General features: G+C 42.6%; 109 protein-coding genes (1 of these 109 running past the window's edge). 41 read left to right on the top strand and 68 right to left on the bottom strand.

Annotated features, from left to right (window positions below):
- Nucleotides 1–497, top strand: partial view of a TorF family putative porin gene (locus PASHI_RS05210; RefSeq protein WP_054554395.1) — the 3' portion only. Its footprint begins 181 nt before the window's first position; 497 of the gene's 678 nt are visible here — the last part of the coding sequence; the start codon falls outside the window, past its left edge; its stop codon occupies nucleotides 495–497.
- Nucleotides 498–561: 64 nt separating this feature from the next.
- Here PASHI_RS05210 and PASHI_RS05205 read toward each other — a convergent pair whose 3' ends face one another.
- Complete coding sequence (locus tag PASHI_RS05205; protein WP_208855481.1) at nucleotides 562–1,458, bottom strand: aldo/keto reductase; 897 nt, start codon at nucleotides 1,456–1,458, stop codon at nucleotides 562–564.
- A 167-nt stretch (nucleotides 1,459–1,625) separates the two neighbouring features.
- Between PASHI_RS05205 and PASHI_RS05200 the strand changes: the two genes are divergently transcribed.
- Genes PASHI_RS05200 through PASHI_RS05185 form a run of 4 tightly spaced genes read left to right on the top strand, consistent with a single transcriptional unit; the run spans nucleotide 1,626 to nucleotide 5,489 of the window.
- Nucleotides 1,626–2,336, top strand: a complete 711-nt coding sequence (locus tag PASHI_RS05200) for a YIP1 family protein (protein ID WP_058586182.1) — start codon at nucleotides 1,626–1,628, stop codon at nucleotides 2,334–2,336.
- A 48-nt stretch (nucleotides 2,337–2,384) separates the two neighbouring features.
- Nucleotides 2,385–3,551 (top strand): efflux RND transporter periplasmic adaptor subunit, encoded by a 1,167-nt coding sequence (locus PASHI_RS05195; RefSeq protein WP_062564821.1) that lies wholly within the window; start codon nucleotides 2,385–2,387, stop codon nucleotides 3,549–3,551.
- Nucleotides 3,551–4,258 carry an ABC transporter ATP-binding protein gene (locus PASHI_RS05190; protein ID WP_054562823.1) on the top strand — a complete coding sequence of 236 codons (708 nt, stop codon included), beginning with the start codon at nucleotides 3,551–3,553 and terminating at the stop codon, nucleotides 4,256–4,258. The genes PASHI_RS05195 and PASHI_RS05190 overlap by 1 nt, the downstream gene beginning before the upstream one ends.
- Nucleotides 4,251–5,489, top strand: coding sequence for an ABC transporter permease (locus PASHI_RS05185; protein WP_062564820.1), 1,239 nt, complete (start codon nucleotides 4,251–4,253; stop codon nucleotides 5,487–5,489). Before PASHI_RS05190 ends, PASHI_RS05185 begins: the two co-directional genes overlap by 8 nt.
- Here PASHI_RS05185 and PASHI_RS05180 read toward each other — a convergent pair whose 3' ends face one another.
- A complete protein-coding gene (locus tag PASHI_RS05180; protein ID WP_054562825.1) occupies nucleotides 5,490–5,813 on the bottom strand; it encodes a Bor/Iss family lipoprotein in 324 nt (107 codons plus the stop codon).
- Complete coding sequence (locus PASHI_RS05175) at nucleotides 5,810–6,124, bottom strand: Bor family protein (RefSeq protein WP_054554401.1); 315 nt, start codon at nucleotides 6,122–6,124, stop codon at nucleotides 5,810–5,812. Before PASHI_RS05175 ends, PASHI_RS05180 begins: the two co-directional genes overlap by 4 nt.
- A 175-nt stretch (nucleotides 6,125–6,299) precedes the next feature.
- Between PASHI_RS05175 and PASHI_RS05170 the strand changes: the two genes are divergently transcribed.
- From PASHI_RS05170 to PASHI_RS05160, 3 genes are read left to right on the top strand one after another with little or no spacing between them, the layout of a single operon-like run.
- Nucleotides 6,300–7,154, top strand: coding sequence for an endonuclease/exonuclease/phosphatase family protein (locus tag PASHI_RS05170; RefSeq protein WP_062564819.1), 855 nt, complete (start codon nucleotides 6,300–6,302; stop codon nucleotides 7,152–7,154).
- Nucleotides 7,155–7,162: 8 nt separating this feature from the next.
- Nucleotides 7,163–7,525, top strand: a complete 363-nt coding sequence (locus tag PASHI_RS05165) for a YfeK family protein (protein ID WP_240701518.1) — start codon at nucleotides 7,163–7,165, stop codon at nucleotides 7,523–7,525.
- A gap of 29 nt (nucleotides 7,526–7,554) precedes the next feature.
- The gene (locus tag PASHI_RS05160) at nucleotides 7,555–8,232 is read left to right on the top strand and encodes a nitroreductase family protein (RefSeq protein ID WP_055198623.1); all 678 of its coding nucleotides are present in this window, start codon (nucleotides 7,555–7,557) and stop codon (nucleotides 8,230–8,232) included.
- Here the strand turns inward: PASHI_RS05160 and PASHI_RS05155 are convergent.
- The 3 genes from PASHI_RS05155 to PASHI_RS05145 are packed head-to-tail and all read right to left on the bottom strand — an operon-like array spanning nucleotide 8,225 to nucleotide 12,873.
- Nucleotides 8,225–9,286, bottom strand: coding sequence for an efflux RND transporter periplasmic adaptor subunit (locus tag PASHI_RS05155; protein ID WP_062564817.1), 1,062 nt, complete (start codon nucleotides 9,284–9,286; stop codon nucleotides 8,225–8,227). The genes PASHI_RS05160 and PASHI_RS05155 overlap by 8 nt on opposite strands.
- A complete protein-coding gene (locus PASHI_RS05150) occupies nucleotides 9,276–12,563 on the bottom strand; it encodes an efflux RND transporter permease subunit (protein ID WP_062564816.1) in 3,288 nt (1,095 codons plus the stop codon). The genes PASHI_RS05155 and PASHI_RS05150 overlap by 11 nt, the downstream gene beginning before the upstream one ends.
- Before the next feature lie 7 nt (nucleotides 12,564–12,570).
- The gene (locus tag PASHI_RS05145) at nucleotides 12,571–12,873 is read right to left on the bottom strand and encodes an ArsR/SmtB family transcription factor (protein ID WP_062564815.1); all 303 of its coding nucleotides are present in this window, start codon (nucleotides 12,871–12,873) and stop codon (nucleotides 12,571–12,573) included.
- Nucleotides 12,874–13,006: 133 nt separating this feature from the next.
- Between PASHI_RS05145 and PASHI_RS05140 the strand changes: the two genes are divergently transcribed.
- From PASHI_RS05140 to PASHI_RS05130, 3 genes are all read left to right on the top strand, one after another.
- Entirely contained in the window at nucleotides 13,007–13,195 is a 189-nt protein-coding gene (locus PASHI_RS05140) for a YgaP family membrane protein (protein ID WP_054562832.1), read from the top strand.
- Nucleotide 13,196: 1 nt separating this feature from the next.
- On the top strand, nucleotides 13,197–13,541 hold the full coding sequence (locus PASHI_RS05135) for a rhodanese-like domain-containing protein (RefSeq protein WP_054562833.1): 345 nt from the start codon (nucleotides 13,197–13,199) through the stop codon (nucleotides 13,539–13,541).
- Nucleotides 13,542–13,603: 62 nt separating this feature from the next.
- Complete coding sequence (locus tag PASHI_RS05130) at nucleotides 13,604–15,394, top strand: alkaline phosphatase D family protein (protein ID WP_062564814.1); 1,791 nt, start codon at nucleotides 13,604–13,606, stop codon at nucleotides 15,392–15,394.
- Here the strand turns inward: PASHI_RS05130 and PASHI_RS05125 are convergent.
- The 6 genes from PASHI_RS05125 to PASHI_RS05100 all read right to left on the bottom strand — a co-directional run bounded on the left by PASHI_RS05125 (nucleotide 15,391) and on the right by PASHI_RS05100 (nucleotide 24,656).
- Nucleotides 15,391–15,933 (bottom strand): PH domain-containing protein, encoded by a 543-nt coding sequence (locus tag PASHI_RS05125; protein ID WP_062564813.1) that lies wholly within the window; start codon nucleotides 15,931–15,933, stop codon nucleotides 15,391–15,393. The genes PASHI_RS05130 and PASHI_RS05125 overlap by 4 nt on opposite strands.
- A 99-nt stretch (nucleotides 15,934–16,032) precedes the next feature.
- Complete coding sequence (locus tag PASHI_RS05120; RefSeq protein WP_062564812.1) at nucleotides 16,033–20,349, bottom strand: alpha-1,6-glucosidase domain-containing protein; 4,317 nt, start codon at nucleotides 20,347–20,349, stop codon at nucleotides 16,033–16,035.
- A 22-nt stretch (nucleotides 20,350–20,371) separates the two neighbouring features.
- A complete protein-coding gene (locus PASHI_RS05115; protein ID WP_062564811.1) occupies nucleotides 20,372–23,266 on the bottom strand; it encodes a TonB-dependent receptor in 2,895 nt (964 codons plus the stop codon).
- Nucleotides 23,267–23,453: 187 nt separating this feature from the next.
- Complete coding sequence (locus PASHI_RS05110; RefSeq protein ID WP_062564810.1) at nucleotides 23,454–24,071, bottom strand: LysE family translocator; 618 nt, start codon at nucleotides 24,069–24,071, stop codon at nucleotides 23,454–23,456.
- Nucleotides 24,071–24,250: a DUF4177 domain-containing protein gene (locus PASHI_RS05105; protein ID WP_054554414.1), complete on the bottom strand. Its 180-nt coding sequence runs from the start codon at nucleotides 24,248–24,250 to the stop codon at nucleotides 24,071–24,073. The genes PASHI_RS05110 and PASHI_RS05105 overlap by 1 nt, the downstream gene beginning before the upstream one ends.
- Before the next feature lies 1 nt (nucleotide 24,251).
- Entirely contained in the window at nucleotides 24,252–24,656 is a 405-nt protein-coding gene (locus tag PASHI_RS05100) for a DUF3224 domain-containing protein (protein ID WP_062564809.1), read from the bottom strand.
- Between the two features lie 77 nt (nucleotides 24,657–24,733).
- Between PASHI_RS05100 and PASHI_RS05095 the strand changes: the two genes are divergently transcribed.
- Nucleotides 24,734–26,506: an ABC transporter transmembrane domain-containing protein gene (locus tag PASHI_RS05095; RefSeq protein ID WP_062564808.1), complete on the top strand. Its 1,773-nt coding sequence runs from the start codon at nucleotides 24,734–24,736 to the stop codon at nucleotides 26,504–26,506.
- A gap of 61 nt (nucleotides 26,507–26,567) precedes the next feature.
- Here PASHI_RS05095 and PASHI_RS05090 read toward each other — a convergent pair whose 3' ends face one another.
- Nucleotides 26,568–27,200 carry a YiaD family glycine zipper/OmpA-like lipoprotein gene (locus tag PASHI_RS05090; protein WP_054562840.1) on the bottom strand — a complete coding sequence of 211 codons (633 nt, stop codon included), beginning with the start codon at nucleotides 27,198–27,200 and terminating at the stop codon, nucleotides 26,568–26,570.
- Nucleotides 27,201–27,280: 80 nt separating this feature from the next.
- Nucleotides 27,281–28,060 carry a substrate-binding periplasmic protein gene (locus PASHI_RS05085; RefSeq protein ID WP_165385114.1) on the bottom strand — a complete coding sequence of 260 codons (780 nt, stop codon included), beginning with the start codon at nucleotides 28,058–28,060 and terminating at the stop codon, nucleotides 27,281–27,283.
- 123 nt (nucleotides 28,061–28,183) lie between these two features.
- Between PASHI_RS05085 and chrA the strand changes: the two genes are divergently transcribed.
- Nucleotides 28,184–29,320: a chromate efflux transporter gene (gene chrA, locus PASHI_RS05080; RefSeq protein ID WP_062564807.1), complete on the top strand. Its 1,137-nt coding sequence runs from the start codon at nucleotides 28,184–28,186 to the stop codon at nucleotides 29,318–29,320.
- Here chrA and PASHI_RS05075 read toward each other — a convergent pair.
- From PASHI_RS05075 to speA, 4 genes are read right to left on the bottom strand one after another with little or no spacing between them, the layout of a single operon-like run.
- Complete coding sequence (locus PASHI_RS05075; RefSeq protein WP_062564806.1) at nucleotides 29,317–30,567, bottom strand: mechanosensitive ion channel family protein; 1,251 nt, start codon at nucleotides 30,565–30,567, stop codon at nucleotides 29,317–29,319. The two genes, chrA and PASHI_RS05075, sit on opposite strands and share 4 nt — an antisense overlap.
- On the bottom strand, nucleotides 30,564–31,487 hold the full coding sequence (locus tag PASHI_RS05070) for an acetyltransferase (protein ID WP_062564805.1): 924 nt from the start codon (nucleotides 31,485–31,487) through the stop codon (nucleotides 30,564–30,566). The genes PASHI_RS05075 and PASHI_RS05070 overlap by 4 nt, the downstream gene beginning before the upstream one ends.
- 28 nt (nucleotides 31,488–31,515) lie before the next feature.
- A complete protein-coding gene (locus tag PASHI_RS05065; protein ID WP_062564804.1) occupies nucleotides 31,516–32,394 on the bottom strand; it encodes an acyltransferase in 879 nt (292 codons plus the stop codon).
- Nucleotides 32,395–32,415: 21 nt separating this feature from the next.
- Complete coding sequence (speA, locus tag PASHI_RS05060; RefSeq protein WP_062564826.1) at nucleotides 32,416–34,296, bottom strand: biosynthetic arginine decarboxylase; 1,881 nt, start codon at nucleotides 34,294–34,296, stop codon at nucleotides 32,416–32,418.
- Between the two features lie 198 nt (nucleotides 34,297–34,494).
- On the opposite strand from speA, the gene speE reads away from it, so the two are divergent.
- Nucleotides 34,495–35,358 carry a polyamine aminopropyltransferase gene (gene speE, locus PASHI_RS05055; protein WP_062564803.1) on the top strand — a complete coding sequence of 288 codons (864 nt, stop codon included), beginning with the start codon at nucleotides 34,495–34,497 and terminating at the stop codon, nucleotides 35,356–35,358.
- Nucleotides 35,359–35,413: 55 nt separating this feature from the next.
- Here the strand turns inward: speE and PASHI_RS05050 are convergent, their stop codons facing one another.
- The 3 genes from PASHI_RS05050 to PASHI_RS05040 all read right to left on the bottom strand — a co-directional run bounded on the left by PASHI_RS05050 (nucleotide 35,414) and on the right by PASHI_RS05040 (nucleotide 38,923).
- A complete protein-coding gene (locus PASHI_RS05050) occupies nucleotides 35,414–37,015 on the bottom strand; it encodes a methyl-accepting chemotaxis protein (RefSeq protein WP_062564802.1) in 1,602 nt (533 codons plus the stop codon).
- A 74-nt stretch (nucleotides 37,016–37,089) separates the two neighbouring features.
- Nucleotides 37,090–38,319: a hypothetical protein gene (locus tag PASHI_RS05045; protein WP_062564801.1), complete on the bottom strand. Its 1,230-nt coding sequence runs from the start codon at nucleotides 38,317–38,319 to the stop codon at nucleotides 37,090–37,092.
- Nucleotides 38,306–38,923 (bottom strand): methylamine utilization protein, encoded by a 618-nt coding sequence (locus tag PASHI_RS05040; protein ID WP_062564800.1) that lies wholly within the window; start codon nucleotides 38,921–38,923, stop codon nucleotides 38,306–38,308. The genes PASHI_RS05045 and PASHI_RS05040 overlap by 14 nt, the downstream gene beginning before the upstream one ends.
- 160 nt (nucleotides 38,924–39,083) lie before the next feature.
- Here PASHI_RS05040 and PASHI_RS05035 point away from each other — a divergent pair, with 160 nt between their 5' ends.
- The gene (locus tag PASHI_RS05035) at nucleotides 39,084–41,126 is read left to right on the top strand and encodes a glycoside hydrolase family 97 protein (RefSeq protein ID WP_062564799.1); all 2,043 of its coding nucleotides are present in this window, start codon (nucleotides 39,084–39,086) and stop codon (nucleotides 41,124–41,126) included.
- 145 nt (nucleotides 41,127–41,271) lie between these two features.
- Here the strand turns inward: PASHI_RS05035 and envZ are convergent, their stop codons facing one another.
- Complete coding sequence (envZ, locus tag PASHI_RS05030; protein ID WP_054562852.1) at nucleotides 41,272–42,567, bottom strand: two-component system sensor histidine kinase EnvZ; 1,296 nt, start codon at nucleotides 42,565–42,567, stop codon at nucleotides 41,272–41,274.
- 5 nt (nucleotides 42,568–42,572) lie between these two features.
- Nucleotides 42,573–43,292: an osmolarity response regulator transcription factor OmpR gene (gene ompR, locus PASHI_RS05025; RefSeq protein ID WP_054554428.1), complete on the bottom strand. Its 720-nt coding sequence runs from the start codon at nucleotides 43,290–43,292 to the stop codon at nucleotides 42,573–42,575.
- Between the two features lie 166 nt (nucleotides 43,293–43,458).
- On the opposite strand from ompR, the gene greB reads away from it, so the two are divergent.
- The 4 genes from greB (at nucleotide 43,459) to PASHI_RS05005 (ending at nucleotide 47,443) form a co-directional block, all read left to right on the top strand.
- On the top strand, nucleotides 43,459–43,941 hold the full coding sequence (greB, locus tag PASHI_RS05020; RefSeq protein ID WP_054562853.1) for a transcription elongation factor GreB: 483 nt from the start codon (nucleotides 43,459–43,461) through the stop codon (nucleotides 43,939–43,941).
- Between the two features lie 114 nt (nucleotides 43,942–44,055).
- A complete protein-coding gene (locus tag PASHI_RS05015) occupies nucleotides 44,056–44,361 on the top strand; it encodes a hypothetical protein (RefSeq protein ID WP_062564798.1) in 306 nt (101 codons plus the stop codon).
- 49 nt (nucleotides 44,362–44,410) lie between these two features.
- The gene (locus PASHI_RS05010; protein ID WP_062564797.1) at nucleotides 44,411–44,992 is read left to right on the top strand and encodes a CBS domain-containing protein; all 582 of its coding nucleotides are present in this window, start codon (nucleotides 44,411–44,413) and stop codon (nucleotides 44,990–44,992) included.
- Nucleotides 44,993–45,127: 135 nt separating this feature from the next.
- The gene (locus PASHI_RS05005; protein ID WP_062564796.1) at nucleotides 45,128–47,443 is read left to right on the top strand and encodes a Tex family protein; all 2,316 of its coding nucleotides are present in this window, start codon (nucleotides 45,128–45,130) and stop codon (nucleotides 47,441–47,443) included.
- 122 nt (nucleotides 47,444–47,565) lie between these two features.
- On the opposite strand, the gene PASHI_RS05000 is transcribed toward PASHI_RS05005, so the two are convergent.
- The 5 genes from PASHI_RS05000 to bioH all read right to left on the bottom strand — a co-directional run bounded on the left by PASHI_RS05000 (nucleotide 47,566) and on the right by bioH (nucleotide 55,831).
- A complete protein-coding gene (locus tag PASHI_RS05000; RefSeq protein ID WP_062564795.1) occupies nucleotides 47,566–52,593 on the bottom strand; it encodes a S8 family serine peptidase in 5,028 nt (1,675 codons plus the stop codon).
- A gap of 279 nt (nucleotides 52,594–52,872) precedes the next feature.
- A complete protein-coding gene (locus PASHI_RS04995) occupies nucleotides 52,873–53,604 on the bottom strand; it encodes an outer membrane beta-barrel protein (RefSeq protein ID WP_062564794.1) in 732 nt (243 codons plus the stop codon).
- A gap of 207 nt (nucleotides 53,605–53,811) precedes the next feature.
- Nucleotides 53,812–54,678 carry a putative metalloprotease CJM1_0395 family protein gene (locus PASHI_RS04990; protein ID WP_062564793.1) on the bottom strand — a complete coding sequence of 289 codons (867 nt, stop codon included), beginning with the start codon at nucleotides 54,676–54,678 and terminating at the stop codon, nucleotides 53,812–53,814.
- A gap of 5 nt (nucleotides 54,679–54,683) precedes the next feature.
- Nucleotides 54,684–54,992: a hypothetical protein gene (locus PASHI_RS04985; protein ID WP_054554434.1), complete on the bottom strand. Its 309-nt coding sequence runs from the start codon at nucleotides 54,990–54,992 to the stop codon at nucleotides 54,684–54,686.
- A 101-nt stretch (nucleotides 54,993–55,093) separates the two neighbouring features.
- Nucleotides 55,094–55,831: a pimeloyl-ACP methyl ester esterase BioH gene (gene bioH / locus PASHI_RS04980; protein WP_062564825.1), complete on the bottom strand. Its 738-nt coding sequence runs from the start codon at nucleotides 55,829–55,831 to the stop codon at nucleotides 55,094–55,096.
- Between the two features lie 58 nt (nucleotides 55,832–55,889).
- Between bioH and PASHI_RS04975 the strand changes: the two genes are divergently transcribed.
- On the top strand, nucleotides 55,890–56,606 hold the full coding sequence (locus tag PASHI_RS04975) for a ComF family protein (RefSeq protein ID WP_062564792.1): 717 nt from the start codon (nucleotides 55,890–55,892) through the stop codon (nucleotides 56,604–56,606).
- A 6-nt stretch (nucleotides 56,607–56,612) separates the two neighbouring features.
- Here the strand turns inward: PASHI_RS04975 and PASHI_RS04970 are convergent, their stop codons facing one another.
- The gene (locus PASHI_RS04970; RefSeq protein WP_062564791.1) at nucleotides 56,613–59,165 is read right to left on the bottom strand and encodes a M14 metallopeptidase family protein; all 2,553 of its coding nucleotides are present in this window, start codon (nucleotides 59,163–59,165) and stop codon (nucleotides 56,613–56,615) included.
- Nucleotides 59,166–59,309: 144 nt separating this feature from the next.
- Between PASHI_RS04970 and nfuA the strand changes: the two genes are divergently transcribed.
- Together nfuA and PASHI_RS04960 are read left to right on the top strand one after the other, a co-directional pair.
- Nucleotides 59,310–59,885, top strand: coding sequence for a Fe-S biogenesis protein NfuA (gene nfuA / locus PASHI_RS04965; RefSeq protein WP_054554437.1), 576 nt, complete (start codon nucleotides 59,310–59,312; stop codon nucleotides 59,883–59,885).
- Nucleotides 59,886–59,899: 14 nt separating this feature from the next.
- The gene (locus PASHI_RS04960; protein WP_054562862.1) at nucleotides 59,900–60,169 is read left to right on the top strand and encodes a hypothetical protein; all 270 of its coding nucleotides are present in this window, start codon (nucleotides 59,900–59,902) and stop codon (nucleotides 60,167–60,169) included.
- Between the two features lies 1 nt (nucleotide 60,170).
- On the opposite strand, the gene dinF is transcribed toward PASHI_RS04960, so the two are convergent.
- The gene (dinF, locus tag PASHI_RS04955) at nucleotides 60,171–61,505 is read right to left on the bottom strand and encodes an MATE family efflux transporter DinF (RefSeq protein WP_082710868.1); all 1,335 of its coding nucleotides are present in this window, start codon (nucleotides 61,503–61,505) and stop codon (nucleotides 60,171–60,173) included.
- Between dinF and PASHI_RS04950 the strand changes: the two genes are divergently transcribed.
- A complete protein-coding gene (locus PASHI_RS04950; protein ID WP_062564790.1) occupies nucleotides 61,482–62,513 on the top strand; it encodes a polysaccharide deacetylase family protein in 1,032 nt (343 codons plus the stop codon). The two genes, dinF and PASHI_RS04950, sit on opposite strands and share 24 nt — an antisense overlap.
- Here the strand turns inward: PASHI_RS04950 and PASHI_RS04945 are convergent.
- The 13 genes from PASHI_RS04945 to PASHI_RS04885 all read right to left on the bottom strand — a co-directional run bounded on the left by PASHI_RS04945 (nucleotide 62,500) and on the right by PASHI_RS04885 (nucleotide 74,557).
- A complete protein-coding gene (locus PASHI_RS04945; RefSeq protein ID WP_054562864.1) occupies nucleotides 62,500–63,534 on the bottom strand; it encodes a protein-glutamate methylesterase/protein-glutamine glutaminase in 1,035 nt (344 codons plus the stop codon). The genes PASHI_RS04950 and PASHI_RS04945 overlap by 14 nt on opposite strands.
- 8 nt (nucleotides 63,535–63,542) lie before the next feature.
- Complete coding sequence (gene cheD, locus PASHI_RS04940) at nucleotides 63,543–64,160, bottom strand: chemoreceptor glutamine deamidase CheD (RefSeq protein WP_054562865.1); 618 nt, start codon at nucleotides 64,158–64,160, stop codon at nucleotides 63,543–63,545.
- Nucleotides 64,157–64,975: a CheR family methyltransferase gene (locus PASHI_RS04935; protein ID WP_062564789.1), complete on the bottom strand. Its 819-nt coding sequence runs from the start codon at nucleotides 64,973–64,975 to the stop codon at nucleotides 64,157–64,159. The genes cheD and PASHI_RS04935 overlap by 4 nt, the downstream gene beginning before the upstream one ends.
- A 65-nt stretch (nucleotides 64,976–65,040) precedes the next feature.
- Nucleotides 65,041–67,368, bottom strand: a complete 2,328-nt coding sequence (locus PASHI_RS04930) for a methyl-accepting chemotaxis protein (protein WP_062564788.1) — start codon at nucleotides 67,366–67,368, stop codon at nucleotides 65,041–65,043.
- Between the two features lie 29 nt (nucleotides 67,369–67,397).
- Entirely contained in the window at nucleotides 67,398–67,883 is a 486-nt protein-coding gene (locus tag PASHI_RS04925) for a chemotaxis protein CheW (protein WP_062564787.1), read from the bottom strand.
- The gene (locus PASHI_RS04920; protein ID WP_062564786.1) at nucleotides 67,880–69,961 is read right to left on the bottom strand and encodes a chemotaxis protein CheA; all 2,082 of its coding nucleotides are present in this window, start codon (nucleotides 69,959–69,961) and stop codon (nucleotides 67,880–67,882) included. Before PASHI_RS04920 ends, PASHI_RS04925 begins: the two co-directional genes overlap by 4 nt.
- Before the next feature lie 15 nt (nucleotides 69,962–69,976).
- Complete coding sequence (locus PASHI_RS04915) at nucleotides 69,977–70,339, bottom strand: response regulator (RefSeq protein ID WP_054562870.1); 363 nt, start codon at nucleotides 70,337–70,339, stop codon at nucleotides 69,977–69,979.
- A 9-nt stretch (nucleotides 70,340–70,348) separates the two neighbouring features.
- Nucleotides 70,349–70,621, bottom strand: a complete 273-nt coding sequence (locus PASHI_RS04910; RefSeq protein WP_054562871.1) for an STAS domain-containing protein — start codon at nucleotides 70,619–70,621, stop codon at nucleotides 70,349–70,351.
- A 169-nt stretch (nucleotides 70,622–70,790) separates the two neighbouring features.
- Complete coding sequence (locus PASHI_RS04905; protein ID WP_062564785.1) at nucleotides 70,791–71,408, bottom strand: SCO family protein; 618 nt, start codon at nucleotides 71,406–71,408, stop codon at nucleotides 70,791–70,793.
- Nucleotides 71,405–72,313 (bottom strand): heme o synthase, encoded by a 909-nt coding sequence (gene cyoE, locus PASHI_RS04900; protein ID WP_054562873.1) that lies wholly within the window; start codon nucleotides 72,311–72,313, stop codon nucleotides 71,405–71,407. Before cyoE ends, PASHI_RS04905 begins: the two co-directional genes overlap by 4 nt.
- A 9-nt stretch (nucleotides 72,314–72,322) precedes the next feature.
- Complete coding sequence (locus PASHI_RS04895; protein ID WP_054562874.1) at nucleotides 72,323–73,312, bottom strand: COX15/CtaA family protein; 990 nt, start codon at nucleotides 73,310–73,312, stop codon at nucleotides 72,323–72,325.
- Between the two features lie 20 nt (nucleotides 73,313–73,332).
- The gene (locus tag PASHI_RS04890) at nucleotides 73,333–73,827 is read right to left on the bottom strand and encodes a hypothetical protein (protein WP_054562875.1); all 495 of its coding nucleotides are present in this window, start codon (nucleotides 73,825–73,827) and stop codon (nucleotides 73,333–73,335) included.
- A complete protein-coding gene (locus PASHI_RS04885) occupies nucleotides 73,808–74,557 on the bottom strand; it encodes an SURF1 family protein (RefSeq protein WP_062564784.1) in 750 nt (249 codons plus the stop codon). The genes PASHI_RS04890 and PASHI_RS04885 overlap by 20 nt, the downstream gene beginning before the upstream one ends.
- A 14-nt stretch (nucleotides 74,558–74,571) precedes the next feature.
- Between PASHI_RS04885 and PASHI_RS22385 the strand changes: the two genes are divergently transcribed.
- Nucleotides 74,572–74,883, top strand: coding sequence for a DUF2909 domain-containing protein (locus PASHI_RS22385; protein WP_082710866.1), 312 nt, complete (start codon nucleotides 74,572–74,574; stop codon nucleotides 74,881–74,883).
- Here the strand turns inward: PASHI_RS22385 and PASHI_RS04880 are convergent.
- The 5 genes from PASHI_RS04880 to lexA all read right to left on the bottom strand — a co-directional run bounded on the left by PASHI_RS04880 (nucleotide 74,783) and on the right by lexA (nucleotide 80,018).
- The gene (locus PASHI_RS04880; protein ID WP_054562877.1) at nucleotides 74,783–75,658 is read right to left on the bottom strand and encodes a cytochrome c oxidase subunit 3; all 876 of its coding nucleotides are present in this window, start codon (nucleotides 75,656–75,658) and stop codon (nucleotides 74,783–74,785) included. The two genes, PASHI_RS22385 and PASHI_RS04880, sit on opposite strands and share 101 nt — an antisense overlap.
- Before the next feature lie 37 nt (nucleotides 75,659–75,695).
- Nucleotides 75,696–76,226: a cytochrome c oxidase assembly protein gene (locus tag PASHI_RS04875; RefSeq protein WP_054554454.1), complete on the bottom strand. Its 531-nt coding sequence runs from the start codon at nucleotides 76,224–76,226 to the stop codon at nucleotides 75,696–75,698.
- The gene (ctaD, locus tag PASHI_RS04870; protein WP_054554455.1) at nucleotides 76,226–77,821 is read right to left on the bottom strand and encodes a cytochrome c oxidase subunit I; all 1,596 of its coding nucleotides are present in this window, start codon (nucleotides 77,819–77,821) and stop codon (nucleotides 76,226–76,228) included. Before ctaD ends, PASHI_RS04875 begins: the two co-directional genes overlap by 1 nt.
- A complete protein-coding gene (coxB, locus tag PASHI_RS04865; protein ID WP_054562878.1) occupies nucleotides 77,821–78,963 on the bottom strand; it encodes a cytochrome c oxidase subunit II in 1,143 nt (380 codons plus the stop codon). Before coxB ends, ctaD begins: the two co-directional genes overlap by 1 nt.
- Nucleotides 78,964–79,400: 437 nt before the next feature.
- Nucleotides 79,401–80,018 (bottom strand): transcriptional repressor LexA, encoded by a 618-nt coding sequence (gene lexA, locus PASHI_RS04860; RefSeq protein ID WP_054554457.1) that lies wholly within the window; start codon nucleotides 80,016–80,018, stop codon nucleotides 79,401–79,403.
- A gap of 161 nt (nucleotides 80,019–80,179) precedes the next feature.
- Between lexA and PASHI_RS04855 the strand changes: the two genes are divergently transcribed.
- The gene (locus PASHI_RS04855) at nucleotides 80,180–80,617 is read left to right on the top strand and encodes a PaaI family thioesterase (RefSeq protein WP_054562879.1); all 438 of its coding nucleotides are present in this window, start codon (nucleotides 80,180–80,182) and stop codon (nucleotides 80,615–80,617) included.
- A gap of 7 nt (nucleotides 80,618–80,624) precedes the next feature.
- Here the strand turns inward: PASHI_RS04855 and PASHI_RS04850 are convergent, their stop codons facing one another.
- On the bottom strand, nucleotides 80,625–81,005 hold the full coding sequence (locus PASHI_RS04850; RefSeq protein WP_054554459.1) for a hypothetical protein: 381 nt from the start codon (nucleotides 81,003–81,005) through the stop codon (nucleotides 80,625–80,627).
- Nucleotides 81,006–81,163: 158 nt separating this feature from the next.
- Here PASHI_RS04850 and PASHI_RS04845 point away from each other — a divergent pair, with 158 nt between their 5' ends.
- The gene (locus PASHI_RS04845; RefSeq protein WP_062564783.1) at nucleotides 81,164–81,889 is read left to right on the top strand and encodes a hypothetical protein; all 726 of its coding nucleotides are present in this window, start codon (nucleotides 81,164–81,166) and stop codon (nucleotides 81,887–81,889) included.
- On the opposite strand, the gene PASHI_RS04840 is transcribed toward PASHI_RS04845, so the two are convergent.
- Nucleotides 81,864–82,217, bottom strand: coding sequence for a VOC family protein (locus PASHI_RS04840; RefSeq protein ID WP_054562881.1), 354 nt, complete (start codon nucleotides 82,215–82,217; stop codon nucleotides 81,864–81,866). The genes PASHI_RS04845 and PASHI_RS04840 overlap by 26 nt on opposite strands.
- 116 nt (nucleotides 82,218–82,333) lie before the next feature.
- Here PASHI_RS04840 and PASHI_RS04835 point away from each other — a divergent pair, with 116 nt between their 5' ends.
- From PASHI_RS04835 to PASHI_RS04825, 3 genes are all read left to right on the top strand, one after another.
- A complete protein-coding gene (locus tag PASHI_RS04835; protein ID WP_082710871.1) occupies nucleotides 82,334–82,987 on the top strand; it encodes an endonuclease in 654 nt (217 codons plus the stop codon).
- A gap of 99 nt (nucleotides 82,988–83,086) precedes the next feature.
- A complete protein-coding gene (locus PASHI_RS04830; protein ID WP_062564781.1) occupies nucleotides 83,087–84,709 on the top strand; it encodes a S41 family peptidase in 1,623 nt (540 codons plus the stop codon).
- Nucleotides 84,702–85,076 carry a hypothetical protein gene (locus tag PASHI_RS04825; RefSeq protein WP_062564780.1) on the top strand — a complete coding sequence of 125 codons (375 nt, stop codon included), beginning with the start codon at nucleotides 84,702–84,704 and terminating at the stop codon, nucleotides 85,074–85,076. The genes PASHI_RS04830 and PASHI_RS04825 overlap by 8 nt, the downstream gene beginning before the upstream one ends.
- Before the next feature lie 32 nt (nucleotides 85,077–85,108).
- On the opposite strand, the gene hmpA is transcribed toward PASHI_RS04825, so the two are convergent.
- Both hmpA and PASHI_RS04815 read right to left on the bottom strand, forming a co-directional pair.
- Complete coding sequence (hmpA, locus tag PASHI_RS04820; protein ID WP_062564779.1) at nucleotides 85,109–86,272, bottom strand: NO-inducible flavohemoprotein; 1,164 nt, start codon at nucleotides 86,270–86,272, stop codon at nucleotides 85,109–85,111.
- 20 nt (nucleotides 86,273–86,292) lie between these two features.
- The gene (locus tag PASHI_RS04815; RefSeq protein WP_062564778.1) at nucleotides 86,293–87,525 is read right to left on the bottom strand and encodes an NnrS family protein; all 1,233 of its coding nucleotides are present in this window, start codon (nucleotides 87,523–87,525) and stop codon (nucleotides 86,293–86,295) included.
- Between the two features lie 156 nt (nucleotides 87,526–87,681).
- Here PASHI_RS04815 and norR point away from each other — a divergent pair, with 156 nt between their 5' ends.
- On the top strand, nucleotides 87,682–89,244 hold the full coding sequence (gene norR, locus PASHI_RS04810) for a nitric oxide reductase transcriptional regulator NorR (protein WP_062564777.1): 1,563 nt from the start codon (nucleotides 87,682–87,684) through the stop codon (nucleotides 89,242–89,244).
- Here norR and PASHI_RS04805 read toward each other — a convergent pair.
- Nucleotides 89,241–90,134 carry a LysR family transcriptional regulator gene (locus PASHI_RS04805; protein WP_062564776.1) on the bottom strand — a complete coding sequence of 298 codons (894 nt, stop codon included), beginning with the start codon at nucleotides 90,132–90,134 and terminating at the stop codon, nucleotides 89,241–89,243. The two genes, norR and PASHI_RS04805, sit on opposite strands and share 4 nt — an antisense overlap.
- Before the next feature lie 115 nt (nucleotides 90,135–90,249).
- On the opposite strand from PASHI_RS04805, the gene PASHI_RS04800 reads away from it, so the two are divergent.
- Nucleotides 90,250–90,819 carry an NADPH-dependent FMN reductase gene (locus PASHI_RS04800; RefSeq protein ID WP_054562889.1) on the top strand — a complete coding sequence of 190 codons (570 nt, stop codon included), beginning with the start codon at nucleotides 90,250–90,252 and terminating at the stop codon, nucleotides 90,817–90,819.
- Nucleotides 90,820–90,842: 23 nt separating this feature from the next.
- Here PASHI_RS04800 and PASHI_RS04795 read toward each other — a convergent pair whose 3' ends face one another.
- On the bottom strand, nucleotides 90,843–91,289 hold the full coding sequence (locus PASHI_RS04795) for a tellurite resistance TerB family protein (RefSeq protein ID WP_055198598.1): 447 nt from the start codon (nucleotides 91,287–91,289) through the stop codon (nucleotides 90,843–90,845).
- Nucleotides 91,290–91,416: 127 nt separating this feature from the next.
- Between PASHI_RS04795 and PASHI_RS04790 the strand changes: the two genes are divergently transcribed.
- A complete protein-coding gene (locus PASHI_RS04790) occupies nucleotides 91,417–91,782 on the top strand; it encodes a hypothetical protein (protein WP_055198597.1) in 366 nt (121 codons plus the stop codon).
- 2 nt (nucleotides 91,783–91,784) lie between these two features.
- Here PASHI_RS04790 and PASHI_RS04785 read toward each other — a convergent pair whose 3' ends face one another.
- The 11 genes from PASHI_RS04785 to fabR all read right to left on the bottom strand — a co-directional run bounded on the left by PASHI_RS04785 (nucleotide 91,785) and on the right by fabR (nucleotide 102,940).
- Complete coding sequence (locus tag PASHI_RS04785; protein ID WP_054562892.1) at nucleotides 91,785–92,378, bottom strand: hypothetical protein; 594 nt, start codon at nucleotides 92,376–92,378, stop codon at nucleotides 91,785–91,787.
- 124 nt (nucleotides 92,379–92,502) lie between these two features.
- Nucleotides 92,503–93,102, bottom strand: coding sequence for a 3-isopropylmalate dehydratase small subunit (leuD, locus tag PASHI_RS04780; protein ID WP_054562894.1), 600 nt, complete (start codon nucleotides 93,100–93,102; stop codon nucleotides 92,503–92,505).
- Entirely contained in the window at nucleotides 93,102–94,502 is a 1,401-nt protein-coding gene (leuC, locus tag PASHI_RS04775) for a 3-isopropylmalate dehydratase large subunit (protein ID WP_054554474.1), read from the bottom strand. Before leuC ends, leuD begins: the two co-directional genes overlap by 1 nt.
- A gap of 58 nt (nucleotides 94,503–94,560) precedes the next feature.
- Nucleotides 94,561–95,637 carry a 3-isopropylmalate dehydrogenase gene (gene leuB / locus PASHI_RS04770; protein ID WP_054554475.1) on the bottom strand — a complete coding sequence of 359 codons (1,077 nt, stop codon included), beginning with the start codon at nucleotides 95,635–95,637 and terminating at the stop codon, nucleotides 94,561–94,563.
- Entirely contained in the window at nucleotides 95,634–97,181 is a 1,548-nt protein-coding gene (gene leuA / locus PASHI_RS04765; protein WP_062564775.1) for a 2-isopropylmalate synthase, read from the bottom strand. Before leuA ends, leuB begins: the two co-directional genes overlap by 4 nt.
- Nucleotides 97,182–97,632: 451 nt before the next feature.
- Complete coding sequence (locus tag PASHI_RS04760; RefSeq protein WP_062564774.1) at nucleotides 97,633–98,151, bottom strand: DUF2931 family protein; 519 nt, start codon at nucleotides 98,149–98,151, stop codon at nucleotides 97,633–97,635.
- Nucleotides 98,152–98,160: 9 nt separating this feature from the next.
- Nucleotides 98,161–98,679, bottom strand: a complete 519-nt coding sequence (locus PASHI_RS04755) for a hypothetical protein (protein WP_062564773.1) — start codon at nucleotides 98,677–98,679, stop codon at nucleotides 98,161–98,163.
- A complete protein-coding gene (locus PASHI_RS04750; RefSeq protein ID WP_062564772.1) occupies nucleotides 98,664–100,370 on the bottom strand; it encodes a T6SS phospholipase effector Tle1-like catalytic domain-containing protein in 1,707 nt (568 codons plus the stop codon). The genes PASHI_RS04755 and PASHI_RS04750 overlap by 16 nt, the downstream gene beginning before the upstream one ends.
- A gap of 3 nt (nucleotides 100,371–100,373) precedes the next feature.
- The gene (locus PASHI_RS04745; RefSeq protein WP_062564771.1) at nucleotides 100,374–101,030 is read right to left on the bottom strand and encodes a PGRP and LysM peptidoglycan-binding domain-containing protein; all 657 of its coding nucleotides are present in this window, start codon (nucleotides 101,028–101,030) and stop codon (nucleotides 100,374–100,376) included.
- Between the two features lie 19 nt (nucleotides 101,031–101,049).
- Nucleotides 101,050–102,198 carry a hypothetical protein gene (locus tag PASHI_RS04740; protein WP_062564770.1) on the bottom strand — a complete coding sequence of 383 codons (1,149 nt, stop codon included), beginning with the start codon at nucleotides 102,196–102,198 and terminating at the stop codon, nucleotides 101,050–101,052.
- Between the two features lie 109 nt (nucleotides 102,199–102,307).
- Nucleotides 102,308–102,940, bottom strand: coding sequence for an HTH-type transcriptional repressor FabR (fabR, locus tag PASHI_RS04735; RefSeq protein WP_054554482.1), 633 nt, complete (start codon nucleotides 102,938–102,940; stop codon nucleotides 102,308–102,310).
- 116 nt (nucleotides 102,941–103,056) lie between these two features.
- Here fabR and PASHI_RS04730 point away from each other — a divergent pair, with 116 nt between their 5' ends.
- Together PASHI_RS04730 and sthA are read left to right on the top strand one after the other, a co-directional pair.
- A complete protein-coding gene (locus PASHI_RS04730; protein WP_058586121.1) occupies nucleotides 103,057–104,190 on the top strand; it encodes an acyl-CoA desaturase in 1,134 nt (377 codons plus the stop codon).
- Between the two features lie 13 nt (nucleotides 104,191–104,203).
- Entirely contained in the window at nucleotides 104,204–105,634 is a 1,431-nt protein-coding gene (gene sthA / locus PASHI_RS04725) for a Si-specific NAD(P)(+) transhydrogenase (RefSeq protein ID WP_062564769.1), read from the top strand.
- A 59-nt stretch (nucleotides 105,635–105,693) separates the two neighbouring features.
- Here the strand turns inward: sthA and hemE are convergent, their stop codons facing one another.
- Nucleotides 105,694–106,758, bottom strand: coding sequence for a uroporphyrinogen decarboxylase (gene hemE / locus PASHI_RS04720; RefSeq protein ID WP_054562901.1), 1,065 nt, complete (start codon nucleotides 106,756–106,758; stop codon nucleotides 105,694–105,696).
- Between the two features lie 612 nt (nucleotides 106,759–107,370).
- Between hemE and PASHI_RS04715 the strand changes: the two genes are divergently transcribed.
- Together PASHI_RS04715 and PASHI_RS04710 are read left to right on the top strand one after the other, a co-directional pair.
- Nucleotides 107,371–107,841, top strand: a complete 471-nt coding sequence (locus tag PASHI_RS04715) for an Rsd/AlgQ family anti-sigma factor (protein ID WP_054562902.1) — start codon at nucleotides 107,371–107,373, stop codon at nucleotides 107,839–107,841.
- A 142-nt stretch (nucleotides 107,842–107,983) separates the two neighbouring features.
- The gene (locus PASHI_RS04710; RefSeq protein WP_208855480.1) at nucleotides 107,984–109,030 is read left to right on the top strand and encodes a S66 peptidase family protein; all 1,047 of its coding nucleotides are present in this window, start codon (nucleotides 107,984–107,986) and stop codon (nucleotides 109,028–109,030) included.
- Between the two features lie 54 nt (nucleotides 109,031–109,084).
- Here the strand turns inward: PASHI_RS04710 and fkpA are convergent, their stop codons facing one another.
- Nucleotides 109,085–109,840: an FKBP-type peptidyl-prolyl cis-trans isomerase gene (gene fkpA / locus PASHI_RS04705; RefSeq protein ID WP_062564767.1), complete on the bottom strand. Its 756-nt coding sequence runs from the start codon at nucleotides 109,838–109,840 to the stop codon at nucleotides 109,085–109,087.
- Between the two features lie 200 nt (nucleotides 109,841–110,040).
- Between fkpA and PASHI_RS04700 the strand changes: the two genes are divergently transcribed.
- Entirely contained in the window at nucleotides 110,041–111,039 is a 999-nt protein-coding gene (locus PASHI_RS04700) for a WD40 repeat domain-containing protein (RefSeq protein WP_062564766.1), read from the top strand.
- The gene (locus PASHI_RS04695; RefSeq protein WP_054554490.1) at nucleotides 111,026–111,238 is read left to right on the top strand and encodes a SlyX family protein; all 213 of its coding nucleotides are present in this window, start codon (nucleotides 111,026–111,028) and stop codon (nucleotides 111,236–111,238) included. Before PASHI_RS04700 ends, PASHI_RS04695 begins: the two co-directional genes overlap by 14 nt.
- A 42-nt stretch (nucleotides 111,239–111,280) precedes the next feature.
- On the opposite strand, the gene PASHI_RS04690 is transcribed toward PASHI_RS04695, so the two are convergent.
- Nucleotides 111,281–111,484, bottom strand: a complete 204-nt coding sequence (locus PASHI_RS04690; protein WP_054562906.1) for a YheV family putative zinc ribbon protein — start codon at nucleotides 111,482–111,484, stop codon at nucleotides 111,281–111,283.
- A 129-nt stretch (nucleotides 111,485–111,613) separates the two neighbouring features.
- On the opposite strand from PASHI_RS04690, the gene PASHI_RS04685 reads away from it, so the two are divergent.
- The 3 genes from PASHI_RS04685 to PASHI_RS04670 form a co-directional block, all read left to right on the top strand.
- Nucleotides 111,614–113,533: an ATP-binding cassette domain-containing protein gene (locus PASHI_RS04685; protein WP_062564765.1), complete on the top strand. Its 1,920-nt coding sequence runs from the start codon at nucleotides 111,614–111,616 to the stop codon at nucleotides 113,531–113,533.
- A complete protein-coding gene (locus PASHI_RS04680; RefSeq protein WP_062564764.1) occupies nucleotides 113,520–113,939 on the top strand; it encodes a TIGR02444 family protein in 420 nt (139 codons plus the stop codon). Before PASHI_RS04685 ends, PASHI_RS04680 begins: the two co-directional genes overlap by 14 nt.
- Before the next feature lie 272 nt (nucleotides 113,940–114,211).
- Nucleotides 114,212–115,343, top strand: a protein-coding gene (locus PASHI_RS04670; protein ID WP_156426457.1) for an IS3 family transposase whose coding sequence is annotated in 2 segments (ribosomal slippage) — nucleotides 114,212–114,485 and nucleotides 114,485–115,343 — 1,133 coding nt annotated over the 2 segments. Because the reading frame shifts where the segments join, the coding sequence is not laid out codon by codon here. This gene is flagged as partial in the annotation.

Genomic DNA, 115,343 nt, shown 5'->3' with positions numbered 1-115,343 from the left:
CTGGCTTTTATGCGGGTACTTGGGTATCGAATGCTAGCTGGGCTGACGACATGACTTACGAGCTAGACCTTTATGCTGGTTTTGGCGGTGAAATCAATGAAACCTTTAGCTACGATGTTGGCTACATTTATTATGCATACCCAGATGCAGCGTCTTATACAGATGCAGACTTCTCAGAAATCTACGGTAGCATTAGCATGGGTAGCTTCACCTTTGGTGCAGCAGTCCTAGCAACATCAGCAGCAAGCGGTGACGGTACAGATTTTGGTGACTCTCTATATTTAAATGCTGACTATAGCTTCCCAGTTGGCAGTACCGGTGCAGAAATGGCCCTTCACTTAGGTCATTACTCAGGGGATTTCATTGGTGATGATGACATCATCGACTACGGTGTTTCAGTGTCGAAAGACGGCTTTACTTTCGGTCTTTCAGACAACGACATTGATGGTTCAGATGTAAAAGTGTATGTCGCTTACGCGGTTGACTTCACTTTATAAAGAATGTGTTACTTGCTGCAACACGAAGGGCCGTTAAGGCCCTTTTCTCGTTTTGGGCTATATATTAAGGCACACTATGCCCGGTTGAGCCTTGCCAAATGCGATACCATTGTTCACGGTTCATAGTAAGCTGCTTAGCTTCAACAGCTGATTTAACACGCTCAATATTACCCGTACCAAGTACCACAGACGGTGCACTTGGGTGCATTAACAGCCAAGCATAAACAACTTGATCAATGGCTGTGGCGCCAATTTCAGCACCAACCTGCTCCAACACTGTACGTAAACGCACCGCTTTTTCATCATCACTTGAGAATATACGACCCCCAGCTAATGGTGACCAAAGCATAGGTTTGATATCGAGCAATTGGCATTGGTCTAAGCTGCCATCATCAAGGGCTTTCATCTCGTAAGGTGAAAACTCAATTTGATTAGTTACAAGCTCAAAGTCTAAACGCGACTGCAACAAGCTAAGTTGCGATGGGGTGAAATTAGATACACCAAAATCAATCACGTCACCATTTGCTTTTAGGGTATTAAATGCTTGTGCCATTTCATCGGCGTTCATCAAGTAATCAGGGCGATGGATAAGTAATACATCTAAACGATCGGTGTTAAAGTTTTTAAGTGACTGCTGTGCTGAGGCAATTATATGCGCGGCACTTGAATCATAATGATTTGCTTTGCCTTGTAACCCTAGGCTTGCAAACGCAGGCTTAATACCGCATTTAGTGATTATTTTGATTTCATCACGAATACTTGGTTTTAGTTTAAGCGCTTTACCAAATTCGGCTTCACAACCGTACTCACCGTAGATGTCAGCGTGATCGGTATGTGACACACCCATTTCAATTGCATTTTCTAAAAAACTTAAGCATTGCTGTGGCGTTACCTGCCAATCTAACAAGCGCCAGAATCCTAATACCAACTCATCAATACAACGACCTTTGCTATTCACCATAACGACCTACTATTCCTAATAAATTCGACTCAAATTAATCCTTAAACCATATCACAGATTTACTAATCACAGCTGTTAACATACAGTTACAAAACAAATTGCTAATTTGTTACTAAACAGGATATTTTAGTACCTAAAAACAAATGTTATAAAACAAGGAATAAAAAATGAAATCATCAAATGTCATGACCGCATTGGTTGATATTTTTATCAGCCCGAGCAAAGCCTTTAATGGCTTAAAAGAAGCAAAAGGTTGGTCTTTTGTTGCCTTTATTTTACTTGCCGGCATCCTCGCTGCCAGCATGTTTGCTTTTTACAATAAAGCTGACCCGCAGTTTTTAATCGATCAACAAGTGGCAGCGGCCAGTGTTGATGCCACCATTGCAGAACAAAAAATGATTCGCCAAAGTATGGAGCAAACCATAGATATGCAAGTGTGGTTTGCTATATTTGGTGGCATCATTGGTTTGGCTGTTATTAATGCTCTAATGGCAGGCTACTACCTATTTGTATCTAAGCAAGATCCAGAAGCTAACTACGGTTATGGTGCGTGGTATGGCTTTGGTGTGTGGACCATGATGCCAATGATTATCTCAAGTCTTGGTTTACTCATCTTAGTATTAACTGCGAGTACCGACCAAATCTCACAGACGTTATTTAACTATGCTTCGATTAACCAACTTTTAATTGGTTTAGAAATTGGCCACCCATTTTACACCTTACTTGAAAGTCTCAATATCTTTTCTATTTGGGGTATTTTCATCGCAGCTATCGGTTTGAAGAGCTGGACTAATTTCACTTTCAATAAAGCGCTACTGTTTGCAGCTCTACCAAGTATTGTTATTTACGGTATTTGGACTGTAATCGCTCTCGTTTAATTCTGCTTTGAGCGGCAATATGCCGCTCTTAACTACCAAGGAAGTAACATGAAAAAAGCCATTATTATTGGCCTCGCTGTTACGGCATTTGTCGCTTTACTGATTTCAAAACAAGTCACAGGCAATAAAGATGCACCAGAAATGCATATTGCAGAAGTTGAACAAGGCAATATTGCCGATTCAATTTTAGCCTCTGGCAACCTAGTCTTTAACACCCAAGTGCAACTGCGCTCAGAAGTGACAGGCCGTGTAGCGAAAGTGTTTGTAGAGGAAGGTGAAAGTGTCACTGAGGGCGATATTTTAATGCGCCTAGATACGACCGCGTTTGAATCTGAAGTTGCACGCAACAAGGCCGTGCTTCGCGCGACCGAAATCGATATTAAACATAGCGAAACCCGATTGAAAAATATCGAGCGTCAACTAAGCCGCCAGAAAGAGCTTTATGAAGTGGGCCTTGCTGGCCAAGAGGTATATGAAAACCTACAAAATGCCCGCGATTTAGCAAAAATAGATATTGAAGCAAAACGTGAAGCTTACAACCAAGCCCAAGCATCGTTATTGATTGCTGAAGACCGTTTAAATAAAAGCGTGTTTCGCGCTCCAATGAGTGGCCTACTTGCTTCGGTCAATATTAAAGAAGGTGAAACTGTTATTGCCGGAACAACTAACATTATTGGCTCAGACCTGATGTTAGTAGCAGACCCCAGCGCAATATTAGCCGAGCTTCGAGTGGATGAGACCGATATTGCCGGTATCAAATTAGACCAACATGCAGATATCTATGCCGCCGCTTACCCAAATCAACCTTTCACTGGCAAAGTAATAAACATTGGCACATCAGCAAAAAATCAAGCCGGTTCTCAGGGCTTATCATTTAAAGTCAAAGTACTGCTTGATGCCACTGACCGCCAGCTTTATGCCGGAATGAGCTGCCGCGCAGAAATCGCCACAAGCATTGCCGAAAATGGCTTAAAACTGCCTATTGAAGCTATTCAAAAAGAGGATGATAGCTACTTTGTCTGGAAGCTTAATGCAGATAATACAGTAACTAAAACAGCGGTAACGGTAGGTATTTCTTCAGATATAGAGCAAGCACTAACCAGCGGTGTTGTTAAAGGAGATCGTATTGTTATCGGCCCTGCTAGACCACTTAGCTCACTAAAAGAGGGTGATACGATAGCCGTTAAAAACAGCCCTGAAAAAGGTGCTAACTAATGTCTGCGGTGATCAAACTCAGTAATATCAATAAACAATACAAAATGGGCGAACAAGTTTTCAAAGCCCTTGATGATATTAATATTGAAATTGCACAAAATGAGTATGTTGCCATCATTGGCCCTTCTGGCTCAGGTAAATCAACCCTGATGAACTTGCTTGGCTGCTTAGATACTCCCACCAGTGGTGACTACTATTTAAAAGATAAGCTAGTAAAGCGCATGACCGAAACGGAGCTTGCTCATCAGCGTAATGAAAGTGTTGGCTTTATTTTTCAAAGTTTCAATTTATTACCACGAGCATCCGCTCTTGAAAATGTTATGCAGCCTTTGGTGTATCGATTTATTTCTGCCAAAGAGCGAAAGCAACAAGCGCTCGAATCATTACAACGGGTTGGTCTTGGCGATAAGGTAAACCACCTTTCAAGCCAGCTTTCTGGTGGCCAACGGCAACGTGTCGCTATTGCTCGCGCATTGGTTACTAAACCCCACATTCTACTTGGTGATGAGCCTACCGGTAACCTAGATAGTAAAACCACCACTGAGATCATGGCGCTGTTTGATGAGCTTCATAACGAAGGGCACACCATCATTTTGGTTACTCATGAACAAGATATTGCTGATCACTGCCAACGTGTTATTCGCTTAGTTGATGGCAAGGTTGTTAGTGATACCCGTAAAGGCGAAGGAACAAGACAACATGTTTAAATCTGCTATCGCTGTAATGGAAGGTACAAAAGCCGCACTGATGGCAATTAAAGCCAATGCGATGCGCAGTGCCCTTACCTGCTTAGGCATTATTATTGGTGTTGCAGCGGTTGTTACCGTGGTGGCAGTGATGCAAGGGTTTACCAAGCAAATTAATGATCAGCTTGCTGATATGTCTCCCGATGTCACCAATATAAAACCTTACACTAGCGTAGAAAAAGAAATGGTAGGTCAACAAGCAAAGTTAACCTACAGCGACTTTTTAACTCTAAAAGCCCGAGTGAAAGAAGCCGAAACCTTTACTGCGCTAATGTTTACTTGGCGCTTTTCTGGTGCAGCAGAGTATGGCAATAAAAGTCATGCTTCACGGGTAATGGGCACCGAGCAAGACTACCAAAAAGCTTATCGCACCTACCCAGAACTCGGGCGGTTTATTCGCGCAGAAGATGATGAAAAACGCCGTCGAGTGGCGTTTATTGGCCCTTCAATTATCGAAAAGCTTAACCTGCCTGCAAACCCTGTAGGTGAATATATCAAACTCGGTGGTGAGTGGTTTCGCATTATTGGTGTTGCTGAAAAACAAGGTAGTTTATTAGGTTTTGACCAAGACGATTACATTAATATTCCAATAAGTACCATGAGTGCGCTAGAAGGCGGCAGTGTTGATACCAATGTACAAATGATGTTTCGTTTGAAAGACGATGCTAACGAAACCCAAGTACTGGCTAAAATTCGCCGTATCTTACGTCAATTACATAAATTAAAAGACGGTGAAGATGACGACTTTGAATTTGAAACCGCCGAAAAAGCCCGTGCTAATATCGATAAATTTACCGGAAGTGCTACCGCAATTACCGCGGGGATAGTGGGTATCAGCCTGGTAGTTGGTGGTATCGGAGTGATGAATATCATGCTGGTTTCGGTAACAGAACGCACACGTGTTATCGGCACTTTAAAAGCATTGGGAGCAACACCTGGCTTTATTATGCTGCAATTTTTAGTTGAAGCGGTGGTGCTATCACTGTTTGGTGGTTTAATTGGTTTAGCGATTGGTTATGGTGCTGCGGCACTGATTTCGTTATCAGTGCCGAGCATGCCAGATGCCTACATACCGGGTTGGGCGATTATGCTGTCATTTGGCTTTACTTCATTGATTGGTATTGTGTTTGGCTTAGCGCCCGCTATTAAAGCGGCACGCTTAAACCCAATTGATGCGCTGCGTTATGAATAACTAGTCTGGCTTATAAGGTACTTGAGCGCAGCTTATTTCAACTGTTTTCGGGTACCAAATAGGCCCAACTTGGTTTACTGCAACTTCAGCTAAGCCATTGGTGAACGACTTATAAGTGTGAACGGTTTGCCATTCGGAATCAGGACACTCCTCAGATAAGTCGACAGGCTTTGAACCTTCGTAAAGCGCTGCGGCAAAGTTATGATGCCATTGCTCTGTTGCAGGCGCTTTATTGGCTTGTGCAGCACTGCCATTATCAAAGTAGATATTTGTGCAACCACTTAAGGTTGCTACTAACACTGTTGTTACTAGTAGGCTTTTCATAATTGTTGCTCCTGTGCTTGTTGCTCACACCATACTTTTACTGTGTGAGGAGCATAAATTCCGAGTGTAACGAGTCCTAATGCGCCATCAGCGAATGTTTGTTGCGATTGCATTTGGGCAACTTTTTTATCTTGGCAAATAGCCTTTACATCAACGCGTTCTTCACCAACGAGGCCCCACAAAAAGAATGGGCGGCTATCTTGGTAATCAGCTTTAGTGGCTAATTTATTGGTTGTTTTTTCTGGCACTATGGTGACTGATGAACACGCTGTCACCGATAAGGCAAGCAGCATACAGGCCATTTGTTTCATGAGTAGTTCCTTTATCTGAGTTGTTAAGCTCAGTAAGTATAAGAATATGAGTACTCATTTTGGGTAAGAAAGCGTATAGAAATTGTAGGAAATACTACAGTTTCTAACATTTAGCCTTTGAACTAAACTGGGGCTATCGACGACTAACTCTTGAGAAAAGTAACTAAAGGTCATTATGACGGCATATCTGCGTATATTTTTATTACTTGTGTGTTTGAGTGTGCTGTCTTGGTATAGCTTTTCAAGCGATCCTAGCTCTGATGAGCAACAAGGTATAACCAAAACCGCTGTGAACCTTGCTAATTGCCAACAGCAATTAGCGCAAAGCCGCATGCAAACTTACGCTAAACATTATATTTTGCCCTATCAGTTCAAGTTATTGAGTTGGAATATCTACAAAGCACAAATAGATGGCTTACTCACAGATTTGCAAAAGCTAAATGCCGATGCTGATATTGTGTTACTACAAGAAGCTATCGAAGAGCCTGCGCTTACAAAGCTCAAACCCTATTGGCGCTTTGCTAAAGGGTATAAGAGTGGCGGCGTGCAATCAGGGGTTATGACACTCAGCCGCTGGCCAGCTACTGTGCATTGTACACTCACCCATAAAGAACCTTGGCTACGTAGCCCAAAAGCCACCAATATTGTGGAGTATGCGCTGCCAGATCAACAGTTATTACTGAGTATTAACCTTCATGCCATTAACTTTACGATTGGTATAAGTGACTTTAAACAACAGCTAGACGATGCCGCCGCTATTATGCGAACGCATAAAGGCCCAATCGTATTTGCCGGTGATCTCAATACCTGGAGTGATGAGCGCCAAGCCTTATTACAGCAAACATTAACCCAACTAGGTTTGCACGAAGCTATCTATTTAGATGATAAGCGCACCAAAGCATTTGGATTAGCACTTGACCAAGTGTGGGTGCGAGGTGTCAAAATAGAAACAACCGTTGTGCCTGAGCTTGCAAGCTCAGATCATAACCCAATTATTGCAACCCTGACGATAGAGCATCAAACGCTATGAGATTATGTATGAGAGGATATTGGTTTATCGCGTTAATATTATTGAGCATTAGCCAATTCAGTGATGCAGCCACCCCCGAACAAGAGATAAATCACCTCATTGATTTTGTTGCTAAAAGCGATGCCGTATTTATTCGCAACGGCACAGAGCACTCAAGCCAAGATGCTGCCGAACACCTTGCTATGAAGTATCGAAAAGCGACCCGCTATGCAAAAACTGCAGAAAAATTTATCGAAAACCTAGCGAGTAAAAGCTCATGGAGCGGTAAGCCCTATAAAGTAAGACTCAGCAATGGGTCGTTACTCAATGCAAAAGATTGGTTGAGCAATGAATTAAAAGAGTACCGCCGAAACCAACATATTCATAATTAAAATCATCAACACACAAGAAGCGAAAAGCCATGCAAGAACACAAAAATCAGCCACTCAACGACTTTATTGAGTACCCTCATGACGAGATGCTAAAACGCGCCGAAGAGTTTTTAGCCGTGAGTCAGCGTCGCCACAGTATTCGCAGCTTTAGCGACCGCCCAGTGCCAAAAGAAATAATCGAAACCTGTATTAGAGCGGCTGGCACTGCACCGAGCGGTGCCAATCATCAACCTTGGCACTTTGTAGCAATACACAGCAGCGATGTGAAAAAACAAATTCGAGAAGCCGCTGAAAAACTAGAGCGCTCATTTTATGAAGGTCGCGCAGGTGAAGAATGGTTAGATGCCTTAAAACCACTTGGCACAGATGCCAGTAAGCCCTACCTTGAGCATGCGCCTTGGCTAATTGCCGTGTTTAGTCAAAAGAAAGGCGGTATTTCTGCCGATGACAAAAATACCAATTACTATGTTCATGAATCTGTTGGCCTAGCAACCGGCTTTTTAATTCAAGCACTACACAGAGCTGGCCTTGCAACCCTTACGCATACACCAAAGCCAATGAGCTTTTTAACCGAAATTTGCGGCCGCGATAAAGATAATGAGCGCCCTTACATGCTGCTAATTGCAGGCTACCCAGGAACAGATGCAACCATCCCTGAGCATGCCTTAGTGAAAAAGTCGCTAGACGAAATAGCGACCTTTATTTAGCTTTAAAATCAACAGCCAGCACATCACCCGGGTTTAAACCTGAAACGATGTGCTGCTGGCCATTGACCATTTCGCCAAGCCGCACATAGCGGCGCACTATCTGATTATTTTCAAGTAAATAGACCATACTCAATTGGCCATATTGGTGCACCCAGCTTGATTCAATCAACACCCCTTTTTCAGTGGCGAGCGGTAATTGTAATTGCGCATAAAGCCCAGGCATTAACCCAGTTTGCGCATCTGTTTCTAAACGGATTTCCATACTACGCGCAGCACTATCAGCAACAGGCACAATTTCTGTCACTGTGGCAGGCATTGACGTAGATAAAGCAGGTAGTTTAACCGTTAGAGTTTGACCAACATTCAACTTAATTGCTTGTTGTTCTCTGACATTAAATGCTAATTGCAATTGTTGTGGGTTATACAGTGCGAGTAATGGCGTGCCAGGAGTTGCGGTATCCCCAGGCTCTGCAAAACGTTCAACCACAACACCTGAAATCGGCGCTTTAATTTGCGTAAAACTCAGTGCAACTTGCGCTTGTGTTTGCTGCTGTTTAGCAATCGCTAGGTTCGCAGTTAAATTATCGAACCTTGCTTTTGCATCGTCGTATTCGCTAACAGATACCAAGCCTTGCTTGTATAAGTCGTTAATACGCTTTAGTTGTTTCTCAGCTTGAGTCAGCGAGGCATTAATTGCATTTATTTGTGCTTCGCTTTGAGCAAGTCCTGCTTTAAAGTCATCTTGCTGCAAGGTAATTAGCACGTCACCTTGTTTTACAGTATCGCCAGCGCGTACATTTAAACGCTCAACTTGTGCCATTACACGAGAAGAGATTTGCGTATTTTGTTTTGCAATCACGGTGCCCGGTACAACTTCATCACGGGCAATATCTGCCAGTGTCACAGTCACTAACTGACCAGTGTAATCATTTGCCGATGGGTTTTTCATGCCTGCAGCTTGCTTATCAGAAAAACTGCCCGCCATGTAAAGTACCGCCACAATAATCACAGATAACGCGATGATTGAACCAATAAGTTTCGATTTACCCTGCATGAGCTTGTTCCTCTTTGGCTGCATCCTTTGCAAACACTAAATAATAAACCAGCGGCACAACAAATAATGAGAACATTGTTGATGCCACAATACCAAAAATAATTGCGATCGCTAGACCGCTAAATACCGGGTCTAGGGTGATCACCAAGTTACCTAATAAGGTGGTTCCCGCTGTGAGTAACACAGGGCGCATACGCACCGTACCTGCGGCGATTAAAGCCTGTTTAATTGCCATACCTTGGCCGCGAGCTTGATTTATAAACTCAACTAAAATAAGTGAGTTACGAACCACAATACCGGCAAGTGCAATCATGCCTATCATGGCTGTTGCGGTGAATAGCACCGGCTCTGGAGCACCAGCAATGCTGCGCTCTCCAAATTGATTTAATAGCCAAAAGCCCGGCATGATCCCTATTACGGTTAATGGAATAGCCGACATGATGATCAGTGACAAACTCGCAGAGTTTGTTTGAATGCGTAAGATGATGAAAATTGCAGTGAGCGCAAACGCAAAGGCAATCCCCATATCTCTGAATACATCAATGGTAATTCGCCATTCGCCTTCACCACTAAAGGTCACGTCAGTGCCAGCAGGTAATTGCCAAGCTTGGCTACCACCATTGTTGAAAAAGTGCCTACTTTGCCAATCTGTTTGGCTAAATTCGTCAGCGCTGATGCCTAAGTCGGCATTAACGTCAGCAATAATTTCAGCGGGTGTACGCCCATTTAGCTCAGCCATAACATATACAACATTACGCTGATCTTTACGCATAATTGGCTTGGCAACCTCTTGATGCTGAAATTCACCTAACTCAGATAGCGCCACCAGCGGCCGCGGTGCACTTTGTAGCCCAAATTCATCACTGGTTTTTGCAAGCTCCCTATCACCACGCACTTGTAATGCCAGCAATTGAGCAAATTGGTTACGATCTTGATAAGGCAGTTGTAACTTTATATCGACAGGGTCTGTTTCGCCGCTAACATATAACACCCCAACATTTTGTCCATGTGAGGCAATGGCTAAGGTCTGGGCAATATCTTGCGTAGACACCGCCGACAATGACGCTTTACTTTTATCGGTAACAAAACGCTGTAACGGCGCATTGGCAGCAATACTGGTATCAACTTCAACCACATGCGGCTCTTGTTTTAACCTTGCTGCAACGGCAAGTGCTGCTTGATAGTGAGTGCCTGTATCAACAAATGGCTCACTGTACACTTCGGCCACTAAGGTACTTAAAACCGGCGGACCAGGTGGTACTTCAACCACTTTAATTACAATGCCATCGGTTGCCAGTGGCGCTAATGCGGCACGCAAGCGCATGACCACGCCATGAGATTGATGATCACGCTCAGTTTTATCAAGCAGTAATACTCTGAGCTCAGCTAAATTAGCAGCTTCACGTCGATAATAACTACGCACCATACCATTAAAGTCCATGCTTGATGGCTGACCAACGTAGGCTGCCGCCTCGCTTACTTCATTTAATTGCCAAGTGATGGTTTGTACTTGTCGAGTAAAAGCGGCGGTTTGCTCAAGGCTTGTGCCTTCTGGCATATCAATTAAAACTTGCAACTCGTTTTTATTATCAAACGGTAATAGCTTTAGAGGTACTGCACGCATTACGGGTAGCATGGCACTGGCGACAAACAAGGCTAATGTGGTCCATAGAACGAGTTTGGCGCGGCCTTTAGACTCAAGTAATGGTGACAATATGCGCTCGTATAAGCTATGGGGATTAGCTTCTAGTTGCATGCTGTCATCGACTGGCGCTTTAAGTAATTTCATGGCTAACCATGGCGTGACAAAAAATGCCACTATGGTTGAAACCATCACACTGACCGGTACATTGAATGCCATCGGTGCCATATACGGCCCCATCATGCCGGTGATAAATGCAAGTGGGATAAATGCCACCATAATGGTCAATGTAGACATAAACAGCGCCACACGAATTTCGCTCATGGCATCAACTATGCGTTGTTTTTTATCGCCTTTTTTTGTTAAAAAGCGACTTATGTTGTCTATCCCAGTAATGGGATCATCAACCAATAAACCTAAAGAAAGTATTAATGCAAACAGCGTGACTCGGTTAATCGTATAGCCAAAGGCAAAATCAAGTGTCAGGGTGATGCCGTAGCAAATAGGTACCGCTAGCCCCACAACAATCGCTGGTCGCCAACCTAAAAATACGCCAACAAAAATAACCACGGTAAATACCGCAAACACTAAGCTCGATGTAAGGTTATTTACTTTTTCATTCGCGGTTTGGCCATAGTCACGCAGTACGGTGTAGCCCAGTTCATCTGGTAGTAGATTAGCCGATAAGCTATCCATCATGCTGTGCACTTCATTGGCTACAGCTACCGCATTGGTACCTGCTTGTTTAGCGACACTAATTGTGACTAAAGGAAGTTGTTGCTGATTATCTGATTGAGCCAACCATTGATAACTTTGTGCTTCGCTTGGCCCATCACTCACCTGGGCCACATCACTTAGGTAAACACTCTTACCATTAACCACATTGACAACAAGCCGTTCAATCGCAGATTGAGAGCGTAAAACATCACCCACTTGTAAGGCGATTTGCTGCTTACCCTCAACAACGCTGCCCACATTCACTAATTGGTTAGATACGCTAAGCGCATAATACACATCAGTTAGGGTTGTTTGATGTGCAGCAAGGGCACTTGCATCAAGGTTAATCGTTAATTGACGAGTTCTACCTGCAATCACTTTCACTTCGCTGGTATTTTCGATGCGCTGTAAACTGCTAGCGATTTCGTTGGCAAAGCGAGTTAGTTGATAATCATCGTAAAGTTTTGGATCTTTACTAAATAAGCCCAGCATTACTATTGGCACGTCGTTCACTTCAACCGGACGTATTTGCCATGAGCTGATCACTGACGCCATAGTGTGTTGATAGCTATAGAGTTTAGCGTAAGTGTCGAGAATGGCTTGCTCACGGTCGTGACCAACTTCAAAGCGAAGAGTAACAACAGCAGCATTACTTTGTGTAGTCGAGTAAATATGCTCAACGCCCGTTAACTGTGCCAATAACTTTTCCAATGGTTCAGTTACCAGCCTAGCTACTTCTGGCGCTTCGACGTTTGGCGCTGCCACATATATATCAAGCATAGGAACCACAATTTGCGGCTCTTCTTCACGAGGGGTTTGCTTTAATGCCATTAAACCAAGCAGTACCGACATAATAAAAATAATGACAGGGAGGCGACCGCTCAAGCTGTTTTTTACTGCATTATCGATAGCATTCATTGCTTAACTACCTTTTGCAAAATAAACCATGAAGGGTTTCAAGGATTGCCATAACACTTTTATCGACCACGCGATAATAGATAGTTTGGCTTTCACGTCGAGTCGCAACTATCTGAACTTTTCTCAGCGCCGCTAAGTGTTGCGATAATGCTGACTGCGCCAATGGCACAGCTTCGTTTAATTCGCTCACGCTCATTTCACCATCTTGCAGCGAACATAAGATCATCAAGCGATTTTTATTCGCCAATATCTTTAGCATTTGCTCTGCTTGTTCCACATTGTCGGCCATAGCCGCAAAATCGATGTTCATAATCACACTACTCTATATTCTTAAAATACCGCTAAAGTATAGATTGATATATTAGAAAAGTCTAATATTAGAATTTACTAATGTAGCATTATCTAATATATTAAATACATCACTCTGTTATCGAGGTCTTATTATGAAACTAAATGACGCGCTTCGCTTAATTGCTGGTGTAATGATCTGTATTTCATTGTTGCTACAACAGTTTCACAGTCCACTGTGGATTTGGTTTACGGTATTTATTGCTCTAAACTTAATTCAATCGGCATTCACTAAGTGGTGCCCAATGATCACCATTTTACGCAAACTTGGCATGGAGGATTAGTATGCTGACACCAATTCCTGACTTAATGAAAATTATTGCCCCAAACCAGCGCCGCATTAGCGCTGACCAAGCAAAACAAGAGTTAAGCGAAAACCATGGTTTATTAATAGACGTACGCGAACCTGCTGAGCACGCAACTAAAGCAGCGACAGGTGCAATTAATATCCCACGCGGTGTACTTGAAATGAAATTAATGGAAATCGAAAAAGATCCTGCAAGACCCATTTACTTACACTGTGCAAGTAGTGCCCGCGCCACACTAAGTGCCGAAGCACTGACTCGTGTTGGCTACGAAAATGTCACTGTAATCACCTGTAATGCCGAACAAATCTGTCAGGTTTTTTAACTTCATAGAACAGTAACACTGGTCGGATAAGCTCGTACTTTTCTACTTATAGGTACAGAGCAATGACTTTTACGCGCAGACGCTTTTTAAAGGCATCGGCGGCTGGTTTTGGAGCCGCCGTTTTATCTTTTGGTTTAACGGGCTGTAGTCTTAATGACGATGATGACGAAACCACAAAGCAAATCCCTGTCAGCTTTGATCACGGTGTTGCCAGTGGCGACCCGCTCGCTGATAGTCTAATTATTTGGACTCGCATAACACCTCTTGAAAACGTCACGAGTGTTAACGTAGTTTGGCAAGCCTCAACAGATGCTAACTTTACAACCATTAGCCATGATGGCGAAACACAGGTAAGCGATGCAACTGACTTCACCTTAAAAGTTGATCTGCAAGGTCTCGATGCCAACACCACCTATTACTACCGCTTCATAAGTAATGGTAAAACCTCACCTACTGGAGCAGGTAAAACGCTTCCAACCGACAACATAGAACAAGTAAAATTTGCCGTTGTCTCTTGCGCGAACTATCCTGCAGGCTACTTCCATGTGTATGGTGAAATCGCAAAACAAACCGATTTAGATGCAGTACTGCACTTAGGTGACTACATCTATGAATATGGTAATACAGGTTATGCCACTGAAGATGCCGCCGAACTTGGCCGTTTATTACCTGATGACAATAGCGATGAAATCATTTCTTTAGCGGATTATCGCAAACGTTACGCCCATTATCGTAAAGACGATAACTTGCAAGCTGCCCATAGTCATTGTGCATTTATTACTGTTTGGGACGACCATGAAATAACTAATGATACATGGCACAGTGGCGCTGAAAATCACAACGACGGCGAAGGTGAATTTAGCGAGCGCAAAATGCATGCGTTACAAGCCTACTTTGAATGGATGCCTATCCGCAATGTTGCCGATAAAGAACGTATTTATCGACGCTTTGAGTTTGGTAATTTAGTTTCATTACACATGCTCGATACCCGTGTTTTAGCTCGCGACGAGCAAGTTAATTATGCGGATTTCGACTTGACCAGCAGCCAAGGACAAACTGACTTTGTTGCAGCAATTAGCTCACCTACTCGTGCTCTATTAGGTAACGAGCAACTTACATGGCTGACTGATGGTTTAACGACAGCAACAACACAATGGCAAGTACTTGGGCAACAAGTGCTGATGACCAAAATGCATTTGCCATTCGAGATTTTACAGTTACTAATGAATATTCAAGTGACTCAAGCAAACGGTGCTGATCCATCTGCATTACTTGCTCAAGCAAATACCTTATTTAGTGAGCTTGCGCAAATTAAAGGGCGCGTATTAGCTGGCGATCCAACAGTTACTAGTGAGCAGCGAGCACGCGTAGAAACAACAGCGCCTTATAATCTTGATGCATGGGATGGCTATGCTTATGAACGAGAGGTAATACTTGGGACTGCAATTGCTGCACAAAAGAACTTGGTGGTTTTAGCGGGTGACACGCATAACAGCTGGGCAGGACAATTAGTCACTGATGCAAGTAACCCTGTTTCTGCTAACGCTGCAGCTGGTGTTGAGTTTGCAACATCTTCGGTTTCTTCTCCAGGTCTTGAGAACTACTTAGCGTTAAATACGCAATCGAGTGAGGCTGTCGCACAAATTGAGCAAGTTATTGCATTACTGGTTAACGACTTAGCCTACAACAACTTAGTTGAACGCGGTTACTTAACGGTCACCTTTACTCAACAGCAAGCGCTTGCCCAGTGGCATTATGTAAGTAGCGTTAAAACAGCCGATTACACACTGCTTAACGAGCGTCAAAAAGCGCTCAGCGTACAAGCTGATAGCTCTACTTTACAAATGGCTTAACGCTTTTCATCTAATAGCGTAACTAACATTTGCTCAATGTTTTTTACGCTATAAGTAAGTGAGCGCAGCAGTTCTAACTGAGTATCTTCGGGTTGATGCTCAGCTTTAGTATTGCTGCTTTGAGTCATTTGATCTTTTTGTTTTAAGATTGCTTCACGAAACTTCTCAGCATCAACCACTCCGAGCAATGATACCAATGCACCTTGTCCTGATTGACCTGCCGTTTCAAAACTCAGTCGATAAAGGCCAAATTGACGCATTAAAGGACCTTGGCTAAGTGCCACATCGGTTATTTTTTCAAGTGGGACCGATTTTTCTTCTTTAAAGAATACACCGCGTTTTACCACTAACTTACGCGTTAGCAACGTGGCTGACATCGCCGCTAAAATACGCCCTGCCACCAGCCAGATTATTAACGCAACAATGGGAATAAAAGGGATACCTACCATACTAATCACACAGGTAAAAATACCCAGTAATAACCAATACTGTTTTACTTTTTGATCAAAGCTGGCACTCAATAAACTGGTTTCTGTCATCATAGGCTCCTTGATAAGTAGTTATGACAATATACAAACTTTTCATTAAATACAAAAAAAGCCGAGCAAAAGCCCGGCTTAAGGGTACTGCAGGGAAAGCTACTCCACTGCTTCAACCGTCACTGTTAGTTTACTCAGATCAGGTCCTTGCACTGTAAAACGATAATCGCCAGCAGCTGCAATACTCAGGGCGATATTGGCACCAACGGCTTCTAGTAAAGCGGCTTCGCCAAGCACTGCAACAGGGGCATCACCACTGCCGCCATAATCTACGGTACTCCAATCTTCAGAAGCGACTTTGAACTCATAGTCACCTGCTTCTAATGTCATGGTGGTACTGTACATCGCATCACCAGCATAAATCAGTGGGTTATCTGTGCCCCAGCCATTAACGCTACCGCGTAAGTAAACCTGAGTTGCGCCAAACATTTCTGCATTGAATACAGTCATAAGTGGCTCTTCAAGGTTACTGGCATCAAACACAAACTGATATTGACCATCGCTTGCAATATCCATTGTCATGTTTGCGCCTTTTACCGCAAGTAGTTTTTCAGTACCCACTGTAACCGCTGCACTACTTTCACCTGAGCCATAATCCACCGTGTTCCAATCTTCAGAGGCCACTTTGAACTCATAGCTACCCGCAGTTAACTGTTTAGTGAAGGTATAAACACCTTTACCTTGATACATTAACTCGTCACTGGTACCCCAATCGTTTAAGCTACCGCGTACATAAATTGGCGTACCAACAAATGGCTCTTCATTATAAACCTTAAGTACTGGGTTATCGGTGTCTGTGGCATCGAATGAGAACACATAAACAGCATCCATTGCCGCCGTAAAGGTCATATTGGCGCCACTGCGTGTTAGCGGCTCATCTTCACCTTCGAGCACTTCAGCAACATCGGCAGAAAGCGCACCAAAATCAACGGTAGACCAATCTTCAGAAGCCACTTTAAATTCATAGCTACCTGCTGTTAGAGGAATGGCAATTTTGTACTCGCCATTACCTACATATTCAAAGCTATTTGTCGTACCCCAGTCATTTAACGAGCCACGAACATAAACTGTTGTGCTACCAAATGGCACAATATCTGGCGCACCCACAGTCGCATCGGCACTTAAGCCTTCACCTTGTGCATCACCTTGTGGTTTCACAAACACAGCAACAGTATATGGCGGAACATTAAAGGTACCTTCGCCTTCACCAGCCATAAAGCTTGCTGCGGACATACTTGAGTCAACACTCGCTTTTAAAACAGGGTGAAGCTCAAAACCCGCAGCCGTTGATACCGTATGCGATAAGCTTTGCTCAGTGCCGTTCATCACCACGACAATGGCATCGTATTGGCTATCTAGATCAGTCAAACCAACACCATCATCGATACTCATCACGACTAAGCCTTGCTGTTGACGCTTACCAATATTGTGGAAGCCAACGCGGTCTAAGATGTCTTGCTCTGTGGTTAAACTAAATAATGGGCTGGCACTACGAATTGCTAAGAACTCAGTAAATACATTACTTGCGTATTCAATGTCGCTAGCCATCGCTTGCGCATTCGTATTTGCCGAAATAGGTGCAATTTCGCCCCACTTCGCTTGGTTATCTTGCGCAGGCGGTAAACCTACATTCCAGTTGTTGGTTTCTTTACTGAAATCAACAAAGTTAAACCAATCACCAGAATCATAGCTGTTACGATCCATTGATTTAGAACGCAGCAGATCAGCACCCATTTGCATAAATGGAATACCTTGGCTCATCAGCGGCATAGCTAAAGCCATATTGTGAACACGCACACGCTCTTCAATACTTAAGTTAGTGCCATGTTTATATTGCAGCTGATCCCACAATGTTTCGTTATCATGCTTAGAGACATAGTTAATGCTGTCAGCCGGATCGAGTGCATAAGCCGCAGGCTGACCACTCCAACTAAAGCTACTGCCTTTTGCTGAATTACCTTTAAAGTCTTTAAGAATGTAGTTTTGTAAGTTACCTGCCAGTGATAAACGCAACGTATCTTGCTCAGATAAATTGCCATCTGTGGCATTATTGCTAAAGAATGCACCACCGCGAATTGCCTCACGTATACGGTCATTAAAGGTGCCTACTTCAGTGCCAGCCATATCCATTTGTTTAGCTTGCACAAATAAACGGTTATCTGCGACTTCACCAAAGTTCCACCCTTCACCGTAGAAGTAAGTATCTGGGTCAACCGCTTGCACTGCACTAAGCGCGGTCATAATTGACGCTTTTGGCATATGCCCCATCACATCAAAGCGGAAGCTATCGTAACCAAAGTCACGGGCTAGAATTACCATAGAATCAGCAACAAACTTATCCATCATGACATGTTCTGTTGCTGTATTTTCACAACAGGTTGAGCGCTCAATATCGCCTGATGTTTCGTTATATCTGTGGTAATAACCTGGTACCAGTTTATCGAAGACTGATTTATCCCAAACACCTGATGAGGTCGTGTGGTTGTAAACAACATCAAGCACGACACGTAAACCAATTTCTTGTAAAGACTGGATCATCGCACGCGTTTCTTTGACTCGTGCAATACCTTCAGGCGATGAAGCGTAAGAGCCTTCAGGCGCAATAAAATGATGCGGATCATAACCCCAGTTAAAGCTATCAACACCACGCATTGCATTAGCAAGTGCTTGAGCATCATCAGAGCCAGGTAGGTAAGACGCCATTAAATCAACAATTAAAGCGCTCTTATCTTCGGTTTTACATGCATCGGCATCATCGTCAATGCGGCTACATAAATCACCTAAGGTTGCAGTAATATCAACACGCTGACTGGCATCTTCATCAATGGTGCCAATATCTGTCAGTGGTAGTAAATGGAAATGTGTTAAGCCATTATCTGCCAGCTTTTTGAGATGTTGCATTGGTGCGCTATCAAGCTCAGTAAACGCAAGATACTTACCACGGTTTGCTTCACTGACGGTTTCATCACGTACACTAAAATCACGCACATGACCTTCGTAAATGACCGCTTGCTCAGGGTAATCAACCGTTGGCACCATACGCTCATCCCAGCCGGTTGGTTTAGTATCTTCATCATCAAGGTTGATCAGTTGGCTATATAGACCATTGGTTGAAACGTTTAATGAATAAGGATCTGTGCTCCATAAGCTTTCAATTTGCTTAGTCGTAGGATGATAAACATCAAACATAAAGCGGTAGTAATGGCGATCGTGACTGATATCGACATTGCTAGACCAAATACCCGTTGTGCTATCAAAGGTCATAGCAAGTTGTTCAAGCTCTGTTTTATCAGCATCATACAGCGCTAATTTCATATTGCTTGCCGTTGGAGCCCATACCGACACATCAATGCCATTATTGGCGTAATGCACACCTAGTTGTGCTTCATTAGCATCACTTTCGCCACTGGTGTATAAGTCATCGAGGGCTTTAGCTGTTTGCACATAAGTGGCTTCTGTTAGCTTGCCATCAGCATCATAGCCTGCCACAACCAGTTGTTGTTTAATAAGCTCTTTTGCAGCGGCTGCATCCCAGTTACCTTGGTATGCATTCCATCCAGCAAGGTGCGGTACTTTAGCGATTTGTTCATCGCTCAAAGATGTCGATGTAAGCTCAACCACTTGACCATTTAACTCACCAGTATCTTCATCGACAGCTAAATCTGCACTGTTTGATGAGTGTAATTTAATGATGCTTGTCAGCTCATTACTTGGCTGGTAAATCACAGTTGATAAATCTATCCAATGCGCTGAAGCACCAGAAATACTCACCGGGCGCTCACCTAAGCTAACAATTGGATATTCAAATACTGATGGTTCACCATGAATGGTAAAGTTCATACGTTGGAACTTTTCATCGTCCTGCATCAATGGCATTTTTAAATCAACATCACCAAACGCTTTGCCAGACCCTTCGGTACCAATATGCACAATGAAGTTAGCACACTCGTTGTAACCTTCTTTTAATTTTACAATCCAGTACGCGCCATAGTTAGGATCAATACCATCGTATTCATGCCCATTGGCCCAATCAGTGGCATCAAACGGCGCTGCGTACGCATCGCAGTCATCATTATTCCATGAGTGTAATCGATAGCCTTCGTAGGCATCATCACTGGTGCGGTTATAGAATAAGATGGCTTCGTCATCTGCAGGGAAAACCACAGGATCAGGCAAAGTGGGATCAGCGCCTACTACGCAGCTTTCATTATTCTCATCGGGTACCGTTGGTGCCGGACAACTAATCGGTGGCGGATCAACACACTCAGTCCCCGCTTCATTAGGGATTTGCGGGACACTACAGGTCAATAAAACTTGCCCAGAATCTATATCGTTACTAGCGCCACCACCACATGCAGTTAGCATTACAATGCTACATGCAATCAGTAAGCGGCTAAAATTAGCTATTATTTTCATATTATTATCTCCAGCTTACTGATCAATGGTTATAGGTAAAACCTAGATAAAACTGACGACCAAAAAATTGCGTGGTGCCTGTTTTACTGGTTGTTCCAAAGTAGCTTTGTGTTGGTTCATCGGTTAAGTTATTCACTTGTAATAACATGCCGAATGAATCTGTGAACTGATACGACGTTTGGAAATCGACAACCGTTTCCGCATCAAAATTCACCACTTGCTCATTGACAGCAACTTGCTCTGAAACGAAATCATCGCGATAACGCACATTCAAACGTGTTTCAAAGTTTTCATAGCTGTAAAAAAGTGTGCCGTTAAAGACATTGTTTGAAAGGCCAGGCAAGTCTTGCGACACAGAATCACCACCTAAATCGGTAATAGATTGCACCTCACTCTCGGTATACGAGTAACTGGCGTTAATGCCTAAACCTTCAAACGGCGAGGGTAAGAAAGAGAAAACTTGCGTATAGGCAAGTTCAATACCACGAATATAACCGCCTTTAGCATTATTAACCGCAGTGGTGTACACCCCATTTGTAGTTTCGATTTGCTCACCACTGACAGGGTCAACAATGTATTCTGGTACGTTAAAACCATTACCCTTAAAGTCAAAGTTCTCTATGGCTACCGTATCTATGAATGAGTCGATATTCTTATAAAACGCAGCAACAACCAGTGCACCATCGGTGTCTTCAAAGTATTGCTCGTACGAGATATCGTATTGATCAGCATAGAAAGGTTTTAAGAATGGGTTATTAGTACTTGAACCGTTAATTTCGCCGTCATTGTTAACCGATGCACTGGCATCACCCGCTAAACGGTTAATCGGAGCGCGCGCCATCACTTTTGCCGCAGCAAAACGAATTTGTGTTGCATCACTCACTTTAAAGTTGAGGTTTAATGAAGGCAGGTAGTCAGTGTATTTAATGCCTAACACGCTTGGTGCATATAGGTCGTTAACAATGCCATTGTCATCGACAATATACTGCGCTCCGAGCTGCGGATCGCCACCGACGTTTTCGAGTACAGTCGCTGACTGATCGGTATCTACTCGGCGAATACCAATATTACCTGTAACGGGTAGAGTGCCAATTTCAGTATCAATGTTAAGCATAAGATAGGCTGACACTACTTCTTCATACACTGAGCCACTTTGTAACATGGTCCATGAGTAGTTAGTGGTATAGCCTTGCGCATCTGGCTCACCATCACCATCTAAATCCACAACACCATCGGCGTTACCCCAGGTCTGTACTGGCTGCGGAATACCACTTGGGAACCACGCGTTGAGTGCTTTATCTAAATCGATCGCTAGGTATGATGGGAAATAACTAAACTCGCCTTGCCAATCGACTACTGTAGTCATGTCATCGGTAAGACGAAGCGGTGGTTGAGTCGAAGAAAATGCACCATCGTTACCGTATTCAAATACAGAGCGATTATTGCTGTACTCACGGTCTGAATAACGCGCGCCAAATTCAATGGAGCTAAACCAGTTATTCTCTAACTCATACTTAAAATCGAGTCGAAATGCTTTTACTTCATCTTCATTTTCATACGGGTAAATACCGTATTTACTGACCATAACTCGGTCAATATCGCTAAATGCGTCGGCTTGGTTAAAACCTACATCAGGCAAGTTTAAGCCGTTCAATTGATAGTTAAGCGATACATTGGTATCGAACACAGGGTTCTCAACAGTGGCATCTTCTGCTACCAATGCCCAAAGTAAACCATTACGAAAATTACTCTTAGCACGTGAAAGCGACACGTCAGCATTGACGTTTAAACGCTCAGTAACTTGCCAATCGGCATTAATGCCATAGCTGTCTACTTCATCAAAGTCTTGGTTATCATCATTAACGATTTCAACACGGGTAAAGCTATTTGATGTGCGGTTAATTGCACCACCAATCACCGCATTACCGTCAAGCACTGGGTTAGCATACACCGCAGACGGACCACCAAACTTAACCCGAAAACCACGGGCAAATGATTCGCTATCAAAACGCGATAAAAACGCATCACCTTTTAGTTTAAAGTTATCGGTTGGCACCCATTCAATTGAGGTTAAATAACCATTACGGGTTTCTTCACCACCTAAGTGCTGAAGCTCAAACCCTTCACTGATGTATTCATTAGCAGGATTATCAGCAGGGCCATCGGTATCATTTGCTAGCCCATCAACGTCTTTATTACCGTTATATGCTAAACCGATAAACTGAGTCGCCACACTTGGTTGGAATAAGCGCGCGTAACCTAGTGCGACACCTAGCGTATCGTCAAGAAACTTACCTTGGTAAGAAAAGCTTATACGGTCGCCATACTCCGTGGCATCAAATACCTCTGAAGCACGGTCGTTATACATACCACGCACATTCGCAGTAAATTTGTGTTGCTGGTCGTTATCCAATGGGCTGGCGGTTTGTAGCTCGACTGTACCCGCGACGCCCCCTTCAATAAGTGATGCTTTTGGCGACTTGTAGACCGCCGCGGAACTGATTAACTCAGACGGGTATTGGTCAAACTCAATACTGCGACTACCACTAGTAGATACTTGCTCTCGACCATTTAATGTCGAAAAAACAAATCCACCAGATAAACCGCGAATGTTGATTTCGGCAGCTTGGCCACCGGTACGTACCGCCGAGATCCCCGGTAGACGTGTTAATGCATCTGCCATAGACACATCAGGTAATGCCCCTAAGTCATCAGCTGATAGTTGCTCAGAGACAGTGTCGCTAAAGCGTTTTTGATTTAATGATTGAATTAAGCTGCGACTAAAGCCGCGCACTTCGATTACTTCTAGCTCAGGATCAATTTCCTTTGCTGATGTGCGTTCTTCTTCCGTCGCCGCTATTGCACTATTTGCTGCCACTAAAGCCAGCATAAGCGCACTTAGCTTGAATTTCCCCATTGGATTTCCACCCTGTTGTCGTTGGAGGTGTTGTATTTGTGGTTATTGTTGTTGTCAAAAAACAACCAATAAAGTGTAACCAAAAGGTAAATATTGTGTGATGAATACGTATGCAATAGGAGGTTGCTGGGGAGAGCAGCGATCACAACCCTTTTTTATTAGTGATGTAATCGCAATATAGAGGGATTTATAGAGTAATAACGACACGAACAGCTAAGGCAATAAAGATCACCCCTAGCAATTTTTCGAGCCATGGATTTGTCTTGGTGAAACCAAAACGCTTTTTTGATATTTCGGTTAACAGTGCAACAAGTAGATACCAGCCTGTATCAAGCACAAATACCGTTAAACACATGATTAAACCAACTTGCAAAGTCAGGTTCTCAGGGTCAATAAATTGCGAAAACAACGCTAAAAAGAACACCGCAAGTTTTGGGTTTAAAAAGGCAATAGCAAAGCCATCTTGCAGCGCGCTGCGAGGGCTCGGCTTAGTCTGCTCAACATTCAGTGTTTGCGAGCTGGGTTTAGCTAACAGAATACGAATACCCAAATATGCGAGATAGGCTGCACCACCATAGACCAGCACTTGATAAAGCGTTGGTAACTGAGTCATCAGCGCACCTAAACCTAGTAACGAGGCACATGCATAAAAGCCAACCCCAATACCGTGGCTCAACGCCGCTAACATGCCGTTCTTCATACCGCCATGTAAACTGTGTTTTAAAACCACTGCTAAACTCGGCCCCGGCGACATTGCCCCCATCACGCAAATTAAAACTAAACTCAACCACTCAGTTAGTGTCATTATTCGTTATTCTCAATTAGTAATAAAACGGATGTTATCTGACCATAAACACCAGTGGCAGTGGTGATTGTTTTCACTTGCCAGCCAGCTTGACCTAATTCAAACACCCGTTGATTTAATGCATCAATATCGATGCCGCCGAAAAAGCGCTTCTTTTTAAACTCAACTACTTTTTGCATGTTAGTCCATCAGTTGGTATTCAAAGTCATAATGATGAATACCCGATTCAATTCGAATTGCCATTTTACCAGAAAGACCTTCAAGCTCTCCTGCGCCAGAGTCAGGCACCACTTCTAAAATCAATCGATCAGTCCCCTTATCCATAGTGCCAAAATGTTGTAGTACAAAACTGCCTTGCTTACCTTCTAAGCTACCAACAACCTGTTCAATCGCTACATAACCTGCACTGCCCTGAGTTGCAGTCATGGCACTGAGCATTTCGCCTTGGCTTGTTGCCTCTAATGGACCTGAAAACTGTTTATCAATCGACATGCGTCCTAAATTTACGCCATCTTTACCTGTGGCATAGCCACCAATTGGGTTTAATTTTACAGTGAATTGACCACTGATCGTTGTAGATTCCATACTAATCCCTTAATAACTGTTGAATTTTAGAGCATTGATAACCATATCTATACCCTATTCACCAACAAGAATCTAGCATGCCTAACAACAAAGAAAAGGCCGCATTTAGTAGCCTGTTACCGATTTTAGCTTTTATAAAACCCTATAAATGGGTGGTGTTTGCAGCCCTTGGCGCCTTGTTGCTTACGGCCGGTGTTAACTTATCACTCGGACAAGGTGTTAAATTTGTTATCGACCATGGCTTTATTGCAGGCTCGCAAGCTCAGCTTCAGCAAGCGGTGATGGTGCTGATTGGTTTGATTAGCTTATTCGCGGTAGGTACTTTTTGTCGCTTTTATTTAATGTCGTGGATTGGTGAGCGAGTCAGTAACGATATCCGTAAAGCCGTGTTTGATCGCATCGTTACACTACACACCAGCTACTTTGAAGAAAACCGCAGCGGCGAACTGATGTCGCGACTAACCACCGATACCACCTTGTTGCAATCTATCATTGGTTCCTCTTTTTCGATGGCATTACGCAGTAGCTTAATGCTGATTGGTGGCTTGGCTATGCTACTTATAACCAACCTAAAGCTAACCCTTGTGGTTGTTGCCTGCGTGCCAGTGGTATTACTGCCGATGATGATTTTTGGCCGAAAAGTAAGAAAACTGGCAAGCTCAAGCCAAGATGCCATTGCCGATATCAGCACCTATGCCGGTGAGATCATTCAAAATATCAAAGTCGTGCAAAGTTATAGTCACGAAGAGCGTGAAAAAGCAGCATTTAGCGAAGAAACCAACAAAGCGTTTCAAGTAGCGAAGAGCCGAATCAAACAGCGGTCGTTTTTGATTGCAGCGGTTATATTTCTGACCTTTAGTGCTATTAGCGTGATGCTTTGGGTTGGTGGCAGCGACGTATTAGCTGGCACCATGACAGGTGGTGAGCTAGGTGCTTTCGTGTTCTATGCGATTATGGTGGCGATGTCTGTAGCAACCGTTGCCGAAGTGTACGGTGAGTTGCAAAGAGCAGCAGGTGCAGCTGCACGATTATTAGAGCTACTTGCCGTTGAAAGCATGATCAAAAGTCCAGATACAAATCATGATGCACAACTTGAGGAAAACAAGCTTAATCACCCTGCTATTCAGTTTAATGATGTGTCTTTTCATTACCCTTCAAGGCCAGATAAAGCCGCTTTAAATGAGCTTAATTTACAAGTAAAACAGGGGCAAACTGTTGCCATCGTTGGCCCATCAGGGGCTGGTAAAACAACACTATTTGAATTACTTCAACGCTTTTACGACCCAAGTTCAGGAAGAATTTCGCTGGCAGGAATAGATATAAAAGCACTCTCTCTTGATTGCTTACGCCAGCAAATGGGGATGGTGGCACAAAACCCAATTTTATTTAGCTCAGACGTAATGCATAACATACGCTATGGCAACCCAAGCGCCAGCGACGAGCAAGTATATGCTGCGGCTAAATATGCCCATGCCGATGAGTTTATTAAGCAACTCCCTGATGGTTACCACAGCTTTTTAGGGGAGCAAGGTGTTAGGCTTTCAGGTGGGCAAAAACAACGCATAGTGCTAGCGCGTGCCATTTTAAAAGACCCTGCCATTTTGTTGCTTGATGAAGCAACCAGTGCACTCGACGCACAAAGTGAGTTTCATGTACAAGCTGCCCTTGAGCATCTAATGAAAGACAGAACAACACTGATTATTGCTCATCGTTTAGCCACAGTTAAACACGCCGATGTGATTGTTGTGATGGATAAAGGAGAAATTATTGCAACGGGTACGCATCAGCAATTGTTTGAGACTAACCCATTGTATAAACAATTGTGCGAATTACAGTTTAATCGAGATTAAGAAGGGAAATGTCAGGTTTGAAAGGGCATATCAAACCTGACCACAAATCTAGATATAAAATCTAACCTTGTGTATTCGGTACGATCTGAATTTCTACGCGGCGGTTTAAAGCTCGACCATTTGCTGAGTCATTGCTCGCTACAGGGCGTGTTTCACCATAACCTCGTGTGCTGATACGTGCAGACATAATCTGATGATTAACTAAGTAATCTTTTACGCTTTGCGCACGTTGTTGAGATAATGTCATATTGTAGCTATCTTTACCTGTGCTGTCGGTATGACCTTCAACGCTTAAGTAAGTTTTTTCGTATTTATTCATTACTTTAGCAATCGCATCTAAGGTGCTATGAAAGCCAGACGAAATATAAGATTGGTCAGTTGCAAAAGTAATATTTGATGGCATGACTAGACGAATATTGTCGCCTTCACGAACCACTTCAACACCTGAACCTGCTAGCTCATCGCGAAATGCTTCTTCTTGCTTATCCATATAATCGCCAACGGCTGCACCTGCTAATGCACCAATAGCCGCACCAATAAAGATACGTTTATCGTCATGGTCGCCAGTTGCTTTACCTAGTACTGCACCTGTTGCAGCACCAATCGCAGCGCCTTTACCTGTATTCGTTGTCTCACAACCTGTTAATAGAACGGCTAATACGCCCACTGTTAAAACTGATTTTGTAAAAGTCATGTGTCTCTCCATGGCAATTATTCAAATTGAATTGTTAACAATTATGAATGAACGTCTATGAACAAACTATGAAGAATGGGTTACTTATCGATTGCTACAGCAGTAACCGGAGGTAAGTTATAACTTTTGACCAATTCTGTTAAACGGCCATTGAGGACTAACGTATTGAGGCGGTCTTGAATTTTTTCGGCTAAACCCGAGCTTGCAAACTGTTTACTTAGGGCAATGTGACCATAAATAACATCTTTATAGCGATAAGGCATTTTTACAATTTCTTGCGAAGGTCGCTGCAAAAATACTGAGGCATGGTCAGCAGTGGTTTCAACAGCAATTACCAGTTCAACGCGGCCCTTTAATAACATATCAAAAGCATTATGTTCGCTTAACGCTTCAATTTTAGTGAGTGTTTTATCATTATCGAAACGAGGAAAGTGCGCAGCGCCTCGCATTACCGCAATACGCTTACCGACTAGGTCTTGATAATTGTTTATTTTAAGCTCGCTATCCGCTCTGGCATAAAACACAAAAGAAGATGACAGCATCATGTATGGTGGAGTAAGAAACTGCATTTTTTGCTCGCGCGCTTCTGTGCGAATAAGCCCGCCCATCACATCTAGCTCATTTTGCTCGAGCATTTTTAAACAACGAGAAAACGGGCAAGCGACATATTCAAGCTTGATTGGTAAGGTACGCTGCATTTCACGCATAATATCCACTATTGCGCCACTGACTCTACCATCTTCAGAGACCATGCCATAAGGAGGCGCATGATCAACAGCCACCACAACTTTCTCAAAAGAGGTTGCAAATGCAAAGCTGCTGCATAGTAATAACAATAAACTGATAATATAGCGTTTCATAGTGATACTCATAACTACGTTCACTCGTTCTCTATATTGTAGACGGCCTTGTGTCATAAAAACCACAAAAATGTCATACAATTTTGTCATAATAGAAACAATCACTCTGTAACGGTAAAAGTAATGTTATTTATCATCTTTAAACAATTCTTTTTATTAGGCTGTATGAGCTTTGGTGGTCCTGCGGCACACCTTGGTTATTTCAAGCGCCACTTTGTTGATAATTTAAAATGGCTCACTGCTGAGCGCTATGCGCAATTGATTAGCCTAAGCCAAGCATTACCAGGCCCTGGTTCAAGCCAAGTTAGCTTTGCCATGGGGGTTGAAAAAGGAGGAGTACTGGGAGGCCTGTGTGCATTTGTTGGCTTTACCCTGCCCTCATTTTTAATTATGTTCTTTTTGGCTCTTAGCGCTCACCAGTTTGGTGATATTTACTTTGCGGTCATTGCTGGGCTTAAACTCTTTGCTGTGGTGATTGTTGCCGATGCGACCTACAGCATGGCAATGAGCTTTTGCAAAAACCACTTACACAAGCTTATCGCGGTATTGAGCACGATTGCACTGATTGTTTTCTCACAGTTATCGAGTCAAATTTTAGTACTGATTGCGGCTGCAGCCATAGGTTGGTTTTATCCTCAGCTTAAACTGCCAGAGAACCAAGAACATAAACCTGTGAAAATTGCTTGGTTACCGCTTTGTTTATTTACCGTCTTGTTACTAATTAGCTTTTTGCCTTTAGGCGAAGGGTTTTCTTTGTTTGCCCCATTTTACCAAACTGGCGCTATGGTCTTTGGTGGCGGCCACGTTGTGTTACCTATTTTACAAGCTGGCGTGCCGAGCCTTGAAACCGAGCAGTTTTTATCTGCTTATGCCAGTGCTCAGGCCATACCTGGACCGATGTTCACTATCGCCACATACCTAGGCGCACAAGTGTCGCCGAATACACCACTTATAGGTGCCATTGTCGCGACCATCATGATTTTCTTACCGGGCTTTTTATTGATGTTAGCCTTTATGAAAAGCTGGCTACAGCTGGCTGATAAGCCTCGCTTTGCGGGCAGTATTGCAGCGCTAAATGCCGCTGTTGTGGGCTTTTTAGCTGCCGCCCTTTATTCACCTATTTGGCAATCGGCAGTGCAAAACCTGTGGCAAGTAGCTTTAGTCATTGTGGCATTTACGTGGCTAAGAATGGCAAAGCCACCTATTTGGTGGCTATTGTTAGGTTTTATTGCACTGAGCGTGCTAGTTAGTCAGTTTTAAGTTTTTTCGCGCACAGGGTTAGCGACCTTGATACTTGGTTTTAGCCCTGTTTGAGCTTCGCTTGTACTTAACTGCCCAGTAACACTTTGATATGGCCTGAGTCCAAAGATTGGCAACACAGCAAGCAGGTGATCCATGATCTCTGCTTGCAAGTGCTCATATGAAATCCAGCGCTTATCTTCACTAAAGCAGTAAAACTCAATAGGTAAGCCGTGATTCATCGGTTGTAGCTCACGCACCATTAAGGTCAAATCACGATTAATTTTTTCGTGTTGTTTTAAGTAACCTTCAGCATAACGACGGAACAAACCAAGGTTTGTCACCGGATCGGGCAAGCTTGAAACGCGAATATAGTCGTTAAGTGGAATAGCAGCATCAATTTGCTCTCGAAACGCATCATCAACCAAACGAATACTGTTCATATCAATGTTTAAAGAACGCTTGATACGACGACCACCCGACTCTTGCATGCCACGCCAGTTTTTAAATGACCCAGCAACCAGCATATAAGTCGGAATCGTTGTGATAGTGTTATCCCAGTTACGTACTTTTACCGTATTTAAGCCAAGGTCGATAACCTCGCCATCCGCGCCATAGCTATCCACTTGGATCCAATCACCATAAGTCACTAATCGGTTAGCTGCAATTTGAATACTGGCGACAAATCCCAAAATGGTATCTTTAAATACGAGTAAGGTCACCGCCGCTATCGCACCAAAGCCAGACAAAATATAAGTTGGCGACTTCTCTAGCAAAATACTCACAATGAGAATGGCGCAAACCATAAAAGTGATAAGTTTTACAACTTGGATCAACCCCTGAATCGGAATATCACGGGCAAAATCAAGTTGGTTATAAATGCCACCAGCAATGCTCACCACACTACTTAAAATGAAGCCACCATAAATGATCAATGCCACTTGGCCTACGGTTTTCAAAACCAACGCAGCAACATCATGAACTGGGTAAACATAATCAAAGGTTGCCAAATACAGTACACAGCACAATATACCCGCAAAACGACGATTCAGTTTATTGAGCATTGGAGTAAGCGCACCAATGCGCTCTGGAGACAGGCGTGTAACAACCTTTTGAATACCCGGCAGCAGCAGTCGACGGGTAAACATATAAATTAATAGTAATGAGCCAACGCCAATCGCTGTAGCCGTTAATGCACTTAACAGCGCCGCATCTGGCATTGATTCAAACCAAGGCATCACCAGCTCTTGCAGGTGAGTTTGCTTCATGGTGCTTCAACCTCTTTATTGATGTTGGCAAGGTACTCAGCTTGTTGGGCTTGATGATAAGTTAGTAGCTGAGCGTCTTTTTGCAACCATAACTCATTAATATGTTGTTGAAAAGCCGTTCTAAATGCGCGGTCATGCTGATAATCACCAATCATCTCTGCACTAATTGCTTGTACGTGCATTTCAACTTTGATCACATTAAGGCGGCCACGCATCAGGTTACGGCAAATATGATCGCCCTCGCCTTGGTAAATAATCGAGGTATTTAATAATGCATCAAACTGTTCGCCTAACACCTCAAGGGCAAATGCAATACCGCCCGCTTTAGGTTTTAAAAGATAAGTAAACGGACTATTTTGCTTTTTGTGTTTTTGGCACGTAAAGCGCGTGCCTTCAACAAAGTTAATTATCGTTGTTGGGTGATTACGAAAGTCGCGGCAACTGCGCTTAGTACGCTCTACATCGAGTCCTTTCAGCTTAGGATTTTTTGTCAGCTGCGCTTTGCTAACACGTTTCATAAAAGGCATGCCCATGGCCCACGCGCCGGTACCAATGAATGGCACATACTTCAGCTCATCTTTTAAAAAGAACTTTGGCGCGGGTAAAACATCAATCGCACTTAGAACAACAATGTCTAGCCAACTCATATGATTAGAGATAAGTAAGTACCAACCATCTGTACTGACTTTGCCTTTAATATCAATATCGATTGTCGGGCAACCTAACCACAAAGCTAAGCGGTTACCTTTACACCAACCGCGATAAGCCACATGAAGAATGTCGCTAACCACTTTAAATGGCAGTATTAATTTAAGCACACCAAACAGCAGCACAAGCGTGCCCCAAATGATTACATTAGCAAACAAGACAATGCTAACTAGAACGCCTGTTAACCAATTTGGTAAAAATTTCTTTAACATAAGTGTGCTCTCGACTGCGTTAGCAATACTACTGCGTTTTTGCTTCTAACTCGGCTAGCTGCTGGTTTTTTTCATTCCAAATGCGGTTTAATTCAGCTTGAAAGTTAACTCTAAACTCAGCATCACCGGTGTAATCACCGATTAAATTAGGGCTTACTTCCATCACTTCTACTCGCACTACGACTTCTTTTACACGACCACTGGCAAAGTCTACAAAGCTAGGAATACCACCAGGGTAATGAATAGTGACATTGACCACTTTGGAAATTTGCTCACCCATTGCTTGCATAACAAACGCAACACCACCCGCTTTTGGCTTTAATAAGTGCTCAAAAGGACTATTTTGGCGCGAGTGCTTTTGCGGTGTAAAACGCGTACCTTCAACAAAGTTAACGATACTTACTGGCATTTCTTTGAATTTTTCACAGGCTTTGCGCGTGGTTTCTAAGTCTTTACCACGCAATTTAGGGTTTTTCTTTAACTGAGCTTTACTCGTGCGAGTCATAAATGGGAAATCCAATGCCCACCAAGCAAGGCCTAAAAAAGGAACGTAGATTAGCTCTTTTTTCAAGAAAAAGTTTAAAAACGGTATGCGGCGATTGAACACGCGTTGCATTACAACGATATCTACCCAGCTTTGATGATTTGCGATAACCAAGTACCAGTCTTTCGCTTTTAGTTGCTCAAGACCTGTCACGTTTAGCTTATATGAAGCAAAAATATTTTGGTTAATGCTGTTACAACTCACCCACATAGTGGCGCATTGCTTAGCAATCCAACTCATTACTTTTTGCAATGGCTTAATTGGGATCAGTTTAATTACGCCACAAATAAAGATGGGCACAAACCAAAAAAGTGTATTGAGGGTGTAAAATATAAAACTGAACACACAACGGATCATGGACATTACTACTTATTCCTTTAATGCTTAATCTTCAAAATACGTATAGCCAGCAAGGCCTGCATTTAGTTCTGACAAATATTGTGCCTTAGATTGCTCATCAATTGCCAGTGAGTTAACCCGTTTTGCAAAGTTTTCAGCAAGAATGTCGCTATCATAATCAACAAACTTTAATACGTCCTTAACGCTATCACCTTTAATTGCGTTAGTCAGCTGGTAACCCGCTTCAGTAAGCTCAACATGCACTGAATCTGTGTCGCCAAATAGGTTATGTAAATCACCTAAAATTTCTTGATACGCGCCCACTAAGAACATGGCAATGTGGTATTGCTGACCTTGCTTGTACTCAGGAATAGGTAAACTACTCTCAATACCTGTACCTTCAACATAGTTACGAATTTGTCCATCAGAGTCACAGGTAATGTCTTGAATAATAGCGCGTTGCGTTAATGGCTGATGAAGGTTTTCTACTGGCATCACAGGGAAAAGTTGCTGAATCCCCCAAACATCTGGCAGTGATTGAAATAATGAGAAATTAACGAATAGCTTATCGGCCAGCTTTTCGTTTAAATCATCTAACACTTCACGGTGGGCACGGGCATTTTCGCTGAGGGATGCACGAACGCGGTGTAAAATGGTGAAATACAGCTGCTCAAGCTTCGCCCATTCAAGCATAGTGAGTAGGCCATGCACATATTGGTCATGGGCTTCACTAAATAGATGCATTGCATCATGATAAATTTCTAGTGCCATACGTGGTGTTAAACGCTGTAAGCACTGCCACATTTCATCTAACACTAATACGCTGTCAGCCATAGGCGCCGTTGGATTCGCATGGTTAGGTGCACGCTCAACATCAATAACATCTGTAATTAATACTGCGTGGTGCGCAGTTAACGCACGGCCAGATTCAGTAATAATGGCTGGGTGCTTAAGATTATGTTGTTGGCATACTTCAGCAAATGCATTCACTACATTACGTGCATATTCATCAACACTGTAGTTCATTGAACACGAACTACGTGAACCAGACCCTTCATAGTCAACACCTAAACCGCCACCAACATCAACTGTATTAAGTGGCACGCCTAACTGCGTTAACTCTGCAAAATGGCGGGCACATTCACGCAGTGCTCGATGAATATCACGGATATTGGCAATTTGAGAGCCGATATGAAAATGCACAAGTTGCATTAAATGGAGTTTATTACGTGACTTAAGTAGCTCAACCGCAGAAAGTACTTGGCCTGCAGTTAAACCAAATTTGCCTTTTTCACCACCGGTGTTTTGCCATTTACCTTTGCCTACCGAGTTTAAGCGAATGCGAATACCGATTGATGGCTCAATACCTAAGTCATCAATTTCAGCCAATAAGGTGGTTAGTTCAGACAGTTTTTCTACAACAATATGAACCTTATGGCCCATGCCTTGACCGATACAGGCTAAACGTAAAAACTCACTGTCTTTGTAGCCATTACAAACAATAGTAATTGGCTCTTGTGCTACACCTAAAATCGCCATAAGCTCAGGCTTTGAGCCGGCTTCAAGGCCGACTAAACCACTTGGATGGGCAAGTAATTTACTAACCACAGAACGCTGCTGATTAACCTTGATTGGGTAAACACAGGTATAACTACCTTGGTATTCACGGGCATTACAGGCTTTGGTAAAAGCACTCGTTAGGGTATCAACACGATTTTGTAAAATGTCGGTAAAGCGTACTAGTACAGGTAAAGTAAGACCTTGCTTTTTGAATTGCTCGGTTAGTTCAGATAAAGACACCGCAGCTTTTGTTTGATCGCCATCAGGGTAAGCCACCAGCTCACCTTGTGCGTTAATGTCAAAGTAACCGTCACTCCAATGAGCAACATTGTATGTATCGCGTGCTTTGTCTAAACCCCAAGTCATGGCAATGTCTTCTGTAATTTCATTAAATATAAACGCACATTTTAATACGCTAGGGCTGACCACGCTAACAAAAATTGCGCTATATGCCAAAGTGATAAAAAATATTCGCTATACTGATTAAAATTTGATTGAGCAATTGGTCAAGCACTGGCAAAATTGCCCCCCTTTTTTACCATTAACCAAAAGTGTATAAGCAAGATGGCTAATTTAGATCAAAACAACTGGTTCACTGAAATTAGTGACCGTGATGGTAGTGCCTTTTCATTACGCATTACTAAAAAGCTTGATGAACAGCAATCGCCATTTCAAAAAGTAGAAATGTACGAAACAACTGACTTCGGTAATCTGATGATTATTGACGGTTGTACTATGGTAAGTAGCCGTGAAAACTTTTTTTATCACGAGATGATCAGCCATCCGGCATTGCTTGCACACCCAAATCCAAAAAATGTTGTGATCATTGGTGGTGGTGACTGCGGTACTTTACGCGAAGTTTTAAAACACCCAGGTGTTGAGAGCGTAACGCAAATTGATATCGACGAAGTCGTGACACAAATGTCACTTAAATACTTCCCTGAGCTGTGTGAATCAAACCAAGATCCTCGTGCAACAGTGATGTTTGACGACGGCATCAAGTACATGCGTGAAGCAGCGCCTGAATCAATCGATGTAGTAATTGTTGATGGAACAGATCCAGTTGGCCCAGGCGAAGGTTTATTCAACCACGCTTTCTATACTAGCTGTTTAACTGCACTTCGCCCGGGTGGCATCTTAATTCAGCAAAGTGAATCACCACTTATGCATATGCCACTATTAGTAGAAATGCGTGATGCAATGACAGAAGTGGGTTTTGTTGACCTACAAACGCTGCCTTTCCCACAGCCAATTTACCCAAGCGGTTTATGGTCAGTAACCCTTGCTCGTAAGTCAGAAGCGTTCTCTGGTTTTCGTGAAGATGATGCAAATACACTGGCGCAAAGCACAGAGTACTATAATGCAGGTATTCACCACGGCGCATTAGCGACACCAAATTATATGAAACGTGCTTTTGAGAAAAAGTAAGCGTTTTAGTTAGATGTAAAAAAGGGCTCATTGAGCCCTTTTTTGTTAGCTTTAATTAGACTTTAAATCGATTCACTAAATGATTGAGCTCATCAGTGAGTTGGTTCATACGATTAGCCACTTCTTGTGTTGAACTTGCTAAGCCGCCCCCTTGTTGGGTTTGGTCATTTAGGTCTGATAAATTTTGACTAATTTCATCTGCCACAGCAGTTTGCTCTTCAGTCGCTTGCGCTGTCTGCATCGCCATATCATTTACCTTAACTGATGACTCTTGCATTGAGTTAAGCACATCATTGGTTTGTGTGAATGACTCAACGGCTTCATCGGCATAGCGCTTACCACTGTTAATAGCTTGCAGTGACTGCTCAACGCTGGTTGCAAACTGCTCCACCATAGTTTGAATGTCATTAGTACTCTCTTGCGTGCGAGTTGCAAGGGTACGAACCTCGTCAGCTACTACCGCAAAACCTCGCCCTTGTTCTCCGGCGCGGGCAGCTTCAATTGCTGCATTCAGTGCAAGTAGGTTAGTTTGCTCGGCAATAGCACGAATAACTTCAAGCACTTTAGCAATGTTGTCTGAGCTTTGTTGCAACTCAGTTGAACGCTGGCTGGCATGCTCCATGTTGTCTGATAGCGCAATAATTTTACGGCTTGAATTATCAACCGCAGCTAAACCTTGTTTAGCTAGCTGCTGCGAATTATCAGCTTCATGAGATGAGTTTTGCGCCACATTAGCTACTTCGCGACTTGCTACACTCATTTCATGTACAGCACTGACTATCGACTCAGAAGCTTGACTAAGCTTTTGGTTAACTTGATGGTTTTGATTAGCAAAGTTATCTAAGTCGTTACCTAGATTATGTAGCTCTTTCGCTTGCTCTAAAATATCTTTGATTAACTGCTGCAGATTATCTAAAAAACGATTAAATGCGGTTGCTAACTCAGCAAATTCATCTTGCGTTTTAACATTGATACGACCTGTTAAATCACCATCTCCAGAGGCTATCTCGTTAATCCGCTCTGTGACAAAGTTAATTTGTTTTGTAAGCTGACGCGGCACAAAATAACTAAACCAACCAGCAACAGCTAAAACCACCGCAATCATCACCATAAGCATCACTTTAAAGCCCATTACTTTATCCATCAGCTTTTCAGTTTCTGCTTGCGAGGTTTTGTCTGCCGCTTCTCCGGCTTTATCTAAAATATCACGTAGTGCCGAAAAACTTTGCTCCGACGCTTGTTGTTGCGCAGCATTTGCTGGGTTATTAATATGAGCTGTTGATGCTGCATACCAAGCGTCAAATGCGCTATCAAAGTTACGAAACTGACCGGTCACCTCAGAGTATGGCGACATATAAGATAAATACTGCTTGAAACGGTCTTTAACCTGTTCGGCATTTTCTTGATGGTCAGTAAGTTGGCCCTTATCCCCTTTCATTTGGGTAACGAGTTGCAGCTCTGCCACTTTAGCTTGGTATAGGTCTCGGTCAGCATTAACAACCACAGAAACCGCATTTAAGAAACGCTCAGACTGTGCATCAATCGCTTCTTTTTGAAGGTTAATTAGATAGGTATAGCCGGCAATTAAAATGACGATAGCAATGCCGAGTAGCACAATAGGCAAAGAACTTTTGACGCGAATGCTTTGTAACTTCATACATTATCCTAATTCAAATTCTAATCAGCACGTTCATTAGAATGTTAGTAGAAAAACTAAAAAAGTGTATGAAATTAAAAGTGCCAGCTCGCTGAAAGTTGTAATTGCTGCTGCGAGTTATGCTCATTAAATCCCATACCGGGTCTGTTTTGAGCGTCACTGCTCAGCACTGAATATTCAGCACCTACTTGCCACTTGGTCGACAGTTGATAACGCCAACTTGCGGTTAAAGCTTCTCCACGACTTTGGTTAGGATCAAATTGCCAATCATCATGATCGCTAACCTTAAAATAATCATACCTAATTGTGAGACGATGCTGGTCTAACTTGTGGCTTAATAGAACAAAATGACTATAAAAATCATTATCTACCCCACGATTTGAACCCATCGCTGTTTTACCATCAAGGATCTGCACAATAATACGGGTTTGCTTATTAAACTTATACAACCATGCCGCGCTTAAAAAGCGTGTATCCCACGCATATTGACCAGTACGGGTATTCAAAGCACCTGGATCGCCATTGTTGTCATAATAATAAACACGTAATTGCGATTTTTTTTGATAATCCCAGTGTGCACCGACGTAATAACCAAAGCGCCCATCGACTTCTTCGAAAGGTTCCACATGCTCTGCTTGCTTATCTAACTGCGTCCATTCAAAAGAATGAGGAATAGCAAAATCGATTTGTTCGTTAAAGGTGGTTTGCCTGTCATGCATAGCGAACCCTCGCCATGACAAGAGTGTTCCAGCAGGATCGTTACCTTTAAAAACCGCAGCAAAGCCTTCAAAACTATGGTTACTTCTAAATTTTCTACCTGGGCGCTTGATGTTTGCCTCTAAACCAAAGGCCCGCACCTCCTCGCCAATCCAGCTATTAATAGCAGAATTAGTGTAGTTATAAGGTGACATCCAACCACTTTGTGGGTTTTCAAGTGACATTTTTGGATAAAAGCCACCCGCTTTAACAGCCCATTTGTAACGACTTGCAGTGAGCGGTTGATATTGTAAATAAGCCTGAGTAAAACCGACTGTTAGTTCAGGATCAGGATGGGCGTTAAGCACTGTATGCGCAGACCAATCACTCGTTAACTCAAAACGACTACTCAGCATAGCTTGGGATATCACAACACCATCATGCTCTTGGTCATAACGGTATAAGCCAATTCCTTTGCGTTGATAGCTCGCTAGTTGGTCACCACGCACAGCCGAAACAGTTACCAGCCCATCATGCTCAGCAAATGCCACTGCGGGCAACCCAAAAACACTCACCAGTGCTAAAGCTTGCCATTTATTCATAATCATCAAACTCGTCACTGCTTAATTCTAGTTTTGGTAATAAGGCTTGTTTTAACTGATAACTCAATAGCTTGGCATTATTAGTCATATCGATGGTTTCTGGTGTGCTGATATCATTAAAGCGGTCATGCCAAACAGCCAAAGTAAACTTACCTTCTGGTAAGCTTAACTCAACCATACCTTGCTCATCTGTTTGCCCATAAATCCCCCCATCTACAACAACAATGTAACCCAGCATCCAGTCATGAATGTTACAGCCAAGCTCAACAACCCCCGATTGTGCAAAGTTAATCGGTTTTTCTGGTTTATCGTGGTAAAGCTTTAACTCAAATTGCTTTGTTTTAGAAAATGAATAAACGTGGTGCATGATTGAATCAAGGTTAGGAAACTCAACATTAGCCCCTTGTGGCACTGCCAACACATGAGGCACAAAGGCACGTTTTTTTTGGCTCATCGTGTAATGACTATCAAGAACTGTATCTTGTTTTGAACCTTTAAGCCAAACCACGGCATTTTTGACAGGTTGATTCTGCTTATCAACTATCTGTATTTGCTGTGCCAATAAACATTGACTAAACAATAGTAGTAGCAACAGGGTTATTCTTGTCATTTTGCTAAACCTTTTTAGGTGCTGGGCTGGATATCGCCGCGTTCACTTTGTTGAATACGTATGCAGATCTCTCGTATTAACCAGCAAGTCACTTTATGCTTTAAGGATATATGTGAATACATGACAACAATCCATAACCATAAGCCGCCAAGGAACAACAATGCGATTAACTGCCTTAATGTTAGCAGCCTTTTCAGGTACTTGCCTAGCACAAACCACAACCGTCAGTTCACCTGATGGGCAGATCAAAGTAACTATCTCAGATGAGCAACACACACCTAGCTACGAAATCAGCTTTGCCGGTAAACAAGTCATTGCTAACTCTTCGTTAGGGCTTGTTTTTAAACAACAACCAGCAATGAGCGAAGGTTACAAAATTAGCAGCCAAACTACTGATTCGGTAAAAAGCAGCTGGGAGCAACCTTGGGGTGAACGCCAAACTGTGGTTGATAACCATAACGAAGTCGCTGTTACGTTTAAAAAACCACAACCACAAGGTGGCACGTTTACGGTACGTTTTCGCGCTTTTAATGATGGTGTAGGTTTTCGATACGAATTACCAAAGCAAGCAGGCTATGATGATGTAGAAATCACTAAAGAGCTTACTGAGTTTGCTATTACAGATTCATCAGATGCAACTGCATGGTGGATACCAGCTCGTGGTTGGAACCGTTATGAGTATGTTTATAACACCACTCCACTTCATAAAGCAGCACTTGTGCACACACCATTTACTATAAAAAATAAAGAGGGTGTGCATATCAGTATTCACGAAGCTGCCCTTGTTGATTATGCAGGCATGGTTTTAAATCAACGTCGTGATGGTACTTTCCAAGCCGATCTAACACCTTGGTCAGACGGTGTCGCGGTTAAAAAACAAGGCGCATTTAATACTCCTTGGCGTACAATTCAAATTGGTGATGAAGCCGTTGATTTAATCAACTCAGATATCATCTTAAACCTAAATGAACCCAATAAACTGGGTGATGTATCTTGGGTTAAACCGGGTAAATACGTCGGTATTTGGTGGGGGATGCACATTAATGAAAATACTTGGGGTAGCGGTAAAATTCATGGTGCAACCACTGCAAACACAAAATATTACATGGACTTCGCTGCTAAATATGGCTTCGATGGTGTGCTAGTCGAAGGTTGGAATATTGGCTGGGATGGCGACTGGTTCTATAACGGTGATGTATTTAGCTTCACACAACCTTACGACGACTTTGATATTGAAGAGCTGACACGTTACGGCAAAGAAAAAGGCGTACAATTAATTGGTCACCACGAAACGTCGGGTAACGTGACTAACTACCGTAACCAAATGGAAGATGCATTTGCGTTATACGAAAAATCAAATGTCAGCCAAGTTAAAACAGGTTATGTCGCTGACGGTGGTAACATCAAGCGCATCGATGAAAACGGTATTGTGCGCAAAGAATGGCACGATGGTCAGTTCATGGTTAATGAATACCTACACAATGTGAAACTTGCTGCAAAGCATAAAATTAGTGTCAATACGCATGAGCCAGTAAAAGATACCGGCCTGCGTCGTACATACCCTAACTGGATTGCTCGAGAAGGTGCCCGTGGTCAAGAGTTTAACGCATGGGGTACACCGCCGAACCCACCAGAGCACATTCCAATGCTTGCTTTCACGCGTATGCTTGCTGGCCCAATGGACTTCACGCCAGGTATTTTTGATATGGGCTTTAACGGTTTAGGTGCCGATACCAACCGCCCACAAACAACCCTTGCGAAGCAATTAGCGCTATACGTTGTAATGTACAGCCCAATTCAAATGGCGGCAGATTTACCACGTAATTATTTAGCGAAGCCAGATGCATTCCAGTTTATTCAGGATGTACCAACTGATTGGCAACAAAGTATTGCACTACAAGGTGAAGTTGGCGATTTCGTTGTATTTGCGCGTAAAGAACGCAAGCGTGATCAATACTCAGGTAACGACTGGTATCTAGGTGCTGTTACAGACGAAAAAGCTCGCACTTTAGAAGTGAAGTTAGACTTCTTAGATAAAGGTAAAAAGTTTGAAGCGCAAATCTACCGTGACGGTGACAAAGCTGAATGGGTAAATAACCCTTACGACTTAAAAGTAGAAAAACGCATAGTGACTGCTGATGATAAGCTAACGTTAAAGCTTGCCACCAGCGGCGGCACAGCGATTCGATTTAAAGCAATCTAAGCTGCTAGTTGCTAGTTGCTAGTTGCTAGTTGCTAAAAAATTATGAAAAGCGCGGCATTTGATGTCGCTTTTTTTTATTGCCATAAAAAAGCAGCCCACTCGGGCTGCTTGAAACTTATAGCTTAAGGCTTAAAGCTAAATACTTTTAAAAAGGCAAATAGATTTGTGCGCTGAGGCCTCCCTCTGGGCGATTAAGTAGTTGTACTCGGCCGCCGTGCATATCGACAATACGTTTAATTATCGCAAGGCCTAAGCCACTGCCTTCGCTACCGCGAGCGGCATCACCTTGTTTAAACGGTTCAAATACAGTTTCAAGTTCGCTTTCTGGGATCCCCGGGCCGTGATCGTTAACCACGACCATGGCAAACTTTTTATTACTGCTCACGCGGGTTTCAACCTCTATATCACCATCTGAATAGCGAATTGCGTTTTCAATCATATTAGTAACAACACGCTTTATTGCTACCATACTCACTGGCACTTCGCTTAAGCTTGGATTCTCTTTAAAGGTAATAGTGCGGTGATGTTTTTGTTCTGCTTCGACAACTTCTGAAACAATCGCGTTTAAGTCTTCTAGCTCAAGTTCTTCACGTTTGTGATGGCGTAAATATTCAATGAATTGGTCAATAATGGCATTCATGTCTTCAATATCATGAATGATCCCTTCACGCAGGTAATCTTCATCGTCCGACATCATTTCGGTGGCAAGGCGAATACGTGTAAGCGGCGTACGTAGGTCATGGGAAACACCTGCCATTAATAACCGACGGTCATTCTCAAGAGCTGCAATACCACGCGACATTTGATTAAACGCACGGGTTACTTCAATAACTTCAGTAGAGCCTTGTTCTTCTAATTTGGTAGAAAAGTCACCCACCCCTACTTTCACAGCTGCTTGTTGCAATGCTTTTAAAGGTCTATTTAGATGACGGGCAAACAACCACCCACCGAGTACACTTAAAAAGCCAATACTCGATAAATAAAAGGTTAAGAACTTTAAGTTGTTTTCTTGCAGGCCGGTGAGCGGCACACGCACCCAATAACCCGGTGCTTGCGGTGCTTCAACCCAATAAACAAGTGGATCGGTTTGGCTAATACGTACTCGAGCAGAGCCATTGAGCTCTTTCGACATACTGCGCGAAAGCATCGAGTACTCACGAGTTTCAGCCAACCCTTCACTCATCGCTTGGCGCTGGGTCATCACTTCGATACCGGTGATCTCAAAAAACTTATCTGAGGCTTCTTTGCTTACCTCAACCCCTTCTTCCCATTCGATAAACACGGTTTTCACCTGTTTAGATAGGATCAGGTTTACTTGTTCTATAGTTGGTTTAACAACATAAAAACTAACCGTGATATAAGAGACAATTTGATTGATTAACAGCAGGGCTGCAACCAAAAATACCGTTTGTCCAAACGCACTACGTGGAAACATGCCCATTACTGTTATTTTTCACCGTCTGGCACAAATACGTAGCCTAAGCCCCATACTGTTTGTATATAACGAGGATTAGCAGCATCCACTTCAATCATACGGCGTAAGCGTGAAACCTGAACATCGATACTGCGCTCAAGCGCACTGTAATCTCGGCCACGCGCTAAGTTCATCAGTTTATCGCGACTAAGCGGTTCACGTGGATGAGTCACTAACGCTTTTAATACCGCAAACTCACCACTGGTTAACGACATTGTTTTATCACCATGGCTCATTTCGCGGGTCGCAAGGTTTAGCGTGAAGTCGCCAAAGCTAATTTCGTTTTCTTCGGCAGCAGGCGCACCAGGCACTTCTTTAGCACGACGACGTAAAATTGCTTTAATACGCGCTAACAGTTCACGTGGGTTGAATGGTTTAGGAATGTAATCATCAGCACCAAGCTCTAAACCGATTATACGGTCAACTTCATCGCCTTTGGCTGTAAGCATTACAATTGGAATGTCATTTTCTTTTTGGCGTAAACGACGGCAAATTGATAACCCATCTTCACCTGGTAACATTAAATCTAATACAATCAAGTGGAAGTTCTCGCGCTCTAATAAGCGATCCATCTGCTCTGAATTTGCTGCTGAGCGAACAATAAAGCCTTGTTCTACAAGGTAACGCTCTAGCAAGCTACGTAAGCGCATATCGTCATCAACAACCAATACTTTTGTCGTTTCGTGTCCCATAACTTTCATTCTTTTTGTAATATGTTACTTATTAATATAAATGAAAAAGTTAAGAATAAAAAACGAATTACGCGCTTAGATTGTTACTGAACATTTCAAAATCCCACTCGACAAAGGTAAAAGACTTTTATACCTTGCGGCTGGTTTTCTTTTTAGGCTGAATAAAATGGCAAAGACAAATTTAATAACCCGAGAAGGGTATCAGCAATTACAACAAGAACATGATTATTTATGGCATGAAAAACGTCCTGAAATTACCAAAATTGTTACTTGGGCAGCAAGCTTAGGCGACCGTTCAGAAAACGCAGATTATCAATTTAATAAGCGAGTTTTACGACAGATAGATCGCCGTGTACGCTATCTTCGTAAACGCATGCCAGATCTTAAAATTGTTGACTACAACCCACAGCAAGCGGGAAAAGTGTTTTTTGGTGCTTGGGTCGAAATTGAGAATGAGCAAGGCGAAACAAAGCGCTTTCGTATTGTCGGCCCCGACGAAATTTACGAGCGCAAAGATTACATTTCGATTGATGCACCTATGGCTCGAGCGCTACTTGGCAAACAGGTTGATGATGATTTTTCGGTGAACACGCCTGAAGGCGCAAAAGAATGGTATATCAACGAGATAACTTATCCGGATGCGAAATAATTTTTGCCAGAAAATTCAGAAAGCGTTAATTAGTGATTGTTTAGTCTAAAAATGTGATCTATAACTAAAGGTACTCAAGATAAATCATTACTTGAGTTTTAGAAGGTAGTAAGTATGTCAAACGCAATACAACGCATAATGAGTAATGCCATTGTATTCGCACTATTAATTAGTGTGAGTTTGATATCTTACGCCAGTGATATAGAAAGCCATTCAGACAGTGTTACGCCAACCGCTCACTTTATTGCGTGTGATAGTGCAGACCCTGCCAACTTAGATACCGACCTCGATAAACATACTCCTGCGTTCATTGCTAATGTAGCCCAACCACTGCCAAATGCACGTGTGGTTTCGTATGTTCACCCTTGTAATAAGGTGTCTGTTTATAGCGCGCACCAGCGAGGGCCACCTGCTTTTTAATTAACTCAAATTTTCTATTTCAGTTTTATTAAAATGTATGGTGACCAAAATGAATAATTTCAAAGAATTACGTCTTCAAGATATCTCTAATGGCGCATTATCTAATGCAGTGAATGAAGTTGAGCCAACACTAGATCTCACTTCTCCAGCTTTAAAAGTACTTAATAGCTTTACTAAAAAAGACCCTTTACGTGCACATTACGGCACCACTATTGTTGATGCTTTAAAGCAAACAAATAGCTGTTGCTCAGATTTTATTTTAGTGGTTGATAGCGAAGATAAACTACTCGGTATCACCTCTAGTGCTGATCTGCAAAGCTCAAAAATTATGATCCTTGCACAGCGCTTGAACTTACACCGTGACGAAATTACCTTACACGATGTAATGACGCCACTTAGCAGCTTAGCTGGTGTGAGCCTACAAAGTATCAGCTACGCAAGTATTGGCGATGCACTGCAAACCATGGAACACCAAGGTATGATGTTCTTATTAGTAACCAGTGCTAAACAAGAAATATGTGGTTTGATTTCAGCTCGAGAGATCGCTAAAAAATTACATATCCCTGTTAATATCAACCCAATTGCTAATGGCTTTAGCGAAGTATTACAGCAGGTTGATCACCCGCACTAAGCGTTAAAATCTGCGTTGTGTAAGACTATTTTTGCAGGCCTTAAAAGCAGTGCTTTTAAGGCCTTCTTATTGTGATATTATTCAGGCAATTAATCTTCAGTTTTACTGATTTTCTATTTTTAAAAAGGTTTATGCATGAGCAATATCTCTGCACGCTTAGCAACAGAGCTAAGTGCCCAGCAACCACAGGTTGTTGCTGCAATCAAATTACTTGATGAAGGTGCCACAGTTCCTTTTATCGCCCGTTATCGTAAAGAAGTAACTGGTGGCTTAGATGACACGCAACTACGTTTACTTGAACAGCGCTTATCGTATTTACGTGAATTAGAAGAACGCCGTAGCTTTATCCTTAATACTATTGAAGAGCAAGGCAAGCTAACAGCCGAACTAAGTGCTGATATTAATAACGCTGACAGTAAAACTGAGCTTGAAGATTTATATCTGCCTTTCAAACCTAAACGTCGTACAAAAGGGCAAATTGCCATTGAAGCGGGTATTGAGCCGCTTGCCGATGCGCTATTTAACGACCCAAGTCTCGACCCTGAAAAACAAGCAAATGAATACATAAATGCTGATGCAGGCTTTGCAGATAATAAAGCAGTGCTAGATGGCGCTAAATTTATCTTAATGGAACGCTTTGCTGAAGACGCCAAACTGCTAGCTAAATTCCGTAGTCATATCGCACAACATGGTCAAATTGAAAGTACTGTAATCGCTGGTCAAGAAAATGAAGGCGTAAAGTACCGCGACTACTTTGAGCATCAAGAACCGCTTAAAAAAGTACCATCACACCGTGCACTTGCTATGCTGCGTGCTCGTAATGAAGGCGTATTACAACTTAGTATCAACCCTGAGCCAAGCGCAGAAAACCCGGCGCAAGTGTGTGCACAAATGGTTGCCGATCATTATCGCTTAGATGTTAGCAATTCTGCTGCAAGCAGTTGGTTAATGGGCGTAGTGCAATGGGCATGGAAAATTAAGTTAAGCCTTCACCTTGAGAATGAATTTTTAGGTGCAATGCGCGAAAAAGCAGAAACCGGCGCAATTGACGTTTTTGCTAAGAACTTAAAAGATTTATTAATGGCCGCTCCAGCAGGTCCACGTACCACGTTAGGTCTAGATCCTGGTTTACGTACTGGTTGTAAAATTGCTGTTGTAGATAGCACAGGCAAGCTGTTAACAACACAAACGATTTTCCCGCACGCACCACAAAATCATTGGGATAAATCGCTTCGTACTCTTGAGCAATTATGCCGCCAGCATAAAGTTGAGCTAATCGCTATTGGTAATGGTACCGCTTCACGTGAATCTGACAAATTAGTAGCTGAACTGATTAAAGCCAACACTGAGCTTAAACTTAATAAAGTGATGGTTAGTGAAGCAGGCGCTTCTGTTTATTCGGCATCTGAGTTTGCCGCTAATGAATTCCCTAACCTTGATGTTTCACTACGTGGTGCTGTGTCTATTGCACGCCGCTTACAAGATCCACTTGCTGAGCTGGTAAAAATTGAGCCTAAATCAATCGGTGTAGGTCAATATCAGCACGATGTATCGCAAAGCCAACTTGGTCAAACGCTAACATCAGTGGTTGAAGACTGTGTAAACTCAGTAGGTGTAGACCTAAATATGGCGTCAGTGCCACTACTTACTCGCGTATCTGGCTTAAACAAAACGTTAGCACAAAATATCGTTAGCTACCGTGATGCGAATGGCTCATTTAGCAAACGCTCTGAACTTAAAAAAGTTGAACGTTTAGGGCCTAAAGCCTTTGAACAAGCTGCCGGTTTCTTACGTATCAGCACAGGCTCAGATCCTCTTGATAACTCGTCAGTTCACCCTGAAGCCTACCCGGTTGTTAAGCGTATCTGCGAGAAGAACAGCTTAGATGTAAACAGCCTAATTGGTAACTCTGACATCCTAAATAAGCTCGTTGCAAACGACTACACAGACGAAAAATTTGGTTTACCAACGGTTACCGACATTATCAAAGAACTTGATAAACCGGGTCGTGACCCGCGTCCTGAGTTTAAAACAGCTGAATTTAAAGCCGGTGTTGAAACCATTAACGACCTAAAACCAGGTATGATTTTAGAAGGTGTAGTGTCTAACGTTGCTAACTTTGGTGCCTTCGTTGATGTGGGCGTACACCAAGATGGTTTAGTGCATATTTCTGCGATTACTAACAAGTTTATTTCTGACCCACGTGAAGTGGTTAAAGCTGGCGATATTGTAAAAGTAAAAGTAGTTGAAGTAGATGCTGCGCGTAAACGTATTAGCTTTACCATGCGTTTAGACGATGATGTTGATACTAGCAATAAAGCTGCACCCGCTAGCAAACCTAAGCCAGCTGCGAAAGCGAAAAGCGCACCTAAGCAAAAACGCGAATTTGGCAATGTTGCCATGGGTAATGCCTTTGCAGATGCATTTGCCAATGCAAAAGTGAAAAAATAATAGGCTGTAGGCATAAGTCGAAAAAACCGCGTAAGTGTAAACTTACGCGGTTTTTTATTTGTATAGCAATTTAATCAGTCTCGTTGCTATGAAAGGCTCAATAAACTGAGCCTTTATCGCTATTACTTACGACGACGAAGTGCAAGTAATGGCAGGAGTAACACAATGAAGTGACCTAATGAGCCGCTTGAAGAGCTCTTTGTTTCAGCTTCAGTTTCTGGTGTTACTTGTGAAGCGAATTCACAGCTACCATCATCTTCATTCGCAGTCGCATCATAGTTAGTTGCAGCAGCATCAGTACAGCCGAGCTCTACACCATCAGACTCAACCATAAGCAAGAATTCTTTGCTTACTTTGTCTGCTGGGTTTGCTTTGTCTTGTACTGTAACAGTCACCATTGTTTCACCATGGAAATGTGCATCAGGGATTAAGTTAAACGACATTCCGTCAACTTCAGCCGTAACATTCTCACCGGTTACCACTAATTCATTTGGCGACTGGTCTGCATCAACAACCATCACATCAACACCATCGATACGGCCATTTTCTGCTACCGTCATATCAGCGATGTCGCTCATTTTCAGGTTGCTTTGTACGCCGATTGAGTGCATTAACGAGCCACCTTCTTGGCTACCTAGTTGGTAATCAAGGGTGATATCTTGCACAGAACCTTTCGCATCAGGCATAACCGTAGCAGTAAAGTTAAACTCAACTTCACTTTGCTCTGGGCCAACATAATCAAAACAGATCACTAAGTCATCTTGTAAGATCTTGCCAAGGTCGTCATAACCAACCACATTGCTTAATGCACCGTCTTTAAAGCCGGCAGTTGTAGAGTAAACACTATCACCACCTTCAATAAAGATAGTCCCTTCATCAACACCTGCGCCTAGGTTATCGTAAGCAAAAATAGCTTCGAACATACCTTCATGGTCATCGATACCACTACGTAAAATCACTTCATAGTCAAACGTGTCGCCTGTGTATTTATCAGTCACATTATCGAATTCCATGAATACGAGATCACCTAAGTCAGGACGCTCTTCTTTATACTGAGAAGCAATCGTTAGACCTGTTGGATCCGTTGGATGGCGAAGATTTTCGATTTCAAACGAACCACGCCAGAATGGTGCCAATGCTTCAACTAAGAAACCAGGACCGCGGTGTGCACTCATCATCCACCAAATAGGTGTGAACTGCATTGCACCTGTTGGGTGTAAACGTACTTCGTTATTATTTACTTGGTTGTAAATTTCAAACTTCGCACCCTCTTTATAGAATAACCAATCAATTGGCACATCAAAGTACACATTTGAGCCACCTTCATACCAAGCAGCTTCAGGTTGAATGCGGAAATCACCCCATAAATCGATATATCCTCCTGTCGAGAATTCATCAATCATTGGCGTTTTACACATCTCATTAGTGATGTTGTTAGTTACCACATAATCACGTTGTACGTTACGCGTTGCGTCTTGTGTACCTTGAATAGTTAACGTGTTGCCTTCTACAACTAACGAAGCTGCAACTTCTTCATTGTTTGAAGTTAGCGTTTCAGGCCAAACTTGCATGCCATCAGGAATCGTCAAAGACAATGAATAGTCACGCGCTTTAGATTCATAGTTGGCTTTAAGTTTTACATTAACGTTAACTAGGTCCATAGCGCGAGCAGTGTCTTGGTCAACATTTAAAGTAAGTGCTTCTGCATCACGCTTTAAATTAACCGATGTGAAACCAAGGGTGCCTTCAGCTCCCGCAGCATTACCTAATGCAAAGCCGCCATAATAAACATCATTCGGTTGCGCATCTGGTAAATCCCAATTTACAGCAATTTCATAGTTACCATTGCCGCTGTGCTGCTGTGGCGCTGATACACTGAATTCACCGGTATTTTGCTCTTTAACAATCGCATAATGTGTGACAGTTTGATAGCCAACATCACGAGCACCCGCAAGCGCTGCGGTCGCAAACCAGTATTTACCAGGCTTAGGGTCAATAATGTTACAGTAGTTATCTTCAACACTACTTGAAGAATAACAAATCATTTCCTCATTAAGCGCTTTGATCAGTGCAGTAGAATCTTCCGCAATCTCTTCATCAGACACCATGAATGAGCCGCTTTCATTAGCATCATAACCCACAACCAAGTGTGCTTTTTTCATTTGCCAGCGAGGCTCAGCAAGATCTTCTAAATCTGTAGTTTGCTCGGTAGATGCAACTTTAACCATTAAGCGTTTTGTACCTTCTGGTACTTCAAATGCCTGGATATCCCACGCTTTTTCAACGCGGTCTTTTGTCACATAAGGTGCAACACCTAAGATATTTGCGGTAACTTCTGTTGGTTTTACTAGACCATAATAAGTCGGCGTAAATTCACTGTAGCTATCGGTATTAACAACGATTGATTCTGATGCACTTGCACGTGCCATATCGATATCAACCATGGTTGGTAGCTCATCAATGACGTTTTTCGCAACTAATGTGAAATGAGCATCAGGCGAGTCGCCATTAGTGTTCTTGAATAACACTTTACCGTTGAACCAAGCATCTTTATTTAAGATATTGTCCCAAGGTGCACCTTCTTCAACAGGATCAAGCTTAGATTCGATGATATTTGGCAACTTCATAGTAACCATCACATCCTGTGTTTCACCAGCTTGAAGTGTGAAATTACTTGGTGTTACGCTAACTTCTACACCAAAGCTTTCTTCTTCACCTTCAACAGCCCAACCATAAGCAGTTGCATCCCAAGTACCATCTTTTGTTGCCTTAACTGTACGCATCCACGTACATTCAAGTTCGCAGTCTTGGTTAACTAACGAAGGTAGGTTAAGCCACTCTACTAAACCACCATTGCGCGGGTTCGCATCATGATAGTTTTCAATAGTCTCATCCATGATAAGACCCGCATTGGCAGCTTGTGCTACGTCAATCGCACCGCCACCAGCCATGAAGTTGTAGTATGGGTCAATTAAAGTAACGCCGTTAGAAATACGTACTTTGTTCGCAGTCATCATTAGTGCTGATTGAATTTCTGCAGGCGTCCAATCAGGGTGCATTTGCATAAGTAGCGTCATTGCACCAGTAACATGCGGCGTAGCCATTGAAGTACCACTCATGAAAGTCCAATCAGATGCACGAGGGTTAGCTGTAAATGGTTGGTCATCAGCATTCGCTGCGTAAATATCCACACCTGGTGCCGTCACATCTGGAACAAGGTTATTGATGTAATAACTTGGCCCCATAGAACTAAAGATAGCAAGTTGATTACCTGCTTCTTCATCAAATGAATAGTTATTTTCTGGCTCGCCTATTGTCGCAATAGCAGCGCCATCTGGGTTAGCATTAACCCAATTACGAATTGTATAGCGTGCATTGGCTGGTAAGTGAATACCTGGGATCACATAGTTATCAGCAACAATGTTTTCTGTCGAGCTAATGTTTTGCAAAATGAAGCCACCTGCTCCACCAGCTGCCACGTTCTTTGCTTTGTCGACACGCGCAATGTCACCACGTAAACATACTACAATTTGGTCAGCCGTAAACGTGCCTGCTGGGAAAGGGGCATTACAACTTGCAGCATCGTAATCATCACTTTCATTCGGGTCATCGTATTTTTCAGCAAGTACAACTTCACCTGTGATACCGCCAGAGAAACTCTTACCTGTATACTCACCAGCAAAAGGCGCGCGAGTGCCTTGGAAGTTATTGATGGTTTTAGCACCTAGGTCCATTACACGATCATGGGTTGATGCACCTACTGTGGTTACCCAAGGCGAAGTATGATCCGCAGACATATAATATGGGCCTGAGTTACCCGCTGCTGCTACTGAAATACCTGCTTCACGCGCACTTAAGAAAGCCATTTCCATTGGGTCTTCCCACGGGAAGCTTTCACCACCACCAATTGAGAAGTTGATTGCATCTACACCATCTTCAATTGCATCTTCAAATGCGGATAAGATAGCTGACTCAGGACAGCCAGAATATAGATCACCTGAGTTTCCTGCATAACACACTTGGTACGAAATAATGTGCGCACGAGGTGCCACACCACTGGTACTTTCAAACGTAAATGGTAAGTTTTCACCATCACTTACTTTCTCACCGGTTGCAGCTTGAAGCGGTGTGTTTTCGATGTAATTACCCGCCGTAGTGCTTGCTGTGTGAGAACCGTGACCATTGTAGTCTTCACCATTTTCAGGACGGCGATCTGCACGTGCAAATTGATAATCAGCATTCATTGCAGTGATTTCTGGGTATGAGCGAACACCAATTAGCTTATCATTACATAGCTCAGGTTCTTCCTCACAGTCGCCTACAAAGTTACCTGCACCTAGTGGATTTTTCTCACTGTATTGTTCGTCGCTAGCAAATGCTGGATGGTCTGTATTGATACCTGTATCAATAATACCTACAACCATACCTTCACCTTTAACACCTACCGATGAAGCCGGTGTTGCACCCTGCCATAATTGATCAGCACCAATAAACTCAGGACCACGGTCTGTGCGTAATTCAAAAATGCGGTTAGGAGTAATACGCTTTACGCCTGATTGTGTCGCAAGTAGCTCTGCATCAGCTTGTGTCATTTCGACCACTACCGCGTTATTTGCAAGAGTAAATTGCTTTTTAATCGCAATATTGGCACCTATTGCACGCGCCTTACTTAATACTGCTGTTTGACGTTGCTTTAAAAAACCTTGATACGCGCGCACACTTTGCGACGCTGTATCAATACGCTCTTTAACCATTAAAGAGCGAGATTCAGTAATAGCTGTAGCGCTGAAACCTTGAATATCACCTTGATAACTTGCCACAGGCTCATCATGCATTTGCACAATGTAAGTTTGAATGCCTGTCACCCCATCTTGAGGTTGAAAAACATGTTCCGGCTGCTGACTTTGATAGTGCTGGTTTAAGCGTTGAGCACTCCCTTTGAGTAAGCTTGGATGATCTTCGATTTGTTTTTCTTGTTGATAATTCGCGATATCTTCAGCTGTAAATGTTGGCTGATAAAAGCCTTTATCTGACACTTTGTTAAAGCCAGGCTCTGCCGCAGCATAGCCTGTAGCACCAACATACAAGGCTGTAAGTACGGCTACTGAACTTTTCTTCAAGTGTGCGATTTTCTTATTGCAAGGTTGCATATGATTCCCACTGATTTAATTCTAAACAGCTCATAAATTGCTTGAGCTGACACACTAAATTATTTAGCAGGCAAACATATACAGAGGGGGGGTTACATGGTCAAACCGACCTGTACACACTTGAGACACAAAATTAACATTAAATAAACACCAGAGCGGTAAAAACAAACGCATTGCAGGATATTTATACAAAATGTAGCGTTTTGTACAAAATACGATTACAGAAACAAAGTGAGTAGTGAAAACAGCTAGGGAAAGGCATCCCTAGCTGCTAAAAAATTAGAAGTTATAACGAACCGAAAGTGCAAGGTCTGAGTAATCATTTGCATCACGATAGCTTGCGCTTATCAGCCAAGCTGGTGTAAAGGCATAGTTTGCCCCTACATGAAATACAGCATTATTTTCGCTCTCTTCGTCGTGCAAACGCTCGTAGCCAACGCCAGCGTTGATCTCAAATGAATCAGTTAATAGATGTCTGATTTGCGCGTTAGCAGACAAAATATCTGCGGTTTCTGAATTTGAGTGATTCTCTGAAAAGCTATTAAAAACTTGATCTTGGTATGAGACAACTTCTTTAACATTAAGGTCAATTTCTCTCTTTAACTGGCCAATCTTTGCTGAAAAATCAACTTTAGTGCGATCGGATAGCGAATAAATATAACCTAAACCAATTTCGTAACACGTCATATCAATATCATAATCGAAAGTATAAGCTATGACAGTATCACCTAAATAATTATCATTGCTATCGTAAACACCTGAGCCATTGAATTCATTCGTTGCAGTCACATCATCATTTAAAATTGAATAATGACCTGTAACATACCAATTCTCAGCAAACTGCTTACTGAAATTAAAGCCATAACCTTTAAGAGATCGCTCATCTAAGCCATCAATTTCTGTCTTTTTATATCCTGCTTCAACAAAGTCATAGCTTAGAGGCGAGGTGTTTTCTGCCATGACAGCGGTAGAAGCAAGTGATAATGCGCAAGCAAGAAGAGTGTATTTCATTGTTTAATCATCCTAATTATAAATCGTGGACAATCTACCAAAGCGAGTAAGGACCCGCAATGGAAACAATATTCGTTTTTGTAGTCTAAATGTAAGAAACTGTTAGAGTAATTAATAAATTAAGTGAGTAGTTATGTAGTATTTAAACTTCGTTAGCGACAAGTTTTAACCACAAAGTGATTAACTGATACTGTTAATTGATATTAGTTAAATAAAGGCAGAGAACTGGTTTTGGTTAGTGGGCGAAGTAGCTGCTTGATAAAAATTAGCAATACGCGCTGCACGCTCGTCTACTTCAACATCACGCTTGGCTGTTTTAGTTTCGCTGGTTTGAGTAGCGCTATCTTCGGCATACTCACTGTTTATTTTGAAAGTCGATTTGCCTGAGTCAGCATCGCCATCAGCTGATTGACTGGCAAGCTCAGCTTGCGCTGCCATAAGCTTTTGTGTGGCATCGGCAGCAATTGAGCGGTCAGCACTTGAAGGCTCTTGTGGTGCAAGCGCAGCTGCACGCACCGTCTGCATTTTTTCGATTGTAGCTTTTGGGTCGCCTTTAATTTCAGCAACGTCAATTTGCACCTCGCCGCCCACGGCATAGTTTGTACCATCAGGGCCGCGTTGATACTCATAGCTTGGCGAGCCAGCATATTGCCCCCCTACGGTTGCATGCGCTTGTTCATGAATACGCACTTCGGTATCTCGGGCTTTTAGCTCTTTAATTTGCTCAGCGTCTTGTTGCTCTTGCTCAGCAACCTTTTGCTCTTTTTGCTGCTCTTGTTTAGCTTCTTGCTGTTCTTGCTCTGATTGTTCAGGCTCACCCTGCTCACCACCTTGCTGACGTTCTTCAATCACCTTGTCTTCAGCTAGACGACCTTTAGCATCATAGGTACCAGCCTCAGAACCTGGCTGCTTGGTTTTGTCGCCATCATTCAGGGTTTTATTTTCTGCGTTACTCGGCTTGGTAGCAGCAGGAGGCGGGATCACTTCACGTAACTGATTATCACGGCGAGCACTTTCGGTGTGCACATTCGCTGTGTTGATATTAATCGAAGGAAACGGAGTGACGATATTCATAAGTACTAAACTTTAATATCTATTAATGTACCGAGCACTTCATCAGCAGTCTGAATCGTGTTGATATTGGCTTTTGCATTAAACTCTTCAACTTTTAAATTAACAAGCGACTCATCGATTGGGGCGGGTTGTGAAACTGGCGGAGTTACAGCTTCATTTGGAGTTGCCGCTTGTAATTGGCGTTGTTGAGCTAATTGGGCATCATCTTGCTGATCAATTGAGGCACGGCTAATCTCAGCGCTCGCCTTTTCGATACCTTGGCTTGCACGGTTATAACCTTCTACCGCATTATTAAAAACAGAACTGATTGGCATAACACCCTCCAACAGTGAGATCTACCCGTTAAGTATCGCTCATAAAACGAGCAAAATAAAGCTAAATCCCGCTATTTTTCTGGCCTCTCAGCGAGTTTTGCTTAACACATTGATTTCAGTGCTGATATAAATGCCGCTTTATGTGAAATAAAAGGCGCGTGTGAGGCCTTATCTAAAACTTCATATTCAAACTGAGGTTGTAAGGCATGCATTTTTTCAATCGCGCGATAAGGTACTAATGAATCTAAGCGACCGAAAATACCACGTACAGGTACGCTAAGGTTAGCGAATAGCTCACGTAAATCATCCTGCTGTAAAATGTCTAAGCCCGCACTTAAAGCTTGCTCTTGAGGCGCAGGGTATTGGTTTAAAAGTGCTTTTAATTGCTTAATATCATCCCGTGCTGATTCACTGCCCATCGCTTGTATCGCCAAAAACCGTTCTATCGTTTTTTCTCTATGGCTAACCAGCTGATCTTTAAATGCGTTCAATACGTCAGGTTTAATACCTGGCCACTCGTCGGTTTGCGCAAAAAAAGGCGTTGAGGCAACCAACACAACCTTTGCTACTTTGTCAGGCCAATGTGCTGCAATATACAAGGCCAAAAGCCCGCCCAACGACCAGCCAATAAGAATAGACTCTTCATTTAGCTGTGTACTTAATTGCTCAGCTGCAGCATGCAAAGTGTAAGGTGTAGGGATTGACTGCGCGTTACCAAAGCCAGGTAAATCAAGGCATCGGACTTCACCATCATGAAAAAACTCAAGCTCAGGTTTGATCACTTGCCAAACCCCTTGGTTCATTCCCCAGCCATGTAATAGCACCATATCATTTTGCATATTTTGTATTTCCCAACCACACTTAGCGCTCATAATAGCGTTTAAAGGAATGAATGCAATGTCTCACTTACCTCATGCCTTAAAACTAGGGCTAGACGCACTATTCCCCAACTTTTGCATTAGCTGCCAGAATCACATACAGGCTGATCAAGCTTTGTGTCAGTATTGTTTAGATGACCTTAATTTATTTGACCTTACACACCATCCAAATTTATTACACCGACCAGATATCTGTGATGTATTTCCTGATAGTAATTTTGATCATTTAATTGCCTGTGCTTGGTATCAAGCGCCTTTTAAACTTTGGCTCAAGCAATTGAAGTTTAATGACCAGCAGTATTTTCGTGTGGCGCTACAACAAGTAATACAGAGGCAGCTGCAATTAGCTCATCAAGTTAATTCAAGTTGGCCCGATCTTTTTATTGTGCTACCACTGCATAATCAACGCTTTTTAGCGCGCGGCTTTAATCAGGTAAGCCAAACTTGGCTGCCTGTTTTGAAAAACCAGCAATGTACTGTTAGCTCAGCTCTTTACAAGCAAAAAGCAACCAAAGCGCAATCACAGTTAAGTAAAGCGAAGAGAGTTAAAAATCTACAAAATGCCTTTGTTTGTCAGCAAGATTTAACAGGAAAAACCGTGGCGATTATTGATGATGTGATGACCTCTGGCGCAACCATAAATGCTGCGACAGAAGCCATAAAACATGCAGGGGCAAAGCAAGTATGGGCTATGCTCACTTGCCTAACGGGGTTAGGCAACCTGCATTATGATTAATTGTGATTACTTATCACCAGAGGCATGAAAGGCATTACCAAAAAATAAGGCATTGCTTAGTAATCGACTCGTGCCGTACCAGTAACCACGGAATACAGGGTTATCTGTCATGCCTATCACACTGCCTTTGCCATATGAATGCGCAATGAGGCCTGCCGCGCCCGCGACTTGCTCTACATTTACGTCATCAGTAAAGCCAGCTAGAAGCGGTTTATCTGTGTAAGTAAGCACATTAACAAATGGGGCATCTGACTTCTCAAGTAGCCAAGTGCTATTCTTAAATACAGGTAATGTATTACGGTTAAGCGAATACGTAAGTGGGTGAGATAAATCCACTGAGGTATCAAAAATTGCACCGGCAATACGCTGACGACCAGCTAAGTCATCTTTATCAGCATAAGTAAGTCCTGTTGTATCAAAGGCACTGGCTACATCGCGACGAGATAAGTAGTTTGCTTTTAGTAGCTGCTGATCAGCTAAGAACTTAGCACCACCTTTATGACCCCAAATAACACCGCCTTTACGAACCCACGACTTAATAGCAACTTTAGTCGCATCATCAAGGCGATTGAAATTTCCGTGCGCTAAAATAATATGGCTGTAGTTTTCAAGGTCGATGTTACCTAAGCGCTCCATTTCGATAATGCTTGGCGCGGTGCCTACAAAACGATCTAAGTAATACCACACTTCACCAAGCTCATACTGGCTAGTTCCTTGACCACCCACGAGTAATACTTTAGGCGCTTTCACAACCGCCATTGCACGAGAACCTAAATCAGCACCTTTAACCGTGAGGCCCGAACTAATTGGCGTAATTTCAATGCCAAACTCATTCTGTGCTTGGTTTAAATAACTAACCCAGTTGCTATCAGTTTGCAGACCAGCAGGAACAAGAATACTACCTGGTTCAAAAGCTATTTCACCTGATGGCGTTTTTGCTGTAAGTGGGCTTAATGCCACGCGTGCTTTCACACCTTGTTCAAGCAAGCTATTAAGCATTTTTGGCGCTAGGTAATCATCCCATTTAAATGCATAGGCATAGCTTTGCGGTAATGCTGCAAAGCTTGACTTAACACTTTGTTGCCAAGGCATTTTAGCCACATTTAAGCCCCAGTTGCTGCTTACCTTTGCAAATTCTAGGTTGAAGGCATGAGCAAGTGTCCAGCCAGATACATCATAAAAGGTATTATCAACAAAACGCTGTTGCTCACTGAAAATCGCTTTAATTAAACGAAATTGTGGCTGTGCTAATGGCACATAATAGCTCTGCTCAGAAAAGCTTTGACCGTTTACTTTTAGCGGCTCTTCTAACATGTACGCATTGATTTGATGTTGTCTAAGTAAATCAAGGAAGTATTGCATGCGGCTTTGATCAGCGCCGCCTTTGACAACATACCCTTTAAAGTCTTCATCACCAGCAAGATCAACTGCTTTGTTGTAAAATTTTGCTTGATAATCAAGTAAGTCTGTACGGTTATCAATCGCCGCTTGGAACGTCGATAAGCTTGTTAATAACTGATTTTTAATCGTAAACGGGAAGCTTAACGGGCCGTTAATAGTTTCTTGTAAGTGACCACGCGAGCTCGCTTGTTCAAATAAGATGCCTACACCGCCATTTACGTCTGGGTAAGTTGAGCCTTTACCATAGTAAAAGTCATCAAAGCTTTCTTCTGTGAAGTAAAGTGCATTGTGCTCATCAAGTGTTTTTGCATGATAGTTTGCAATTGCTTTAGTCAGCGTGACATTTTCTTCAGGCGTGATTGGGTGCTTACGAGTTGGGATCCCTGGTTGGAAAAAGTAAGTGCTGTTTGGGCCCATTTCATGAAAGTCAGTTAGGATATTCGGTTTCCATTGGTGAAACTGTGCAATACGCGCACGCGATTCAGGGTGCTGCAGTAACAACCAGTCACGGTTTAAATCAAACAAGTAATGGTTAGTACGACTGCTTGGCCAACTTTCGATATGCTCGCGAGTTTGTGGATCTGATGATAACTTCATGCCACGGTTGCTGTTTGCCCAATTTGCAAAACGCGCTAAGCCATCAGGGTTTAATGATGGGTCGAGTAAAATAACCGTGTTGTTAAGTAAGGCATCGATTTCTGGCCCCTGTGCAGCTGCAAGGTAATAAGCAACGAGAAGCGATGCGTTGCTGCCTGATGATTCATTACCGTGAACACTGTAACCCATCCAAACAACCGCTGGCTGTTTGCTTGAGTCACTTTCCCCACCATTTAGGCGAGCTAAATGCGCCTTGCGGATTTGCTCAACTTGACCAAGTTTGTCGGACGCTGTAACCGTTAGCATCACCAGTGGACGCTGCTCATGAGTGCGACCGATTACTTTAAAATTCATTCGGTCACTTTTTTCAGCAAGAATTTGCATATATTGCACAAGTTGATCGTGACGTACATGCCACTCACCCACTTCGTAGCCTAGCACCTGTTCAGGGGTCGGAATACTTGGGTCAAATTTCACATCTTGTTCAAAGTAATAAGAAAGAGGTTTTGCTAATGCGCTGACGCTCACTAGCATGGTTAATATTGTTATTATGAAACGCATAGATAGCACCCGTAATTATTTGATGTTTTAACGCTACCATTCGATAAAATAGATGCAACTTTTTACGCTCAACACTGGCGACAACACGATGAGCGGAGTATGATACACAGTATCCGAGTAATTTAGTCAAGTATAGTCCGTTTTATGATCTCTATTTCTGAATCTGCACAATCTCATTTTGCTAAACTTTTAGCAGACCAAGCTGAACAAACAAACATTCGTGTGTTTGTAGTAAACCCAGGTACTTCGCAGGCTGAGTGTGGTGTTTCTTACTGCCCAGAAGACGCCGTTGAAGCGACTGATATTCGTCTACCATTCAATGGTTTTGATGCCGTTGTTGATGCAGAAAGCGCCCCTTTCTTAGAAGAAGCTGAAATCGATTTTGTAACTGACAAAATGGGTACTCAGTTAACGCTTAAAGCGCCGAATGCAAAAGCACGTAAACTTAGCGACGATGCATCACTGCAAGAACGTGTTCAACATATGCTTGAAACTGAAGTTAATCCTCAGCTCGCTAACCACGGCGGCCAAGTTAGCCTAGTAGAAATTACTGCTGACGGCATCGCGGTACTGCAATTTGGTGGTGGCTGTAACGGTTGTTCAATGATTGACGTCACACTAAAAGAAGGCATCGAGAAAGAAATGATCGCCAAGTTTGACGAAATCAACGGTGTAAGAGACATTACTGATCACCAATCTGGTGAGCACTCTTACTACTAACCGGTATCTAAAGCATGCTTAAAAAATGGGTATTTCGCTTAGGTAGCGACCCCAAGTTAAGCTTAAAACGCTTTCTTCGCGGCCTAGCACTATTTGTGCTAGCCGTGATTTTTATTGCCATAGGTTACTATGGACCCGCACTATTTCAATTAATTGGCCTAGCCATACTAGCAGTGGCTTTATTCTTTGCTGGTTGGGGCTACTTAGGTATTTTTGCCAACCGTTTTGCGCAAGTTTTAGAGCGCTCGTCTCCCAAAAATCACGACCCTGATTTGTGGAAGTAATTTAATCTAATAATTGCTGATTATTGACAATTTTACGATAGCGAAACCACAGCGTTAACCCGCGCATTAGCATAAAGCTGGTCATCGCAAACCATAAACCATGATTTTGCCAGCTACTCACTACCCAAAACAGTCCAAAAAAGCCCACTAGAGCACTAAATAACATAGTATTACGCATGTCTTTAGCACGGGTTAAGCCGACAAATACACCATCAAATAAGAAGCAACCCATCGCCGCGATAGGCAATATAATCACCCAAGGAAGGTAAACCGTTGCAAGGCTGATAACTTCGGGCACATCGGTAAGAAAGCGAATAATTGCCTCGCCAAATAATAAAAATAAAAGGCTATAAAACACCGCAAATAACCCACCCCAAAACAAGCTCAAATTAACCCATAACTTAATCTGCTTAGCGCTGTGCTCACCTTTCGCTTTACCGACCTTTGCCTCACTTGCATAAGCAATACCATCAAGCGCAAAGCTCACCAACATTAAAAAGTTTAGCAATACGGCATTAGCCGCTAAGGTTGTTTCGCCGATACGTGCGCCATAAAAAGTCATAAAGCTAAAACATAGCTGAAGTGCTAGTGAGCGAATAAAAATATCGCGATTTAAGCTTACTAAATCAAGTAACTTAGCAACACTTAACCAGGCTTTCACAGCAAGATTAACCCCCTGCTTTTTGGCAAGCTGTACAACTAACATCAGTGCAAAAGCAAGGGCGATATAATCAGCGATTAAAGATGCCCACGCAGCTCCAGCCACACCCCAATCAAGAAACACCACAAAATAAATATCGAGCACAATATTGGTTATATTGGTGATAAGTAATAAATAGAATGGCCCGCGGCCATAATGAACACCTAGCATCCAACCAAGTAAAACCAAGTTACACAAAGCAGCTGGCGCACTAAAAATACGAATCGAAAAATAGCTATTTGCTTGTTCTAAAACAGCTTCATTAGCATTTGATAAATATGCCATTAAGGATTGAATAGGTATACTCAGCGCTATTAATAACAGCGCTACCGCTGTTGCTAGTAACAAGCTGCGCTTTAATAGCTCAGCGAGTAAGGTGTGATCGCTTTTACCATAAGCCTGCGCAACTAACCCTGTGGTGCTCATGCGCAAAAAGCCTGCTAGCCAAAATAATAACGAGATAACTGCTGAACCGAGCGCTATACCAGCTAAATAGTGAGCGCTTCCTAAGTGGCCGATTACAGCAGTATCAACTAAACCTAACATTGGCACGGTAATATTTGATAAAATCATCGGACCGGCTAATAACAGTAAACTTTTATGGTGTGCCTTATGACGTTTAAGAAAATGTTTCATTTAGTATTTGCAGTCCTGTTAGGTTTATCTTTGCGTGCCCATGGCGCAGTCATTCTACAGTATCACCACGTCAGTGAAAGCCTTCCTGCGGTAACCAGCGTCAGTAACGAAACATTCACTGAACATATGCAATATTTAAAAGATAATAACTTCAACGTTATTCCACTAGATGAACTCATTACCTCGTTACAAGCTGGCCAACCGCTAACAGATAAAACCGTCGCAATAACCTTCGATGATGGCTACAAAAATAACTATGAAGAAGCTGCGCCCATCTTAGAAAAATTTGACTATCCGTACACTATTTTCGTAAATCCCGAGCTAATTGATGAAGGCAAAAGCTATGTAATGACGTGGCAGCAGTTAAAGGAGCTATCGAAAAAAGGCGCCTTAATTAGCAACCATACGCAAATTCATAATTACTTACACCGCAAACAACCAGGCGAGACTGAAGAAGCATGGCTTGCACGTACTAAAGAAGACATTTTATCTGCCCAGCAGCGCATTAAAGAAGAAATTGGCCATGATTACAAATACCTTGCTTACCCTTATGGCGAGTTTAATAATTCACTGCAACAACTAGTAAAATCGCTAGGCTTTGTTGGTATAGGTCAGCATTCAGGGGCTGTAGGTATCCATTCTGACTTTACCCGGTTACCACGCTTTCCGGCATCGGGCTTTTATTCAAAGCTTGATACGCTTGCCACTAAACTAGACTCTCAAGCATTCACAATCAAACAGCTCACCTATTCAGATAGCGTGACGGACGAAAACCCGCCAAGTTTAAGCATTCAATTTGATATGCAGGACTTTCATAAAAGCCAGTTTGCTTGTTATGTATCAGGTATTGGTCAAGCTGATTTAACCTGGCTTAGTAAAGATACGGTGAAGATCACCTCACCTGAAAAACTGAAAAAAGGCCGCTCTCGCTTTAACTGCACAGCCCCTTCTATCGCGAAAAAAGGCAGTTACTACTGGTTCTCTCAACCTTGGGTTATTGTACCTTAGCAGCTTGTTTTAGCATTTGCGCTGCAACCTTATCAAGGCGAACCACTTCATTAGCCGCATTGAGTTCGACTGCGGCTTTAGGCATGCCCCATACCACTGACGACAATTCATCCTGTGCTATGGTGTAAGCCCCAGCTTGATTTAATGCAAGCATGCCTTTGGCGCCATCGCTGCCCATACCTGTCAATAACGCAGCTACCGTCGCTTTAGGGCAAGCCACGACTAAGGAGTTAAATAGCACATCAACCGCTGGACGATGGCGATTAACCAGCTCACTTGAATCAAGCTGACAAAACAGACCTCCGGCTTTTTTTACTACACTCAAATGCTGATCGCCCGGTGCAATATACGCCCAGCCTGGTTGTAGCTTATCGCCATGCTCAGCTTCTTTAACGTTGATTTTACACGTTCTATCCATGCGCATTGCAAACGAGGTACTAAATACTGGAGGGATATGTTGTGTAATAACAATCGGTGGGCAGCTTTCTGGCATACGCACGAGCACTTCTTTAATTGCTTCTGTGCCGCCTGTTGAAGCGCCAATTGCAAGCACGCTGTTTGCCTTAAATTGCAATGCTGTTAAAGAGCTGTCGTCTTCAACTTTTGTTTCTTTAAAAGCTCGCACTCTAGCGCCAGCTGCAGTACGCACTTTTTGATGTAATAAATGGGCATAACGCTGAAGATTTTCAGTGACATTGATAGTTGGCTTAGCAATAAAGTCAACAGCACCAATTTCGAGGGCTTCCAGTGTGATTGGTGAGCCTTTTTGAGTCAGTGTAGAAATCATCACAACTGGCATAGGACGAAGGCGCATCAAGTTTTTTAAAAAACTTAACCCATCCATTTTCGGCATTTCGATATCAAGCGTTAAGACATCGGGATTAAGCCGCTTAATTAAATCTCGGGCTTGATAAGGGTCTTCTGCCGCACCAACGACCTGAATGTCTTGCGCTTGCTCGAGAACTTCCTTGAGTAAACCACGGATCAAAGCAGAATCATCAACTATGAGTACTTTGATCATTTGCTCTCCTAAAATAATTCAATATCCGTTTCTGCATCTTGCTGCTCAATATCGTGTAAGTATTTAATTTCACGTTTTTCAAGCTTATCAGAATGCAATTCACGCATTTTCTTAACCTGCGCCTTGCCTGTTTGTGGATCAAACATCACCTTACGTGGCCAAGGCCCGCCAACATCATGGGATACTAAATCTAAACCTTCCTCAAGTACATAGGCATTTGCAAAACGAATGTTACCAACACCAATATCTGTCATTGAGCGGATTATTTTCCCGCCGCCAAACAGCTTTACTTTGAGGTTGCGTCTAGAAGCACCATTTTTTAGGATTTCATTGATCAAGTATTCCATTGCCCAGTTACCATAACGGCAATTAAGGCTATGTGCGTTACTCGGATCAACACCTTTTTCTGCTGGCAGCATAAAATGATTCATACCACCAATACCTAAGCCTTCATCGTAAATACATGCAGCAATACACGACCCTAACACAGTTGTGATCAACTCATCAGACTTAGACACATAAAATTCGCCTGGTAATACTTTAGCAACCACTTTATGGCGCTTGCCATCCCAAAACCGTTTAACGTGCTCAAAACCAGACAATACAGGTTTAAAATGACTACTCATAGACCACCTTTTTGATAGATAGTTTGGCCTAAATTCTTAAACTCTTTGTGGTCCTTACCCAGTGTTTCGGAATGCCCCAAGAATAAATGACCTGAATCGGTCAACAAATCGTAATAACGTTTAAATAGAGTATCTTTCGTCGGCTTATCGAAGTAGATAACTACATTGCGACAAAAAATAACATCAAACGGCCCTTTCATAGGCCAGCTCTGTAATAAGTTTAGACGTTTAAAAAAAATATTCTTTTGTAGTTCAGGTTTTACTTTATATAACTGACCGTCATGGCTTTTTAGAAACCAGCGCTTAAGTTGGCTTTTGTCTAAACCATTCACATTGGCAGCGGTATAGGTGCCAGCCTGTGCTTTAGCGAGCACATTTGAGTCTAAGTCAGTAGCTAGAATTTTCACATCCCAATCAGATGGGAATAAACCGCTTAAGGTCATAGCAATGGTATAAGGCTCTTCGCCGGTCGAGCAGCCAGCAGACCACACCCTTACACGCTTTTGTTTAGCATTACTAATCAGCAGTTTGGGGACTATGGTATTTTTTAGATAACTAAAGTGATGTGGCTCACGAAAGAAAGAAGTCAGATTAGTAGTTATGGCATTAATAAACTCACTAAACTCTTGTTCTTTATTCTCTTCAAGAAAGTCTAAATATTCTTTAAAGTTCTTAAGCTTATGTTGGCGAATACGCCTTGCTAAGCGCGAGTAAACCATCTCGCGCTTATGCTCAGCTAAAACAATGCCGCAAGCATCGTACACTTGTGACGAAATAGCTTTAAAGTCACTATCCGTTAGTAAAAACTCTTTCATGTGCTTGACCCTGCAGCTGTAACATTAGATGCAATTAACTAGTTAGAATTTAATTGGGAAGAGTTTTAAAACTCTTCCCACTCATCACTAGGGTCAACAAAGTTATTACCTTTAGGTGCCGAACGTACTGGTGAGCTTGGCTGTTTAGCTGCAGGCGCTGAACTTGCACGGCTTGTAATATCCATCTCGTTATTCGATAACGAGAAGAAGTTTAACAAGCGGCGCATATCATTCGCTTGCTCTGCCATTGATTCACCCGCGGCAGAGGCTTCTTCAACTAATGCTGCATTTTGCTGGGTCATTTCATCCATTTGGGCAATGGCTTTATTGACCTGCTCAATACCAGAGCTTTGCTCTTCAGAAGCTTGGGCAATATCAGAAATCATTGCAGTAACTCTTTGTACTGCAGTAACAATTTCTTGTAATGTTGAACCCGATTCATTAACCAGTAATGTACCATCTTCAACTTTTCCAACACTGTCTCGGATCAATTCTTTGATTTCTTTTGCTGCAGCTGCTGAACGTTGCGCTAAGTTACGGACCTCACCAGCAACAACCGCGAAACCACGGCCTTGTTCACCTGCACGTGCTGCTTCGACAGCGGCATTAAGCGCAAGTAGATTTGTTTGGAAAGCAATTTCATCAATGACACTGATAATGTCTGCAATCTTCTTACTTGATTCATTAATTGCCGACATACTGGTTACAGCGCGATTTACAACTTCGCCACCTTTTTGTGCTTTAGTACGTGTTTCTTCAGCAAGTTCATTCACTTCTTTAGCATTATCAGCATTTTGACGAACCGTACTGGTCATCTCTTCCATGCTTGATGCTGTTTCTTCAAGTGATGAAGCCTGCTCTTCAGTACGTTGACTTAAATCAGCATTACCTTGTGAGATTTCTTCTGCACCACTGGCAACCAGCGTTGCCGAAGTATTAATGCGATTAATCACTTCAGTAAGCTTATCAGCCGTGGCATTTGCATCACGTTTTAACTTATCGAACGAGCCTTGGTAGTCTTGCTCAATACGTTTTGATAAGTCACCGTTCGCCATAGCATCCAGCATATTGCCTGTGTCTTTTACTGCATCATCAACAATACTAACTAGGCTATTTAAGCCCTGCGCTAGACGTAAGAAGAAACCTTGTTTACCCGCTTCTTCTACACGGGCTTCTAAGTCACCACTACCCGCTGCAGCAACAAGGCCGGCAATTTCTTTTTCAATAGCGACTTCAGCTGTTCTATCTTCCCACTCCACAACCGTACCAATACGCTCGTTGTCTGGGGTAAAAATAGGGTTTGCAACCAAACCAAAAGTACGGCCGCCGACTTGAATTTCAGTACTGTACGTATCACTTAACTTAGCAAGCATGTTACGTTGATGTGCTGGATTCTTATGGAACACATCAATATTTTGACCAATTAAATTATTACTGTTGAAGTTAGGTAAATCTTTACGTAAATCACTTTCAGCAATTTTCATCATGTTCAGAACGGCTTCGTTCATGTAAATAATGTTGTTACCAGAATCAGCAATCATGGTGTTAGTTGCCACGCGATCAAGTGCTCGGCGTACTCGCAAGTTTTCTTCTGCTGCACGCTTTTCAGCATCCGCTTTATTTACGCTATCAGTAATATCTTGCCACTCAACAATAGTACCTAAACGCTTACCCGAAGCGCTCACCCAAGGAGTCGCAATCAAGCTAAAAATAAGCCCCGCCAAACGCAATGTGGTTTTGTATGGTTCAGATAATGTTTTTAGTAATTCACGTTGATGTGATGGTTGTTTATGAAAATCATCAACACACGTACCCACTAAATTCGCCACAGAGAAGCTAGGTAGCACTGTTTGTAAAGTTGATTCGCGAGCTTGCAGCATTTGCTTTACTTGCTCATTAACAAAGATAATTTTTAAATCGTTATCGGCAATCATCACATTAGCTTGGCATACACGCAGCGCATTTGATAAATCAGCATCACGTTTTGACTGACGTTCAAGCTCTTTTTGCGGTGTGATGTCTGTAGCAAATTTGATAACTTTAGTGACATTACCATTGCTATCAATAATTGGGTTATAGGTACCTTGGATCCAAACTTGTTTGCCATTTTTACCGACACGCTTAAATTCATCAGTGAAGAACTCACCGCTGCGTAATCGCTGCCAAAACTGTTGATACTCAGGGCTTTGCGACTCTTTTTCAGCAACAAACATAGAGTGGTGTTGCCCTTGGATTTCTTCGAGTCGGTAACCCATGGTGTTTAAGAAATTAGCATTGGCAGTTATGATCTGCCCCGACGGTTGAAACTCAATCATCGCTTGCGACTTTCTAAGTGCCGCAATAACTAAATCATTTTCCGACTCAACATTTTTAGGACTGCTAAACCATCCCATACCCTTCACCTTCTTGTTAATCTACCCAGTTAAATGTCCATTGTTTTTTGTAGGTCAAGTAATGCGACCATTTTCTCACCCACATTGACTAAACCCGCAACAAATTTCGCGTTGTCTGAGTCAGACAAATGTGGCACTGCCTTCGCTTCATGCTCAGCAATGCTATAGACATCCGAGACGGCATCAACGGCGATGCCCATAATTTTACATGTATTTTCAAGCTGTACTTTTAGAACAATTACAACGGTTAACGGTCCGTATTCAATGGCTGAAATACCAAAACGTAGCCTTAAATCAATAATCGGCACTATGGTGCCGCGCAGGTTGATAACCCCTTTGACGAAATCCGGTGAATTAGGGATCACCGTAATTTCTTCCCAACTGCGAATTTCTTGCACCGTTAAAATATCAACACCATACTCTTCTTCAGCCATGAAGAAGGTTAAAAACTGTTTTACATCTTGATCTTGTTCAAGGTTTAGTTTGTTATGCAGGTCGTCGTGCTGTGCAATCATGACGCCTCCAAATTCGCTTTTGATTCAATAATCAATTCTTGGCTCCCAGGCTTTCTAAGCCCAGATAATTTAATCAAACCACTAATATCAACAATCAAAGAAACACGACCATCCCCTAGAATTGTCGCCCCCGAGACACCATCAACTTTTTGATAATTGGCCTCTAAGCTTTTGATTACCACTTGCTGTTGCGACAATAAGTCATCAACTAATAAACCTACTTTTTGGTTGTCACTCTCAACGACAACCAACAGGGTTTTATCAAGCGTTTCAATCGCCCCTTTATGATTGAAAATATTATAAAGCCTTAAGATTGGAATATATTCGTCACGTAAGCGCAGCACATCTAAGTCTTTGCCTACCCGACTCACTTTACTAATATCGATTTGCAATGACTCAATTATCGAAATCAGCGGGATGATGTAAGTATGCTCAGCAATTCGGACTAACTGCCCATCTAAAATAGCCAACGTTAGCGGTAAGCGAATTGTAAATGTCGACCCCACGCCTGGTGCAGAAGCCACTTCAACAGAGCCGCTAAGTGCTTCGATATTGCGCCTTACTACATCCATACCAACGCCACGACCTGATAAGTCGCTGACTTGATCGGCTGTAGAAAATCCTGGTAAGAAAATAAGCTCGTTGATTTCGTTATCAGACAACTCATCAGTTTCTGAAATTAGGCCGTTTTTAATCGCCTTTTCACGAATTTTAGTGGTGTTCAGGCCCTGACCATCGTCCATAATTTCGATAACGATATTGCCACCTTGATGAAACGCATTGAGCGTTACAGTACCAACAGGGTCTTTTCCCGCTGCAACGCGTTTATCAACGGTTTCTAAACCATGATCTAAGGAATTTCTCACTAGATGCACCATAGGATCAGAAAGCTTCTCCATCACGGTTTTATCTAGTTCGGTTTGTTCACCAAGTAATTTAAGCTCGACTTGTTTATCAAGCTTTTGCGAGATATCGCGCACTAAGCGAGGAAAGCGACTAAACACAAAGCTTATTGGCAACATGCGAATACGCATGACATTTTCTTGTAAGTCACGGGTATTATGTGCCAGTTGTGCTAAGCCCTCTTGTAATGAGGCTATAGTTGCTTCAGTGATCTCTTGCTCACCCAATTGACTTAACATCGCTTGGGTAATCACTAATTCACCCACCATGTTGATCAATGAATCAACTTTGTCGATACCAACCCTGATTGAGGTTGATTCTGCATTGGCTGTGGTTGCTTTAACTGGCGCTGGCTTTTTAGAATCAGTAGCTGGTTTAACTTCTGCAGGCTCAGCCTCTTTTGCTGGCGCAGTTTCTTCAGCAACAGTTTCAACAGCGGCAACCTCTTCATCACCAAACAAACCACCACATAGGGTGATGGTGATATCAGCGTCATCTTCAACCCATTCGAAAATTTCTTCGATGCAGCTTTGCTCTTTGTCTGTGGTTAAGAAAAAGCGCCACGATAAGAAACAGTCTTCAGGGGCAAGGTTAGTGATATCAGGCACATCATCTTGAAAGGCTTGTGTTTCAAGCTCACCTAGCTCAGCCAACTCACTGATCATGTACAGTGGTTCATTACCGGTTTTAAATAAGTGATGATGTGGTTTGAAATCGATTTGATAGGTATTAAAGCTGCTTTCGCTAACAGCTTCTTGCGTTGGCTCTGGTGCTTTACTTGCAGCACGCATACCAAGAATTTCTTCAAATTTAATACGCAATTCATCAGCTTCAGTTAAGTCTGGCTGCTGCTCAGCTTGTAAAGTTCTGAGTAAAGCCCGTAAACAGTCAACTGATTTTAAAAGTAAATTTACATGCTCATCAGTAAGATCCCGCGAACCTTCACGAATTTGATCTAAAAGGGTTTCGAGAACATGAGTAAAGTCTGCAACAGCACTAAAGCCAAAGGTACCGCTACCTCCTTTTATTGAATGCGCAGCGCGAAAAATTGTATTTATGGTCTCTAAGTCTTCTTCGCCAGGCACTAAGTTTAATAACTCAGCCTCCATAGCGTCGAGTCCTTCGAAGCTTTCTTCGAAGAATACTTCAAAAAATTGGCTTAGATCTATACTCATGCCCCGCTCCTATTATTAGCGAATCACTTTTTTCAATACCGCTAACAATTGCTCAGGATTAAATGGCTTAACAATCCAACCAGTTGCACCAGCAGCTTTACCTTCAGACTTTTTATCAAGACCCGACTCTGTAGTCAGCATCAGTAAAGGTGTGAACTTGTAATTAGGTAAGCTACGTAATTCACGAATAAGGGTAATACCATCCATTACCGGCATATTCACATCAGAAATAACAGCATCAAAGCCTTGTTGTTTTGCGATATTTAAAGCTTCGCTGCCGTCTTTCGCTTCTGTCACATCAAAGCCAGCTTTTTTAAGCGTAAAACCAACCATTTGGCGCATAGATGCAGAATCGTCTACTGCTAAAATTCTTTTCATAAAAACCTCTTAATTGGCATTCTCAAGCACAAGATAATGGCTTAAGCCCAAACTATTAATTGCCTGTTGCAACGGCTTACTCTCGCCAACCCAAATAATTTTGTGTTGCACCGAAAGTAAATGCTTCTGTAATGCACATAAAAGCTGAATTGATGCTGTGTCAGCACGGGTCACTTCACTGATATCCAAACAGATATCATCATTTGCTGACAACTCTTGTAGCAAATCTTGATGGAGTGTTTCGACCTGACTAATAGCTAATTCTGTAGGGAGCTTTAACATTACTTATACCTTCCCTGCTTTAAACAATTCATAACAAAAGCTTAGACTGACTAAATAAAAATGCCATAATTTGAATCAAAAAATAGTAAAATTTTTTAGTAGCTTAGACATTTATATCAAAAAAGGAAGCTTTTCTTTTGCGGAAAATGACTCCCTTAACCAAGAAAGTTTACTTTGCGTAATAATCTGCTATTTTTTTGAACTCTTCAGTCAAAGTTGTGGCGTTTATTAATGGCACGCTGCCTTGTTTAAATTCAGGCTTAAAAATCGCACGTACCGAGCCATCGCCATCAACCATCACTACCGACGCGCTATGATCAACTGCATACTCTTGCTCATCACTATCGTTAATTGCGTAAATTAAGCCAAGCTCTCTGACAAATGGAAAAAGCTGTTTGTGTGGGCCTGATACTGCAAGAAAATCAGGATTAAAGTAATCAATGTAGGCTTTGCGTTTTTCGGTTGTATCACGTTTTGGATCTACGGCAACAAACCATACCTGCACTTTGTAATCTTGGCTTAACTGCTTTTGTACTGCCGTTAGTTTCGCCAATGTCATTGGACATATATCAGGGCAACTGGTGTAGCCTAAAAAGACCAAATTCCAATGCCCCATAAACTGACTGTTATCAGCGGGCGCACCATGTTGATCGGTTAATAAAAACGGACTAATCAGCTTTGCTTGCTCATAAACCAGTGCTTCGACTTCAGGAGCGGTGTTGTTTTTACCACAACCGGTTACAAACAATACCGCACTGAAACATAAAAAAGCGACGATTCGCGTCATAAAACTAACCATTTATCAATGAATAAGGCGATAAAGAGTAGCATTAAATGCACGATTGAAAAACGAAATAAGTCCATTGCTGTATCATCTTTTGGGGCAATTTTTAGTTTTAACGCTTTATAAATGAATATCGCGTTTAAAACGCTTGCACCTAATAAGTAAATTAGCCCTGACATGCCAATTAAATAAGGCAGCACACATACCAAAGCAAGCAAAATGCTGTAGCCAACAACGCAAGTTTTACAAAATTCGATACCGTGAGTAACAGGCAACATAGGGATTTTTGCCCGCTCATAATCGCTTTTACGTGCAATCGCCAAGGCCCAAAAATGCGGGGGAGTCCAAGTAAATATAATCATCACTAACAGCCAAGGAGCCGCGGCCATATGGCCTGTTTCAGATACCCACCCTAGCAACGGCGGCATAGCACCTGCCAAACCACCAATAACAATATTTTGCGGTGTGGCACGCTTTAAAAATGAGGTGTAAATAAAGGCATAGCCGACAAGCGCAAACAAAGTAAGAATGGCGGTGAGTGTATTCGCCCATACCATAAGCATAACAAAACCTAGTATTCCTATAGTTGCAGCAAAGCTCAAAGCATGTTGTTTACTGAGCCGACCTTTTGCCACAGGACGATGACGTGTACGTGCCATTTTGCTGTCGATTTCACTATCAACAACATGATTGATCACGGCAGCAGCAGCCGACAGCAAGCCAATACCTAGCAAACTTGCAAGCTGCACAAATACCCCTCGCCCAACATCGGGAGCCAATGCCAAACCAACCCAAGCAGTTAGTACAAGCATGGCAACTACTTTAAATTTACTGATAGCTAAGTAATCTTTAAGTAACTCTGAGCTTTGAATAAATAATGATTTTTCTGAGCTTAGTAATAATGCCATCACAGCCTCCTAGGTTCTTATTTTTAAGTGGAAGCATAGTCTTACCATGCTAAGCAGTAACAATGCGGCCATTAGGTTGTGCGCAAGCGCTACACTTAATGGGAAGTGCCAGTGCACAACAGCTAGACCTAAACAGATTTGGCACAACAAAGCGATTAATACAGTGACTGTGCAGTGCTTAATTTTTCGAGAGTAACAGCGTGAATATATGCGCCACATGATCAGCGCTAACACCACACAAGTAACCAGCGCCCAAATACGGTGTAGCAGATGAATAGACATACGCGCCTGCTGCGATAAAACGCCATATTCATAGGTGCTGTGCTCAAGCGGTAGCTGAAACACACTCTTCAAAGAAAACGGTTGTCCGTAGCTACACAGCGGTAAGCCATTACAATGCGGAGCGGCGTAATTTGCTGCAAGCCAGCCACCCAACGCAATTTGCAGTATTAGCACCACCAAGCCCACCAGCGCTAACTGATAATATGGCTTTGCGCCGCTATCACTGCTAGCAACAGGGTCGGTCTTTAAACGTAGATACAATAAAAACAGCAACGACAAGATACTAAAACCGCCGAGCAAATGCCCCATAACAACCAAAGGCTGTAGGTTCATAGTGACAGTCCACATGCCCAATACGGCTTGGAATACCACCAATAATAATAGTGCTAATGGCAGTTTAACCGGCGTATTTGGATATTGGCGTTTTAACCAGGCAAAAACAAACAAGGCTAAAATAAGTAAACCAAGGGCACCGGCAAAATAGCGATGGATCATTTCTTTCCATGCTTTTGCTGCTTCAAACATCATATCAGGGTAGTTTTGTTCAACATGTAACAAAGCAGTTTCATGTTTTGGCACAGTTAAAAATCCATAGCAACCAGGCCAGTCAGGGCAACCAAGCCCAGCATCACTCAGCCGTGTATAGGCACCAAGCCCAACAACTAAGATAGAGAAGAAAACCGTAATTAAGACTAAATATTTATAATTTTTATACATCTTTATCCCCTTAATGAGGTTTAACTTGAACGCGCATAGTTAAGTAGTTTCTTTAAGTCTTTAAGTAAGCCTTTTTGAATCAGTCTGTTTTGTTCTGGCTCAGCCGTGTAGGGGTAATGCAAAACCACTAAGCCCATGTGATCAACCAAGTATAAGTCTCCCGCTTTGAGCGCAGGACTTACTGCTAATTGACGCCAATTTGCCGATACCTGCTGTTGATTTGTCAGTACCGCCACATCCACTTTTTGCTGATTTTTACCTAAAGCGACATATAGGTTATCTAGACTGGCTAATTGGTTTGCACAAACTTCACTGCACTCTTTTGGGTAATTAAGCGCAATTGTCCATTGTTTAGGATCGCCTTGTTGCCAATCAGCTAATTTAACTTCTTCGCTTAAAAGCTCACCATGATTACTCGAACCACTCGGTAACCACTCAAGCTTTAATGCTGCATAAGCAAGTGCCAGCGGCACAAAACAGCATAAAACGAATAAACTAAGCGGGTTTATTTTCATAACCTCTCCTTCTCATCGCAAAATAAGCAATAACAACACACGCTAAGCCGATTAATAACCACTGCACGGCATAGGCGTAATGTTTTTCTGGCCCCATCACGACACTCTGGTAATGCGGGGTTGCAATACCATCTGCTTCATTGCGATAACCAATAAAGTCTTGTAAGGGCTTTGCTAATTGAGCACTAAAAATTGCTAAGTCGATGCCTTGAATACGCTTAGGCCAGCCTTGCTCTGCACCAATCTCATCGGCAAGTGTGAAACCTTGTAAGCTGCCTTGTTTCAATTGCACAGTAGCCGTAAAGCTTGTTGATTCTGGCCACACAACGGTTGGCAACTGGCTACGGTTTGTTGGAGCTTTTAGCCAACCAAAGTTAACGATTAAAGGCACGCTTTCACCTGCAATTGTCATCGCTACTAGTAAGTCATAGCCCACTTGCCCCTGATAAATTTGATTATCAAGCAGCCAGTACTGTTGTTTATTTACCTCGCCAGAGACCTTGACTTGCAAGCCCGTTTTATTCAGCTCTCTAGGTAAACTTTGCAGCTCTTGCCAGCTCAAAACTCCTTGCTCTTTCGAAACGGCTAACTGGCTTAGTTGCTGCTGTTTTTGCTCGCCTCGCTGGTATTGCCAAACGCTTAGTCGCAAACAAATAAGCACTGCAAGTATCACAACGCAAATTGCGATAATTGAGCTAAGCTTTTGTTTACGCCATAAAATTAACTGCATTTGGAATACCTAATATGATTAAAATCATTATTGTTTTGTTATTACTTTATATTCTGTTCAACCTATTTAGAGCGCTGTTTGTGATGATGTCAGCAAAAGAGCACTCGAAACCCATGTCGCATTACTTAGGTCGTCGAGTGCTGTTTTCAGGTATTGTGCTGGTGCTCATCATTGCCGCAATGAAATTGGGCTTTATTCACACCAACCCGTCGCCGCTTCACAAAGCTACAGCACGTACACAAACACAAATAAACACAACCACACCACATCAACAAAGTGCCAATACCAAGCAGCCGCTTGAAAGGCAAAATGCTTTTCACTCGTGAAGTGGCCTTTAAAAATTCTCAGCAGCACCACAAATAAAATAATGGTGCCTAGTGTCACGTGCATACCGTGAAAGCCAGTTAACAAGAAAAAGGTATTCCCATAAACGCCCGCATCTAAGGTCAAACCTAAATCTTGGTAAGCATGCATATACTCGTAAACTTGTAAGCCAAGGAAAATCACACCTAACAGCACGGTTAAAGATAAAAATACCTTTAGGGCGCCGCGCTTATTGTTTTCTATCGCAACATGAGCAAAGTGAATTGTGACCGATGAGGTAAGCAGAATAAGCGTGTTGATCAGAGGCAGACCTTGCCAGCCCATAGCCTGTGTGGTCTCGCCCGCTGGCGTAGTTAATAGCGGCCATACGGCTTCAAAGGTTGGCCAGAGCACTTCATTGGTCATAGCGTTATTACCAGCGCCACCGAGCCAAGGCACCGAAATCATACGTGCATAAAAAAGAGCGCCAAAAAACGCCATAAAGAACATAACCTCAGAGAATATGAACCAGCTCATACCTTGTCTGAAGGAGCGGTCCATTTGTGCTGAGTAAAGCCCTTTATGAGACTCTTCAATAACGTTTCTAAACCAGCTAAAAACCATATAAATTAATATGGCAATGCCTAGATACAAGACATACTGGCCACTACTGCCCTCACCACTTACTTGCATCACAGTTAAACCAGCACCGACAGCAATTAAAAACATCGCGATGGCACCAACTATTGGCCAAGGACTCTCGGCTGGAACATAGTATTTTTCATAATTTTGATTCATTTTGTTTGCTCCCAATTAGCAATTAGCTTGGCGGCTTTTAATCGTTTTTAGCCACAACATGCCCGCTAATATCAAACACGGTATACGACAACGTCAGTTCCTCAACATCGTCGGGTAACTCTGTATCAACATAAAACAACAAGGTAAATTCCATTTCTTCACCGGCTTTCATTGGCTGCTGATCAAAGCAAAAACAGGCTATTTTATGTAAGTACTTTGCCGCTTTACCCGGTGATACTGATGGAATTGCTTGCATGACTTTGTCTTCATTACTGGTGTTCTTTGCTGAAAATTTAACTTCACGCATGGCACCTGGTTGTACCGCCACGCTGTATTGCTCAGACTGCACCTTAAATGGCGCGCCGCTTTGGGCGTGAGTGGTAAAGCTGACATCAACTTGGCGCTGTGTATTTATTGATTCACTCGCGCTCGCTTTTTCTAATGATGGCTTACCATTCAACCCTGTAACGTCGCAAAACACGTCGTAAAGCGGCACCATTGCAAAAGCAAATGCGAACATGAGCAAGCATGTAATCAGCAGTTTTTTTAGCAAAGGTGCATGGTTCATTACTTAATCTCCGGCGGTGTTTCAAAGGTGTGATAAGGCGCTGGAGAATCGACTTCCCACTCTAAACCTTCAGCCCCATCCCATACTTTGGCAGGTGCCTTTTCGCCACCTCGAGCACATTTAAATACCACCAATACAAACAACAGTTGCGATAAGCCAAATGCAAAACCACCAATACTGATAATGGCGTTAAAGTCAGCGAATTGCAGAGCATAGTCAGGAATACGACGCGGCATACCAGCAAGGCCAACAAAGTGCATAGGGAAGAACAACACGTTGACACTGATTAGCGATAACCAAAAATGCCATTTCGCCAGCGTTTCGTTGTACATGTTGCCAGTCCATTTCGGTAGCCAATAATAGGCTCCCGCCATAATTGAGAACACAGCCCCCGTCACAAGCACATAATGGAAGTGAGCCACCACAAAATAGGTATCGTGATACTGAAAATCTGCTGGTGTAATCGCAAGCATCAAGCCAGAGAAACCACCTAAGGTGAATAACACAATAAAGGCGATTGCAAACATCATCGGAATTTCGAAGCTAATCGAACCTCGCCACATGGTGGCCACCCAGTTAAACACTTTAACGCCCGTTGGTACCGAGATAAGCATGGTGGCGTACATGAAAAACAACTCGCCTGCCACAGGCATCCCTGTGGTAAACATATGATGTGCCCAAACGATAAAACTTAGCAGCGCAATCGATGAAGTTGCATACACCATAGACGCATAGCCAAATAGCTTTTTGCGCGAGAAGGTCGGTACGATAGTCGATATAATGCCAAAGGCCGGCAAAATCATGATGTACACTTCGGGGTGACCGAAGAACCAGAAAATGTGCTGGAACATCACAGGGTCGCCCCCACCGGCTGCATCAAAAAAGCTGGTTGCAAAGTATTTATCGGTCAACACCATAGTGACCGCCCCTGCTAGAACTGGCATAACAGCAATTAACAAGAATGCAGTGATTAACCATGTCCAAACAAATAGCGGCAGCTTCATCCACGTCATACCTGGCGCTCTTAGGTTGACGATAGTCACGATAACGTTAATCGCACCCATAATTGAGCTGATACCCATGATATGTACGGCAAACACAAAAAGTGCAGTGTTATCGTTGCTGTAAGTTGTTGATAGTGGTGCGTAGAAAGTCCAACCAAACGCAGGACCACCACCAGGCATAAGTAACGAAGCCAATAGGATTAAAAATGCAAATGGCAAAATCCAAAAGCTCCAGTTATTCATACGTGGTAAGGCCATATCTGGTGCGCCTATCATCATAGGTACCATCCAGTTTGCAAGCCCAGTAAATGCAGGCATAACAGCACCAAACACCATGATCAAACCATGTACGGTAGTCATTTGGTTAAAAAAGTGCGGATCAACTAACTGTAATCCAGGCTGAAACAGTTCAGCGCGGATCACCATTGCCATCGCTCCACCAATTAAAAACATGGTGAGTGAAAAAATCAGGTATAAACTACCAATGTCTTTATGATTGGTAGTGTAAAGCCAACGCTTAAAACCTTTAGCTGGATGATGATGGTCGTGATGCGCATGCCCTGTTGCTTGCTCGTTAATAACATTACTCATTAGTTCGCCTCCGCTGCTGCATCAATCGCGGCTTGAATTTGACTCGGTTGGATAACATCGCCGGTATCATTACCCCACGCGTTTCGCTTATAAGTAATAACCGCAGCAAGTTGCTTAATTGAAAGCTGTTTATCGAACGCTTGCATTGCTGTGCCAGGCTTACCGTGTAATACGATATCTATGTGATCTTTTACATCACCTAATACAATCGGGCTGCCTTTAAGTGCTGGAAAAACGCCTGGTAAGCCCATACCGGTAGGTTGGTGACATGCAGCACAGCTTGCCATATACACTTGTTCACCTAAGACCATAAGCTCTTCTTTCGGTAATGTTTGATCAAGCAAAGCAGCATCTGCTGCGGCCGCATTGGCTTTTTCTTGCTTGGCATCTGCAAGCCAATTAGCAAATTCATCTTCAGGTAAGGCTTTCACCACAACAGGCATAAAGCCATGATCTTTACCGCATAACTCAGCACATTGACCACGGTATACTCCTGGCTCGTTAATACGTGTCCACGCTTCATTGATAAACCCAGGATTTGCATCCTTTTTAACCGCAAAATCAGGCACCCACCATGAATGAATTACATCGTCTGAGGTCATTAAAAAGCGAACTTTTTTATTGATAGGAAGTACTAGCGGTTTATCTACTTCAAGCAAATAATGCTCAGTTTTCTCTGCTTGGTTGTCTATTTGGTCTTTAGGTGTAGATAGAATCGAGTAATAAGCAATGTCTTCGCCCATGTACTCGTAATGCCACTTCCATTGTGAGCCAGTCACTTTAATGGTGATATCGGCTTTAGAGGCATCTTCCATGGCAATTAAGGTTTTTGTGGCAGGCACAGCCATGGCGATTAAGATGACAAATGGAATGGCAGTCCAAAGTATTTCAACTTTTGTACTTTCATGAAATTGGGCAGGCTTGGCCCCTTTGGATTTACGGTGGTGTATTAAAGCCCAAAACATCACCGCAAATACGATGATGCCGATTACACAGCAGATAATAAATATCGTCATGTGTAACTCATAAACATTATTACTTATATCGGTCACCCCTTTACGCATATTGTATTGGCTATTTGCCAATGCAAGCTCAGGAAGTGCAAACAATATAAGCCACAAGGCGTAACGCAGTTTACCCATGTGACGGCTCCTTTAGATGCTATTGCAAGACGCAAAGCGAAAAGGCGATACAACAAGGTGCCCATTCGTTTTTCTTATTGTTCAGAGCGACTACGTATCATTTTGACCCACTTATGATACCGACCCCATGACTAACACCTCGCACATTTTTGTGTCTTTTTATTAATTAGGTGTTAATACAGTGTATTAACCAATTAGTTAAAAAATGACCAATAAGCAAGTTTTAATGATAATAAATGTTTATTTTGGTGCAGAAATAACAACTATAATCAGCGCTTTATTTAATGTTTAGGAGTAAGAACGAAATATAAAAAGAGAGGAAAACTGCGCTATATAAGGCTTTAAATGAAGAGTAAGGATTCACAAATCCTAATTAAGTAGTAAAATTTCAGTGGCGCACCAAATTGAGTCAATTTAATGCACCAAATTGGGAACGTTTACATCCAGTCAGCGTTACGAATAACACCTACCGCTAACCCCTCGATGTTGAACGACTCATGCTCAAGGTCAACCTCAATAGGCGAAAACTCTTCGTTCTCAGCGTGTAAAAGTACTTTGCGACCCGCTTTTTCTAGACGCTTAACTGTTACATCTTCATCGACTCGAGCTACAACTACTTGCCCGTTTTCAGCAACTTGTGTTCTATGTACTGCAAGCAAATCGCCATCCATAATACCAATGTCTTTCATACTCATACCATTTACACGCAGTAAGAAATCGGCAGCAGGTTTAAATAATGAAGGATCAACTTGGCAGTGACTTTCAACATGCTCTTGCGCCAAAATAGGTTCACCGGCTGCAACACGGCCAATTAAAGGTAAGCCTAGTTGCTCTGGCTCATCTTCTTCAATTAACTGAATACCGCGACTCGCCCCAGGCTTCATTTTGATCATGCCTTTTTTTGCCAGTGCTTTTAGGTGTTCTTCAGCAGCGTTGGCACTTTTAAAACCCAATGTTTGAGCTATTTCAGCACGCGTAGGTGGCATGCCTGTATCTTTAATAAAGACTTTAATTAGTTCTAAAATTTGCGATTGGCGTTTAGTTAATGGGCGCATACAACTGGTTTTCCATACAGTACATTTAACTGTGAGTATATACAGTTATTTGAAAATCGCAAATTTAAATTAACCCCATCATATTGCTACAAAACTAACATTGAACCACACCGAAAGATGCCATAAGGTATTAGCTTTAATTAGCAGGCTAAGGAAACACAATGAGTATTTGGCACCAACCAATCACGTTAGAGCTTTGCAAAGAGCTGGAACAAGGGATTACCGGTCAAGGCACTTTAATGAAAACTATGGGCATTGAGGTAACTGAAATTGGCGATGATTATTTAATGGCAACCATGCCTGCTATTCCTGAGCATCATAACCCTATGGGCATGGTCCATGGCGGAGCAAACGTTGTATTAGCAGAGACAGTGGCAAGCTATGCAGCCAATTTCGTGGTTGATTTCAATAAGTTTTATGCTGTTGGCCAAGAGATTAATGCCAACCACATGAAAGCGTCACGCAAAGGAACGTTAACAGCAACTGCGAGACCGCTGCATTTAGGTAAGCGAACTTCTGTTTGGGATATAAAAATTACCAATGCCGCAGGAGAGCTTTGCTGCGTATCAAGAATGACCGCAGCTGTTGTAGAGCGATAAATTCTGGCTATTTTTCAACAGGATAAATAGTAATTTCAATCCCTGCGCCAATTGCAGAGATACGTAACAAGGTATCGGCATGCAGGGGTTGGTTAAAGCATTTAGGCGAATTACCTGATTCAAAGCCTATATCAAATGTACGCTTTGAGCACGATAACCACTGTTTTAATGCATTGCGCGAGCAAGACTCAATAAGCTCGCAAAGCTGGTTAATTGCTTTATCTGGAGAGCTGATATCTGCGGTTGCTTCAATACGTGCTAGTTGGCGGTATTCATCTTGGTCATAATGTAAAACCATGGCGTTTTTCTTCAAATCAGCAACAAGCGCACTTATATCGTGCTTTGACTCAAGCTCCAGATCTACATTTAAAAATTGAATTTCCGACATACTCTCGTTTTTACCCTCTATTGATATCGACTGAAACTTTAACTCAGTTTTGTATATATACCAAATCTAGAATACAGTTAATGCGACATTATGCCGCATTGGCAATCTAGCTAAACAACCTAAAATAGCGCCCACATAACAATAATAACGGGGTAATAATGAATAAACGCCTGTTTAAGTATGCTCGTAAAGGGCATAAATGGCTTGGCTACTTACTTGCTTTGCAGATCTTTTTTTGGCTCTTAGGTGGGCTGGTAATGAGCTCATTACCACTTGAAAAAGTGCATGGTAAGCATCTGGCTAATCGCAGTTTAAGTAGCCCATTTTTATTGTCGGACTACCCTGCTTCAATTGATAAAATAACAGCGCAATTCGAGCAAATCGAGGGTATTAAATATAGCCATTTTTTAAATACCCCGATTATAGAAGTTACATCCTTTAGCGGTACGTTTATTTTTGATGGCAGAACAGGTGCTAAAATGCCTGCACCGAGTAAAGCGCAAATCATTGAAAATGCGCAAGCTCACCTGCTTATTGACGCAAAAATAACGCAAGCGCAGTTATTAACAAAAGGGCCTAGAGAAGTCGGTCACAAAGCCAATGTTTGGCAAATTAGCTTCGATGATTGGTTAACAACAACCTTATATTTAGATAGCCAAACCGGTAAAGTTATAACTGTGCGCAGCACCCTGTGGCGCATTTTCGACTTTTTCTGGATGCTACACATTATGGATTATGATGAGCGTGAGAACTTTAACAATCCACTACTCATCAGCTTCTCAGCCACCAGCGTACTATTTTGTATTACAGGAGTTCTCTTGTTACTACAAAACGTTCGAATTAAACGTAAAAAGCCAGCTACACGTGTTGGTCAATCAAAATAGGATTGCCATCTGGGTCGGTGATAATAAAACTCGCGTCACCGGCCTTTTGTATTTCTAATCCTTGTTGCTGAAATTGTGCAGCTAATTGCTCAAAGGTTGCAAATTCATCCAAAGCTTCGGCATTTTGATCCCACCCAGGATTAAAGGTCAGCATGGTTTTATCAAACATACCTTGAAACAAACCAATCAAATGTTCACCGTTTTTCATAATTAGCCAATGCTGCTCTATCTCCCCAGCAAACTCTTTGAAACCTAGCTTTTCATAAAACTGCTTTGAAGCACGAATATCTTTTACATTTAGACTTACAGAAAAAGCACCTAATAACATGGTTGTAATTCCTTTAATAAAAACGGCCTAACAACTATAGCTGAGTTGAAAAACTTTTCCTTTTTAGAATAGTCGCTCTAGAATAGCTGTTCCTGTAGTTCACTGATGTGATGGATATGCGTTTATTTCTATACTTAGCCCTTTGTTTTATTTTCACTTTTCCTATATCCGCTAAAGAGTTTTCGAGCTTTTACAGTACCAAAAAGCATTTAATTAAGAATCTACCAAGCAATAGTAAAAGCTTATATTGTGGTTGCGATATCAAGCGCCAAGGTAAAAAACTTGTGCCAGACCCTGATGCGTGTGGCTATATTCCTAGAAACTCTGTCACCCGTTCAGGAAAAGAGAATGCTCGCGCAAAAAGAATAGAGTGGGAGCACATTGTGCCTGCCTGGGAGTTTGGTCATCAATTACAATGCTGGCAGGATGGCGGTCGCAAAAACTGTAAAAAGGTCAGTGAAAAGTTTCGTCAAATGGAAGCTGACATTAATAACCTTGCCCCCGCTATAGGCGAGATCAATGCTGACCGTTCAAACTTTCGCTACGGTATGGTGTCAACATCAAGTGCAAGTTACGGAGCATGTCCCGTAAAAATCGATTTTAAGCAACGCGTATTTGAGCCACCCATTTATGCAAGAAAGCAAATAGCCGATACCTATTTTTATATGCAAAAAACCTATGGCTTAAAAATATCTGATAAACAACGTAAATTATTTGAATCGTGGCAAAAGCTTGAAATAGCTGAAATTAGCAATCGTAAGTCTTTATAACTAGCAGCACATTCGTTTACATTTCAGACGCTATAATTTATTGCTTTCAGATTAAGTAATTGTTAGTTTTTAAACAATTTATATAAGAAAGGAAGCACCATGTTTAAAAATAACAAACTCGCTTTAGCTGTCTTCTTAGCGGCTTCAGGCATTTCTTTATCTGGCTGCGGCGGTGGTGGCTCATCGAGCAATACCGATACCACGAATCCACCACCAACAACTTCTGAACCCACTTGGACGGCTGGTGTCTTTGATCCATCAAGCGAATTTAAAGATCAATGCACTGTACCGCGAACTGGCAATGATCCATATAACGATAATCAACCTTACCCAGATACAGCAGGCTCTGAGTTTACTGAGAAGATGTGGCTACGTTCATGGAGTGACGAAACCTATCTTTGGTACGATGAAATAGAAGACAATGACCCAGCTAACTTCAGCTCTGTCGCCGCTTACTTTGATCAATTAAAAACCTTCGAAAAAACAGATTCTGGTGCTTATAAAGATCAATTCCATTTCAGCAGGCCAACAGAAGAGTATTTTCAAGAGTCGCAATCAGGTGTGGTTTCTGGCTATGGTATCAATTGGGCATTTATCAGTAATGTTCCGCCACGAGAGTTACGTGTAGCCTATTTAGAGAGTGACTCACCAGCTGCAAATGCAGGCTTACAACGCGGTGATACTATTTTAATGGTCGACGACGTCAGCATTGACACTAATACTCAACAAGGCGTAGATATTCTAAATGAAGCGCTATTTGGGCCGACAGCTGGCGACTCGCACAATTTTGTTGTACGCAGTAATGATGGCACCGAAAAATCGTTTACTCTAATCGCAGGTAATATAACCCAAACACCTGTACAAAATGTCGATACTATTACCACAGGAGATGGCACTAAAGTTGGCTACATGCAGTTTAACAGCCATATAAGTATTGCTCAGCCTGAGCTGATAAGTGCTGTGAATAAGTTCAAAACCGACAATATCGACGAGCTTGTGATCGACCTTAGATACAATGGCGGTGGTTTATTAGCGCTTTCTTCGCAACTTGCCTATATGATTGCAGGTCCAGCTAATACGAGTGACTATTTTTACTATCAAGTCATTGAAAATGACAAGCAGCCCGAGAGCGACCCATACCCGTTTATTGATATTGAAGTCGATTATTCTACTTTCGAGGGAACAGGTAACACACTACCTGACTTAAATTTATCGAAAGTCTATGTACTCAGCACTGATAATACATGTTCAGCATCAGAAGCACTTATCAATGGCTTAAAAGGCATAGATACTGAAGTTATTTTAATAGGTGGTAAAACCTGCGGTAAACCATATGGTTTTACCCCAACGCATAACTGTGCAACCACTTACTACACCATTCAGCTAACGGGTGTGAATTACAAAGGCTTTGGCGAATACTCTGACGGCTTAGTACCAACTCCTTCACCGCAATTCGATGCAGATGTAAAAGGCTGTGAACTCGATGACGACTTTAACCACCAGTTAGGTGATAGTGATGAAACACTTCTGAGTGCAGCGCTTTATCATATTGAGAATGATAGTTGCCCAGTGGTAACGCAAAGTGCCACAGCTAAGCAAGCGACAACCTCATCTTATGCTGCTGATGAAGCTGGTATTGCGCTAAAAGCTAATACTACACTTTACAAAAATAATATGGATTTAACCCGTCCGCTACCAGCTAAGGAAGGTGATAATGAATAAAGCACTGTTCTTAACCTGCACCTTACTGGCAAGCATAGCAGGCTGTAAAAGTACTCAAGCAGAGCAACCGCAAGATGCTACGCTTGTTCGGGTAAACCCGGGAGTGATTACTGATATACAGCAGGCTATTCAGTCTGCTAAGGGCGGTGCACTGGTCACCTTAGCCGATGATGTGTTTACTAAAAGCGCAGAGTTACTGATTGACCACGGCACCAACAAAGGGCCTGATGGCCTGCCAATTATGGGTGCCCATTCAATTCCTTCTGAGAAGTTTGTGTTGCAAAAAGCAGGTGAGCAATGCCTGCTTTACTACCCCAAAAAAGAGCTCCGTATTCCACTTCCTAATGTAGAGTGCGAAGTTAACTAACAAAAGGCGCAGCTTAGGCTGCGCCTTTTACATCATAGGCTTTGGTGAGGGCCAAACACCTCATAATGAATGCGTTCACTTGCAACCCCAATACCTAGTAGTTGCTCTTTTATCATTGCCATAAATGCGATTGGGCCACACAGGTAAAAGTCACCTTTGCTTATTGGTAAGCTGTCAGCGACGTGGTTTACATCCATTAAGCCCGCAAAATCGCCCCCCTTGCCATCTTTAAACCAGGTAACACAATGTAATGAAGCGTGCGCTTGCTGTTGCTTAAATAAGTACTCTTTAAAGGCAAACTGCGTTTCACTGTCGCAAGCATGCAGGTAATGAATTGGCTGATTAGGTTGATTACTTAATAGTGTTTCGAGCATCGCCATCATCGGGGTTTGACCAACTCCCGCTGAAATCAATACAACAGGCGAGTCAATTTCGCGAAGCACAAAGTCGCCTGCGGGTGGGTAAATTTCTACCTCATCCCCCTCACTTAAGCTATGTAGGTAGTTAGATACCAAGCCTTCTTTTTTCACGCTAATACGGTAATTACAACTATTACTTTGCTGCGATAAAGAGTATTGCCTCACTTGCGTTAAATCACTGTTTGCAGGCGTTACTTTAATCCCTAAATATTGGCCCGGTAAATACGCCACAACAGGCTTTGCATCGGCAGGCGTTAATGTGAAACTACAAATTTGCGATGACTCCATACGTTTTTCTGTAATAGTGAAAGTACGGGTACCAAACCATCCTCCCGGCGCCTTTTTGGTTTTTTGATATAGCGACATCTCCTCATTAATACATACATCAGCTAATAACGAATAAGCTTCACGCCATGCATACTCAACCTCAGGGGTAAATTGTTCTGGCAATAACTCTTTTAAAGTCGCAATCAAATGCCCACCAACAATAGGATAATGCTCTGGCAAAATATGGTAACTGGTGTGTTTATGATTAATGCGCGCAAGCGCATCTTTTAACACTGCCAAGTTATCAATATTTGCCGCGTAGGCAGCTAAGGCATTAAACAGCGCAAATTGCTGAGAGCCCGATTGCTGATGTGTCATATTAAAAATATTTTTAAGCTCTGGGTTGTAGCTAAACATACGATCATAAAAATACTCAGTCACTTGAGGGCCTGCTTGTGCAAGCAACGGCAAAGTACTTTTAACAATCTGGATCGTTTTTTCAGATAACATAGTTTTTCCTATTGGAGAGATTAACCGCGGCGACCATCAACACGACGATTCACTAAGATGGGCGCACAATGAAATAAAAATAAGCTAAAGCCAGCAACCCACAGCAACGCACTTAACTGCCATGCAAGGTGATGACCTAAATAAACGGGAAGTAACGAACGTACAATGGCAGCTATCACAATGAGTACAAATGCCAAACTAATGTACGCAGGGGCTTGTAATGCGCGCCCAGTGTGACCATGAGAGACACGTACCATCATGGCGATGATCATCACACCTATGGTGCCAACAGTGATCAGATGAAGCGCATCTTTGAATAAGATAATAGAGCTGAAATAACTCAGCGCGATGAGTATTAAACCCACAGATAAAGCCCAATAAGCCACATGTAATGACCATAGCAAAGGCACTTTTAGAATGCCTTTATGCCACCACAAAACACACCGGGCTGAATGTAAACAAGCAAGCCAAGCAAAAACCCAACCGGTGCTCATTGCGCTAAAAAATAGCTGACTCATAAAAAACCACGCAATGGCGAAAAATGAGCTAAATACGACTAATTTATCGAGCTTGGGGGTTCTAACTTGTTCACTTAGGTTAAGGCCGCGCGCGGTAAAAAATGGCACAACTCGCCCAGCCACAACACCAACTAGCAGTGTCATGATAAGTACAGCGGTATCAACAACCCCCAGTGCCAGCGACATTTTATTAAGTACAACTAAGCTCAAAAAAATCACATTGAGCGCACAGAGCAAAGATGCGATGACAACAAATAAGTAGTTATGGCTGCTTTTTGCCTGTATCAGCATGTCAGCTAGAATAATAATTCCAGCTAGCCACCAAACGAGTTGTAGCGCACTAACAATATAAAGGTTTAGCTGCTCGAACCCTGCAATCTCAATAAAAAAACTAAGCCTTGCAGCAAGCCAAATCATGCTAAGCAAACAAAGTTTAATACCACTTACACTCGCCACACCTGTCCAAGTTTGTGCGGCGGTGAGCAAAAAGCCCATGGCAACCACGCCCGCAAAACCAAACAGCATTTCGTGAGCATGCCAAAGCGTTGCGGGCATTGTTAGGTGCCACTGTGCATAGCCCGCCAAGATTAAAAACCAGTAACTCATAGCAAATACAGCTAAGGCACCTGCCGCCAAGAAAAAAGGCCGAAATGCTAATGCCCATAACGGCCACTGGCTGAGTTGATAAAATTTGATCTTAGTTGGCATAGGTTCAGTTAAATTAATGACTTTCATTCGTGCTCTCAGCGTTTAATTTCCCCAGCTATTGCACAGTTCAAGCCAAAAATAAAAACCATTAAATATCAATGCATTAAACTTGGACACTTGATAAATAAGTCAAAATGACACACTATTAAAAACATCAATAAAACACATTCAGGTCAAATTGACATGATGCTCAAAAAATCCCTTCTTGATGTTGCACTTGCACTTACCAAAGCAAGCAGTGTTGATCATAATTTCAGTTATCTGTTGAGTTGCATTAATGATTGGCTTGAATGTGATGCAGTTGCCTTATTATTGAAACAAGGCGATGTGTTAAAGCCCGTAGCCCTTCATGGGTTGTCGGACGATACGTTAGGAAGACGCTTTAAAATAGCGGAGCATCCGCGCTTATTTGAAATATGCCGTGGCAGTGAACCGCTAAAATTTGCCAAAGATTGTGGCCTACCCGACCCTTACGATGGTTTATTACAAAGCCAGCATGGCGACTTTCCTGTTCATGCCTGCATGGGCGTGCCGCTGCTGAGCAGCAAAGATAACAACGAACTATTGGGTGTTTTGACCTTTGATAGTTTAGATGAACATGCCTTTGACGCTTTAGCAATGAACGAGCTCAATCAACTAAAACAGCTAGCTGCAGGCTATGTTGAGCATGCCCTAACCTTGCAGCATTTTATGCAGCACGCACAGCACAACTATCAAGTTGCGCAGCAGCTTAACCTTGAAGCGCTAACACGAGAAGGTGTCGAAATTATTGGTAATAGCCAAGCAATGCTGACCCTTAAAAATGATATTCAGCTGGTGGCTGCCTCAGAATTTAGCGTATTGATACAAGGCGATACAGGCGTCGGTAAAGAACTCGTTGCACGCAATATCCACTTAAACTCAAAACGCCGCGACATGCCGTTGATCCACTTAAACTGCGCATCGTTACCAGAGAACTTAGCCGAAAGTGAATTTTTTGGTCACAGTAAAGGCGCATTTACTGGGGCACATACTGCTCGCCAGGGTAAGTTTCAACTCGCCGATGGTGGTACCCTGTTTTTAGATGAAATTGGCGAGCTTCCGCTTGCTATGCAAAGTAAGCTATTGCGCGTATTACAAAGTGGTGAAGTACAAACTGTGGGGGAAGATCAAAGCCGTTATGTTGATGTCAGAGTGATTGCAGCTACCAACCGCGATTTAAAACAAGAAGTCGCTGCGGGGCGCTTTCGTGCAGACCTTTATCACCGCTTAAGCGTTTACCCATTGTATGTTGCACCACTAAAAGAGCGCGATAACGATGTTATTTTATTGGCAGGCTTTTTTATTGAGCAAACATCTAAAAAACTGGCAATTAAACAACTTAAGCTTAGTAGCGATACACAGTTACTACTGCGTCAATATGATTGGCCAGGCAATGTGAGAGAGCTTGAACATGTGATCAGTCGCGCAGCACTCAAAGCCAAGCAGCAGCAATGGCAACAAAGCATTGTCACAATCGAGCCTGACCATTGTGATATCGCTAAAATGGCCGTTGCTGAACCAAGCCCTGTTGCAGTTAACGAACAAAAAGCCACTCGCTTATCGCTTAAAGAGGCTACTGACGCTTTTAGTTATCAATTAATTATGCAACAACTTGAACTACACAACCTAAACTGGGCAGCCACAGCACGCAGCTTAAGTGTTGATAGAGCCAACCTTGTGCGCCTAGCCAAACGGCTAGGCATTAGCGTTAAAAAGTCTGTTTAAGCTTTTAAATCTTTAAAATAGGCTTTTAAAAGCTGACTAAATGCTTGGACTTTGGCTGTACGATGCACCAAGTGATGCGTTACCAGCCAAAGATCCGTTGGCCAGTTTAGCTCTTTAGGAAGCACTGGCAGCAGATCAGGGTATTGGCTTGCCACTTCATGCTGTAAACCACCAATTCCTAGGCCTCTCACAATCGCCCTTGTAGCTTCTGATGTTTCAGACACCCGTAACTTAATTTGCGAAGGTTCAATATGTTGATCAACCCATGCAAAATAAGGCACTTTACCGTTGTAGCCAGCCACCCCAGAAACAAAACTATGCTGTTGCAACTGCTCAATATTCTTTGGCATGCCATACTTTTCAATATAACTTTTAGAGGCATAAAACCCTGACGAAAGTTCAGCTAAATGCTGGGCAATATAGTCGCCTTCATCAGGCCGAGGGCCCGCTCGCACGGCAATATGCGCTTGACCGTGATCAAGGCGTAAACGGTTTTGATCAAGAATAACTTCGAGTTGCACTTGCGGGTGCAGGTTTTGAAACTGCTCACAGACATCACTAAGCACATCAATAAAACCACTTACAGTAGTTAATAATAAACTGCCTCGCAGTTGGCTATCAGCGGCAATAATATCGTTGTGAAGTTTTTCAAGTTCAGCGTTAATCGATTTTGCAGTCGCAAACAACTTAGCGCCAATTTCTGTCACTGTATAGCCTCGGGCATGACGGTGGAATAACCGCGCATCAAGGTTATCTTCTAAATTGTTGATTCTTCTAAGCACTGTGCTGTGATGAACACCTAACGATTCGGCAGCAGCGGTTAACGTGCCGAGCCTTGCCACCTCATAAGCAACTTTTACATCTTGCCAATCATCAAATTGAATCGCCATAACGGCTCCTTGTGTGCATATACGCACATAAGTTTTGCGTTTATTTGGCTTTTCTGCAAGCTGTTTTTTGCTACAGTGAGTATATCAACAGTGAAGCTTAAAAAAGGAAGCCATCATGACAGCACCTAAAATTATTGCCCTAGCAGGCAGCCTACGTAAAGACAGCTTTAATCAAAAACTGATTAATGAAGCTGCACGCTTCGCCCTCGAAAGTGGTGCTGAAGTAGAAGTGATTAAATTAAGTGATTTAGACTTACCTTTATTTGATGAAGATATTGAAGCGCAAGGTACACCTGCAGGCGCACAATTATTAAAAGATAAGCTTCGCGCTGCTGATGGCATTTTATTAGCAAGCCCAGAATATAATGGCTCAATTACAGCGCCACTTAAAAACGCAATCGACTGGGCTTCTCGTACAGAGCAAGGCGCAGTGCCTGCATTTCGTAATAAAGTGACTGCACTTTATGCATCTTCACCGGGTGGTTTAGGTGGCTTACGTGGTTTAAATCACGTGCGTGATATTTTATCAGGTATTGGTAGTTTAGTACTTGCAGATCAACTCGCAGTACCTGCTATTCACACTAAATTAGATGAGCAAGGCCGCATCAGCGATGCTGATACAGCCGAACAAGTTGCCAGCCTTGCCCAGCAACTTGTGAGCGTAGCGAGCAAATTAAATAAATAATTGCTAGCCTAGTTTTATCGCTACTAACTTAGCTTTGTCGCTGCTAGCTTAGCAGCGATAAAGTCTTCATGAGTTACATACAACAAGCTTGCGACGCGGCGAATAACCATTTCTTCATGCTTATCTAAATTGCCATCTGCGTAGGCTAAACGCCACAACAGCTCGATGATTTCAATACGCTGCTCGGCACTGCACTGGGCATTAACTTGTTTTGAAAACTGAAAGTAATCTATTGCATCATCTAAGCTTTGCGATGCACTTGCAACTAACTCTTGAACCTCTTCTTCGTTGAGCGAGAAATACTTCTTTAAGGTCTCATTCAGGGTCTGTTGCTCATCATCTTGTAACTCATTATCTGCACGCATAACCTCAATTAATAACGCAGCAACGGCGGTTTTTAGGTCATGCTCAGCAATGTTAGATTGGGTATCATTCAGCGCTGAAAACAGCTGTTTTATTTTATTGAGCATCACATTTTCCCTTTTTGGGTGTTAGACTACATGTAAGACGTAACGTTACCTTAGTTTGACTATGGATGCTAACTCAGGTTCAACATCTCGATGAAACAAGGTATTAATCACATGGAGTTAAGTGTTTATGAGTGAAGTGAGAAGTACACAAGCACTATTAATCAGCGCCGTTTTAATGTTAGCGGGGTGCAGTAATGCGCAGGCAGCAAAAGGCGAAACCGAAAAGCTCTATGACTTCGACGAAAAAGTCCACTACTACCAAACTAAATTGGCCGACGGCCGCTACCACCTCGAAATTCAGTCTGACGACTACAAGCACTTTCGCAATCAAAGCGTATTTTTACTGCGCCATGCAAGTCGCTTATGTAGAGACAAACCATTTATGCTAAGAGTGACTGATGGGGTGCAGGAGTATGAACGTTTTCCAACTAAACCACGCGCCTATCAGCCACCTTTAACGGTTGTTTTACAGTGTGAAGACGAAGCTAAATAGCACTAGTCTTCATATCCCCACGGCGCGCTTGGCGGCGTGATAGGTTTAGTTAAGTCAAAATCAACACGAAATTCACGCCCTTCACGCACTAAGCGATACGTAAATTGCTTAGGATAAATATACATTTGCCACGTGTTACCCATTGATTGGGGAATACCTTGGCTCACAAACAACTCTTTTGAGTACTGATCAGCCGGGAACGACTGCGCGTTAGCAAAACCCGCATCAAGAGTATGGCCACCATACATGGTTGATTTATCATCGCTGCCATCTTTATGACGATGGTCATGCTTTAAACTCAAACCACTGCCCGTTTTTGTGATGATCCAAGTACGAGATGCATCATCACCTACATGAAATGGCACTTGTAACTCACGCTCGTTACAACGACGTACATGCATTACTAACTTTTTGCCCGCAAATGAGCTCGGGCCAGCAGCGTTATCAACGCTCACTTTACCTTCGTAAGCTTTACCGCAATGGGCGGCAATATTATCAAAAAAGCCATCATGGCTTGGAATTGACACTAACGGTGCAGGTCGCGCAGCCGCTACTGATGATGCTGCCACGAGCATCGATGCTACTAAGTATTTCATGGTGTGTTCCCTAAATAAAATTTCAGTCTAGGCTAATGGTTTAAAGACCATAAAGAAAACAATTACGATAAAAAACAAAAAAACGCGGCCTTGGCCGCGTTTAGGTTCACATGGAAAAAACAGGTTATTGCCAAGGGCGTTCTGCTGCAAGTTGCTGCTCAAAGGCATCAATTTGGCTGTTAAGTGTTTCAGTCACACCGATAAAGTCTAAGCCGCTTAATAAACGCTCTTTAATGTCATGGCGAATATCAAAGTGAATAGTGTCAAACTTATCGCTACGAAGTTGTTGGTTTTCTAAATCAACTTCGATATGAATATCATCATGCTGTTCACTCAGCACAAATAATTGCTCAAGCGTTTCTGCTGGTAATGCGATAGCAAGCATTTGGTTATTGCCGCAGTTATTAAAGAAAATATCGGCAAAGCTTTCCGCTAAGATAACTTCAAAACCATATTGCTTTAATGCCCATGGCGCGTGCTCACGCGATGAGCCACAACCAAAATTGTCGCGAGTTAAAAGAATTTGCGCACCTTGGTAACAAGGGCGGTTCAAAATAAACTCAGGGTTTGGCTCGCCGTTATCTAAATAACGCCAATCGTAGAAAAGCGCCGCATCAAAGCCATCACGGCTGGTCGACGTTAAAAACTGCTTTGGAATAATTTGGTCAGTATCAACATTGTTTTTATCTAACGGGGCCATTAAGCCACTAAAAAATACGCTCATTAGGCTTCTCCTCTGATATCAACAAAACGACCATGAATTGCCGCTGCCGCAGCCATTGCAGGGCTCACTAAGTGAGTGCGGCCACCGCGACCTTGGCGACCTTCAAAGTTACGATTAGAGGTCGACGCGCAGCGTTTACCGGCTTCTAATCTATCGTCATTCATTGCTAAGCACATTGAACAACCTGGCTCACGCCATTCAAAGCCAGCTGCTTTGAAGATATCTGCAAGGCCTTCGTCTTCGGCTTGTTTTTTAACAAGGCCAGAACCAGGAACAATCAGTGCTTCAACACCCGCTGCAACCTGCTTACCTTCAACAATTTGCGCAGCAGCACGTAAATCTTCAATTCGGCTATTTGTACATGAGCCAATAAAAACGGTATCAACAGTTGCTGAAGACAATTTATCACCGGCTTTTAAACCCATATACTTTAGTGCGCTGCGAATTGCATCAGCTTTGATTAGATCTGGTTCTTGCTCAGGATCAGGAATGAATTCATCTACGCCAATCACTTGCTCAGGGCTGGTACCCCACGTAATTTGCGGTTGAATATCAGCAGCCTCTAATTCAACAACATGATCAAACTCTGCGCCTTCATCAGTTTTTAGTGTTTGCCAGTAGGCAACGGCACTATCAAAGTCAGCACCTTGTGGTGCAAATGGGCGACCTTTTAAATAATCATAAGTTGTTTGATCTGGTGCGATTAAACCCGCTTTTGCGCCCATTTCAATACTCATATTACAAAGCGTCATACGCGCTTCCATAGACAGCGCTTCGATCCCTTCGCCACAAAACTCAGCAACATAGCCAGTACCACCCGCAGTGCCTAATTTACCAATCACCGCCATGATTAAATCTTTTGCAGTAACAGTTGGGCGTAGGCGACCATTAATTTGAATTTTTAACGACTTGGCTTTTTTCTGCTGTAGCGTTTGAGTGGCTAGAACATGCTCAACTTCTGAAGTACCAATACCGTGCGCTAGTGCGCCAAATGCACCATGGGTAGAGGTATGGCTGTCACCACACACTATGGTTGTGCCCGGTAAGGTAATGCCCTGCTCAGGCCCCATTACATGCACAATACCTTGATTAATCGAATTTAAATCATAAAGCTGAATACCAAACTCTTTACAGTTTGCATCCAGTGCCATTAATTGATTTTTCGACACTTCACTCGCAGCATCTAATGAGCGACTTTTTGTTGAAACGTTATGGTCCATAGTCGCAAAAGTTTTTTCTGGGCAACGTACTTTGCGGTTTTTCTCACGTAAGCCAGCAAAGGCCTGCGGCGAAGTAACTTCATGAACTAGGTGACGGTCGATATAAAGTAAATCAGTTTGATCATTAATACTGGCGACTACATGAGCTTGCCAAATTTTATCGTATAAGGTTTGGGCCACTTGCTATTCCCTCATTTTAGTTACGCTGAGTGACGAGCTCAGCGCAAACAATTTTTAATTAAATACGTGCCACAATTGCCGCAGCAACATCACTGGTGGTATACCCTGCATTTGGGTAGATATCGGGCGTACCAACACCTGCTTCAACCGCTTCTGCCACCGCTTTTTCAATCGTACGAGCCGCTTCATCTTGCCCTAGTGAGTAACGCAACATAAGCGCAGCACTTAAAATTTGTGCGATTGGGTTTGCAACCCCTTTACCAGCGATATCAGGTGCTGAGCCACCAGCTGGCTCATACAAACCAAAGCCAGACTGATTTAAACTCGCTGATGGTAATAAGCCCATAGAGCCTGTGATCATCGCGCACTCATCAGACAAAATGTCGCCAAACAAGTTATCGCAAAGTAATACATCAAACTGACTTGGCTGTTTAACTAACTGCATTGCCGCGTTATCAACATAAATGTAGTCAAGACTTACCTCTGGGTAATCTTTGCTCACTTCAGAGACCACTTCACGCCAAAGTACGCTGGTCGCTAATACATTCGCTTTATCAACCGAGGTAACATGATTACTACGCAGCTTAGCGGCTTCAAAGGCAAAGCGTGCGATGCGCTCAATTTCTTTACGAGAATATGTTTGGGTATCGAAAGCGGCTTCTTGCTCCCCTTCGCCGCTGCGGCCTTTTTCACCGAAATAAATACCGCCTGTTAGCTCGCGAACACATAAGATATCAAAACCTTGTGCACTGATATCTGCACGCAGCGGTGACGCAGCGCTTAGTGCTGGTAGTAATTGTGCTGGGCGTAAATTACAGAACAAACCAAAATGCTTACGCAGTGGCAACAGTGAAGCTCGCTCTGGTTGCTCGTTCGGTGGTAAGTTTTCCCACTTAGGGCCACCTACTGAGCCAAATAAAATCGCATCGGCATTTTCACAAGCACTAAGAGTGCTTTGCGGCAGTGCCTGACCAAACTCATCAATGGCAGCACCACCAATCGCGTGGTGATGACGAGTCAAAGTAAAACCAAACTTTTCGCTTACAGCATCCAAGACGGTTTCTGCTGCTGCCATAACTTCTGGACCAATCCCGTCGCCTGCTAATACTGCGATACTGTAATTCGATTGACTCATCCTGCTTTCCTCTGTTGTTTTAAATCAGACACTTTTTGTGCACGATAAATTAAGTTATAAACGCGGATCATGGCGCGTACCGACGCTTCAACCACATCCGCTGCAATGCCCGCGCCGTGATATGGGCGACCATCGTATTTAGCGATAATATTCACTTGTCCTAGTGAGCTGGCACCTTGGCCTGTTGCTTCTAGGTTGTATTCAATCATTTCGACCGACATACCCGTTAAGCGCTCAATTGCTAAGAATGATGCTTCAACAGGGCCGTTACCTGTTGCTGCCTCTTGCTTAGACTCGCCATCAATTGTCATGCCGATTGTTGAGCTCGCCACCGATTGTGAGTTAGACGTAGAGTTAACAAACTCAAGTTGGTACTTCTCGTCTTTATCTTTGATTTGGTTAAAGTAAATCATCGCTTCTAAGTCGTAGTCATACACAGTACCTTTTTGGTCTGCTAATGCTAAGAAGCTGGTGTATAAGCTATCCATATCGTAATCAGATTTTTGATAGCCTAACTCTTCTAAACGATGCTCAATAACATGACGACCTGAACGCGAAGTCATGTTTAATTGATTATTAGGTACACCGACACTTTCTGGCGACATAATTTCGTAAGTGTTTTGGGCTTTTAATACGCCGTCTTGGTGGATCCCTGAGCTGTGTGCAAAGGCATTTTCACCAACAATTGCTTTGTTTGGTTGTACTGGCATATTACAAATCTTCGCGACTTGGCGCGAAGCACGGTAAATCTCTTCACTGCGAATATCGGTATGAACTTTTAAGTGGTCTTCACGCATCTTCATGATCATCGCCACTTCTTCAAGCGAGCAGTTACCTGCACGCTCACCAATGCCATTTATTGTACATTCGATTTGGCGAGCACCGGCTTGCACTGCAGCGATTGAGTTAGCAACCGCTAAACCTAAATCGTTATGACAATGCACGCTTAAACGCGCCTTGTCGATATTTGGCACATTGTTCATTAAGTGATGGATCATCGCAGCGTATTCGTCTGGCGTTACATAGCCTACGGTGTCAGGTAAGTTGATAGTTGATGCACCGGCATCAATAGCGCTTTCAACGATACGGCATAAATCCCAATGCGGTGTACGACCTGCATCTTCACACGAAAACTCAACGTCATCGGTGTAGTTACGCGCAAGTTTAATCGACTTAACAGCCATTGCCGTTGCATCGTCTAAGCTCATACGTAATTTGTGTTCAAGGTGTAATGGACTGGTTGCAATAAATGTATGAATACGGCCCTGCTCTGCCGGGCGAAGTGCTTCACCACATGCTTCAATATCTTTTGCAACAGCACGTGCTAAGCCACAAATAATCGGCCCTTTTACTTCAGTCGCAATGCGCTGTACAGAGCGAAAATCTGCCGGGCTAGATACCGGAAAACCCACTTCCATTACATCCACATTTAAGCGGCTAATGGTATGCGCAAGTTGAATTTTGTCGTCTTCGGTTAGGCTTGCTTTTAATGCTTGCTCACCATCACGTAACGTTGTGTCAAAAATCCAAACCTTATCTTTCATAAACTGTCCTCGTTCCCAATGACCCATTAGCGAGATAAAAAAAACCCCGCGGTTGCGGGGTTTTTTAATGTTCTACAAATGCAAATACACTAAGCCCCGCTCACTGATTTAAGCAGTAAGAGGTTTAGTTTTAATGTAATTGAATGTGTAATTTGCATCTTAATTTACTAAATGTGTGTTCAGTGGCTGTATTTTTAACATTCAAAAAACCTGCTTGCAAGCATAATTTTTCCACAAAACCGATTTTTAAATCACCTTGCCGGAATTAAAAATCCACAAAACCACACTTTAAAGGTTAATCAAACCCAATTGAATGCATTGAACGTTTAAAGTTTCGGAAGGTAAAGCTTCTATTGCTTAGATTAACTTTTAAATGTGATAGTTATCACATCCACATAAAGTAACAGTATGAGGAAAAAATCTAATTATTTAGTGAGGTGATCTAAAAACATCATTGATTCTCACGCCATTGCGCTTGCCCAGAGCCAAGTTCATGTAATACACGACCAATTCTATTCATTTCTGAGCTTGTATTTGATAACCAAACCTTAATTTCGCCAGTTTCTCCCATACCAATAATCAAGTAAGGGGTTATATTTGTTTCTATCTCTCCTGTGCTTACCCATGTATAAGCAGGTAAGGTTTTAGCTAATTTATACCCAGCCTTATCTATGGCTACTTCACCGTAATAAATTCTATTTTCAGATTTATCGAGCCACTCAACTACCACTTTTTCGGGGAATTTTTGGTCGTATACACCACTTGTTTTGCCTGCACTTTCCCAACAACAGCCGAGGCTTCCCATAGGCCCCCCCCAATTATCATCAAAAGTAATTGCCTGCACCCAAATTTGGTTACCTTTTTCTGTTGCACCTCCTGCAACCATGTAATCTATTTTTCCCGTTGACGAGCAACCGGCCAAAAACAAAGCATATGCAATTGAGATGAGTGGTTTTATAAGCTTGTCCATAGTCGGTTTTTATTTATTCTCGCGCCATTGCGCTTGCCCAGAGCCAAGTTCATGTAATACACGACCAACCCTATTCATTTCTGAGCTTGTATTTGATAACCAAACCTTAATCTCGCCAGTTACTCCCATACCAATAATCAAGTAGGGGGTTATATTTGTTTCTATCTCTCCTGTGCTTACCCATGTATAAGTAGGTAAATTTTTAGCTAATTTATACCCTGCCTTGTCTATGGCCACTTCACCGTAATAAATTCTATTTTCTGATTTATCGAGCCATTCAACCGCCACTTTTTCGGGGAATTTTTGGTCGTATACACCAACTGTCGCTCTTGTTTCTCCATAACAGCAACCAATAGCCCCTGATGGTATGCCCCATGTATTATCAAATACCACTGAGCGCCCCCAAATAGCATTCCCATTCTCAGTGCCTACGCCCGCTACCATGTAATCTATTTTTCCCGTTGACGAGCAACCGGCCAAAAACAAAGCACATGCAATTGAGATGAGTGGTTTTATAAACTTGTCCATAGTCGGTATCCATTTATTAGTTGTGATTGCCATTGTAAGCTTGTTTCAGCTTGGTTTGGCTGGTTATAAAAAAGCTCGCGCTGTTGGTTTTGGGTGGTAAATTCTGCTTCTTCTTCGGGGCCGTGAGCTATCGCATCAATCGATGCCGCGTATTTAACACTATGGTGAATGTAGTCTTTGTATAAAGCATGCCAGGCTTCACTTTGCGGGCCAAAACTGCGCGCTGTAGCTACAAGTGATTTAAGCTCGCTTGGTAAAACATAAGGAAAAGCCTGACCATCGGCTTGTTTACGATTGGCAAGCTCTGCTAGGTTTTGCAACGGCACCCCTTGATTTACAGCCGTTTCGTGCATTAGCGTTAAACTATAATGCGGCAGAATATTACTTAACTTCCGGCGCCAATACGGCCTGTAGCTGGTGTAAATTGTATTTTCTGATTTATTCCAAATTCGCTTTGGTTGCCGGTTTATTCTTGGCCGGCTTGCTTTAAATTGAATATTAATTGTTGGCCAATAATATTTTTGTTCGAGTGACTGTTTAAGCTGTACGAGTTCTTTGTCGTGCTCTGGCTCACCGGCTTGACCCGCGATATACTGCCGAGGGTAAAGAATGCTCGTTTCGACGGGGCCATAACCGCCACCAATATCTGAGTGCACGCCAGGCAGCTCAATTTCTTTGTGGTTTTCTGATAGTTGCTTATTACTATTGAGTAATGAGCTAAGAGGGAATTTATCGCGCTTTTCATCAAACGCAGCTAAGTGCATCACATACCCGGCACTGCTGCTCGCTAAATTTAAGTTAATGGGGTAGTCAAGTTCGTCATCGGCGTAAAATTCGCTGTGGTTATTATCGCCATCGCCGCCAATAGATGCAACACTATCAAATAAGCCCACAAAACGAATAACAGGCTTAATGCCGCCCCAATAATTTGGCTTGTCTTGATATATTGCATTGACCTGATTAATAAACGCTCGCGCTTGGGCTGCACCTCGGCTAAAGCCAAATACATCTATAAACCCAGTTTTTGTGTATGCAAATTTTTTGAAAAACTCGGAAGTTCTGGTTAATGCTTGTTTTATACGCTCGTCAAAACTAAACGCCAAGCCCATATCTAGTGTTGAATCGCTTTTATTCGCTTTGGTACCAATCCCTTCTACGTAATGGCGTGCTTGAAAGTCTTCAGCGGGATATAACTCAAACAACTTAACAACATTCGTAGGCTCCTTGCTGTCTGTTGAGTCTTGTATGTCGTTAAAACGATTATTACCTGTGCCATCAAAAAACACCCCAAAGCAAGGCGGTTCGGCAAGTAAGGTGAGTTCTACATGGCCTTTAGGTAAAATTTTATGCTGAAGTAGTTGCGGGCCGCCCTTACTACCAATATTAAATGACTTTACCGTGTTTGAATTAAAATAGTCTGCAAATTGCTGCTCATTAACAAGTGTAAACTCGGCCTTACCAGCAATAATTGCTTTAAGTGTATAAGATGTATCTTGCGACAGGTTATTAAAACGGTAGTGCTGCGCTGCTTGTTTTTCAACTACGACCTTGTTGCCTTGTGAAAATAGCTGTATTTCTACATCAACATCGCCCAGTACTTTTACAATAATATGCTTTGTTGTTGCACCCGCACCGGTATTAATAACAAGTGTATTAACAAGATTTACTGCCATTGGCATTGCATGGCTCATTACTTATGCTCCGTATACGTCAACAAGACGACGTTTAGTAATTGGCCCTGCTATGCCATCAACTTGCAACTGCTGCGCAAGCTGAAAAGCTTTAACACCTGTTTGTGTTTTTGATCCATTAATTCCATCAACCTTTCCACAATCAAATCCAAGTAAATTGCAACGCCCTTGCACTCCTGACAAGGTTTCAATAGGGTCTAAGTGCCCAACTTGAATAGCAAAACTCTTTGTTGGTGTGGTGTCTTCGTCATTGAGATATAAATCTACTTGCCCTGTAAGCGTTTCATTTTCGGTGAGCTCTACTTCAATTAAACCATCTTCTGCTATGACGGTATCAATTGTTTGCCCTGCGATATTCAGTACAATGCGCTTTCCGGTAATTTGCTCGCCATTTTCGTAAGCTAGTTTTAAACGAAAGAATTCTTTTTCATCACGCACCATAAAAGAGTTTTTACTATCTGTTTTCAGTGGCATGAATTTTTCAACTTTTGCTGGAATAGCAATTACGTCGCCGGGGTAAATTTGGTTAGGATCAGGCCTTAAAGAACGAAACTCAGCATTAAGCGGATGCAAGTAAAGACCATTAGAGGTTCTAAACCCATATTGACGAGCAATGCGTAGCAAGGTTTCGCCTTGCGACACAGTATGTTGTAAGGTCATAAATTATATCCTTATAAATTTATTCATTACGGGAAGGGCTGGCCACCTGCCAGTCTTTGTCATCTAACTCATGAAAGCTTATTTTAGCGTTTTCAAAGTCAGGGCCTGATACGTGGGCATAACCCTTACTATCTAATACTCCACTGACTACATGCCCATTACGCAAGCGAATTTTATAGCCCATGTTTGCCTGTGGGTTACCTGCTTGATCAAGCAACTCAATTTCATATTCTTGTGTTGGTTGAAGCACTGTAAAAGAGGTGGTTTCCACAAGACCTGACGCAGTCACAGTGACAGCATAAACACCTGGCTTCACAACAAAATAATGCTGCCAAAACGATATTTCATCTGGGCGCTTTTTTTCTAATTGCAATGTAATTTGACCATTTGTAGGCCCTTGCCAAACAATATCTATACTGCGGCAATTACTGCAGGAGCCTTCTATATTTAATTTCCAACCATTGGGAACTATCAATCCAGTACCTACCGGTGCGGGCTTAGCACGACTAACCCCCAAATTGTAATCATAAATAAGGTTCGCATTTTTATAGCCTGTATATTGTTGAGCTAACATTTCTACCGTTTCAGATGCTTGGAGCACATGAGTTGTGAAATTTTGCCGAACTTGGTGAGATGCTTTTAACTCTACCTTACTATTTGCAACAGGCTTATAAAGAGCTAACGTAGGTTGAAATTGTTGAGTTGCTGTTGGGCGGATAACACGACGAGTATAAGTTATGTGTTGATCTATCCTGTTAGGTTGTCCTTCGTTGCCATTGCTATGTAATAGCCTAGCTTGTTGATCTCTCAAATCAGCTGATGTTGCATTGCTAGCAGCCTCTGAGCTATGGATCTTTGAAATAGTGGCGCTTTTTGGGTATAGCGCAATTCGGCTATAGACATGGCGAAACTGACTGTAGGGAACTCGCTTCCAACCATTTTGGTTAATCCAAAACTGGCAGCGTTTGTCATCTCGAAATTGTGAGACCTGATGAGTGTCTAATACGCCAAGTAGGTTATCTTGAATTTTCTTTTGCACACTTTTTGGTAACGAGTGTAACAAACTGCGGCTCAGCTCCCGAAAGCTTGGGCTGTTTTTTACCGTTGTTTCTTCACTCTGTTCTAAAAAATGGGCATGAGTATCATTCACCGGATCCTTGGTGAGCATATGCGTCCTCGCTATTTATTTATTTTGTGGCGTAACTGACTATTTAGAATTCAGTTACTGATTTAAACAAAAAACGATACACAAAATGGGAACAAAAATCCACCATGCTTTAGGCTGTTTTTTCTACACTACCTTTACTATCACGACCATACAAAGTGGCACCGCGAGCAATATAGCGTAATTGCCAGATCAAGCGTTCAACCAGTTCTTCACGTTGTGTCCCTTCAATATCGAGGGCTTCGGCACCGGCGTTAAATACTAAAGTCACCATGGCTTCGGCTTGAATATATGCATGAGTTGGGTCGCACGGAGTTTCGCTTTCAAGGTAATGCGCAAGCTCTAAAATGAAATGTTTAATTTCACGAGCAACCGCAGCACGAAATGCTTTTGAAGTTCCTGAGCGCTCACGCAATAACAATCTAAATTGGTTGCTCGAGTTATCGATGAACTCCATAAAGGTCACGATTGATGTCGTGATCACACTACCGCCGCTCTCAATACGGCGGCGCGCTTGGCGCATAAGCTGGCGCAGTGTTAAACCAGCTTCATCAACCATGGTCAAACCAAGCTCATTCATGTCTTTAAAGTGGCGGTAAAAAGAGGTGGGGGCAATCCCTGCTTCACGGGCAACTTCACGTAAGCTTAAATTAGAAAAACTATGATCGGCACTCAATTGATTGAATGCAGCCTCGATTAGTGCTTGTCGTGTTTTTTGTTTCTGTTGCGCTCTAACACCCGACATGGAAACTCCCAGCGTGAACTTTTAATGATTTTTCGGTTAATGAGACAGTCTAATACTTGACGCGGAGAGAATGAAACACTATTTTAGCGTACAACTGTACGCCGAGATTTATTCAGATGAAAAAACCACCGATTATTTGGACCAATGTGCTATTTTTTAGCCTTACATTTTTGGCCGCGATCACCCTTGTTCCTTGGTATGGCTTTAGCTACGGATACACCAGTACACAGTGGATAGCCTTTGTTGGCTGTATGTTCTACGCCGGACTTTCTATTACTGCAGGTTATCACCGTTTATGGGCACACAAAGCCTATGATGTGCATCCTGTTATTGAAGTAATTTTTGCCTTAGGCGGCGCTTTTGCATTACAAAATAGTGCTTTGCACTGGAGTAGCGATCACCGTATTCACCATGGTCAAGTCGATGATCCAATCAAAGACCCTTACGCCGCTACTAATGGCTTTTGGTATAGCCACATAGGTTGGATGCTGCGCGATTATCAAGGCGAGCAATACGGTAACTATAGTAACTGCCGAGACTTACAAAAAAACAAAGTTGTTATGTGGCAACACCGTCACTATATGAAGTTAGTCGTCGCGACTAATTTTGGTATTCCTCTACTACTTGGTTTAATGCTTGGCGATGTATGGGGCATGTTATTACTGGTTGGTTTACTGCGCTTGGTATTGAGCCAACATTTTACCTTTTTTATCAACTCGCTGGCACATATTTGGGGTTCACGTCCGTACACAGAAAAAAACACCGCCCGTGATAATGGCTTTTTAGCGCTATTCACATACGGTGAAGGCTATCATAACTTCCACCACATTTTTGCTAGCGACTATCGCAATGGCATTAAGTGGTATCACTATGATCCAACTAAGTGGATGATCCGCTCTTTAGCGGCAATCGGTCTTGCTTCAAAATTAAAGCGCACACCGATTGAGCGAATCGAAAAGGCCAAAGCAGAAACCTTGATGAATAAGACTCAAGGTCGCCTTGCAAAATTGCCTTTAGCGCAAGATAAGCTTACATTATTACAATCTGAGTACGATTTACTGCTGAAAAAACTGCAACACTTCTGTGCCTTGCAAAAACGCGTGTTAGAAATCAAACGTAATAAAATGATGAAACAGTGTGAAAAATCAGCATTAATGACACAATATCACGAGCTTGAAGCCGCTTGGGAAAACCAAAAGCAGGCTTGGCTTGCACTAAATGCGAGGTTGTTAAAAGCCTCTTTTAGTTAACATAGGAGCGGCTGTGGCCAAACAACAAGTAAAGCAAAAAGATACTCCATCTTATCAATATGATGCGATCATCATAGGTACAGGTCCTGGCGGTGAAGGTACCGCCATGAACCTATCTAAAAGTAACAAAAAAGTCGCTGTTATTGAGCGTCAAGAAGCAGTAGGTGGCGGTTGTGTGCACTGGGGTACTATCCCGTCAAAAGCATTACGTCACTCTGTAAGTCGTTATATTGAATATAAAGCAAACCCGCTATTTAATATTAGTGAACGCCCTAACCGCTTAACTTTCCCAGATATTTTGCGCCACGCAAGTAACGTCATTTCAAAGCAATCTAATTTACGCAGCAGCTTTTATGAACGTAACCGCATTCATATGTATCAAGGTGATGCTGAATTTATTGATAAACACACTATCAAAGTGACGCACCTAGACGGTTCGTTTGAAACGCTTACTGCACAAACAATCGTTATTGCTACTGGCTCGCGCCCTTACCGTCCACCAGGTGTAGACTTTAAACATCCACGTATTTACGACAGCGATACCATTTTAGGCCTTGAAGATGACCCTCATCGTGTGCTGATTTATGGTGCCGGTGTAATCGGTTGTGAATACGCCTCTATTTTTAAAGGCTTAGGTGCCAAGGTTGACCTAGTGAATACCCGTGACCGCCTACTTGCCTTTATGGATGCGGAAATATCAGATGCTCTAAGCTATCACTTTTGGAATAGCGGTATTGTTATTCGTCATAATGAAGAGTTTGATCGCGTAGAAACTCGCGATGACTGTGTGGTAATGCACTTAAAATCAGGCAAGCGCGTAAAAGCTGACTGTATTTTATTTGCCAATGGTCGTACTGGTAACACAGACACATTAAACCTTGAAGCTGTAGGCTTAAAAGCAGATGGTCGTGGCCAGCTTAGAGTGAATGAAACATACCAAACAGAAGTCGACAACATTTATGCTGTGGGCGATGTAATAGGTTACCCAAGCCTTGCCAGTGCAGCATTTGACCAAGGCCGTATTGCAGCCGATGCGATTGCATGTGGTAACTGTGATGAAAAGCTGATCATTGATATCCCAGCAGGTATTTATACAATTCCTGAAATGAGTTCAGTGGGTAAAACAGAGCAAGAGTTAACAGCTGCAAAAGTCCCTTACGAGGTAGGCCGCGCTCAATTTAAGCATTTAGCACGTGCACAAATTGCAGGCACCGAGGTGGGTAGCTTAAAGATTTTATTCCATGTTGATACCAAAGAAGTACTGGGTGTGCACTGCTTCGGTGAGCGTGCCTCTGAAATCGTTCACATCGGTCAAGCGATTATGGAACAAAAGAACGGCGGTAATAACATTGATTACTTTGTAAATACCACGTTCAACTACCCGACTATGGCTGAAGCCTATCGCGTAGCTGCATTAAATGGCTTAAATCGTTTGTTTAAGTAACGAAATAAATTACAACAAAAAGCCCGCTTAATGCGGGCTTTTTTACGATTAGCTTTTGCTTATTTGTGGTATTTACCACTGAATTCATGAACCGCGTTGATAAATACACCTGCGTTTTCTGGGTCTACATCTGGTGTAATACCGTGACCTAGGTTGAATACATGGCCAGAGCCTGTACCAAAGTCTTCTAGGATAGTAGCAACTTCTTGGCGAATGCGCTCAGGCGTGCCATGCAGCATTGCTGGGTCCATGTTGCCTTGCAGCGCGACTTTATCGCCAACACGACGTTTTGCATCACCGATGTTAATAGTCCAGTCTAGACCTACTGCATCACAGCCTGTTGCTGCAATGGCTTCAATCCACTGACCACCATTTTTAGTAAATAACGTCACTGGTACTTTACGGCCATCATGTTCGCGAATTAAGCCATCAACAATCTTGTGCATGTATTGTAATGAAAACTCATTGTAGTCACGTGGGCTTAATACACCGCCCCATGAGTCAAATACCATTAACGATTGCGCGCCCGCTTTAACTTGCGCGTTTAAATAGTCGATTACTGAGTCAGCTAATTTATCAAGTAATAGGTGCAGTGTTTGTGGCTCTGCAAAGGCCATTTTCTTGATTTTACCGAATGTTTTGCTGCTACCACCTTCAACCATGTAAGTGGCAAGTGTCCAAGGTGAACCAGAGAAACCAATTAGCGGTACTTCACCTTTTAATTCGCGACGAATCGTACTTACCGCATTCATCACATAACCAAGCTCATCAGTTGGATCGATATTTGGGATTTTTTTAACATCTGCTAATGAAGAAATCGGACGTTCAAATTTTGGACCTTCACCTGTTTCAAAGTAAAGACCTAAGCCCATAGCATCAGGAATAGTTAAAATATCACTGAATAGAATTGCAGCATCAAGCGGATAACGACGTAATGGCTGTAACGTTACTTCACAAGCAAGTTCAGCGTTTTTACATAAACTCATAAAGTCGCCTGCTTGGGCACGTGTAGCACGGTATTCAGGTAAATAGCGGCCAGCTTGGCGCATCATCCATACCGGTGTGACATCAACAGGTTGCTTTTGTAGTGCACGTAAATAACGATCGTTTTTTAATTCGCTCATGCGTATAGAATCCTAGAACTGAATGAAATTGAGCAGATTGTATCACCATATTGCGCGTCTCACTATGGATAGATAATCAAGGCTAGATATAGATCATGTTTTTTCAGCCAACCTAAGCCTAATGTGCGTTTTTTGAGCGAAAACAAAATAAATTTAAAACTTTCTATTAATAAATTTGCAACATACAAAAAAGCTTGGTATAACTTACCCCGCGTTAACAAAAAAAATAATAAAAATCTTATAACAATAAGAACAACAATCTTCCCATAATAATAAGAACGCTTGTTTTAACAAGTCTAAGAAAAAGAATTAAACCACCAATTTTGGTGGTTTTTTCTTTTCTAAATCAGCAAATTACAACTCATCCGCTTAGATAAAAATTGCAAAATTAATACTAGTAGTTTTGAATCAATTCCCATACACTGCAATGAGAGCAAAAAAAGTCCACTCTAAAAACAAGGTCATTTTTTGGCCTATTCAATGCTGAAAAGTATGTCTTTAGAATGACTTTTACAATCTGTTGCAATTAGACACTAAGAATTTAGTTGATCTTTGTGTCATATTTCCTTTTTATATATACAAAGGAAAACCTACTCAGCGAGGAGATGAAATATGCTGACGCGTTTGGAAAAAGCTCAACAAAAATGGGGTGGTAGTCACTCTGTAATCGACAAATGGCTCACAGAACGTCAAGAGCTGCTTGTGTTGTTCTGCCGTATTGCAGGCTTTTCACCGTACGAAAAGAAAGATCATGCCCTTCCTGATCAGCTGCAAATTCAAAACTTTTGCCAAATTCTGATGGATTACCTTTCTGCTGGCCATTTCGAAATTTACGACGACATTGCCAAAGCGTGTGAAGAAAAAGGTCCTGAGAGCCAAAAGCTGGCGAATGCCTTATACCCGCGCATTTCTGAAACCACAGATGTAGCACTCGACTTTAACGACAAATACGCAGAAGTTGACAAAGATGACTTGCTTGATGAGTTTGATAAAGACCTATCAATCTTAGGCGAAGCACTTGAACTGCGCTTTGAGCTAGAAGATGAGTTAATCGACAACTTATATTCTAATCACACCAGCTAACAGCTTAGTTGCACAGCAGAGAAACACTCTCTGCTGAAGTGTTTTTGCCTTGCCAAAAAGAATCATCTATTCCATTTTGTAACAAATATTTGAAATATTTTCTTCAATGCGATACTCATACTATAAAAACATGAGGCTCGCTATGAATAAACGGTCATTTTTAAAGTCACTTTCAATCCTTGCCGCTGGCGCAAGTTTAACATCAGCTCCTTTAATGGCGGCGCAGAATAGCAGTACCCAAACATTAATTAAGCCAAAAGCGCTGGAAAAAGGCGGCACAATTGGTGTGTGTAGCCCGTCAGCTGCCACTGCCGAACAGGCTGATATCATACTAGCAAAAGGCGTTATAGAGGCACTGGGATACAAGGCTAAGCTTGCACCAAACATTTTAGCAAGACGCGGACATTTAGCAGGCACTGATGTAATGCGAGCCGGCGATTTAAACAGTTTATTCAGCGACAAAGAGGTTGATGCCATTTTGTGTTTACGTGGCGGTTCAGGCGCTGCCCGTATTCTACCTTTGCTCGACTACGCAATGATCCGTAACAATCCAAAACCTCTATTGGGCTATTCAGATATTACCGCTCTTCATAACGCCTTACTGTCTCAAGCTGGGTTAATCAGCTTTCATGGTCCAAATGCATCGAGTGACTGGAACTCGTTTCATGTTGCACAATTTAAGAATATGTTCGGAGCGCGTAAGTTGATGCATTTCCAAAACTTACCAAAAGCCGATGATGAGCTTGTTAACACTCAGTACCTGACCCAAACGATTACACCAGGTAAAGCCTCTGGACGATTAATCGGCGGTAACTTAACGGTACTGACAGCCCTCGCAGGCTCGAATTATTTACCTGACTTTGATGGCGCAATTTTATTTTTAGAAGATATCGACGAAGCGCCATATCGAATTGACAGAATGATGAGCACACTAAAACTTATGGGCGCACTTGATAAAATTGCAGGCTTTGTATTTGGCGATTGTAATGACTGTAAGCCAGGCCGCGGTTATGGCTCGTTAACCCTTGACGATATTTTTGCAGATTATATAAAACCGCTGGGAATTCCTGCCTATCGTGGGGCTATGATTGGCCATATTAAACGCCAATTTATTCTGCCTGTTGGCACTGTGGTTGAGCTTGATGCAGATAGTGGCACATTAAAAATGAAAGAAGCGGCATTTAGTTAATAAACTTCGCGCATAAAAAAAGGGCTTTTCAGCCCTTTTTTATTGAGTTAAATATTACTCAGCTGGTACAGCTTTGTCATCGCTTTGGATTTCAAGTAATTCTACTTCGAAAACAAGCGTTGAGTTTGCTGGGATCTTACCAAGATCACGCTCACCGTATGCAAGTTCAGATGGAATAGTGAACTTGTACTTAGAGCCAACTGGCATTAATTGTAAACCTTCAGTCCAACCTGGGATCACACGGTTAAGTGGGAAAGTAGTTGGTTCGTTACGTGAGTAAGAGCTATCGAACTCAGTACCGTCTAATAAAGTGCCTTTGTAGTGTACTTTAACAACGTCAGTTGCTACTGGCTTTTCGCCTTCACCTTCAGTGATCACTTCGTACTGTAGGCCAGACTCAGTTACTGTAACGCCTTCTTTTTTCGCGTTTTCAGCTAGGTATTTTTCGCCTTCAGCTTTGCTCTTTTCAGATTCTACTTTCGCTTTTTCTTGTTGCTTAGTGCGAATGCTTTGATCAAGCGCCGTTAACACTTCACGAATTTTTTCGTCATCAAGTTTAGCGTTACCCGCTAGTGCGTCTTCAAAACCACGCTTAAGAAGTGCTTCGTCTAGTTCAACGCCTAGCGCTTTTTTATCAGCAAGGTCTTGGTTTAAGAAGTTACCAACAGATGCACCAATACCGTATGCTTGTTGTTGAGCTTCAGTCTCTAGTTTAACTTCAACTTGCTGTTCTTTTTTTGCTTCCTGATTACAAGCTGTAAGCGCTAAAACTGACGCTGCAATCAATGACAATTTAATCGTCTTTCTCATTTTATATCTCCGACACACTTTGCAGTTGTCAATTATTGTATTATTACTAGTTAAAGATTAACGACCTACATGGTAGGCTGCTTGTCTAATAACTAACGTCATGCCTATGCATGATCAGCGATTAGACTAACAACCTAGGCCTTCAACGAGACCTAGTCTAACCTCTCAATCACTAAGAGTTAAGGGGAAATACTCGTAATATGTCGATATTTCGTACTTTTTTGTATCTGCTCAGCCTTTGCTTAGTTGTAGCCTGCTCTGAGCAACATGAGCAATCAACTGCACGCTATGAGCATGCGGCTAAAGGTGCCTTCGCCAGTGCGCTGTCACACGATGGCAAATACAGCTTAATCTCATCAATACACCATGGGGTCGCACTGTGGGATAATCAACAACAGGTGCTAAAATACCAATGGTTTCAACAACAAAATGAAGATAGCTTGGTTCATACTGTTGCTATCTCTTACGACAATAGCCATGCAGTTACCGCTGAGAAGTCCACCTTTGCAGTGTGGGACATTGCCACGGGCAACAACACGGGTTATTACAAAATACACGCCTCAACAATTCGAGATATCGCGATAAGTAACCAAGGGCGCAGTGTATTATATGGCCGCGCCGACGGTGTAGTCGTTTACCTCGACTTAGAGAGTGGCAGGCGCATAGAGTTCCTTGGCCACCAAGAAAAAGTCAATGTTGTTGATCTATCGCCTAACGGTCACTACGCCATTAGCGGCTCAAATGATTATGTTGCTTACTTTTGGGATACTCGCACAGGGCAAGTGATCCACCGCTTTAATCACCCAAGTCGCGTTACTCAAGTCGCCCTTGATCCACAAGGTCGTTACGCATTTACCGCAGACAGTATGAAGCAAGCAAATGTATGGCAACTGACTACTGGTGATCTTGTTAGCAAACTGGCGTATATTGCGCGTCAGAAAATTTTTACCGCCGTCCGTTTTAACGATGAAGGCACTTTAATTGCCACCGGTTCACCCAATCGATTGGTTGATTTATGGCAGCTAGAGTCGGGTAAAAAATTACAAACGTGGCAAGTGATTCCTCGTGAAGGAAGCCGCCCGAAATCAGCCGTGGTGTTAGATGTTGCGTTTACTGATAACAACCAAGCGTTATTAACCGAAAGCTCCAGCGGATTCGCTGAAAGTTTTAATCTAAGAGAATCAAATGAATACAATTGAAGATCGTCTAATGGAACTTGAAGCGAAAGTCGCTTTTCAAGATGAAACAATTGAAATATTAAACGATGAGCTTAAAGCGCACCAACAGCAGCTGGCTAAAATGAAACGCCAGACAGAGTTACTTGCAGAAAAGATTAAAGAAGCGCAGCAGCCATCTTTAATGTCACAAATGCAAGAGCCGCCACCGCCGCACTATTAATTAGGTAGTGATAGAGTAATTAGGTAGTGATAGAGCCGGGAATTAATCGCCCGGCTTAAATACACCAATCACTTGCTCAAATTGGCGTGTTGAGGCTTGCACTGCCTGCTCTGGTTGCGTCATTTTGTGGCCACACTGTACGCACTCCACTTTTTCCACATCATGTTCTTTATAAAGCATCATGGTATCCATGGCCTTACACTCAGGGCATGATGCGCCAGCAATAAAGCGTTTCTTTTGTCTCATAAATGATCTCCCGTGGCATGTAGGCGGCTATTTTAGCCTAATAATTCTCTGTTTGATACGATTGCGAAGGCTAATGTGATCCGTGTTATGATAGCGGCAATTTAATCAGTGCTGTGCAAGTAAACATTCATGATCCAAATTTCAGACATCGAACTTCTACGTGGTGGTAACGCCTTACTAAAAGGGGCCTCTGCAACCTTATTCCCAGAGCATAAAGTCGGCCTTGTTGGCGCTAATGGCTGTGGTAAATCAACGCTGTTCGCGCTATTAAAGTCTGAATTGCAACTCGATGCCGGTGAATACCAAATTCCTAAAGACTGGTCAATTGCCTCTGTGAAGCAAGAAACACCCGCGCTCGAAATCAGCGCTCTAGATTATGTATTACAGGGTCATCCGGAATATTACGCGCTAAGAATTGCACTACGCGAAGCTGAGCAAAATAACGACGGCGATGCGCAGGCAAAAGCACATATTGGCCTAGAACATATTCAAGGCTATAGCATTGAGGCAAAAGCAGGAGAGCTATTACACGGTTTAGGTTTTAGTAATGAGCAAATAGACAACCCAGTGAGCGCCTTTTCTGGTGGCTGGCGTATGCGCTTAAACTTAGCACAAGCACTGATCCGTGATGCCGATTTATTACTGCTGGATGAGCCAACCAACCACTTAGATCTCGATGCGGTTTACTGGTTAGAGCGCTTTTTACGTGCCTACACAGGCACTCTAGTGCTTATTTCCCATGACCGAGAATTCTTAGATGCCGTTGTTGACCAAATTTGGCACATAGACGCACAAAAAATAAATGTTTATAAAGGCAATTACTCGCAATTCGAACGCCAAAAAGCAGAGCGCTTATTACAACAACAAGCGATGTTCGAAAAGCAACAAGAACAAATTGCTCACCTAGAAAAATTCATTACGCGCTTCAAAGCAAAAGCCAGTAAGGCTAAGCAAGCACAAAGCCGCGTAAAAGCCCTAGAGCGTATGGAAAAGCTGGCTCCAGCCCATGTTGACTCACCCTTTGATTTTGAATTTGCTGAGCCAACAGCACTGCCAAACCCATTAATGACTCTCGACCAAGCCAAAGCAGGCTATGGCGACACCACCATTTTGCATAGCATCAAGCTAAACCTAGTGCCGGGTAGCCGTATTGCGCTGCTTGGCCGTAATGGTGCGGGTAAATCAACACTGATTAAATTATTAGCTGGCGATTTACAGCCTCAAGCAGGAGAAGTATTTCAGCATCAGGGCTTAAATATTGGTTACTTTGCGCAGCATCAACTCGAGTCACTCGATTTAAAAGCCAGTGCAGTGACCCATTTACAACGTTTAAATCCGCAAGCTCCAGAGCAATCATTGCGTGACTTTTTAGGTGGCTTTGCATTCTTTGGCGATAAAGCACTTGAGCCAGTTGCGCCATTTTCTGGCGGTGAAAAAGCCCGTTTAGTACTAGCAATGCTGGTGTACCAAAAGCCAAACCTACTGTTACTGGATGAGCCAACCAACCACCTCGATTTAGAAATGCGCCATGCTTTAGTTATGGCGCTGCAAGGCTTTGAAGGCGCTATGGTGACCGTATCGCACGACCGTCATATGCTTAAAAATACCGCTGATGAGTATTACCTCGTTGATAACGGCGAAGTAACACAATTTGGTTATGACCTTGATGCCTATTACCAATGGCTACTGAATGCCAATAAAGAAGCTGCTAAAAGCCCTGAAGACAACGCCCCTAAAGCCCATTCAAGCGTTAACCGCAAAGAGCAAAAGCGCTTAGAAGCTGAGTTTAGAAAATCAGTGCAGCCGTTGAAAAAGCAAATCGAAAAGCTTGAAAAGCAACTTGATAAGTACTCTACAGAGCTTGGTGAAATCGAAAACGCACTTGCCGACAATGACTTATACAATGATGAAAATAAAGCCAAACTGACAGAGCTACTCGCTAAGCAAGCAAGCTTAACACCCAAGCTTAATGACGTTGAAGAAGAGCTTCTCATGGCACTTGAAGAGCTTGAAGAAAAAGAGCAGGCCTTTGCCGATGAAACCGCTTAACAGCGAAGAGTTTTGGCAGTTTGCATGTCAGCTTTACAGCAAAGACGGCATGCAAGCAAAGCTACTAGGCTATCAAGACCAGCAAGGCAAAAATGTGAACCTTTGCCTGCTGCTTTATTATCTTGATTCTTTAGAGCTGGCTGTAACACCCTTTCAACTGAGTGAGCTTGAGTCGTGCATTGCCGAATTTGACCAGCAAGCTTTACAGCCCCTACGAGCCACACGCGCCTACCTGAAAACTATTCAAAACGAGATTTCAGACTACCCTAACATCCGCAAAGAGCTACTTAGCGCAGAACTAAAACTAGAAAAACAACAGCAACAATTACTGATAAACACAGCGAATACGATGGCATTCACTCAGTACACAAATGCTGAAAATATAAGGCTTTATGTCGGTAGTTAGTTAGCGAGTTAGCGAGTTAGCGAGTTAGCGAGTTAGCGAGTTAGCGAGTTAGCGAGTTAGCGAGTTAGCGAGAGTAAAGTTTAAAGAGTCTAGGTCAAGCCTAATCAGAGGAAAGGTTTACATGGATTATGTTGGGCTTCGCTGTGCTCAAACCAACCTACCCGAAGAATGAACAAAGTGAATGCTGAGTAAGACACCGCACTTAACAACTCCACCGCTCAACTGACTGATCTGACTCCATAAAAGTAGACACCTTTTTGGAGTCAGTAATCATGAAAGTAAAGTCACAGCGTAGATATTCCCTCGAATTTAAAATAAAAGTCGTTCAAGAGTCGTTAGACACCACAGATACAGTTAAGATGGTCGCTAATAAATACGGTATTCATCCTGACATGCTATCAAGTTGGAGAAGTCACATGACCTCGAAGAAGAAAACATCAAAGCCACTTAAGAACCAAGGCCCTGACAAATCATACACAGATTTAGAGCGCCAAATTCGCAAGCTTGAGAAGCAACTCGAAGATGCTCAGTTGGAGAATGACGTTTTAAAAAAGGCGAAGGTCTACTTCGACAGCCTAAAAGAATAAGGTTCGAATATATCCACAAGGTCACAGACGCCAAACGCACAGTGAAAAAGTTGTGCAGTTGGTTATCTGTGTCGCCGGCTGGGTATTATAAATGGTTAAAGCAATTACCTAGCACACGCCAGAAAGAGAACAGTTCGTTACTTAAGTTTCTAAAGCATATTAGCGACCAGGAGCACTGTATCCCGGGCTATAGAAAGCTTTGGGAAGCAGCGGTAGCACATGGCTTTGATTGCAGTAAAGGACGTGTGCAGAGACTTTTACAAAGCGTTGGGTATCGTTCAAAGTCAGGTAAGAGGCGCTATACAAGCCGCGCGAAGAAAGAAGGTACAATCAAAGCGAGTAACTTACTACGACGCCAGTTTAATGTTGATGCAGTAAATACCGTGTGGGTTTCAGATATCACACAAGTACGCTGTAAAGATGGTTGGCAGTATTTATGCGTCATCCTTGATTTGTATTCTCGTAAGGTTGTTGGCTGGGTAACAAGCCGGATAAACAACGCCGAGTTAGTTATTAAAACACTGAGAAAGGCATGGTCTGCACGCAAACCTGATGGTTCGAACTTGCTCTTTCATTCAGATCAAGGAGCTCAGTATGTCGCAAAGGAAACAGTGAAGTGGTTAACTAATAGAGGTGTCACAGTGAGTATGTCTAGAAAAGGCAACTGCTGGGATAACGCATGCTCAGAAAGCTTCTTCGCGCAGTATAAAAAGGAGTGGATAAAGAATTTAAATGAACTGAGTCGTAGTGAAATGACAACACAAACGTATTTTTATATTGAAAAATACTACAACTCAGTAAGAAGGCATGGCACCCT

Origin of the sequence: Pseudoalteromonas shioyasakiensis (assembly GCF_001550135.1) — a bacterium.
In the GTDB taxonomy this organism is placed as follows: Bacteria; Pseudomonadota; Gammaproteobacteria; order Enterobacterales; family Alteromonadaceae; genus Pseudoalteromonas; species Pseudoalteromonas shioyasakiensis.
The sequence above is the reverse complement of the archived record's forward strand: the minus strand, read 5'-3'. Positions and strand labels throughout refer to the sequence as shown.

Excerpts from the sequence above, each read along its gene's own strand:
- PASHI_RS05120 (WP_062564812.1), bottom strand. The coding sequence starts at position 20,349 with ATGAAAATAATAGCTAATTTTAGCCGCTTACTGATTGCATGTAGCATT.
- PASHI_RS04840 (WP_054562881.1), bottom strand. The coding sequence starts at position 82,217 with ATGTTATTAGGTGCTTTTTCTGTAAGTCTAAATGTAAAAGATATTCGT.
- lexA (WP_054554457.1), bottom strand. The coding sequence starts at position 80,018 with ATGCGCCCATTAACTAAACGCCAATCGCAAATTTTAGAACTAATTAAA.
- PASHI_RS05000 (WP_062564795.1), bottom strand. The coding sequence starts at position 52,593 with ATGCAACCTTGCAATAAGAAAATCGCACACTTGAAGAAAAGTTCAGTA.
- PASHI_RS05170 (WP_062564819.1), top strand. The coding sequence starts at position 6,300 with ATGACGGCATATCTGCGTATATTTTTATTACTTGTGTGTTTGAGTGTG.
- PASHI_RS04895 (WP_054562874.1), bottom strand. The coding sequence starts at position 73,312 with ATGTATAAAAATTATAAATATTTAGTCTTAATTACGGTTTTCTTCTCT.
- PASHI_RS05075 (WP_062564806.1), bottom strand. The coding sequence starts at position 30,567 with ATGAAGCAAACTCACCTGCAAGAGCTGGTGATGCCTTGGTTTGAATCA.
- PASHI_RS04815 (WP_062564778.1), bottom strand. The coding sequence starts at position 87,525 with ATGAAAGTCATTAATTTAACTGAACCTATGCCAACTAAGATCAAATTT.
- PASHI_RS05100 (WP_062564809.1), bottom strand. The coding sequence starts at position 24,656 with ATGGAATCTACAACGATCAGTGGTCAATTCACTGTAAAATTAAACCCA.
- PASHI_RS05180 (WP_054562825.1), bottom strand. The coding sequence starts at position 5,813 with ATGAAAAGCCTACTAGTAACAACAGTGTTAGTAGCAACCTTAAGTGGT.
- PASHI_RS05005 (WP_062564796.1), top strand. The coding sequence starts at position 45,128 with ATGAGCAATATCTCTGCACGCTTAGCAACAGAGCTAAGTGCCCAGCAA.
- PASHI_RS04930 (WP_062564788.1), bottom strand. The coding sequence starts at position 67,368 with ATGGGATGGTTTAGCAGTCCTAAAAATGTTGAGTCGGAAAATGATTTA.
- PASHI_RS04825 (WP_062564780.1), top strand. The coding sequence starts at position 84,702 with ATGAATAAAGCACTGTTCTTAACCTGCACCTTACTGGCAAGCATAGCA.
- cheD (WP_054562865.1), bottom strand. The coding sequence starts at position 64,160 with ATGAGTAGTCATTTTAAACCTGTATTGTCTGGTTTTGAGCACGTTAAA.
- coxB (WP_054562878.1), bottom strand. The coding sequence starts at position 78,963 with ATGGGTAAACTGCGTTACGCCTTGTGGCTTATATTGTTTGCACTTCCT.
- PASHI_RS04850 (WP_054554459.1), bottom strand. The coding sequence starts at position 81,005 with ATGTCGGAAATTCAATTTTTAAATGTAGATCTGGAGCTTGAGTCAAAG.
- PASHI_RS04715 (WP_054562902.1), top strand. The coding sequence starts at position 107,371 with ATGCTGACGCGTTTGGAAAAAGCTCAACAAAAATGGGGTGGTAGTCAC.
- PASHI_RS04960 (WP_054562862.1), top strand. The coding sequence starts at position 59,900 with ATGCTTAAAAAATGGGTATTTCGCTTAGGTAGCGACCCCAAGTTAAGC.
- PASHI_RS04945 (WP_054562864.1), bottom strand. The coding sequence starts at position 63,534 with ATGATCAAAGTACTCATAGTTGATGATTCTGCTTTGATCCGTGGTTTA.
- hemE (WP_054562901.1), bottom strand. The coding sequence starts at position 106,758 with ATGAGCGAATTAAAAAACGATCGTTATTTACGTGCACTACAAAAGCAA.
- PASHI_RS05165 (WP_240701518.1), top strand. The coding sequence starts at position 7,163 with ATGAGAGGATATTGGTTTATCGCGTTAATATTATTGAGCATTAGCCAA.
- cyoE (WP_054562873.1), bottom strand. The coding sequence starts at position 72,313 with ATGGCATTATTACTAAGCTCAGAAAAATCATTATTTATTCAAAGCTCA.
- leuD (WP_054562894.1), bottom strand. The coding sequence starts at position 93,102 with ATGAGCGTATTTTTTAGTGGCTTAATGGCCCCGTTAGATAAAAACAAT.
- PASHI_RS05200 (WP_058586182.1), top strand. The coding sequence starts at position 1,626 with ATGAAATCATCAAATGTCATGACCGCATTGGTTGATATTTTTATCAGC.
- hmpA (WP_062564779.1), bottom strand. The coding sequence starts at position 86,272 with ATGTTATCTGAAAAAACGATCCAGATTGTTAAAAGTACTTTGCCGTTG.
- PASHI_RS04740 (WP_062564770.1), bottom strand. The coding sequence starts at position 102,198 with ATGCTCACCAAGGATCCGGTGAATGATACTCATGCCCATTTTTTAGAA.
- PASHI_RS04990 (WP_062564793.1), bottom strand. The coding sequence starts at position 54,678 with ATGAATATCGTCACTCCGTTTCCTTCGATTAATATCAACACAGCGAAT.
- PASHI_RS05115 (WP_062564811.1), bottom strand. The coding sequence starts at position 23,266 with ATGGGGAAATTCAAGCTAAGTGCGCTTATGCTGGCTTTAGTGGCAGCA.
- PASHI_RS05160 (WP_055198623.1), top strand. The coding sequence starts at position 7,555 with ATGCAAGAACACAAAAATCAGCCACTCAACGACTTTATTGAGTACCCT.
- fkpA (WP_062564767.1), bottom strand. The coding sequence starts at position 109,840 with ATGAGAAAGACGATTAAATTGTCATTGATTGCAGCGTCAGTTTTAGCG.
- PASHI_RS05145 (WP_062564815.1), bottom strand. The coding sequence starts at position 12,873 with ATGAACATCGATTTTGCGGCTATGGCCGACAATGTGGAACAAGCAGAG.
- PASHI_RS05140 (WP_054562832.1), top strand. The coding sequence starts at position 13,007 with ATGAAACTAAATGACGCGCTTCGCTTAATTGCTGGTGTAATGATCTGT.
- chrA (WP_062564807.1), top strand. The coding sequence starts at position 28,184 with ATGTTATTTATCATCTTTAAACAATTCTTTTTATTAGGCTGTATGAGC.
- PASHI_RS04970 (WP_062564791.1), bottom strand. The coding sequence starts at position 59,165 with ATGCGTTTCATAATAACAATATTAACCATGCTAGTGAGCGTCAGCGCA.
- PASHI_RS04905 (WP_062564785.1), bottom strand. The coding sequence starts at position 71,408 with ATGACGCGAATCGTCGCTTTTTTATGTTTCAGTGCGGTATTGTTTGTA.
- speA (WP_062564826.1), bottom strand. The coding sequence starts at position 34,296 with ATGACTTGGGGTTTAGACAAAGCACGCGATACATACAATGTTGCTCAT.
- PASHI_RS05185 (WP_062564820.1), top strand. The coding sequence starts at position 4,251 with ATGTTTAAATCTGCTATCGCTGTAATGGAAGGTACAAAAGCCGCACTG.
- PASHI_RS05110 (WP_062564810.1), bottom strand. The coding sequence starts at position 24,071 with ATGACACTAACTGAGTGGTTGAGTTTAGTTTTAATTTGCGTGATGGGG.
- PASHI_RS04760 (WP_062564774.1), bottom strand. The coding sequence starts at position 98,151 with ATGGACAAGCTTATAAAACCACTCATCTCAATTGCATATGCTTTGTTT.
- PASHI_RS04700 (WP_062564766.1), top strand. The coding sequence starts at position 110,041 with ATGTCGATATTTCGTACTTTTTTGTATCTGCTCAGCCTTTGCTTAGTT.
- PASHI_RS04830 (WP_062564781.1), top strand. The coding sequence starts at position 83,087 with ATGTTTAAAAATAACAAACTCGCTTTAGCTGTCTTCTTAGCGGCTTCA.
- PASHI_RS04890 (WP_054562875.1), bottom strand. The coding sequence starts at position 73,827 with ATGAAAATAAACCCGCTTAGTTTATTCGTTTTATGCTGTTTTGTGCCG.
- PASHI_RS04785 (WP_054562892.1), bottom strand. The coding sequence starts at position 92,378 with ATGAAATACTTAGTAGCATCGATGCTCGTGGCAGCATCATCAGTAGCG.
- nfuA (WP_054554437.1), top strand. The coding sequence starts at position 59,310 with ATGATCTCTATTTCTGAATCTGCACAATCTCATTTTGCTAAACTTTTA.
- PASHI_RS04875 (WP_054554454.1), bottom strand. The coding sequence starts at position 76,226 with ATGAACCATGCACCTTTGCTAAAAAAACTGCTGATTACATGCTTGCTC.
- PASHI_RS04690 (WP_054562906.1), bottom strand. The coding sequence starts at position 111,484 with ATGAGACAAAAGAAACGCTTTATTGCTGGCGCATCATGCCCTGAGTGT.
- PASHI_RS04950 (WP_062564790.1), top strand. The coding sequence starts at position 61,482 with ATGACGTTTAAGAAAATGTTTCATTTAGTATTTGCAGTCCTGTTAGGT.
- dinF (WP_082710868.1), bottom strand. The coding sequence starts at position 61,505 with ATGAAACATTTTCTTAAACGTCATAAGGCACACCATAAAAGTTTACTG.
- PASHI_RS04915 (WP_054562870.1), bottom strand. The coding sequence starts at position 70,339 with ATGAAAAGAATTTTAGCAGTAGACGATTCTGCATCTATGCGCCAAATG.
- PASHI_RS05130 (WP_062564814.1), top strand. The coding sequence starts at position 13,604 with ATGACTTTTACGCGCAGACGCTTTTTAAAGGCATCGGCGGCTGGTTTT.
- PASHI_RS05195 (WP_062564821.1), top strand. The coding sequence starts at position 2,385 with ATGAAAAAAGCCATTATTATTGGCCTCGCTGTTACGGCATTTGTCGCT.
- leuA (WP_062564775.1), bottom strand. The coding sequence starts at position 97,181 with ATGAAAGATAAGGTTTGGATTTTTGACACAACGTTACGTGATGGTGAG.
- leuB (WP_054554475.1), bottom strand. The coding sequence starts at position 95,637 with ATGAGTCAATCGAATTACAGTATCGCAGTATTAGCAGGCGACGGGATT.
- PASHI_RS04920 (WP_062564786.1), bottom strand. The coding sequence starts at position 69,961 with ATGAGTATAGATCTAAGCCAATTTTTTGAAGTATTCTTCGAAGAAAGC.
- PASHI_RS04995 (WP_062564794.1), bottom strand. The coding sequence starts at position 53,604 with ATGAAATACACTCTTCTTGCTTGCGCATTATCACTTGCTTCTACCGCT.
- PASHI_RS04885 (WP_062564784.1), bottom strand. The coding sequence starts at position 74,557 with ATGCAGTTAATTTTATGGCGTAAACAAAAGCTTAGCTCAATTATCGCA.
- greB (WP_054562853.1), top strand. The coding sequence starts at position 43,459 with ATGGCAAAGACAAATTTAATAACCCGAGAAGGGTATCAGCAATTACAA.
- bioH (WP_062564825.1), bottom strand. The coding sequence starts at position 55,831 with ATGCAAAATGATATGGTGCTATTACATGGCTGGGGAATGAACCAAGGG.
- PASHI_RS05125 (WP_062564813.1), bottom strand. The coding sequence starts at position 15,933 with ATGACAGAAACCAGTTTATTGAGTGCCAGCTTTGATCAAAAAGTAAAA.
- PASHI_RS04925 (WP_062564787.1), bottom strand. The coding sequence starts at position 67,883 with ATGATTGCACAGCACGACGACCTGCATAACAAACTAAACCTTGAACAA.
- ctaD (WP_054554455.1), bottom strand. The coding sequence starts at position 77,821 with ATGAGTAATGTTATTAACGAGCAAGCAACAGGGCATGCGCATCACGAC.
- PASHI_RS04835 (WP_082710871.1), top strand. The coding sequence starts at position 82,334 with ATGCGTTTATTTCTATACTTAGCCCTTTGTTTTATTTTCACTTTTCCT.
- PASHI_RS04910 (WP_054562871.1), bottom strand. The coding sequence starts at position 70,621 with ATGTTAAAGCTCCCTACAGAATTAGCTATTAGTCAGGTCGAAACACTC.
- PASHI_RS04745 (WP_062564771.1), bottom strand. The coding sequence starts at position 101,030 with ATGACCTTACAACATACTGTGTCGCAAGGCGAAACCTTGCTACGCATT.
- PASHI_RS04750 (WP_062564772.1), bottom strand. The coding sequence starts at position 100,370 with ATGAGCCATGCAATGCCAATGGCAGTAAATCTTGTTAATACACTTGTT.
- PASHI_RS05155 (WP_062564817.1), bottom strand. The coding sequence starts at position 9,286 with ATGCAGGGTAAATCGAAACTTATTGGTTCAATCATCGCGTTATCTGTG.
- PASHI_RS04805 (WP_062564776.1), bottom strand. The coding sequence starts at position 90,134 with ATGGCGATTCAATTTGATGATTGGCAAGATGTAAAAGTTGCTTATGAG.
- PASHI_RS05135 (WP_054562833.1), top strand. The coding sequence starts at position 13,197 with ATGCTGACACCAATTCCTGACTTAATGAAAATTATTGCCCCAAACCAG.
- PASHI_RS05065 (WP_062564804.1), bottom strand. The coding sequence starts at position 32,394 with ATGTCCATGATCCGTTGTGTGTTCAGTTTTATATTTTACACCCTCAAT.
- PASHI_RS04880 (WP_054562877.1), bottom strand. The coding sequence starts at position 75,658 with ATGAATCAAAATTATGAAAAATACTATGTTCCAGCCGAGAGTCCTTGG.
- PASHI_RS05085 (WP_165385114.1), bottom strand. The coding sequence starts at position 28,060 with ATGAAACGCTATATTATCAGTTTATTGTTATTACTATGCAGCAGCTTT.
- ompR (WP_054554428.1), bottom strand. The coding sequence starts at position 43,292 with ATGGGACACGAAACGACAAAAGTATTGGTTGTTGATGACGATATGCGC.
- PASHI_RS04795 (WP_055198598.1), bottom strand. The coding sequence starts at position 91,289 with ATGCTCAATAAAATAAAACAGCTGTTTTCAGCGCTGAATGATACCCAA.
- PASHI_RS05150 (WP_062564816.1), bottom strand. The coding sequence starts at position 12,563 with ATGAATGCTATCGATAATGCAGTAAAAAACAGCTTGAGCGGTCGCCTC.
- PASHI_RS05035 (WP_062564799.1), top strand. The coding sequence starts at position 39,084 with ATGCGATTAACTGCCTTAATGTTAGCAGCCTTTTCAGGTACTTGCCTA.
- PASHI_RS05190 (WP_054562823.1), top strand. The coding sequence starts at position 3,551 with ATGTCTGCGGTGATCAAACTCAGTAATATCAATAAACAATACAAAATG.
- PASHI_RS04685 (WP_062564765.1), top strand. The coding sequence starts at position 111,614 with ATGATCCAAATTTCAGACATCGAACTTCTACGTGGTGGTAACGCCTTA.
- PASHI_RS05105 (WP_054554414.1), bottom strand. The coding sequence starts at position 24,250 with ATGCAAAAAGTAGTTGAGTTTAAAAAGAAGCGCTTTTTCGGCGGCATC.
- PASHI_RS05175 (WP_054554401.1), bottom strand. The coding sequence starts at position 6,124 with ATGAAACAAATGGCCTGTATGCTGCTTGCCTTATCGGTGACAGCGTGT.
- PASHI_RS04845 (WP_062564783.1), top strand. The coding sequence starts at position 81,164 with ATGAATAAACGCCTGTTTAAGTATGCTCGTAAAGGGCATAAATGGCTT.
- PASHI_RS05205 (WP_208855481.1), bottom strand. The coding sequence starts at position 1,458 with ATGGTGAATAGCAAAGGTCGTTGTATTGATGAGTTGGTATTAGGATTC.
- PASHI_RS04975 (WP_062564792.1), top strand. The coding sequence starts at position 55,890 with ATGTCTCACTTACCTCATGCCTTAAAACTAGGGCTAGACGCACTATTC.
- PASHI_RS04755 (WP_062564773.1), bottom strand. The coding sequence starts at position 98,679 with ATGGACAAGTTTATAAAACCACTCATCTCAATTGCATGTGCTTTGTTT.
- PASHI_RS04695 (WP_054554490.1), top strand. The coding sequence starts at position 111,026 with ATGAATACAATTGAAGATCGTCTAATGGAACTTGAAGCGAAAGTCGCT.
- PASHI_RS05045 (WP_062564801.1), bottom strand. The coding sequence starts at position 38,319 with ATGATTATGAATAAATGGCAAGCTTTAGCACTGGTGAGTGTTTTTGGG.
- envZ (WP_054562852.1), bottom strand. The coding sequence starts at position 42,567 with ATGGGCATGTTTCCACGTAGTGCGTTTGGACAAACGGTATTTTTGGTT.
- PASHI_RS04855 (WP_054562879.1), top strand. The coding sequence starts at position 80,180 with ATGAGTATTTGGCACCAACCAATCACGTTAGAGCTTTGCAAAGAGCTG.
- PASHI_RS04800 (WP_054562889.1), top strand. The coding sequence starts at position 90,250 with ATGACAGCACCTAAAATTATTGCCCTAGCAGGCAGCCTACGTAAAGAC.
- speE (WP_062564803.1), top strand. The coding sequence starts at position 34,495 with ATGGCTAATTTAGATCAAAACAACTGGTTCACTGAAATTAGTGACCGT.
- PASHI_RS05015 (WP_062564798.1), top strand. The coding sequence starts at position 44,056 with ATGTCAAACGCAATACAACGCATAATGAGTAATGCCATTGTATTCGCA.
- norR (WP_062564777.1), top strand. The coding sequence starts at position 87,682 with ATGATGCTCAAAAAATCCCTTCTTGATGTTGCACTTGCACTTACCAAA.
- PASHI_RS04985 (WP_054554434.1), bottom strand. The coding sequence starts at position 54,992 with ATGCCAATCAGTTCTGTTTTTAATAATGCGGTAGAAGGTTATAACCGT.
- PASHI_RS05040 (WP_062564800.1), bottom strand. The coding sequence starts at position 38,923 with ATGACAAGAATAACCCTGTTGCTACTACTATTGTTTAGTCAATGTTTA.
- PASHI_RS04680 (WP_062564764.1), top strand. The coding sequence starts at position 113,520 with ATGAAACCGCTTAACAGCGAAGAGTTTTGGCAGTTTGCATGTCAGCTT.
- PASHI_RS05090 (WP_054562840.1), bottom strand. The coding sequence starts at position 27,200 with ATGACTTTTACAAAATCAGTTTTAACAGTGGGCGTATTAGCCGTTCTA.
- PASHI_RS05050 (WP_062564802.1), bottom strand. The coding sequence starts at position 37,015 with ATGAAGTTACAAAGCATTCGCGTCAAAAGTTCTTTGCCTATTGTGCTA.
- PASHI_RS05070 (WP_062564805.1), bottom strand. The coding sequence starts at position 31,487 with ATGTTAAAGAAATTTTTACCAAATTGGTTAACAGGCGTTCTAGTTAGC.
- PASHI_RS04710 (WP_208855480.1), top strand. The coding sequence starts at position 107,984 with ATGAATAAACGGTCATTTTTAAAGTCACTTTCAATCCTTGCCGCTGGC.
- PASHI_RS05095 (WP_062564808.1), top strand. The coding sequence starts at position 24,734 with ATGCCTAACAACAAAGAAAAGGCCGCATTTAGTAGCCTGTTACCGATT.
- PASHI_RS05010 (WP_062564797.1), top strand. The coding sequence starts at position 44,411 with ATGAATAATTTCAAAGAATTACGTCTTCAAGATATCTCTAATGGCGCA.
- fabR (WP_054554482.1), bottom strand. The coding sequence starts at position 102,940 with ATGTCGGGTGTTAGAGCGCAACAGAAACAAAAAACACGACAAGCACTA.
- PASHI_RS04935 (WP_062564789.1), bottom strand. The coding sequence starts at position 64,975 with ATGAAAGAGTTTTTACTAACGGATAGTGACTTTAAAGCTATTTCGTCA.
- PASHI_RS04730 (WP_058586121.1), top strand. The coding sequence starts at position 103,057 with ATGAAAAAACCACCGATTATTTGGACCAATGTGCTATTTTTTAGCCTT.
- PASHI_RS22385 (WP_082710866.1), top strand. The coding sequence starts at position 74,572 with ATGATTAAAATCATTATTGTTTTGTTATTACTTTATATTCTGTTCAAC.
- PASHI_RS04790 (WP_055198597.1), top strand. The coding sequence starts at position 91,417 with ATGAGTGAAGTGAGAAGTACACAAGCACTATTAATCAGCGCCGTTTTA.